Origin of the sequence: Nocardioides sp. (assembly GCF_044226305.1) — a bacterium.
Taxonomy (GTDB): Bacteria; Actinomycetota; Actinomycetes; order Propionibacteriales; family Nocardioidaceae; genus Nocardioides.
This window is the reverse complement of sequence record NZ_JBGAHF010000002.1, coordinates 1-113,130: the sequence shown is the minus strand read 5'-3', so window position 1 is coordinate 113,130 and position 113,130 is coordinate 1. Positions and strand designations below refer to the sequence as shown.

104 protein-coding genes, 1 pseudogene and 1 riboswitch (1 of these 106 only partly in view) are annotated in these 113,130 nt (G+C 73.1%); of the genes and pseudogenes, 67 read left to right on the top strand and 38 right to left on the bottom strand.

The features are described 5' to 3' along the window. The 5 genes and pseudogenes from ACILQ5_RS02635 to ACILQ5_RS02615 form a co-directional block, all read left to right on the top strand. A protein-coding gene (locus tag ACILQ5_RS02635; protein ID WP_395656417.1) for a 2-keto-4-pentenoate hydratase crosses the window boundary here: on the top strand, positions 1-132 show its 3' end. The gene continues 681 nt to the left of window position 1, outside the view; the window shows 132 of its 813 coding nt (coding positions 682-813); its start codon lies beyond the left edge, outside the window; the stop codon is at positions 130-132. After that, on the top strand, positions 132-1,061 hold the full coding sequence (locus ACILQ5_RS02630; protein WP_395656416.1) for an acetaldehyde dehydrogenase (acetylating): 930 nt from the start codon (positions 132-134) through the stop codon (positions 1,059-1,061). Before ACILQ5_RS02635 ends, ACILQ5_RS02630 begins: the two co-directional genes overlap by 1 nt. After that, on the top strand, positions 1,058-2,158 hold the full coding sequence (dmpG, locus tag ACILQ5_RS02625) for a 4-hydroxy-2-oxovalerate aldolase (RefSeq protein WP_395656415.1): 1,101 nt from the start codon (positions 1,058-1,060) through the stop codon (positions 2,156-2,158). Before ACILQ5_RS02630 ends, dmpG begins: the two co-directional genes overlap by 4 nt. Before the next feature lie 75 nt (positions 2,159-2,233). Continuing rightward, a pseudogene (locus ACILQ5_RS02620) lies at positions 2,234-2,398 on the top strand (PAS domain-containing protein); the annotation flags it as partial. Then, positions 2,371-3,189: a PAS domain-containing protein gene (locus ACILQ5_RS02615; RefSeq protein WP_395656682.1), complete on the top strand. Its 819-nt coding sequence runs from the start codon at positions 2,371-2,373 to the stop codon at positions 3,187-3,189. The pseudogene ACILQ5_RS02620 and the gene ACILQ5_RS02615, both read left to right, overlap by 28 nt. A gap of 99 nt (positions 3,190-3,288) precedes the next feature. Here ACILQ5_RS02615 and ACILQ5_RS02610 read toward each other — a convergent pair whose 3' ends face one another. From ACILQ5_RS02610 to ACILQ5_RS02600, 3 genes are all read right to left on the bottom strand, one after another. Continuing rightward, positions 3,289-3,525: a hypothetical protein gene (locus ACILQ5_RS02610; protein WP_395656414.1), complete on the bottom strand. Its 237-nt coding sequence runs from the start codon at positions 3,523-3,525 to the stop codon at positions 3,289-3,291. Between the two features lie 100 nt (positions 3,526-3,625). Continuing rightward, a complete protein-coding gene (locus ACILQ5_RS02605; RefSeq protein ID WP_395656413.1) occupies positions 3,626-6,343 on the bottom strand; it encodes a LuxR C-terminal-related transcriptional regulator in 2,718 nt (905 codons plus the stop codon). A 53-nt stretch (positions 6,344-6,396) separates the two neighbouring features. Next, a complete protein-coding gene (locus ACILQ5_RS02600) occupies positions 6,397-6,993 on the bottom strand; it encodes a helix-turn-helix domain-containing protein (protein ID WP_395656412.1) in 597 nt (198 codons plus the stop codon). Positions 6,994-7,070: 77 nt separating this feature from the next. On the opposite strand from ACILQ5_RS02600, the gene ACILQ5_RS02595 reads away from it, so the two are divergent. From ACILQ5_RS02595 to ACILQ5_RS02570, 6 genes are all read left to right on the top strand, one after another. Continuing rightward, positions 7,071-8,063 carry an NAD(P)/FAD-dependent oxidoreductase gene (locus ACILQ5_RS02595; protein WP_395656411.1) on the top strand — a complete coding sequence of 331 codons (993 nt, stop codon included), beginning with the start codon at positions 7,071-7,073 and terminating at the stop codon, positions 8,061-8,063. Between the two features lie 91 nt (positions 8,064-8,154). Beyond that, positions 8,155-8,433, top strand: coding sequence for a hypothetical protein (locus tag ACILQ5_RS02590; protein ID WP_395656410.1), 279 nt, complete (start codon positions 8,155-8,157; stop codon positions 8,431-8,433). Between the two features lie 188 nt (positions 8,434-8,621). Then, a complete protein-coding gene (locus ACILQ5_RS02585) occupies positions 8,622-10,811 on the top strand; it encodes an MMPL family transporter (protein WP_395656409.1) in 2,190 nt (729 codons plus the stop codon). A 160-nt stretch (positions 10,812-10,971) separates the two neighbouring features. Next, positions 10,972-11,910 carry an SDR family NAD(P)-dependent oxidoreductase gene (locus ACILQ5_RS02580; RefSeq protein ID WP_395656408.1) on the top strand — a complete coding sequence of 313 codons (939 nt, stop codon included), beginning with the start codon at positions 10,972-10,974 and terminating at the stop codon, positions 11,908-11,910. A gap of 12 nt (positions 11,911-11,922) precedes the next feature. Beyond that, the gene (locus ACILQ5_RS02575; RefSeq protein ID WP_395656407.1) at positions 11,923-12,894 is read left to right on the top strand and encodes an AraC family transcriptional regulator ligand-binding domain-containing protein; all 972 of its coding nucleotides are present in this window, start codon (positions 11,923-11,925) and stop codon (positions 12,892-12,894) included. A gap of 27 nt (positions 12,895-12,921) precedes the next feature. Next, entirely contained in the window at positions 12,922-13,380 is a 459-nt protein-coding gene (locus ACILQ5_RS02570; RefSeq protein ID WP_395656406.1) for a hypothetical protein, read from the top strand. Positions 13,381-13,395: 15 nt separating this feature from the next. On the opposite strand, the gene ACILQ5_RS02565 is transcribed toward ACILQ5_RS02570, so the two are convergent. Beyond that, positions 13,396-14,247 carry a DICT sensory domain-containing protein gene (locus ACILQ5_RS02565; RefSeq protein ID WP_395656405.1) on the bottom strand — a complete coding sequence of 284 codons (852 nt, stop codon included), beginning with the start codon at positions 14,245-14,247 and terminating at the stop codon, positions 13,396-13,398. Positions 14,248-14,330: 83 nt separating this feature from the next. Between ACILQ5_RS02565 and ACILQ5_RS02560 the strand changes: the two genes are divergently transcribed. The 12 genes from ACILQ5_RS02560 (at position 14,331) to ACILQ5_RS02505 (ending at position 25,396) form a co-directional block, all read left to right on the top strand. After that, complete coding sequence (locus tag ACILQ5_RS02560) at positions 14,331-15,404, top strand: polyprenyl synthetase family protein (RefSeq protein ID WP_395656404.1); 1,074 nt, start codon at positions 14,331-14,333, stop codon at positions 15,402-15,404. Beyond that, positions 15,401-16,285, top strand: coding sequence for a phytoene/squalene synthase family protein (locus tag ACILQ5_RS02555; RefSeq protein WP_395656403.1), 885 nt, complete (start codon positions 15,401-15,403; stop codon positions 16,283-16,285). The genes ACILQ5_RS02560 and ACILQ5_RS02555 overlap by 4 nt, the downstream gene beginning before the upstream one ends. Further along, the gene (gene crtI / locus ACILQ5_RS02550; RefSeq protein ID WP_395656402.1) at positions 16,282-17,901 is read left to right on the top strand and encodes a phytoene desaturase family protein; all 1,620 of its coding nucleotides are present in this window, start codon (positions 16,282-16,284) and stop codon (positions 17,899-17,901) included. Before ACILQ5_RS02555 ends, crtI begins: the two co-directional genes overlap by 4 nt. 37 nt (positions 17,902-17,938) lie before the next feature. Continuing rightward, on the top strand, positions 17,939-18,268 hold the full coding sequence (locus ACILQ5_RS02545) for a lycopene cyclase domain-containing protein (RefSeq protein ID WP_395656401.1): 330 nt from the start codon (positions 17,939-17,941) through the stop codon (positions 18,266-18,268). Continuing rightward, positions 18,265-18,600 (top strand): lycopene cyclase domain-containing protein, encoded by a 336-nt coding sequence (locus ACILQ5_RS02540; RefSeq protein WP_395656400.1) that lies wholly within the window; start codon positions 18,265-18,267, stop codon positions 18,598-18,600. The genes ACILQ5_RS02545 and ACILQ5_RS02540 overlap by 4 nt, the downstream gene beginning before the upstream one ends. Further along, positions 18,597-19,982 carry a cytochrome P450 gene (locus tag ACILQ5_RS02535; RefSeq protein ID WP_395656399.1) on the top strand — a complete coding sequence of 462 codons (1,386 nt, stop codon included), beginning with the start codon at positions 18,597-18,599 and terminating at the stop codon, positions 19,980-19,982. The genes ACILQ5_RS02540 and ACILQ5_RS02535 overlap by 4 nt, the downstream gene beginning before the upstream one ends. Then, entirely contained in the window at positions 19,979-21,133 is a 1,155-nt protein-coding gene (locus ACILQ5_RS02530; RefSeq protein WP_395656398.1) for a glycosyltransferase family 2 protein, read from the top strand. Before ACILQ5_RS02535 ends, ACILQ5_RS02530 begins: the two co-directional genes overlap by 4 nt. Further along, positions 21,133-21,618 (top strand): hypothetical protein, encoded by a 486-nt coding sequence (locus ACILQ5_RS02525; protein WP_395656397.1) that lies wholly within the window; start codon positions 21,133-21,135, stop codon positions 21,616-21,618. Before ACILQ5_RS02530 ends, ACILQ5_RS02525 begins: the two co-directional genes overlap by 1 nt. Before the next feature lie 94 nt (positions 21,619-21,712). Next, positions 21,713-22,879, top strand: coding sequence for a 3-hydroxy-9,10-secoandrosta-1,3,5(10)-triene-9,17-dione monooxygenase oxygenase subunit (hsaA, locus tag ACILQ5_RS02520; RefSeq protein WP_395656396.1), 1,167 nt, complete (start codon positions 21,713-21,715; stop codon positions 22,877-22,879). Further along, positions 22,880-23,788, top strand: coding sequence for a 4,5:9,10-diseco-3-hydroxy-5,9,17-trioxoandrosta-1(10),2-diene-4-oate hydrolase (gene hsaD / locus ACILQ5_RS02515; protein ID WP_395656395.1), 909 nt, complete (start codon positions 22,880-22,882; stop codon positions 23,786-23,788). Continuing rightward, positions 23,785-24,684 (top strand): iron-dependent extradiol dioxygenase HsaC, encoded by a 900-nt coding sequence (gene hsaC / locus ACILQ5_RS02510; RefSeq protein WP_395656394.1) that lies wholly within the window; start codon positions 23,785-23,787, stop codon positions 24,682-24,684. Before hsaD ends, hsaC begins: the two co-directional genes overlap by 4 nt. Positions 24,685-24,748: 64 nt before the next feature. Continuing rightward, positions 24,749-25,396: a flavin reductase family protein gene (locus ACILQ5_RS02505; protein ID WP_395656393.1), complete on the top strand. Its 648-nt coding sequence runs from the start codon at positions 24,749-24,751 to the stop codon at positions 25,394-25,396. Positions 25,397-25,676: 280 nt separating this feature from the next. Here ACILQ5_RS02505 and ACILQ5_RS02500 read toward each other — a convergent pair whose 3' ends face one another. The 7 genes from ACILQ5_RS02500 to ACILQ5_RS02470 all read right to left on the bottom strand — a co-directional run bounded on the left by ACILQ5_RS02500 (position 25,677) and on the right by ACILQ5_RS02470 (position 33,126). Beyond that, positions 25,677-26,828, bottom strand: coding sequence for an NAD(P)/FAD-dependent oxidoreductase (locus ACILQ5_RS02500; RefSeq protein WP_395656392.1), 1,152 nt, complete (start codon positions 26,826-26,828; stop codon positions 25,677-25,679). A 286-nt stretch (positions 26,829-27,114) separates the two neighbouring features. Beyond that, positions 27,115-27,816 (bottom strand): ANTAR domain-containing protein, encoded by a 702-nt coding sequence (locus ACILQ5_RS02495; protein WP_395656391.1) that lies wholly within the window; start codon positions 27,814-27,816, stop codon positions 27,115-27,117. 385 nt (positions 27,817-28,201) lie between these two features. After that, positions 28,202-28,597, bottom strand: a complete 396-nt coding sequence (locus tag ACILQ5_RS02490; protein WP_395656390.1) for a cupin domain-containing protein — start codon at positions 28,595-28,597, stop codon at positions 28,202-28,204. Positions 28,598-28,620: 23 nt separating this feature from the next. Beyond that, positions 28,621-29,592 (bottom strand): acyl-CoA dehydrogenase family protein, encoded by a 972-nt coding sequence (locus tag ACILQ5_RS02485; protein ID WP_395656389.1) that lies wholly within the window; start codon positions 29,590-29,592, stop codon positions 28,621-28,623. Continuing rightward, positions 29,592-30,476, bottom strand: coding sequence for an acyl-CoA dehydrogenase family protein (locus tag ACILQ5_RS02480; protein WP_395656388.1), 885 nt, complete (start codon positions 30,474-30,476; stop codon positions 29,592-29,594). The genes ACILQ5_RS02485 and ACILQ5_RS02480 overlap by 1 nt, the downstream gene beginning before the upstream one ends. After that, positions 30,473-31,666: an acyl-CoA dehydrogenase family protein gene (locus tag ACILQ5_RS02475; protein ID WP_395656387.1), complete on the bottom strand. Its 1,194-nt coding sequence runs from the start codon at positions 31,664-31,666 to the stop codon at positions 30,473-30,475. The genes ACILQ5_RS02480 and ACILQ5_RS02475 overlap by 4 nt, the downstream gene beginning before the upstream one ends. Continuing rightward, entirely contained in the window at positions 31,666-33,126 is a 1,461-nt protein-coding gene (locus tag ACILQ5_RS02470) for a FadD3 family acyl-CoA ligase (RefSeq protein ID WP_395656386.1), read from the bottom strand. Before ACILQ5_RS02470 ends, ACILQ5_RS02475 begins: the two co-directional genes overlap by 1 nt. A 21-nt stretch (positions 33,127-33,147) precedes the next feature. Between ACILQ5_RS02470 and ACILQ5_RS02465 the strand changes: the two genes are divergently transcribed. The 5 genes from ACILQ5_RS02465 to ACILQ5_RS02445 all read left to right on the top strand — a co-directional run bounded on the left by ACILQ5_RS02465 (position 33,148) and on the right by ACILQ5_RS02445 (position 39,434). Then, on the top strand, positions 33,148-34,341 hold the full coding sequence (locus ACILQ5_RS02465) for an acyl-CoA dehydrogenase family protein (protein WP_395656385.1): 1,194 nt from the start codon (positions 33,148-33,150) through the stop codon (positions 34,339-34,341). Next, positions 34,338-35,135 (top strand): SDR family oxidoreductase, encoded by a 798-nt coding sequence (locus tag ACILQ5_RS02460; protein ID WP_395656384.1) that lies wholly within the window; start codon positions 34,338-34,340, stop codon positions 35,133-35,135. Before ACILQ5_RS02465 ends, ACILQ5_RS02460 begins: the two co-directional genes overlap by 4 nt. Beyond that, on the top strand, positions 35,128-35,724 hold the full coding sequence (locus tag ACILQ5_RS02455; protein WP_395656383.1) for a TetR/AcrR family transcriptional regulator: 597 nt from the start codon (positions 35,128-35,130) through the stop codon (positions 35,722-35,724). Before ACILQ5_RS02460 ends, ACILQ5_RS02455 begins: the two co-directional genes overlap by 8 nt. Continuing rightward, complete coding sequence (locus ACILQ5_RS02450; protein ID WP_395656382.1) at positions 35,717-36,895, top strand: acetyl-CoA C-acetyltransferase; 1,179 nt, start codon at positions 35,717-35,719, stop codon at positions 36,893-36,895. The genes ACILQ5_RS02455 and ACILQ5_RS02450 overlap by 8 nt, the downstream gene beginning before the upstream one ends. Positions 36,896-37,124: 229 nt before the next feature. Continuing rightward, the gene (locus ACILQ5_RS02445) at positions 37,125-39,434 is read left to right on the top strand and encodes a M4 family metallopeptidase (RefSeq protein ID WP_395656381.1); all 2,310 of its coding nucleotides are present in this window, start codon (positions 37,125-37,127) and stop codon (positions 39,432-39,434) included. An 83-nt stretch (positions 39,435-39,517) separates the two neighbouring features. Here the strand turns inward: ACILQ5_RS02445 and ACILQ5_RS02440 are convergent, their stop codons facing one another. Together ACILQ5_RS02440 and ACILQ5_RS02435 are read right to left on the bottom strand one after the other, a co-directional pair. Continuing rightward, positions 39,518-39,886 (bottom strand): hypothetical protein, encoded by a 369-nt coding sequence (locus ACILQ5_RS02440; RefSeq protein WP_395656380.1) that lies wholly within the window; start codon positions 39,884-39,886, stop codon positions 39,518-39,520. An 83-nt stretch (positions 39,887-39,969) separates the two neighbouring features. After that, positions 39,970-40,428: a hypothetical protein gene (locus ACILQ5_RS02435; RefSeq protein WP_395656379.1), complete on the bottom strand. Its 459-nt coding sequence runs from the start codon at positions 40,426-40,428 to the stop codon at positions 39,970-39,972. An 81-nt stretch (positions 40,429-40,509) separates the two neighbouring features. Between ACILQ5_RS02435 and ACILQ5_RS02430 the strand changes: the two genes are divergently transcribed. Next, positions 40,510-41,526: a GNAT family N-acetyltransferase gene (locus ACILQ5_RS02430; protein ID WP_395656378.1), complete on the top strand. Its 1,017-nt coding sequence runs from the start codon at positions 40,510-40,512 to the stop codon at positions 41,524-41,526. 89 nt (positions 41,527-41,615) lie between these two features. Continuing rightward, entirely contained in the window at positions 41,616-42,281 is a 666-nt protein-coding gene (locus ACILQ5_RS02425; protein ID WP_395656377.1) for a hypothetical protein, read from the top strand. Here ACILQ5_RS02425 and ACILQ5_RS02420 read toward each other — a convergent pair. The 4 genes from ACILQ5_RS02420 to ACILQ5_RS02405 are packed head-to-tail and all read right to left on the bottom strand — an operon-like array spanning position 42,254 to position 45,760. Beyond that, positions 42,254-43,351 (bottom strand): NAD(P)H-dependent flavin oxidoreductase, encoded by a 1,098-nt coding sequence (locus tag ACILQ5_RS02420; protein WP_395656376.1) that lies wholly within the window; start codon positions 43,349-43,351, stop codon positions 42,254-42,256. The genes ACILQ5_RS02425 and ACILQ5_RS02420 overlap by 28 nt on opposite strands. Next, complete coding sequence (locus ACILQ5_RS02415; RefSeq protein ID WP_395656375.1) at positions 43,348-44,118, bottom strand: CoA-transferase subunit beta; 771 nt, start codon at positions 44,116-44,118, stop codon at positions 43,348-43,350. The genes ACILQ5_RS02420 and ACILQ5_RS02415 overlap by 4 nt, the downstream gene beginning before the upstream one ends. Then, the gene (locus ACILQ5_RS02410; protein ID WP_395656374.1) at positions 44,115-45,008 is read right to left on the bottom strand and encodes a CoA transferase subunit A; all 894 of its coding nucleotides are present in this window, start codon (positions 45,006-45,008) and stop codon (positions 44,115-44,117) included. Before ACILQ5_RS02410 ends, ACILQ5_RS02415 begins: the two co-directional genes overlap by 4 nt. Further along, positions 45,005-45,760: an enoyl-CoA hydratase family protein gene (locus tag ACILQ5_RS02405; RefSeq protein WP_395656373.1), complete on the bottom strand. Its 756-nt coding sequence runs from the start codon at positions 45,758-45,760 to the stop codon at positions 45,005-45,007. The genes ACILQ5_RS02410 and ACILQ5_RS02405 overlap by 4 nt, the downstream gene beginning before the upstream one ends. Positions 45,761-45,800: 40 nt before the next feature. On the opposite strand from ACILQ5_RS02405, the gene ACILQ5_RS02400 reads away from it, so the two are divergent. After that, positions 45,801-46,547, top strand: a complete 747-nt coding sequence (locus ACILQ5_RS02400; protein WP_395656372.1) for an SDR family oxidoreductase — start codon at positions 45,801-45,803, stop codon at positions 46,545-46,547. Further along, positions 46,547-47,428 (top strand): SDR family oxidoreductase, encoded by an 882-nt coding sequence (locus ACILQ5_RS02395; protein ID WP_395656371.1) that lies wholly within the window; start codon positions 46,547-46,549, stop codon positions 47,426-47,428. Before ACILQ5_RS02400 ends, ACILQ5_RS02395 begins: the two co-directional genes overlap by 1 nt. 140 nt (positions 47,429-47,568) lie before the next feature. Here the strand turns inward: ACILQ5_RS02395 and ACILQ5_RS02390 are convergent, their stop codons facing one another. The 3 genes from ACILQ5_RS02390 to ACILQ5_RS02380 all read right to left on the bottom strand — a co-directional run bounded on the left by ACILQ5_RS02390 (position 47,569) and on the right by ACILQ5_RS02380 (position 52,173). Continuing rightward, on the bottom strand, positions 47,569-48,510 hold the full coding sequence (locus ACILQ5_RS02390; RefSeq protein ID WP_395656370.1) for a hypothetical protein: 942 nt from the start codon (positions 48,508-48,510) through the stop codon (positions 47,569-47,571). Positions 48,511-48,669: 159 nt separating this feature from the next. Then, positions 48,670-50,952, bottom strand: coding sequence for a TIM-barrel domain-containing protein (locus ACILQ5_RS02385; protein WP_395656369.1), 2,283 nt, complete (start codon positions 50,950-50,952; stop codon positions 48,670-48,672). Between the two features lie 57 nt (positions 50,953-51,009). Then, a complete protein-coding gene (locus ACILQ5_RS02380) occupies positions 51,010-52,173 on the bottom strand; it encodes a steroid 3-ketoacyl-CoA thiolase (protein WP_395656368.1) in 1,164 nt (387 codons plus the stop codon). A 153-nt stretch (positions 52,174-52,326) separates the two neighbouring features. Here ACILQ5_RS02380 and ACILQ5_RS02375 point away from each other — a divergent pair, with 153 nt between their 5' ends. Then, a complete protein-coding gene (locus ACILQ5_RS02375) occupies positions 52,327-53,571 on the top strand; it encodes a cytochrome P450 (RefSeq protein WP_395656367.1) in 1,245 nt (414 codons plus the stop codon). A gap of 33 nt (positions 53,572-53,604) precedes the next feature. Here the strand turns inward: ACILQ5_RS02375 and map are convergent, their stop codons facing one another. Next, a complete protein-coding gene (gene map, locus ACILQ5_RS02370; RefSeq protein ID WP_395656366.1) occupies positions 53,605-54,372 on the bottom strand; it encodes a type I methionyl aminopeptidase in 768 nt (255 codons plus the stop codon). A gap of 35 nt (positions 54,373-54,407) precedes the next feature. Between map and ACILQ5_RS02365 the strand changes: the two genes are divergently transcribed. From ACILQ5_RS02365 to ACILQ5_RS02350, 4 genes are all read left to right on the top strand, one after another. Beyond that, positions 54,408-55,331, top strand: a complete 924-nt coding sequence (locus tag ACILQ5_RS02365; RefSeq protein WP_395656365.1) for an aldo/keto reductase — start codon at positions 54,408-54,410, stop codon at positions 55,329-55,331. A gap of 62 nt (positions 55,332-55,393) precedes the next feature. After that, a complete protein-coding gene (locus tag ACILQ5_RS02360; protein WP_395656364.1) occupies positions 55,394-55,999 on the top strand; it encodes a ClpP family protease in 606 nt (201 codons plus the stop codon). Continuing rightward, a complete protein-coding gene (locus ACILQ5_RS02355) occupies positions 55,996-56,619 on the top strand; it encodes a ClpP family protease (RefSeq protein WP_395656363.1) in 624 nt (207 codons plus the stop codon). Before ACILQ5_RS02360 ends, ACILQ5_RS02355 begins: the two co-directional genes overlap by 4 nt. Before the next feature lie 13 nt (positions 56,620-56,632). Further along, a complete protein-coding gene (locus ACILQ5_RS02350) occupies positions 56,633-57,406 on the top strand; it encodes a maleylpyruvate isomerase family mycothiol-dependent enzyme (RefSeq protein ID WP_395656362.1) in 774 nt (257 codons plus the stop codon). Positions 57,407-57,746: 340 nt separating this feature from the next. Here ACILQ5_RS02350 and ACILQ5_RS02345 read toward each other — a convergent pair whose 3' ends face one another. After that, on the bottom strand, positions 57,747-58,757 hold the full coding sequence (locus ACILQ5_RS02345; protein ID WP_395656681.1) for an IS110 family transposase: 1,011 nt from the start codon (positions 58,755-58,757) through the stop codon (positions 57,747-57,749). 445 nt (positions 58,758-59,202) lie between these two features. On the opposite strand from ACILQ5_RS02345, the gene ACILQ5_RS02340 reads away from it, so the two are divergent. Together ACILQ5_RS02340 and ACILQ5_RS02335 are read left to right on the top strand one after the other, a co-directional pair. Beyond that, positions 59,203-59,679, top strand: coding sequence for a hypothetical protein (locus ACILQ5_RS02340; protein ID WP_395656361.1), 477 nt, complete (start codon positions 59,203-59,205; stop codon positions 59,677-59,679). A 152-nt stretch (positions 59,680-59,831) separates the two neighbouring features. Then, positions 59,832-62,333 carry a SpoIIE family protein phosphatase gene (locus ACILQ5_RS02335; RefSeq protein ID WP_395656360.1) on the top strand — a complete coding sequence of 834 codons (2,502 nt, stop codon included), beginning with the start codon at positions 59,832-59,834 and terminating at the stop codon, positions 62,331-62,333. Between the two features lie 86 nt (positions 62,334-62,419). On the opposite strand, the gene ACILQ5_RS02330 is transcribed toward ACILQ5_RS02335, so the two are convergent. The 4 genes from ACILQ5_RS02330 to ACILQ5_RS02315 all read right to left on the bottom strand — a co-directional run bounded on the left by ACILQ5_RS02330 (position 62,420) and on the right by ACILQ5_RS02315 (position 66,035). Then, positions 62,420-62,740 carry a helix-turn-helix domain-containing protein gene (locus tag ACILQ5_RS02330; protein WP_395656359.1) on the bottom strand — a complete coding sequence of 107 codons (321 nt, stop codon included), beginning with the start codon at positions 62,738-62,740 and terminating at the stop codon, positions 62,420-62,422. Positions 62,741-62,810: 70 nt separating this feature from the next. Continuing rightward, positions 62,811-63,974, bottom strand: coding sequence for a thiolase domain-containing protein (locus ACILQ5_RS02325; RefSeq protein ID WP_395656358.1), 1,164 nt, complete (start codon positions 63,972-63,974; stop codon positions 62,811-62,813). Further along, complete coding sequence (locus tag ACILQ5_RS02320; RefSeq protein ID WP_395656357.1) at positions 63,974-65,041, bottom strand: thiolase domain-containing protein; 1,068 nt, start codon at positions 65,039-65,041, stop codon at positions 63,974-63,976. The genes ACILQ5_RS02325 and ACILQ5_RS02320 overlap by 1 nt, the downstream gene beginning before the upstream one ends. 16 nt (positions 65,042-65,057) lie before the next feature. After that, entirely contained in the window at positions 65,058-66,035 is a 978-nt protein-coding gene (locus tag ACILQ5_RS02315) for a Zn-ribbon domain-containing OB-fold protein (protein WP_395656356.1), read from the bottom strand. A gap of 68 nt (positions 66,036-66,103) precedes the next feature. On the opposite strand from ACILQ5_RS02315, the gene ACILQ5_RS02310 reads away from it, so the two are divergent. Both ACILQ5_RS02310 and fadD8 read left to right on the top strand, forming a co-directional pair. Next, the gene (locus ACILQ5_RS02310; RefSeq protein ID WP_395656355.1) at positions 66,104-67,162 is read left to right on the top strand and encodes an LLM class F420-dependent oxidoreductase; all 1,059 of its coding nucleotides are present in this window, start codon (positions 66,104-66,106) and stop codon (positions 67,160-67,162) included. A gap of 69 nt (positions 67,163-67,231) precedes the next feature. Further along, positions 67,232-68,851: a fatty-acid--CoA ligase FadD8 gene (gene fadD8 / locus ACILQ5_RS02305; protein WP_395656354.1), complete on the top strand. Its 1,620-nt coding sequence runs from the start codon at positions 67,232-67,234 to the stop codon at positions 68,849-68,851. Between the two features lie 6 nt (positions 68,852-68,857). Here the strand turns inward: fadD8 and ACILQ5_RS02300 are convergent, their stop codons facing one another. Continuing rightward, on the bottom strand, positions 68,858-69,679 hold the full coding sequence (locus ACILQ5_RS02300; RefSeq protein WP_395656353.1) for a phosphatase PAP2 family protein: 822 nt from the start codon (positions 69,677-69,679) through the stop codon (positions 68,858-68,860). 102 nt (positions 69,680-69,781) lie between these two features. Further along, a complete protein-coding gene (locus tag ACILQ5_RS02295) occupies positions 69,782-70,582 on the bottom strand; it encodes a crotonase/enoyl-CoA hydratase family protein (protein WP_395656352.1) in 801 nt (266 codons plus the stop codon). Between the two features lie 48 nt (positions 70,583-70,630). Between ACILQ5_RS02295 and ACILQ5_RS02290 the strand changes: the two genes are divergently transcribed. The 4 genes from ACILQ5_RS02290 to ACILQ5_RS02275 all read left to right on the top strand — a co-directional run bounded on the left by ACILQ5_RS02290 (position 70,631) and on the right by ACILQ5_RS02275 (position 74,724). After that, a complete protein-coding gene (locus tag ACILQ5_RS02290) occupies positions 70,631-72,292 on the top strand; it encodes an acyl-CoA synthetase (RefSeq protein WP_395656351.1) in 1,662 nt (553 codons plus the stop codon). A 54-nt stretch (positions 72,293-72,346) separates the two neighbouring features. After that, positions 72,347-73,447, top strand: a complete 1,101-nt coding sequence (locus ACILQ5_RS02285) for an NAD(P)H-dependent flavin oxidoreductase (RefSeq protein WP_395656350.1) — start codon at positions 72,347-72,349, stop codon at positions 73,445-73,447. 167 nt (positions 73,448-73,614) lie between these two features. Further along, positions 73,615-73,794, top strand: a complete 180-nt coding sequence (locus ACILQ5_RS02280) for a hypothetical protein (RefSeq protein ID WP_395656349.1) — start codon at positions 73,615-73,617, stop codon at positions 73,792-73,794. A 75-nt stretch (positions 73,795-73,869) separates the two neighbouring features. After that, complete coding sequence (locus ACILQ5_RS02275) at positions 73,870-74,724, top strand: NAD(P)-dependent oxidoreductase (protein WP_395656348.1); 855 nt, start codon at positions 73,870-73,872, stop codon at positions 74,722-74,724. A gap of 15 nt (positions 74,725-74,739) precedes the next feature. Here ACILQ5_RS02275 and ACILQ5_RS02270 read toward each other — a convergent pair whose 3' ends face one another. The 3 genes from ACILQ5_RS02270 to ACILQ5_RS02260 form a co-directional block, all read right to left on the bottom strand. Beyond that, positions 74,740-75,789: a hypothetical protein gene (locus ACILQ5_RS02270; protein WP_395656347.1), complete on the bottom strand. Its 1,050-nt coding sequence runs from the start codon at positions 75,787-75,789 to the stop codon at positions 74,740-74,742. Between the two features lie 63 nt (positions 75,790-75,852). Further along, a complete protein-coding gene (locus ACILQ5_RS02265; protein ID WP_395656346.1) occupies positions 75,853-77,106 on the bottom strand; it encodes a DUF1501 domain-containing protein in 1,254 nt (417 codons plus the stop codon). A 4-nt stretch (positions 77,107-77,110) separates the two neighbouring features. Beyond that, positions 77,111-78,580: a DUF1800 domain-containing protein gene (locus tag ACILQ5_RS02260; protein ID WP_395656345.1), complete on the bottom strand. Its 1,470-nt coding sequence runs from the start codon at positions 78,578-78,580 to the stop codon at positions 77,111-77,113. Positions 78,581-78,806: 226 nt separating this feature from the next. Here ACILQ5_RS02260 and ACILQ5_RS02255 point away from each other — a divergent pair, with 226 nt between their 5' ends. The 13 genes from ACILQ5_RS02255 to ACILQ5_RS02195 all read left to right on the top strand — a co-directional run bounded on the left by ACILQ5_RS02255 (position 78,807) and on the right by ACILQ5_RS02195 (position 91,752). Then, a complete protein-coding gene (locus ACILQ5_RS02255; protein ID WP_395656344.1) occupies positions 78,807-80,171 on the top strand; it encodes a hemolysin family protein in 1,365 nt (454 codons plus the stop codon). Beyond that, the gene (locus tag ACILQ5_RS02250; protein ID WP_395656343.1) at positions 80,168-81,214 is read left to right on the top strand and encodes a hemolysin family protein; all 1,047 of its coding nucleotides are present in this window, start codon (positions 80,168-80,170) and stop codon (positions 81,212-81,214) included. The genes ACILQ5_RS02255 and ACILQ5_RS02250 overlap by 4 nt, the downstream gene beginning before the upstream one ends. Before the next feature lie 141 nt (positions 81,215-81,355). Continuing rightward, the gene (locus tag ACILQ5_RS02245) at positions 81,356-81,901 is read left to right on the top strand and encodes a CDP-alcohol phosphatidyltransferase family protein (RefSeq protein WP_395656680.1); all 546 of its coding nucleotides are present in this window, start codon (positions 81,356-81,358) and stop codon (positions 81,899-81,901) included. Further along, positions 81,894-82,766, top strand: coding sequence for a DUF881 domain-containing protein (locus ACILQ5_RS02240; RefSeq protein ID WP_395656342.1), 873 nt, complete (start codon positions 81,894-81,896; stop codon positions 82,764-82,766). The genes ACILQ5_RS02245 and ACILQ5_RS02240 overlap by 8 nt, the downstream gene beginning before the upstream one ends. Then, the gene (locus tag ACILQ5_RS02235; protein ID WP_395656341.1) at positions 82,763-83,095 is read left to right on the top strand and encodes a small basic family protein; all 333 of its coding nucleotides are present in this window, start codon (positions 82,763-82,765) and stop codon (positions 83,093-83,095) included. The genes ACILQ5_RS02240 and ACILQ5_RS02235 overlap by 4 nt, the downstream gene beginning before the upstream one ends. Next, positions 83,088-83,942 (top strand): DUF881 domain-containing protein, encoded by an 855-nt coding sequence (locus tag ACILQ5_RS02230; protein ID WP_395656340.1) that lies wholly within the window; start codon positions 83,088-83,090, stop codon positions 83,940-83,942. Before ACILQ5_RS02235 ends, ACILQ5_RS02230 begins: the two co-directional genes overlap by 8 nt. 46 nt (positions 83,943-83,988) lie before the next feature. Next, a complete protein-coding gene (gcvH, locus tag ACILQ5_RS02225; RefSeq protein WP_395656339.1) occupies positions 83,989-84,375 on the top strand; it encodes a glycine cleavage system protein GcvH in 387 nt (128 codons plus the stop codon). Positions 84,376-84,508: 133 nt separating this feature from the next. Beyond that, the gene (locus tag ACILQ5_RS02220) at positions 84,509-85,057 is read left to right on the top strand and encodes an FHA domain-containing protein (RefSeq protein ID WP_395656338.1); all 549 of its coding nucleotides are present in this window, start codon (positions 84,509-84,511) and stop codon (positions 85,055-85,057) included. 7 nt (positions 85,058-85,064) lie between these two features. Further along, entirely contained in the window at positions 85,065-85,805 is a 741-nt protein-coding gene (locus ACILQ5_RS02215; protein WP_395656337.1) for a MerR family transcriptional regulator, read from the top strand. Positions 85,806-85,858: 53 nt separating this feature from the next. Then, positions 85,859-86,326 carry a bifunctional nuclease family protein gene (locus tag ACILQ5_RS02210; RefSeq protein WP_395656336.1) on the top strand — a complete coding sequence of 156 codons (468 nt, stop codon included), beginning with the start codon at positions 85,859-85,861 and terminating at the stop codon, positions 86,324-86,326. Positions 86,327-86,668: 342 nt separating this feature from the next. Continuing rightward, entirely contained in the window at positions 86,669-87,265 is a 597-nt protein-coding gene (locus ACILQ5_RS02205) for a MerR family transcriptional regulator (RefSeq protein WP_395656335.1), read from the top strand. 70 nt (positions 87,266-87,335) lie between these two features. Further along, positions 87,336-87,432: riboswitch (glycine riboswitch) on the top strand. Positions 87,433-87,523: 91 nt separating this feature from the next. Continuing rightward, positions 87,524-90,406, top strand: a complete 2,883-nt coding sequence (gcvP, locus tag ACILQ5_RS02200; protein WP_395656334.1) for an aminomethyl-transferring glycine dehydrogenase — start codon at positions 87,524-87,526, stop codon at positions 90,404-90,406. Then, positions 90,403-91,752: a serine hydrolase domain-containing protein gene (locus ACILQ5_RS02195; protein ID WP_395656333.1), complete on the top strand. Its 1,350-nt coding sequence runs from the start codon at positions 90,403-90,405 to the stop codon at positions 91,750-91,752. Before gcvP ends, ACILQ5_RS02195 begins: the two co-directional genes overlap by 4 nt. A 19-nt stretch (positions 91,753-91,771) precedes the next feature. On the opposite strand, the gene ACILQ5_RS02190 is transcribed toward ACILQ5_RS02195, so the two are convergent. Next, complete coding sequence (locus ACILQ5_RS02190) at positions 91,772-92,290, bottom strand: hypothetical protein (RefSeq protein ID WP_395656332.1); 519 nt, start codon at positions 92,288-92,290, stop codon at positions 91,772-91,774. 93 nt (positions 92,291-92,383) lie between these two features. Between ACILQ5_RS02190 and ACILQ5_RS02185 the strand changes: the two genes are divergently transcribed. Then, the gene (locus ACILQ5_RS02185; protein ID WP_395656331.1) at positions 92,384-93,202 is read left to right on the top strand and encodes a CHAD domain-containing protein; all 819 of its coding nucleotides are present in this window, start codon (positions 92,384-92,386) and stop codon (positions 93,200-93,202) included. Here the strand turns inward: ACILQ5_RS02185 and ACILQ5_RS02180 are convergent. Continuing rightward, complete coding sequence (locus ACILQ5_RS02180; protein ID WP_395656330.1) at positions 93,171-94,556, bottom strand: metallopeptidase TldD-related protein; 1,386 nt, start codon at positions 94,554-94,556, stop codon at positions 93,171-93,173. The two genes, ACILQ5_RS02185 and ACILQ5_RS02180, sit on opposite strands and share 32 nt — an antisense overlap. Next, positions 94,556-96,079, bottom strand: a complete 1,524-nt coding sequence (locus ACILQ5_RS02175) for a TldD/PmbA family protein (RefSeq protein ID WP_395656329.1) — start codon at positions 96,077-96,079, stop codon at positions 94,556-94,558. The genes ACILQ5_RS02180 and ACILQ5_RS02175 overlap by 1 nt, the downstream gene beginning before the upstream one ends. Positions 96,080-96,254: 175 nt before the next feature. On the opposite strand from ACILQ5_RS02175, the gene ACILQ5_RS02170 reads away from it, so the two are divergent. Both ACILQ5_RS02170 and ACILQ5_RS02165 read left to right on the top strand, forming a co-directional pair. After that, positions 96,255-96,731, top strand: coding sequence for a CoA-binding protein (locus tag ACILQ5_RS02170; RefSeq protein WP_395656328.1), 477 nt, complete (start codon positions 96,255-96,257; stop codon positions 96,729-96,731). A gap of 330 nt (positions 96,732-97,061) precedes the next feature. Next, positions 97,062-97,532, top strand: a complete 471-nt coding sequence (locus ACILQ5_RS02165; RefSeq protein WP_395656327.1) for a pyridoxamine 5'-phosphate oxidase family protein — start codon at positions 97,062-97,064, stop codon at positions 97,530-97,532. A 24-nt stretch (positions 97,533-97,556) separates the two neighbouring features. Here ACILQ5_RS02165 and ACILQ5_RS02160 read toward each other — a convergent pair whose 3' ends face one another. From ACILQ5_RS02160 to ACILQ5_RS02150, 3 genes are all read right to left on the bottom strand, one after another. Further along, complete coding sequence (locus tag ACILQ5_RS02160) at positions 97,557-98,663, bottom strand: hypothetical protein (protein ID WP_395656326.1); 1,107 nt, start codon at positions 98,661-98,663, stop codon at positions 97,557-97,559. A gap of 107 nt (positions 98,664-98,770) precedes the next feature. After that, complete coding sequence (locus ACILQ5_RS02155; protein ID WP_395656325.1) at positions 98,771-101,407, bottom strand: AAA family ATPase; 2,637 nt, start codon at positions 101,405-101,407, stop codon at positions 98,771-98,773. Next, entirely contained in the window at positions 101,404-102,558 is a 1,155-nt protein-coding gene (locus tag ACILQ5_RS02150) for an exonuclease SbcCD subunit D (protein ID WP_395656324.1), read from the bottom strand. Before ACILQ5_RS02150 ends, ACILQ5_RS02155 begins: the two co-directional genes overlap by 4 nt. Before the next feature lie 167 nt (positions 102,559-102,725). Here ACILQ5_RS02150 and ACILQ5_RS02145 point away from each other — a divergent pair, with 167 nt between their 5' ends. Both ACILQ5_RS02145 and ACILQ5_RS02140 read left to right on the top strand, forming a co-directional pair. Beyond that, positions 102,726-103,112 carry a hypothetical protein gene (locus ACILQ5_RS02145; RefSeq protein WP_395656323.1) on the top strand — a complete coding sequence of 129 codons (387 nt, stop codon included), beginning with the start codon at positions 102,726-102,728 and terminating at the stop codon, positions 103,110-103,112. Positions 103,113-103,223: 111 nt separating this feature from the next. Next, positions 103,224-104,048 carry an alpha/beta fold hydrolase gene (locus ACILQ5_RS02140; protein ID WP_395656322.1) on the top strand — a complete coding sequence of 275 codons (825 nt, stop codon included), beginning with the start codon at positions 103,224-103,226 and terminating at the stop codon, positions 104,046-104,048. Positions 104,049-104,084: 36 nt separating this feature from the next. Here ACILQ5_RS02140 and ACILQ5_RS02135 read toward each other — a convergent pair whose 3' ends face one another. After that, the gene (locus ACILQ5_RS02135) at positions 104,085-104,882 is read right to left on the bottom strand and encodes a metallophosphoesterase family protein (protein ID WP_395656321.1); all 798 of its coding nucleotides are present in this window, start codon (positions 104,880-104,882) and stop codon (positions 104,085-104,087) included. A gap of 295 nt (positions 104,883-105,177) precedes the next feature. Between ACILQ5_RS02135 and ACILQ5_RS02130 the strand changes: the two genes are divergently transcribed. Genes ACILQ5_RS02130 through ACILQ5_RS02115 form a run of 4 tightly spaced genes read left to right on the top strand, consistent with a single transcriptional unit; the run spans position 105,178 to position 112,663 of the window. After that, complete coding sequence (locus ACILQ5_RS02130) at positions 105,178-106,101, top strand: ATP-binding cassette domain-containing protein (RefSeq protein WP_395656320.1); 924 nt, start codon at positions 105,178-105,180, stop codon at positions 106,099-106,101. Beyond that, on the top strand, positions 106,098-106,796 hold the full coding sequence (locus tag ACILQ5_RS02125) for an ABC transporter ATP-binding protein (protein ID WP_395656319.1): 699 nt from the start codon (positions 106,098-106,100) through the stop codon (positions 106,794-106,796). The genes ACILQ5_RS02130 and ACILQ5_RS02125 overlap by 4 nt, the downstream gene beginning before the upstream one ends. Positions 106,797-106,808: 12 nt before the next feature. Further along, a complete protein-coding gene (locus ACILQ5_RS02120) occupies positions 106,809-109,976 on the top strand; it encodes an FtsX-like permease family protein (protein ID WP_395656318.1) in 3,168 nt (1,055 codons plus the stop codon). After that, on the top strand, positions 109,973-112,663 hold the full coding sequence (locus tag ACILQ5_RS02115) for an FtsX-like permease family protein (protein ID WP_395656317.1): 2,691 nt from the start codon (positions 109,973-109,975) through the stop codon (positions 112,661-112,663). The genes ACILQ5_RS02120 and ACILQ5_RS02115 overlap by 4 nt, the downstream gene beginning before the upstream one ends. Positions 112,664-113,130: the final 467 nt, after the last annotated feature.

Genomic DNA, 113,130 nt, shown 5'->3' with positions numbered 1-113,130 from the left:
GACCCGCTGCGGGCCGGTCAGGTCGTGCTGTCCGGCGCGCTGGGCCCGTTCGTCCCGTTCTCGTCCGGCGACCGGGTGGTCGCCTCCATCAGCGGGTTCGCCCCGCTGTCCGTGACCTTCAAGGAGTGGTGATGGCGAAGAGCCCCGTGACCAAGCTCAGCGCGGCGATCGTCGGGCCGGGCAACATCGGCACCGACCTGATGTACAAGCTGCTGCGCAGCGACGTGATCGAGCCGCGCTGGATGATCGGCGTCGACCCGACCAGCGAGGGGCTGCGGCTCGCCGCCGACCGGGGTCTGGAGGCCAGCCACGAGGGCGTCGACTGGCTGCTCAAGCAGGACGAGCTGCCCGACCTGATCTTCGAGGCGACGTCGGCCTACGTGCACCGCGAGTACGCGCCGCGCTACGAGGAGGCGGGCATCCGCGCCGTCGACCTCACGCCCGCCGCCGTCGGCCCCGCCGTGATCCCGCCGGTCAACGGCGAGGAGCACGTGGGTGCGATGAACGTCAACATGATCACCTGTGGTGGCCAGGCCACGATCCCCATGGTCGCCGCGGTCTCCCGGGCCGCCGCCCCCGTCGGCGGAGTGTCGTACGCCGAGATCGTCGCCTCGGTCTCGTCGGTCTCCGCCGGCCCGGGCACCCGCGCGAACATCGACGAGTTCACCCGCACCACGGCCGCCGGCGTCGAGACGATCGGCGGTGCCGCCAGCGGCAAGGCGATCATCATCCTCAACCCGGCCGAGCCGCCGATGATCATGCGCGACACCATCTTCTGCGCGGTCCCGCCGGACGCCGACACCGACGCGATCGTCCAGTCGGTCGTCGCGATGGAGAGGGCCGTCCAGGAGTACGTGCCCGGCTACCGGCTCCTCCAGGAACCCCAGGTCGACGGGCCGTCGGACGCGACCCGGGGCCAGACGAAGGTCTCGATCTTCGTCGAGGTGGAGGGTGCCGGCGACTACCTGCCGCCGTACTCCGGCAACCTCGACATCATGACCGCCGCCGCCACGCAGGTCGGCGAGAACATCGCCCGCTCGATCCTGGGAGCCTCCGCATGAGCGACATCGACGCCCTGACCCGCACGTGGAGCGGCACCCACGGCGACGAGCCGTGGGGCCGGCTCGACCTCCGGCTGACCGACACCTGCCTGCGTGACGGCTCGCACCACAAGCGGCACCAGTTCACGGCCCAGGAGTGCCACGACATCGTCGAGGCGCTCGACGCCTCCGGCGTCCCGGTGATCGAGGTGACCCACGGCGACGGCCTCGGCGGCTCCTCGTTCAACTACGGGTTCTCGAGGACGTGGGAGCAGGAGCTCATCAAGATCGCGGCCGAGACCGCCACGCGCGCCAAGATCGCCTTCCTCATGCTGCCCGGCGTCGGCACCAAGGACGACATCCGCGCCGCCCAGGACAACGGCGGCCAGATCTGCCGGATCGCGACGCACTGCACCGAGGCCGACGTCTCGGTCCAGCACTTCGGCCTGGCCCGCGAGCTCGGGCTGGAGACCGTCGGGTTCCTCATGATGAGCCACACCCAGCCCCCGGAGGTGCTGGCGAGGCAGGCCCGGATCATGGTCGACGCCGGCTGCCAGTGCGTGTACGTCGTGGACTCGGCCGGTGCGCTGATCATGGAGCAGACCGCGGACCGGGTCTCGGCGCTGGTTGCCGAGATCGGCCACCAGGCCGACGTCGGGTTCCACGGCCACGAGAACCTCGGCCTCGGGGTCGCCAACACCGTCATCGCCGCCCGCGCGGGCGCCACCCAGATCGACGGCTCGGTGCGGCGCTTCGGGGCGGGCGCGGGCAACACGCCGCTCGAGGCGTTCATCGGCGTCTGCGACAAGCTCGGGTGGGTCACCGGCGTCGACTTCCTCCAGGTCGTCGACGCCTCCGAGGACGTCATCAGGCCGGCGATGCCCGAGGAGTGCCAGCTGGACCGGATGACGCTGATGATGGGCTACGCGGGGGTCTACTCCAGCTTCCTCAAGCACGCCGGCAACGCCGCGGACCGCTACGGCGTCTCGGGCGCGAAGATCCTGCTCGAGGCCGGCCGCCGCAAGCTGATCGGCGGCCAGGAGGACCAGCTGATCGACATCGCACTGATGCTCAAGGCGGAGCAGGAGAAGGCGGCCGCGGACGCCGGTACGGCGTAGTCCCGACCGGTCCTGGGCCCGTCGGCCGGAGGCTCGGGGCCCTTCGACCGTGCCGCGCGCTGCTGCGGAAGCTCCATGCTTGAGGTCATGAGGAACGGCCCGGACCCGGCACCGAGCGCCGTGGCCGGCGCGCCCGGTCCGACCGACGCGGAGCTGCTCCACGGCCTCGGGCAGGCGCTGATCGCGACCGACCCCGAGGGCATCATCCTCTTCTGGAACGCGGCCGCCGAGGACCTGTACGGCTGTACGGCTGGACGGCCGACGAGGTCGTCGGGCGCGACATCGCCGACGTCGTCATCCCCCAGATCTCCCGCCAGGCCGCCGCCGAGATCATGGAGGCGCTGCGGCACGGCCAGTCCTGGGCGGGCGGGTTCGCGGTGCAGCGGCGCGACGGCGAGGTGCTGCAGGCGCTCGTCACCGACGCGGGGATCTACCGGGACGGCGAGCTGATCGGCATCGTCGGTGAGTCCCTGAACCTGGGCGCCGCCGTCCGACACCTCATGGAGCGGTCCAGCGACGCGGCGGTGATCCTCAACGACGACCACGTCGTCAGCTACGCCAGCCCCGCGGTGACGACGCTGTTCGGGTGGCCGGTCCGTGACGTCGTGGGGGAGTCCCTGGGCGACCGGGTCCACCCCGAGGACCGGGTCGCGTTCGTCGAGCTGCTCGAGGACGAGGACGCGGGTACGGAGCGCGTCGGGGACCTCCGGGTCCGGTCGGCCGGCGGCTGGACCTGGGTCGAGATGGCGGTGACCGACCTGTTCTCGGAACCGGACGTGCGCAGCCTGGTCTGCAACATCCGGCGCAGCGAGCGGCTGGCCCGGATCGACGAGCGGGAGCGGCTCCTCGACAAGATGCACTCGGACGTGCTCCAGGACCTCTTCGCGGCGACGCTCGAGCTCGACCGGCTGCTGCCGCGGGCGGGTGCGACCCAGCTCGCCGGGCTGGAGACCGCCCGCGAGACGGTGGTCCGCGCCATCGGCACGCTGCGCGAGGTCGTCAAGCCGCCGCCGTACGACCCGACGGCCTGACCGGAGCTCCGGCCCGGGCGCGGTCGATGACGGGCGGGACGGCGATCGGACGGGTGGTGACGTCGGTGCTGATGTCGGGTTCCAGCGGGGGCGGGCGGGTCAGTGGTCGGGACCGGGGTCCGCGGCGGGGCCGACCGAGATCAGCGGCAGGCCGAGGTCGCGGAGCCGGGCGAGGAGGCCGTGCAGCGCGGCCTGGTCGGCGACCGGGCCGCGCAGGACGGTGACGCCCTCGTCCGCGACCGTGACGGTCATGCCGTCGAACCACGGGACCCAGCGGTCGTCGAGGCGTCCTCGGATCCGGATCTCGTACCGACCGGGCTCGTGTGCCGTGCTCACTGGCCTGCTCCTCGTGCTCGTGTGCTGATGTCGGCACGTTAGGAGCGGGGGCGGGGACCGGGCGTCACATCACCTGGTGATCCTGGTGGTGATCTCCGGCTCAGGCGCGCCCGGACCGGGAGAGCAGGCCGAGCTGGTGGGCACGGCTGACGGCGGCGCGGCGGTTGTTGACGTCGAGCTTGGTGTAGATGTGCTTGGTGTGCGTGCGCACCGTGTTCAGCGAGACCACGAGCTCGCGGGCGATGGCCGGGCCGTCCAGGTCCGACCCCAGCAGCCGGAGCACGTCGAGCTCGCGGTCGCTCAACGGATCGACGAGGGTGGTCGGCGGCGCCGCCACGGCGTCCGGTCCGGCCGTCCGGTCGGTGACCAGCCCCTGCAGGAAAGCCGAGGCGGGGCGGCGTGCCGCCAGGTCGCCCAGCAGGTCGGTCAGCCCCGGGCCGGCGTCGAGGAGGAAGCGGGTCCAGCCGTCCGGCTCCGCCAGGTCGACGGCCTGCTCGAGAGCGGCCAGTGCCGTCTTCCGCTCGCCGGCCGCCGAGGACGCCACGGCCCGCAGCACCTGCACCTCGATCACCGTGCCGTACCGGTCGCCGGCGAGGGCGGCCTCGAGCAGGCGGTCCAGCAGGCCGGCAGCGCGCGAGAGCGTCGCGGCTGACCCGGTCGAGCGGTGCTGCGCGAGCAGGACCCGGGCGAGGGTCACGTGCTCGTACTCGCGCAGGTAGCTGAGCTCGTCGTCCGCGTCGAGCCCGTGCCGCCGCGCCCAGGCCGTCGCGCCGGCGACGTCCCCGGAGGTGGCGAGGAGCCGGGCCCGGGTCGCGTGGACGGGGTGGACCTGCGGGGAGAAGTCCCCGACGTAGACCCGTTCCGCCTCGTCGAGGAGCTCGAGCGCCGTGGGCCAGTCGCGCTCGGCGGCCCGGAGGCGCGCCATCGCGACCCGCCACCGGTAGGGGTTCTGGGGGAGGTCGGCGGACTCGCCGAGGTCGTCGGCGCGACCGAGGAGGTCGGCCGAGGTGCGCAGGTCGTCGCGGTGCCAGGCCGTCCGGCTCAGGGCGACGAGCATGTCCGCCGTACCGCGCATCGGCGTCGCCGGATCGGGCTGGTGCCGCCGGGCGAGGTCCAGGGCGCCCTCGATGGTGCGCGCGGCGTCGCCGAGCCGCCCGAGGGCGAGCTCCATGTCGGCGATGGTCAGCGAGCAGCCGAGCACGTCGGCGATGTGCCCGGTGCGGGTGAGCGCCTCCGCCGCGGCCACGTAGGAGCGGTGAGCCGCGACGACGTCCCCGGACGCCCACGCCGCGAGCCCGGCGAGCCCGGACGCCGCCCCACGGGCCAGGTCGTCGTCCTCCGGCGCGAGCGCGAGCGCCCGGCCGGCGCGCTCGATGGTGGCGGCGGGGTCGCCGGCGACCAGGCACAGCCCGGCGCGGTAGATCTCGAGGGTGGCGGGCACCCGCGCGAGCTCGGCGTGGTCGACGACGACCTGCTCGGCCGCCGGTCGGGCCAGCACCTCCTCGACCTGGGCGACCCGGCGTGCGACGTCGCCGAACTCGTTGCTGGCCATCAGGGCACCGGCCAGGCCCGTGGCGAGCACGGGCCGGTCCTGCACGACCTCCGGGGGCAGCACGTCGAGCCACCGGCGGAGGACGTCCTCGCGCCGCTCGCGGCGCAGGTCCGGGATCGCGAGCTCGACGAGCTCGGCTGCCCGCGCGCCGTCACCGGCGGCGAGCGCGTGCCGCACCGCCTCCTCGGTCTCGCCGTGCTCGGCGAACCAGCTGCTCGCGCGCCGGTGCCGTCCGGCAGCCCGTTCGGGGCCGTCCTGGAGCAGGTGCACGCGCAGGACGTCGGCGAACAGGTGGTGGTAGCGGTACCAGCGCCGCTGGTCGTCGAGCGGCACCAGGAAGAGGTTCTCCCGGTCGAGCAGGTCGAGCATCGCCCGCCCGCTGCCGTCGGCGCTGTCGGTGACCGCCTCGCACAGGGGTGCGGTGAGCCGGTCGAGGACGGCGGTGTCGAGGAGGAACCGGCGCACGTCGTCGGGCTGCCGGCTGAGCACCTCGTCCACCAGGTAGTCGACGACGAACCGGTCGTCCCCGGCGAACCGGTCGACGAACCCGGGGGCGTCGGCGCGCCCCTGCAGGGACAGCACCGCGAGCTGGAGGGCCGCGACCCACCCCTCGGTGCGTGCGGCGAGCGCCGCCACCGCGTCGGCGGGCAGCGCGAGGTCGTGGAGACCGTTGAGGTAGGCGGTGACCTCGTCGGCGTCGAAGCGGAGGTCGGCGGCGCGCACCTCGACCAGCTGACCCCGCGCGCGCAGCCGGGACAGCGGCAGCGCGGGGTCGGCGCGGGTCGTGATCACCAGGTGCAGCTGCGGCGGCAGGTGGTCCACCAGGAAGGACATGCCGTCGGCGACGTCGGGGCCGTCGGCGAGGTGGTAGTCGTCGAGGACCAGGACGACGTCGCCGTCGTGGACGCTCAGCTCGTTCACCACGGCGGCGAGCGCGGTCTCGACGGGAGCCTGACCGGACTGGACCAGGGTGAGCGCGGCCGCGGCCGCGCCTGGGACGGCGCGGTCCAGGGCGGCGAGGACGTAGGCCCAGAACGACGCCGGCCGGCGGTCGCGCTCGTCGAGCGAGACCCACGCGACCGGGCGGTCGTCACCGGCCAGCCAGGAGGCCACCAGCGTGGTCTTGCCGAAGCCGGCCGGCGCCGACACGAGGGTCACCGCCGCCTCCTCGGCGCGCTCGAGCGGACCCGAGAGCCGGGTCCGCGGCACGGCGTCGCGGCGCGGTCGTGGGGGCAGCAGCTTGGTGCCCACTAGCGCGTCGGCCATCCGCGTCCCTTCCCCTGCCGGGCACCGATCGCTCGGTGCGGAGCACCGGGCTGTCAGTGCGCGGCCCCCATCATGTCGTGCCGCGCCTGCAGGTGCATCCGCTCGCCGGGTCGCCCGAAGATGCTGAGCACCTCGGCCGGCTCCTCGCCGGTGCTGCCGAACCAGTGCGGCACCTGCGTGTCGAACTCGGCGACCTCGCCGGACCCGAGGACCAGGTCCTGGTCGCCGAGCACGAGCCGCATCCGGCCGGAGAGCACGTAGAGCCACTCGAAGCCGTCGTGGGTCCGCGGCCGCGGCTCCGACTGGGAGGTCGGGATGACGATCTTCCACGCCTGGACGCCGCCCGGCCTGGTCAGTGGGAGGACGGTGCGGCCGTTGACGCGCCGTGGCTTGAGCCGGATCCGGGGATCGCCGACCTCCGGCGCCCCCACCAGGTCGTCGAGCGGGACCCGGTAGGCCTGCGCGAGCGGCAGCAGGAGCTCCAGGCTCGGTCGCCGCTGGCCGTTCTCGAGGCGGGACAGCGTGCTCTTGGAGATCCCGGTCGCCTGCGCGGCGTCGGTCAACGTGATGCCCCGCTGCTCCCGCACGCGGCGCAGCCGGGGACCGACCAGCTCGAGGGTCGTCGTGATCTGGGCGGAGTCGTCGGTCATGGCGCCATTGCACCCCGGCCTTCCCGGAAACGGCAACAACGGTTGTCGCGCGTCCGCGAAGTGGCGATCCTCGTCCCATGACCGAGAACGCGCAGGACCCCGTGGCCGCCCGGCACCGTGACGGCGCCCCGTACGACGTCGTCGTCGTGGGCGGGGGAGCGGCGGGCCTGTCCGCCGCACTCGTCCTCGTCCGCTCGCGGCGCCGGGTGGCGGTCGTCGACGCCGGCCGGCCGCGCAACGCCCCGGCCGCCCACATGCAGGGCTTCCTCGGCTCGGACGGGCTGCCGCCCTCCGAGCTGCTCGCCCGCGGCCGGCACGAGGTCGCGGGGTACGGCGGCGAGCTGGTCGCCGGCACCGTGTCGTCGATCACCGCCCGTGGCGTGAGCGGCGGTCGCCGCTGGTTCGACGTCACCCTGGCCGACGGCACCGTGCTGCGCGCCCGCCGGGTCCTGGTGACCACCGGACTGCGCGACGACGTCCCGGACCTCCCGGGCGTCCGCGAGCGGTGGGGCCGGGACCTGCTCCACTGCCCCTACTGCCACGGCTACGAGGTGCGGGACCAGCCCCTGGGCGTGCTCGGGGGCACCCCGGGTGCGCTGGCCCACGCGCACCTCGTCCGCCAGTGGTCCGACGACGTCGTGTTCTTCAGCCACGGCAGCACCCTCAGCGCCGCCGAGCGCGAGCAGCTGGTCGCCCGGGCGATCGGCGTCGTCGACGTACCCGTCGTGTCGCTGGTCGTCGAGGACGACCGGCTCGCCGGGGTCGAGCTCGCCGACGGCCAGGTGGTGCCGCGGACCGCCGTGTTCGTCCGTCCCGTCCTGGTCCCGAACGACGCGCTGCTCACCGACCTCGGCTGCGCCACGCACGAGGGCGGCGGGGTCGCCGTCGACGCCACCGGCCGGACCAGCGTGCCGGGCGTCTGGGCCGCCGGGAACGCGGTCGACCCCCGCGCCCAGGTCATCACCGCCGCCGGTGGCGGGTCCGCCGCCGCGATCGCGATCAACAACGACCTCGTCGAGGAGGACCTCCCCGTCGCGGTCGCCAACTTCCGCCACGGCCTCCCCGTCTGAGCCCGGGCACCTGACCCGAACCCCCGTCCCGGCCCCGCCCTGCGGCGCCGGCCGGTCCCGCACGCCCCACCACACCCGAAGGAGAACCCTCATGTCCGAGACCCGTCCGACCCCCGCCCCCCAGCAGTCCGCTCGCGCCCTCAGCCCGGTCGGCCCGCCGACCAAGCACCAGCTGGCGCTGATGATCTGGATCGCGGTGTTCCCGACCCTCACGGTGCTCAACCTGACCATCGGACCGTGGCTGCGCGACGCGAACCCGGTCCTGCGCACCTTCGTGCTGGCGACCGTGGCCGTCCCGATCGTCATCTACGGCCTGATGCCGCGCCTGCACCGGGTGCGCGTCCGGCTGCTGACCCGCACCGCCGGCTGACCCCCGCCGGCACGACGCGCCGACTCGCGGGTCCCGGGGGCCTGCGGCGAATCACCACCCCGGTCACCACGTGTGGTGACGACCGCTCACCACGTCCGTCCCTAGCTTCTGGGTCCATGAGCAACCCCTCCGCCCGCACCCTCCGGACCCCCGGAGCACGGAGGCCCCCACACCCGAAAGGCACGACCATGGACCGACTCACCCGCGCCGTCGCGCTCGCCAGCGCGCGGCACCCGTGGCGCACCGTCGCCGGCTGGATCGTCGTCGTCGCCGGCATCTTCGTCCTCGCCGCCGGCGCGGGCGGGACGTTCGCCGACGACTTCTCCTCGCCCGGCAGCCAGAGCGCGCACGCGACCACGCTGGTCACCGAGAACTTCCCCGAGGCCGCCCAGGGCACCGCCCTGGTGGTGCTCGAGGCCCAGGACGGCACCACGCTCGACCAGGACCGCGCCGCCGTCGCCGGCGTGCTGGCCGACGTCGCCGCCCTCGACCACGTCGCATCGGTGACCGACCCGTACCGGGCCGGCACCGTCTCCGAGGACGGCCGGATCGCCTACGCACAGCTGACCCTCGACGTGCCGGAGCGACAGATGGGCAAGCCGGCGTTCACCGTCCTCTCCGACGCCGTCTCCGGGATGGAGGCGACGGACCTGCGGGTCGAGCTCGGCGGCGACGCGGTGTTCCTCAACGCCGAGAACAAGGACAACGGCCACGTGGGGATCGGGCTCCTCGTCGCGCTGCTGGTCCTCCTGGTCGTGTTCGGTACGGCGGTGGCCGCCGTGCTGCCGATCGGTCTGTCCCTCGTCTCGGTCGGCGCGGCCATCGGCGGGATCATGCTCCTGTCGGGCTCGATGACCGTCTCCGTCTCCGCCATCCCGGTGGCGGGGCTGGTCGGCCTCGGTGTCGGTGTCGACTACGCCCTGTTCGTCGTCGCCCGCTACCGGGAGAACCGGGCCGCCGGTCAGGACAACGGCGCCGCGCTGAGCAACGCGATGGGCACCTCCGGAGCCGCTGTCGTCTTCGCCGGCGGGACCGTGATCATCGCGACCACCGCGCTGGCCATCACCGGGGTCGGGATCCTGACGTCGATCGGCCTCGCGACCGCCCTGATGGTGCTGTCCGCCGTCGCCGCGGCGATCACCCTGCTGCCGGCGCTGCTCGGCCTGCTCGGCGACCGCATCGACAAGGGTCGCGTGGTCCGCCGCCACCGTCCGGCGAAGGTGCCCGAGGAGACCGTCTGGTGGCGCTTCGGGCACCGGGTCTCGGCCCGGCCGTGGCCCTACCTGGTCGGCTCGGTCTTCGTCCTGGTCGCGCTCGCCGCTCCCGCGCTGGCCATGCAGACGGCGTTCCCGGCCGCCGGTGACGCGCCTGCCGAGACCACCCACCGACAGGCCTACGACCTGCTCACCGAGGGCTTCGGCGTCGGTGTCAACGCGCCGCTGACGGTCGTCGCGGACCTCGGCGCACCGGGTGTCGACGCCGCCGGCCTGCCCGGCCTGGTCGACGACCTCGCCTCGGTGCCGGGCATCGCCTCGGTCGGCGTCCCGCAGACCTCCGCCGACGGCGACACGGTCGTCCTCGCGGCCACCCCGACCACCGGACCGGCCGACCCGGACACCTCCGCGACCATCGACCGGGTCCGCGACGTCATCCCCGGCAACGTCTACGTCTCCGGCATCACCGCGACCACCGACGACCTGAACGCCCAGCTCGCGCGGACCCTCCCGCTGTTCATCGGCGCGGTCATCGCGGTCTCGTTCCTGCTGCTGATGATGGTGTTCCGGTCGATCGCCGTGCCGCTCAAGGCCGCGATCATGAACCTGCTCTCCATCGGCGCCGCCTACGGCGTCCTGGTGGCGGTGTTCCAGTGGGGCTGGGGGGCCGAGCTGCTCGGCCTCCAGGGCCCGACGCCGATCACGTCGATCATCGTGGTGATCATGTTCCCGATCCTGTTCGGGCTCTCGATGGACTACGAGGTGTTCCTGCTCTCGCGGATCCGGGAGGAGTACGACCGCACCGGCGACAACACCGAGTCGGTCGCCCGCGGCCTCGCCGGCACCGGCCGGGTCGTGACCTCGGCGGCGCTCATCATGGTCGCGGTCTTCCTCAGCTTCGTCTCCAGCCCGGTGGTGTCGCTGAAGATGCTGGGCCTCGGTCTGGCCGTCGCGATCGCGGTCGACGCCACCATCGTCCGCATGGTGCTGGTGCCCGCCACCATGGCGCTGCTCGGCAAGGCGAACTGGTGGCTCCCGGGCTGGCTCGACCGGGTGCTCCCGCACCTGGCGGTGGAGGGCGAGAGCGTCCACGACGGGTCCGGGACGCCGGCTGTGCCCGCCAGGCCGGGGACCGAGCCGACCTTCGACGAGCTGCTCCGCTGATCGCAGCCTGCCTCCCGCCGGTCGGCGCAGATGTCCTCCCATCTGCGCCGACTCGGCGTCTGGCGCGATCCGGCACCCATGTGGCGCGATCTGCCATACCGGAACCCTCGGTCAGTCGTTAGGTTCGACGTACGAACCCCGACGAGCAGGAGCTCCCCCCGTGTTCTGGACCATCGACGACATCCCCGACCAGACCGGCCGCACCGCGGTCGTGACCGGCGCGAACGGCGGCCTCGGCCTCGAGTCGACCCGGGCGCTCGCCGGCGCCGGCGCCCACGTGGTGATGGCCGCCCGCAACCAGGAGAAGGCCGAGACCGCGCGGCGTGACGTGCTGGCGACCCATCCGCAGGCCTCCCTCGAGGTGGTCCCGCTCGACCTCGGGTCGCTCGCATCGGTGGCCGAGGCCGCTGACGCGATCCGGGCCCGACACGAGCGGATCGACGTCCTCATGCTCAACGCCGGGGTGATGGCGATGCCCGAGGGCCGCACCGTCGACGGGTTCGAGACCCAGCTGGGCATCAACGTGCTCGGGCACTGGGCCCTGCTGTCCCACCTGCTGCCGGTGGTCGTGACGACCCCGGGCGCCCGCGTGGTCACGCTGTCCAGCATCGCCCAGCACCAGGGCCACCCCCTGGACCCGGCCGACCCGCACCTGCGCGGGGGCTACGACGCCTGGCGGCAGTACGGCAACACCAAGCTCGCCATGCGCCACCTCGCCCAGGGTCTGCAGGCCCGCTTCGAGGACGCCGGGGTCGACGCCCTCGCGGTGCCCGCGCACCCGGGCTACACCAACTCCGACCTCCAGTCGACGACCGCGCACGCGGGCGGTGGCGGGCGGCTCGGCCCCTTCTACGACAAGGCCGCCGACCTGGTCGGGATGAGCGTGCCGCGCGGCGCCCTGAGCCAGCTCCGGGCCGCGACCGACCCGCGCGCCCGGGCCGGCGTCATCTACGGGCCGCTCCTCGCCGTCAGCGGGCCGCCGGTGGCCAAGCCCCTGGTGCGTCCGGGCTCCGCCGACGCCGTGCGGCGGCTGTGGCAGGTCGCCGAGCGCGAGACCGGCCTGCCGGTCGACCCGGCTGCCGTCGTACGCCCGCGCTGAGGGGCGCCGACGGTGCGGGAGATCGCGGTCGGTCCGGCGGCCCGGACCCTGCTCGCCGACCTGGGCGTGGACCCGCGTGCGCTGCTCCGGCGGGCCGGGCTGTCCCCGGACCTGCTGGCCGGGTCGGGGACGATGCCGCTGGCCGACTACTACGCGCTGTGGCGGGTGCTCGAGGACGAGGTCGGGCCGCAGCTGGCGGTCCGGGTCGCCGAGCTGCTCCGCATCGAGTCCGTCGACCCGGCCGTCCTCGCGGCGCTGTGCAGCGTCGACCTGGTGTCCGCCGCCGACCGGATCGCGACCCACAAGAGCCTCCTGGGCCCGCTCGGTCTCGCGGTCGACGACAGCGAGCGCGGGCTCCGCGTCACCGTCGGGTTCCCGGAGGTCCCGCCTCCGCCGCCGGTCGTGCTGCACGCCGAGCTGGCCTTCTGGGTGCGGCTCGCGCGGACCGGCACCCGGACCCGCGTCGTCCCGCTGTCGCTGACCGCGCCCGCCCCGCCGCCGGCCGAGGCGGCCGCCGCCCTCGCCGAGGTCCTCGGCGCCGAGGTCCGTCCGGGGCCGACCACCTCGGTCACGTTCTCCCGCCTCGACGCGCGGCGCCGGTTCGTGACGGCCGACGAGGCCCTCCAGTCGTCCCTCGACGAGCTGCTGCGTCGGCGGGTCGCCGAGCACGGCGCCGGCCGGACCGCCGACGCGGCGGCGGCCGCGCTGCTCGAGCTGCTCCCCGCGGGCCGCGCGCTGACCTCCGAGGTCGCGCTCCGCCTCGGGACCAGTCCTCGGACCCTGCAGCGCCGGCTGGCCGCCGAGGGGACCTCGTTCGGCGAGGTCCTGGACCGGACCCGCGCCGAGCTGGCGACCCACTACCTGGAGCAGGGCCGGCACTCGGTCGCCGAGATCGCCTTCCTCCTGGGGTACGACGACCCGGGCTCGTTCTACCGAGCACACCGGTCGTGGACCGGACGCTCGCCCCGCGCCGCGGCTCGCTGAGTCGACCGACGTTGCCATGATGGGGACGTGAAGGTCGTCGTCGCCCTGCTCGCGCTCCTGCTCGCGGGCTGCTCGTCGGGCGGCTCCGGCGCGGCGGACGGCGGACCGTCCGACGAGCCGGCCCCGTCGTGGATCGCCATGGTGCCCGGGGACGCCGAGGTCTTCGACGGCCCTGGTGGGGAGATGCTGCTGATCTACGTCGACGAGACCTACGCGATCGACCGCACCAACGCCTCCGCACTCACGTGGGAGCACGGCGACCGGTACACGACCGACTACGTCGTGCAGGACGACGACGGCGCCCTGTGGTGGTACGGGCGCAGGGGCTCCTGGCGGGCCGGCCGGCACGGCGAGGAGCCGCGCGCGGTGGACCTCGCCGACCACGAGGCGCGGTTCGGCGACCGGGTGATCACGCTGTCCGAGGACGGCGACCCGGTGCAGCTGGAGACCCCGGCCGGCGTCTACACGAGCCGGTCCTCCTCCTGACCGGCCGGCCGCCCGTCAGCTGCCCGGGTCGAGGTAGCTGATCGACCGGTAGAACAGGTCCGACGCCCGCCGGAGGTCGGCGGACGCCGCCGGCGGCTCGTCGTCGAGGAGCGCGAGGTCGGCCGTGCGCCAGCCCGGGCGGTACTCGTCGGCGAGGTCCACCGCGGCGCGGCTGGCGTCGCGCACCACGCGCGGGTCGACCGACCAGACCGCGTCGAAGCAGCGGTGCGCGTCCGGGACCGCCTCCTGGCCGGGTCGCTCGACCGCGGCCAGGCACGCCTGGAGGTCGGGGGCGTCGCACACGACCACCCACTCCCGGTTCAGGGGCGCGTCCTGGGGGAGGGCCACCTCGACCGGCCGTCCGCGGCCGGGCGCGGCGGGCGCGTCGAGCTCGGCGAAGACGAGGGTGACGCGGGCGGTGCGGGCCAGGTCCTCCCAGCGCGCCCGGGCCGCCTGGAGGAACCGGTCCCGCTGGAAGCACCCGACGAGCAACGGCTCCTGGGCCCGCGCGGCGCACTCGTCCTCGATCGCGTGGCTGAGCGCGAGGAGCGCGGTCTTCGAGAGGGTCTGCACGGCGAGCGTGGGGTGCCACCGACGCAGCTCCGCGTAGATCGACCGGCTGCGGACGGGATCGGTCGAGACCCGTCGCACGGCGGCGTCGAACGCCAGCCCCGCGCTGCGGTGCCGCAGGACCTCGAGCACCGCGGCGACGTCCGACTCGGCGTAGCGGCGGTGTCCGCCAGAGCCGCGGAGCGGTCGCGGGAAGCCGTACCGCGACTCCCAGCTGCGCAGCGTCGCCGGCGGGACCCCGGTGCGCTCCGCGAGGTCGCCGATGGTCAGCTCGTGGGTCCGCGGCGGTGGCGCCATGACCATCCCTTCTTCACGTCGCCTAGGTTTTTCTTGACGTGTTGCCTAGATTAGACACCACAACCGGCACGAGGGAGAAGGTCGTGACCCCACGCACCACCGATGAGGCCCTGGAGCGGCTGCTCGACGAGGGCGCCGCCCGGGCCGCGGCGATCGACCCGGAAGAGGCCCGGCTCTGGCAGGCCGTGGCTGCGGCGGCCGAGGGCGGCAAGCGGTTCCGCCCTGCCCTGGTGACCGCCGCCCACGGCGTGCTCGGAGGGACCGACCCGGCCGCGGCCGCGGAGGTCGGAGCCGCGATCGAGCTGCTCCACACGGCCCTGATCATCCACGACGACGTCATCGACGGCGACGACGTCCGACGGGGGCGCCCCAACGTCAGCGGCACCTACACGGCCCACGCGCTGGCGGCCGGCGCTGCGCCGGGCGAGGCCGCCGACCTCGGCCACGCGGCGGGCATCCTCGCGGGGGACCTCGCGCTGGCCGCCGCCGTCCGGGCGGTCGCGACCTGCGGAGCCCCCACGGACGTCGTGCGGCGGCTGCTCGACCTGGTCGATGCGGCCCTCCACACCACCGCGGCCGGGGAGCTCGCCGACGTCCGGCTCTCGCTCCACCTCGGCTCGGCCTCCCTCGCCGAGAGCCTCGCGATGGAGGAGCAGAAGACCAGCGCCTACTCGTTCGCGCTCCCGCTGCAGGCCGGCGCCGTGCTCGCCGGGTCCGACGACGGCACCGTGGCCCGGCTCGGCGAGGCCGGGCGGCTGCTCGGGGCGGCCTTCCAGCTGGTCGACGACCTCCTCGGGGTCTTCGGCGACCCCGGCCGCACCGGCAAGAGCGCGACCAGCGACCTGCGCACGCGCAAGCAGACGCCGCTCCTCCTCCACGCCGCCTCGACCCCGCAGTGGCAGGAGATCGGGGCGTACGTCGGCCGCGACCTCACCGACGACGAGCTGGACACCGCGCGGCGGCTGCTCACGGCCTCGGGCTCCCGCGCGTTCGTCGAGGAGCTCGCCGCCGCCCAGCTCGCCGGGGCCCGAGCCGTCCTGGACGAGCTCGGCATCGCCGGGGACCTGGTCCCCGCCGTGACCGCGTGCCTCCCGATGCTCGCCGGCGACGACGCCGCCGACGGTCGTCCCGCCGCGGAGAAGGAGGTGGCGGCATGACCCTGGTGAGCCCGAGCCGACGGCTCGCGCACGAGGACAACCTCTACGACTCGGTCTCGGAGGACAGCGCGGCGATCGTCATCCGGCGCTACTCGAGCTCGTTCGGCCTGGCCTCCCTGCTGCTCGGCCGGCAGGTGCGGACGCCGGTGCGCAACGTCTACGCCCTGGTCCGGGTGGCCGACGAGGTGGTCGACAACCCCGACCCCACCCTCGGTCGGGCGGCCCGGGACCGGATGCTGAGCTGGCTGCAGCTGGACGTGCACCAGGCCATGGAGACCGGCTACAGCGGCAACCTGGTCGTGCACGCGTTCGCGCGGACGGCGACCCGGTGCGGGATCGGCGCCGAGCTGATCGACCCGTTCTTCGCCTCGATGCGGATGGACCTCGACACGGTCGTCCACACCCCGGAGACCTTCCGGCGCTACGTCTACGGGTCCGCCGAGGTCGTGGGCCTGATGTGCCTGCGGGTCTTCCTCGCCGCCGAGCCCGCCCGGGCCCGGGACTACGAGCGGCTCGCCCCCGGCGCCCAGCGCCTCGGCGCGGCCTTCCAGAAGCTCAACTTCCTCCGCGACCTCGCGGAGGACCACAACACGCTGGACCGCTGCTACTTCCCGGGTCTCGACGTGGACCGGTTCTCCGACGCGGACCGGGACCGGATCCTGGACGACATCGCCACCGACCTGGACGCCGCCGCCGCGGTGATCCCGGACCTCCCGGTGAGCAGCCGCCGGGCCGTCCGCGTCGCCCACGCCACGTTCGCCGAGCTCGCGACCCGGCTCCGGGCGACGCCGGCGGCCGACATCCGGCGTACCCGGGTCCGGGTCCCCGACCCGGTGAAGGTCCGGGTCATGGCCGGAGCGCTCTACGGGCGGCGCGCGTGAGCTCCTTCCTGCGGGACCGTGCCGCGACCGACGACGCGGTGACCGGGACAGGATCCGGGTCGCGCCGGGTCGTGGTGGTCGGCGGCGGCATCGCGGGCCTCGCGACCGCGGCGCTGCTCGCCTCCCGCGGACACCGTGTCGACCTGGTCGAGAAGAACGACGACGTCGGCGGTCGGGTCGGCAGCATCGAGCAAGACGGCTTCCGGTTCGACACCGGCGCGTCCTGGTACCTGATGCCCGAGGTCTTCGAGCACTTCTTCGCCCTGCTCGGCACCTCGGCGGATGCCGAGCTCGACCTGACCGTGCTGGACCCGAGCTACCGGGTCTTCTTCGAGGGGCACCGCGGCTCGGTCGACGTCCGCCCCGACCGCGAGCACAACCGGGCCCTCTTCGAGGAGCTGGAGCCGGGGTCGGGGGCGCAGTTCGACGCCTACCTCCGCTCCGCGGACGAGACCTACGACATCGCCCTGCGGCGGTTCCTCTACAACAACTTCGACGCCCCGACGACGCTCCTGCACACCGAGGTGCTGCGCCGCAGCCCGCGGCTCGGCCGGCTGCTCACCCGCTCCCTGGGCAGCCACGTGGCGGCCCGGTTCTCCGACCACCGGCTCCGCCAGGTGCTCGGGTACCCCGCGGTGTTCCTCGGCTCGTCGCCGAGCCGGGCGCCGAGCATGTACCACCTGATGAGCCGGCTGGACCTCGGCGACCGGGTGCTCTACCCGCAGGGCGGGTTCACGCGCCTGATCGAGGTGATCGCCGCCCTCGCCGAGCGCCACGGCGCGCGGCTGCACACCGGTGCCACCGCCACCCGGATCCTGACCGGGCCGGGCGAGCACCGCCGTCGACCCCGCGTCACCGGCGTCGAGGTGGTCGTCGACGGCGAGCGTCGTACGTTCCCGGCGGACGTCGTGGTCGGTGCGGCCGACCTGCACCACCTCGAGACCGGGTTGCTGCCGCCCGCCCTGCAGACGCACCCCGAGCGGGCCTGGCGGCGACGCTCGCCCGGGCCCGGCGCGGTCCTCGCCATGCTCGGCGTCGAGGGTCTGCTGCCGCAGCTGCCGCACCACTCGCTGTTCTTCACCCGTGACTGGGACCAGAACTTCGGCGACATCTTCGGCCGGGAGACGCGGGTCCCGGACCCTGCCTCGGTCTACGTCTGCAAGCCCTCGGAGACCGACCCGACCGTCGCGCCCGCCGGGTGCGAGAACCTCTTCGTGCTGGTCCCGGTGCCCGCCGACGTCTCCATCGGGGCCGGCGGCCCCGACGGCCAGGGGTCCGAGCTCGTGGAGCGGACGGCCGACGCGGCGATCGACCAGGTGGCGGCCTGGGCCGGCATCGACGACCTGCGCGACCGGGTCCGGGTGCGCCACACCGTCGGACCCGAGGACTTCGCCCACCGGTACAACGCCTGGCGCGGTGGCGCTCTCGGCCTCGAGCACACGCTGCGCCAGAGCGCGTTCTTCCGGCCGGGCAACGTCTCGTCGAAGGTCGACGGCCTGCTCTACGCGGGGGCCAGTACGGTTCCGGGCGTGGGACTGCCGATGTGCCTGATCAGCGCCGAGCTCGTGCTCAAGCGGCTCACCGGCGACCGGTCGGCGCTCCCGGTGCCCGGATGAGCGGCACGCGGGGCGACCGAGCGCCGGCGGGGTCGCGATGACGATCGAGCACGGTGCCTACGTCGCCATGCTGGTCTTCTGCCTGGTCGGCACGCTGCCGCTGATCTGGGCGTTCCGGATGCGCGTCCTCCAGCAGCCGGGCCGGCTCATCCTCGCCGTCCTCCTGGGCGGGGCGCCGTTCCTGCTGTGGGACCTCTACGCGACCGCGGCCGGGCACTGGCGCTTCGACCCGGCCCAGACGCTGCGGTGGCGGGTCGGTGGGCTGCCCCTCGAGGAGATCGCCTTCTTCGTCGTCATCCCCTTCGTCTCGATCCTGACCTACGAGTCCGTGCGCGTGGTCCGGTCGCGGGACGGGGAGCGCCGATGACCTACACCGCCCTCGCCGTCGTGGCGGTGCTGGCCGCCGTGGTGCTCGACCGCTGGGTGGCCCGGACCCGCCTCACCGGCACCGCGACCTGGTGGTCGGCGTACGGCATCATCGTCGTCTTCCAACTCCTGACCAACGGCTGGCTCACGGGCCGCGGCATCGTCCGCTACGCGCCCGACGCGATCGTCGGCAGCGGCGAGGTCCGGTTCGTGGGGGACGGCCGGCTCGCCTACGCGCCGGTGGAGGACCTGGGCTTCGGCTTCGCCCTGGTGCTGACGACGTGCGTCGCGTGGGTGTGGCTCGGGGACCGCCGGGGCGCGAGGGACGCGTGAGCACCTCGACCCGCCTGCAGGCGATGAAGCCGACCGACGTCGGGGTCCCCGGCCCGACCTCGTGGGACATGGCGCGCGCCTTCCGCTCGGTCCGCGCCGACCCGATCTCCTTCCTCGCCGACGTCGCCGAGCAGTACGGCGACCTGGTGTCCTTCCCGGTGCCGGGACCGCCGGCGCTGCTGGCCAACGACCCGGCCGACGTCCGGCACGTGCTGCAGACCTCCGCGCGGCACTGGGGCAAGCAGACCGTGCAGTACGCCGCGCTGGCCCGGGTCACCGGACCGGGGCTGCTCGCCTCGTCGGAGCCCAGCTGGATCGAGCACCGGCGGCTGGCCGCCCCGGCCTTCCACCACGAGAGGCTGGCGGCCGTGGGCGAGCAGGTGCGCGCCGCGGCCGACGCGGCCGTCGTCGGCCGCCTCGGGCGGGTGACCTCGCCCGAGCTCGTGGACGTCGCCGCGCTCACGCACCGCATCGGGCTCGACTCCGTGGGGCGCGCGCTCTTCTCCGCGGACCTCTCGGGGCAGGCCCAGTGGCTCCTGGACGCGACGAGCGAGGCGGCGACCCTGGTGGTCCGGCTCGGCCGCTCGGTCCTGCCGACGGCGACCTGGGCCCCGACGCCCACCAACGTCCGGCTCCGGTCGACGCGACGCCGCCTGGACGCGTCGTGCGCGGACCTGGTCGCGCAGCGGCGCCGACGCGCCGGTGCGTCGGCGGCCGCTCCGCACGGGGACGACCTCCTCGGGCTGCTGCTCGACAGCGGCCTGAGCGACGCCGAGGTCCGCGACGAGCTGGTCACCATGGTGATCGCCGGCCACGAGACCGTGGCCGCGGCGCTCGCGTGGACGCTGATGCTGCTGGCCGAGGACCAGCCGGCCCAGGAGCGGGTGCGCGCGGAGCTCGCCGCCCACCCCGGACCGGTCCCGCTGCTCGGCCACCGGGAGTCGCTCCCGTGGACGCGGGCCGTCGTCGACGAGGCGCTGCGGCTCTACCCGCCCGCGTGGGTGGTGTCCCGGCGCTCGACCCGGGCCGACGTCGTCGGGGGGCGCGTGGTCCCGCCCGGCACCCTCGTCATCGTCAGCCCGTGGCTGGTGCACCGTCGCAGTGACGCGTGGCCCGACCCGTCCGCGTTCCGGCCGGACCGGTTCCTCGGGGCCGGGGCGACGGTGCCGGCGTACCTGCCGTTCGGGCAGGGACCGCGGCTGTGCATCGGTCGTGAGTTCGCCCTGGGCGAGATGGTCGTGGTGCTGAGCCGCGTGCTGACGGCCTACCGGCTCGACGTGCCGCCGGGGTGGACCCGGCCGGTCCCGGAGGCGAAGGTCGCGGTGCACCCGCGCGGCGGGATGCCGCTGGTCGTCACTCCGCTCGACACCGGCCGGGCATGACCGACCCGGTCGTCGCCGCCCTGCTGGTCGTCGCCCTCGCGTGGGCCGGCTGGCTGGTGCGCGACCTGCGCCCGGTGCCCCGCGGCGGTGCGCACGACCCGAGGGCGGCCACCGTGTCGGTCGTCGTCCCGGCCCGGGACGAGGAGGCCACCCTGCCGGCGCTGCTGGAGTCCCTGCAGGGGCTGGCGGTCGGGGTGCGCGAGGTCGTCGTCGTCGACGACGCGTCCCAGGACGCGACCGCGGCGGTCGCCCGGGCGGCAGGCGCCACCGTCCTGCACGCCGAGGACCCGCCACCCGGGTGGACCGGGAAGGCGTGGGCCTGCCACACGGGGGCGCGGGCCACCCGTGGCGACCTCCTGCTCTTCCTCGACGCCGACACGGTGCTCGGCCCCGACGCCCTGGACGGGCTGCTGGAGATGCACGACGGGTACCGCGGGCTCGTGTCGGTCCAGCCCTTCCACACCGTCGTGCGGCCCTACGAGCAGCTGTCGTCGTACTTCAACGCGGTCTCGGTCCTGGCCAGCGGCGCCTTCCGCCGCCGCCCGACCGGGCGGCCGATGGCCTTCGGCCCGTGCCTGCTGACCTCGCGGGCGGACTACGAGCGCGTCGGCGGGCACGCCGCCGTCCGGGCCGAGATCCTCGACGACGCCGAGCTGGCGGCGGCCTACCACCGCGCCGGCCTCCCGGTGCGGTCCGCCGTCGGCGGCCGCTCGGTGAGGATGCGCAGCTACCCCGGCGGGGTGCGGCAGCTGGCCGACGGGTGGACCAAGAACGTCGCGTCCGGGGCGTCCGCGGCCGCACCCGGCCCGACCGTCGGCACGGTGTCGTGGATCTGCGCGCACCACGCCGTCGCCGTCGGCGCCGTCCTGGCCCTGGTGGGCGCGGCGACGGGGGAGGAGCTGCCGATGGTCTACGGCAGCCCGGTCCTCTGGGCGGTCGCCTGGGTCGTCGTCGCCTGGCAGCTGCGGTCGCTGCTCCACCGGATCGGCTCGTTCCGCTGGTGGACCTGGGCGCTCTTCCCGGCGCCGCTGCTCGCCTTCGACCTCGTGTTCCTGCGGTCGCTGGTCCTCACCGCGGTCCGGCGCCGGGTGCGGTGGCGCGGACGTGCCGTGCGACTGGACGGACCCGGGTCCCTCGAGGGGGGCGCCTGATGCTCCGGCTGCTGATGCCCCAGGGACTGACGATCCTGGTCGACGTCGTCGCGTGGGCGGTGTTCCACACCGTCACCGGGTACGCCGCCCACCGGCTCGACGACCACCGGCTGGCCCGGGACGGATGGCTGCTGCGGCAGCGGTCCTTCGAGGACGGGGGCCGGTGGTACCGACGCCGGCTGCGCATCCACCGCTGGAAGGACCGGCTGCCGGAGGCGGGCGACCTCTTCAGCGGGGGGATGAGCAAGCGCGAGCTGCCGACCTACGACCTCGCCGGCCTGCAGGTCTTCGCCCGGGAGACCCGCCGGGCCGAGCTGGCACACTGGTGGGCGATGGCCTGCGGGCCGCTCTTCGTCCTGTGGAACCCCCCGCTGGCCGCCGCCCTGCTCGTCACCTACGGCGTGGTCGTGAACCTGCCGTTCATCGTCATCCAGCGCTACAACCGGTTCCGGATCGACGCCCTCGTCGCGCGTCTCGAGCGATGACGGAGCTGGCGACTGCGACCCGCCGCCCGCGTCTGGCCCAAAACGAGAACGTGTTCTAGTATCGGTCCCGTTGGCCTACGTGACAGGAGATGCGATGTCCCAGGCAGTTCTCGACGGGGTCCGTGACCTGCTTCCCGGCATCCGGGAGCGGGCCGACGAGACCGAGCGGCTCCGCGTGGTTCCCGACGCCTCGATCAAGGAGCTGGAGGAGGTCGGCTACTTCAAGCTGCTCCAGCCACGCCGGTTCGACGGGTTCGAGGCCGACCCGGTCGACTTCTACACCGCGGTGCGTGACCTCGCGACCGCGTGCGGCTCGACCGCGTGGGTCGCCAGCGTGGTCGGCGTGCACCCGTGGCAGGTCGCCCTCTTCCCGGAGGAGGCCCAGCAGGCGGTGTGGGCCGACGACACCAACACCCGGCTCAGCTCGTCCTACGCCCCGACCGGCAAGGCCGTCGTCACCGAGGGGGGCTACACGCTCTCGGGCAAGTGGAGCTTCTCCTCCGGCTGCGACCACTGCAGCTGGGTGCTGCTGGGCGGCCTCGTGTTCAACGAGGAGGGCAACGTCGTCGACTTCAAGACCTTCATGGTCCCGCGGGAGAACTACACGATCGTCGACGTCTGGAACGTCGTCGGGCTCTCCGGCACCGGCTCGAACGACATCGTGGTCGACGACGTGTTCGTCCCCGACGCGTTCACGCTGTCGATGGGCGACACCGGTCGCTGCTACGGCCCGGGCCAGGAGCAGAACACCTCCGACCTCTACAAGCTGCCGTTCCACTCGATCTTCACCGGCACCATCACGACGCCGATCATCGGGATGGCGATGGGCGCGTACGCCGAGCACGTCGACATGCAGCAGAAGCGGGTGCGGGCGGCGTACCTCGGTGAGAAGGCCTCGCTCGACCCGTTCGCCGCCGTCCGCATCGCGCGCGCGTCGTCGGAGATCGACGCCGCCTGGGCGCTGCTGGTCAACAACATCCGCGAGGAGCAGGCCTGCGTGGCGCGGGGGGAGAAGATCCCGCTGAAGCTGCGCCTCAAGGTCCGCCGCGACCAGGTGCTCGGCACCCAGCGGGCCATCGACGCGATCGACGACCTCTTCGAGGCCTCCGGCGGCCGCGCGCTGGCGACCGGCACCTACCTGCAGCGGGCCTGGCGGGACGCGCACGCCGGTCGCGTGCACGCCGCCAACGACCCCGAGCGGGCGCTGCAGATGTACGGCGCGCACGAGTTCGGGCACAAGGTCGACCCGGGGATGTACTGAGTGGCCTCCGACGACGCCACCGCCAAGGAGTCGGCCCATCGGACGGCCCGGGTCACGACCGGGTCCGGCGACGTCACCCTGAGCTACTACGAGGCCGGCGAGGGGGCCGGTCTCGGCGGCGGACTGCCGCTGGTCATGCTGCACGGCGGTGGGCCGGGAGCGTCGGCGTGGTCGAACTTCGGCAGTGCGCTGCCGAGGTTCGCCGCGTCGTTCCGGACCCTGCTGGTCGACCAGCCCGGCTTCGGCGGGTCCGACAAGCCACCGGTGCTCGGCAACTACTACCGCTTCGCCGCCGAGCACGTGGTCGCGCTGCTCGACGGGCTCGGCATCGAGCGGGTCCACCTGCTCGGCAACAGCCTGGGCGGCGGTACGGCGATGCGGCTGGCCCTCAGCCACCCCGACCGGGTCGGGCGGCTGGTGCTCATGGGTCCGGGCGGGCTCTCGCTCAACCTGTTCCACGCCGACCCGACCGAGGGCGTCCAGCGGCTGATGGCCTTCGGCGCCGACCCGACCCGCGAGAAGCTCCGGGCGTTCATCTCCACCATGGTCGTCAACCAGGACCTGGTGACCGACGAGCTCGTCGAGGAGCGGTTCGCCGACGCGACCGCGCCGGGCGCCCAGGACGCGATGCGCTCGATGGGCATGTCGTTCTGGAACCCCGAGACCGCCGAGGACGGGATGCTCTGGCGCGAGGCGCACCGGCTGCGCAAGCACACCTTGCTGACCTGGGGACGCGAGGACCGGGTGAACCCGCTCGACGGCGCGTTCGCCGCGCTCAAGCTGATCCCCAAGGCCCAGCTGCACGTGTTCCCGAACTGCGGGCACTGGGCGCAGATCGAGGCGGCCGACGAGTTCGCCGAGATCACCACCGCGTTCCTCGCCCGGCACGTAGAGAGGTCGAAGCAGTGATCGACGTGAAGAGCATGGGCTACGTCCGCGTGGCCAGCACCGACCTCGAGCAGTGGCAGACCTTCGCCGGCAAGGTGCTCGGGCTCGCTGCCGGCCGCGGCCCGAACCCCGACCACCAGTACTGGCGCATCGACGCGGTCTCCGCGCGGCTGGTCGTCTTCCCCGCCGACGTGGACCAGCTCGACTGCGTCGGGTGGGAGGTCGCCGACCACCGCGCCCTGCAGGAGGCGCGGGAGCACCTGCAGAAGGCGGGCGTCGACTTCGAGGAGGGCACCCGCGAGGAGCTCGACGAGCGGCGGGTCCAGGAGCTGGTCCGGTTCCGCGACCCGTTCGACAACGTCTTCGAGCTGTTCCACGGCATCACCTACGAGCGGCGACCCGCGGTGACGCCGTACGGCGCCACGTTCGTCACCGGCGACCAGGGGATGGGCCACATCGTGCTGCCGGTCACCGACGACGTCGAGGCGCTGCGCTTCTACTCCGACGTGCTCGGCTTCCGGCTGCGCGACTCGATGAGCATGCCCGGCGAGTTCGTCGGCAAGGAGCCGGGCAGCAAGGTCTGGCTGCGGTTCCTCGGCGTCAACCCGCGCCACCACTCGCTCGCGTTCCTGCCGATGCCCAACCCCGCCAAGTGCGTCCACGTGATGCTCGAGGTGGACCGGCTCGACGACGTCGGCCGGGCGCTCGAGCGGGTCCGCAAGCACGGTGCGCCGCTCTCCGCGACCCTGGGGCGGCACATGAACGACGAGATGATCTCGTTCTACGTGAAGTCGCCCGGCGGGTTCGACATCGAGCTCGGGACCGACGGTCTCACCGTCGACGACGCCCGCTGGGTCGCCCGCGAGTCGACCGCCGTGTCCTACTGGGGCCACGACTTCGGGGCAGCAGCCCGGTAGTGGCGCTCGGGACCGGACGGACCGTGGTCGGGTCGACCTGCCACCCGGTGAGAGACTGGTGGACATGACCTCGGAGCCCAGCCGCGAGATCCCGGAGGGGATGAACCCGAACGCGCGGGAGACGTGGCCGAGCCCCGAGCTCATCTACTCCTGGCTCGGCGACCAGGACATCGACTTCGAGTTCCGGCCCGGCGAGGACCTCATCGTCCACGACGACCCGGAGCACGTGGCGGCCGCCCGCCGCTTCCGCGACGTCCTCGGCCGGTTCGCCTCCGGCGTGACCGTCGTGACGAGTACCAGCCAGGGCGAGCCGGTGGGCATGACCTGCCAGTCCTTCTCGAGCGTCTCGCTCGAACCGCCGATGGTGCTCTTCATCCCGGCCAAGACCTCGCGGGCCTGGCCGATGATCCAGCGGTCGGGCACGTTCTGCGTCAACTTCCTCGCCGCCGACCAGGCCGAGCTCTCCAACACGATGGCCAGCCGCGGTGTCGACAAGTTCGTCGACGTGAAGTGGACGCCGTCGCCGCAGACCGGCTCGCCGGTCCTCGAGGGGAGCGTCGCCCAGGTGGACTGCACGATCCACAGCGTGCACGAGGCCGGCGACCACTACGTCGTCATCGGTCGCGTCGTCGACCTGCTGACCCCGGAGGACGGCCCGGCGGACCCGCTGCTCTTCTACCGCGGCGAGTACCGCAGCACCGACCGGCGCTGACGCAGCCGGAAATGACACCGACCCGCCAGGTGACCTGGCGGGTCGGTGTCATCCCCCGATACGTCCCCCCACGAGACGTCGACTGTGGTGCGTCAGGAGATCCGAGTGCGACGCGGGTTCGCGACCATCTGGGTCGGCGCGGGCTTCGGGGCGGTGGCCTTGGCGTTCATCGCGATCTCCTGAGAAGTTCTTCGGCGGCTGGTCCGGTGGTCTTCCGGGCTGATGTGACCAGCCTGCTGGACGAATCTCAGGTCTTCCTCAAGCGCCCTACAACGAGTTCTCAGGGTTGCTTCACGGGAGTCCAGTCCCGGCCGAACCAGCGCCGGACGCGCTCCTGGCCGAAGGTCGCCTTGTCGGCCGCGAACGCGGCACTGGGGCCCTCGAGGGCTCCGGTCGGCGCCTGCCCGCTCAGGAACGTGACGTCCACCTTGCCGACCTGCCCGTCGCCGAACTCGAGGTAGCAGGTGCCGTGGCCGTCGTACGTCGTCGTCGTCGCCTCGCCGCGGACCCGGGCGACGAGCTGCGCGGCCACGACCGACGCCTGGCCCTCGGCGAAGACGCCGGCCTTGGGGGTGCCGACGCTCGTCACGTCGCCGACCGCGTAGACGTCGTCGAAGCGGGTGCGCAGGGTCGCCGGGTCGACCGGGATCCACCCGTCCTCCGCGAGCCCGGAGTCGAGGACCACCTGCGGCGCGCGGTGGACCGGGACGGCCAGCAGCAGGTCGAAGGCGAGCTCCGAGCCGTCGGCGAGCACCGCGACGCGCCGGTCCGGCTCGACGGAGCGCACCAGTGACTCCGGTCGCCAGACGATGCCCCGCTCCGCGAACTCGGCCAGGAGCGCGGCCGAGGCCTGCGGCGAGGGCGGGATCGGGGAGCCCAGCGGCATCACGAGGGTGACCGTGGAGGAGTCCAGGAGGCCACGGTCGCGCAGGTGGTCGTGCACGAGCAGCGCCGTCTCGCTGGGTGCCGGCGGGCACTTGAACGGCGTGGAGGTCACCGCCACCACGACGTCCCCGCCCGGGAACTCGTCGAGGACGTCACGCAGGGCGAAGGCGCCGGCCACGGTGTAGAACTCGTGGCCCGCCTCGACGAGTCCGGGGGTGGCCTCGGGGTGCAGGTCGGCGCCCAGGGCGACCACGAGCACGTCGCCCTCGAGCGGGCCGGCATCGGTCTCGACGCGGCGCAGGGCCGGGTCGATGGCGCGGACGGTGGTCTGCACCAGGCGGACGCCGGACGGCACCGCGTCGGCGTACCGGTGCACGACGTGGTCGGCGCTGGTCCGACCGAACATCACGTCGAGCTTGGAGAAGCCGAAGACGAAGCCGTCCGCCTTGTCGACGACGGTCACCTCGACGTCCGCCCCGAGCGCGTCGTCGAGGGCCGTGGCCAGCTCCAGTCCTCCGAAGCCGGCGCCCAGGATGAGGACCCGCATGGGCGGACGCTACTGGTGTCAGCGCTGCGGTGCAGGTGCTTCGGTGAGATGCACCGTGGGCACGGTCCCCGTGGCGGTGCCGCAGGGGCGGACCGCGGTCCGTGCGCGCCCGGTCCGGCCCCGCGCCGGGTCGTACGGCTTCGGAGTCGGGCGCCGGGGCACCGGCGGCGGGTAGCTGGTCATGTCTCGACGCTAGGCGCCGTTCGGACACACGACGTCCACGGCCCGGTGACGGCTCGTCCACAGTTCTGCAACGACCCGCGCGCGGGTGGTCCGGCCGGTGCCGTCAGGGTCGCAGCTCGCCGGCGACGACCTTCGTCGCGACCTCGCGCAGGGGCACCCGGTGCCGCCGCGCGTAGGCCCGCAGCAGGTCGAAGGCACTGTCGACCGACATCCCGTGCTGCCCGGCGAGGATGCCCTTCGCCTGCTCGATGACGACCCTGCTGTCCAGGGCCTCCTGGAGCTGGGCCGCGGTCTGCCGGGCGCGGTCGAGGCGGGAGGCGTTGGCCAGGTAGCCCGTCGCGTGCGCCGCCAGCAGGACGGCGCACTCCACCTCCTCCTCCGACCAGGGGTGCGGACGCGAGTCGTAGAGGTCGAGCGCGCCCAGGCGTTCGTCGTGGAGGTGGAGCGGGAAGGAGGCGATCGAGAGGACCCCGTGCTCGGCGGCGACGGCCGCCAGCTCCGGCCACCGGTCGCCCTCGGTCGTCAGGTCGGTGACGAGGACCGGCGTCCCCGTGCGGTAGGCCTCTACGCACGGGCCGCTCTGGTGGCGCTCCTGCGCCTCCTCGAGCGCGGCGATGTCCTCGGGGGAGGCGGTGGCGTACTCCAGGCGTTCGGCCCGCACGAGCGAGACGCCGGCGCCGTGGACGTCGAAGATCGCGGCGGTGGCGTCGACGAGGTCGTGCAGCGCGTCGCTGACCGGGTAGTCCGTCGTCAGGGTGAGCGCGAACGCGTGGAGCTCGTCCACGAGCAGCTGTCGGTCGACCATGACGGTGCTCCCCTCTTCCCGGGCCCCCTCGGAGCGTAGGGACTGCGACCGGGCCGCCGTGAGTGCCGGAAGGGTGCGGGCCGGGGGCCGAAGGTCCGTGCGCGCGCCGGGTCGGCCCGGGGCTCTCGAGGTCCCGGGTCCCGGGTCATCGACCGACCGGGACCTCCGGCCCTGGCAGCGCGGATCCGACCGCCCTACGGTCTCGACACCTGCCCCAGACCTCGGCAACGTCCCGCGCCGCGCACCGGCCCGACCCTGGAGTTGTCCGTGGACCAGCAGTCATCCGGCTCACCTGCTCTTCCCCGCCTCGTCCGCTGGCGGTACCACACGGCCGTGCAGGCAGCGCGCGTCCTCAACTCGATCGGCCGGCCGCGGGCGACCGGGCTCACGAGCGGTGCGGAGGGGGCGCCTGCTCCACGTTGACGGTCGGGACGCCGCCACCGACGCGGGCGATCACCGCCAGCGACGGCTCCGTGGTGGGGTTGCTCTCGCGGTGCACGGTCCACGCCGGCACGTGCACGAAGTCGCCGGCGACCGCGTCGAGGTAGCCCTCGTGCCCCTCGAACTCCAGGCGCAGCACCCCGCGTACGACGTACAGGCTCGACTCGTTGCGGTCGTGGTGGTGCCACCCGGAGACGGCGCCGGCCGCGGTCTCGACCTGGCCGGCCCACAGCAGCGGCAGCTCGAAGGCGCGCTCGCGGTGCATGCCGGGCGTCGGGTCCGCGGTGACCAGGTCGTCCGGTCCGACGACACGCACGGGGCGGGGGAGCTCGAGACCCATGTGACCCAGCGTGGCACAGGTCCTCAGAGGGCGATGGCGGCCCGGTGCTCGCGCGGGGTCCCGAACAGCTGGCCGAGCGCGTGCGCGCGCTTGAAGAAAAGGTGGGCGTCGTGCTCCCACGTGATGGCGATGCCGCCGTGCAGCTGGATGGTCTCGCCGGCGACCTGCGCGAACGCCTCGCAGCAGTAGGACTTCGCGACGTGGGCGAGCTCGGCGGCGTCGTCGGCGCCGGTCGCGACGGCGTACGACGCAGCCCAGGACGCCGACCGTGCCATCTCGGTGAGCACCAGCAGGTCGGCCATCCGGTGCTTGAGGGCCTGGAACGACCCGATCGGCCGGCCGAACTGCACCCGCTCCTGCGTGTAGGAGACCGTCATCTCGAGGGCCCGGGCGGCGCCGCCGGTGGCGAGTGCGGCGCAGCCGGCGGCCCCGACCAGCAGCGCCCGTTCGCGGGCGGGGCGAGCGTCGCCGATCGGGGTGCCCGACGTGGGGTCGACGGCGACTCGGGCGAGCCGGACGGACTGGTCCATCGACGGGGTCCAGGTCCGGTCGGCGGTCGCCGGGTCGACCTCGAGGAGCCGGTCGCCGACGGCGACGACCAGCACGGTCGCCAGGTCGCCGTCCAGGACGTCGACCGCGTCCGCGCCGTCGACGAACGCCGCCACCTCGCCGGCGGCGATGCGGGGGAGCAGCCGCTGCCGGGCCGCCTCGTCCGCGCCCGCGAGGAGGGCCTCGGCGGTGACCAGCGAGGACAGCAGCGGCGACGGGACCAGCGAGCGGCCCACCTCCTCGAGGGCGACGAGCGGCTCGAAGAGCGAGAACCCGGCGCCGCCGTACTCCTCCGGGATGCCGAGCGCGGGCACGCCGATCTGCTCGCAGAGCGTCTGCCACAGTGCCTCGTCGTACCGCTCCGCGCGCGGGTCGCCGCGCTTGGCGAGGAGCGAGCGCACCAGGGCCGCGAGCTCCTGCTGCTCCGGCGCGAGCGCGAAGTCCATCAGCGGCCGCCGTCCGCGTCGACGAGCGAGGCCAGCACCCGCTGGCGGTGGTGGGCCGGGGTGCCCCACGCGGTGACCAGCGCGCGGACCTTCGTCAGCCACAGGCTCAGGTCGAGCTCGCGGGTGTACCCGATCGCGCCGTGGACCTGGAGCCCGGTGCGCGAGGCGAGGTACGCCGCGTCGGAGGTCGCGACCTTGGCGGCCGACGCCGGGACGGCGCCGAGCGCGGCCCCGAGGACCAGGGGGCGTGCGAAGTCGAGGGCGATCCGCACGTCCGCGAGGCGGTGCTTGATCGCCTGGTAGGACCCGATCTCACGTCCGAACTGCCGGCGCTGCTTCACGTAGGCGACCGAGTCCGTGAGGATCCGCTCGCCGGCACCGAGGAGCTGCGCGGAGACCGCGAGCACGGCGAGGTCGAACGCGGCGTCGTCGACCGCGCCCTCGCCGGCGACCGGGAACAGGTGGCGGGTCGGGTCCACGGAACCGACGCGCTCGCCGACCGACCCCGCCGGCGTGGAGCCGACGTAGACGTGGTCGGCGACGTCCGCGTCGAGGGCGTAGGGCACGAGCGGCGGCAGGGCCACGGTGGCGACGCCCTCGAGCTCGTGGCCGAGCGCGAGCGGGAGGTAGGCCGCCGCCTCGACCCACGGGCCGGGCACGGCGTGCCGCCCGAGCGCCTCGAAGGCGATGGCGACCTCGACCGGGCCGGCCTCGGTGGCCAGCGACGGCACCCCGAGGTCCGTGAGGCGGCTCCACAGCCGCAGGCCGGGGCCGTGGTCACCGCTCGCCCAGGCGCGCGCGGCGCCCACCGGGTCGGCGGCGCCCAGCAGGCCCTCGAGCGCCGCCGCGAGGTCGCGCTGGTCGTCGTCGAGCTCGAACCTCACCGTGCCGTCCTCTCCGGGCGGACCTCCCGCGGCAGGCCGAGGATCCGCTCGGCGACGATGTTGCGCTGGATCTCGTTGGTGCCGGCGTAGATCGGGCCCGACAGCGAGAACGTGTAGCCGTCCAACCACGCCGACTCCACCTCGGCCTGCTCGCCGAGTAGGTCGAGGGCGGTCTCGTGCAGCGCGACGTCGAGCTCGGACCAGAACACCTTGTTGACCGAGCCGGCCGCCCCGATGTCGCCGCCGGCCGCGAGCCGGGTGACGGTGCCCCACGTGTAGAGCCGGTAGGCCTGGGCGCCGATCCACGCGTCGACGACGCGGTCGGCCGCGGACGTCATCCCGTGGTTTCGAGACGGTTGGTGTGCACCCTCCTCGACCACCGTCTGCCGGTAGAGGTCGACCAGCCGGTCGGCGGCGGCGCAGAACCGGCCGGGGGAGCGCAGCGAGAGCCCGCGCTCGTTGCCGGCGGTCGACATCGCGACCCGCCAGCCGTCGCCCGGGGCGCCGAGCACGTCGGCGTCGGGCACGAAGACGTCCTCGAAGAAGACCTCGGCGAAGCCGGCCTCGCCGTCGAGCTGCGCGATCGGGCGGACGGTGACGCCCTCGGCGTCCAGCGGGAACAGGAAGTAGGTCAGTCCGTGGTGGCGCTCGGCCTCCGGGTCGGAGCGGAAGAGCCCGAAGCCCCAGTGCGCGAAGGAGGCGCGCGAGGACCAGGTCTTCTGGCCGTCGAGGACCCAGCCGCCGCGCTCGTCGTCGCGCCGGGCGGTTGACCGGAGCGAGGCCAGGTCGGAGCCGGCCTCGGGCTCGGACCAGCACTGCGCCCAGACCCGTTCGCCGGTCGCCATCGTGGGCAGGAACCGGTCCTGCTGGTCCTGGGTGCCGTGGTCGAACAGGATCGGCGCGAGCAGGAAGATGCCGTTCTGGCTCACCCGGCCCGGCGCACCGGCGCGGTAGTACTCCTCCTCGAAGACCACCCACTCGACCAGGGACGCCTCCCGGCCGTGGTACTCCGCCGGCCACGAGACGACCGACCACCGGGCGTCGGCGAGCCGCCGCTCCCACTCCTGGTGGGCGGCGAAGCCCGCGGCCGTGTCCATCGAGGGCAGCGGCTCGTTCGGCACGTTGGCCGCCAGCCAGGCGCGGGCCTCGTCGCGGAACGCGAGCTCCGACTCGCTCAGGGTCAGGTCCATCACGCGTCCCTCAACTGGTTCTTCAGCACCTTGCCCGACAGGTTGCGCGGCAGGCCGTCGACGACCTCGACGTACCGCGGCACCTTGAAGTTCGCGAGCCGTCCCCGGGCGAAGGCGACCACGTCGTCGGGGGCGGCCGTGCCGACGACGTACGCCTTGCCGACCTCGCCCATCCGCTGGTCCGGCACGCCGACCACGGCGACGTCGTCGACGCCGTCCATGCGAGCGAGCGCCTGCTCGACCTCGGCGGGGTACACGTTGAACCCGCCGGAGATGTACATGTCTTTGAGCCGGTCGGTGATCGACAGGTTCCCCCGGTCGTCGAGCGTGCCGACGTCGCCGGTGTGCAGCCAGCCGTCCTCGTCGACGGCCTCGGCGGTCGCCGCCGGGTCGTCGAGGTAGCCGAGCATGACGAACTCGCCGCGGACCAGCAGCTCGCCGTCGTCCGGAGCGATCCGGACCTCCATGCCGGGGATCGCCCGGCCGCAGGTGGTCGCCACGGTCTCGGCCGGGTCGTCCTCACGGCACATCGTGACGACGACGGCCTCGGTCATCCCGAACGCGGTGACGACCTGGTCGATGCCCAGCTCCTCCCGCATCCGCTCGATGAGGACGACCGGTACGACGGCGGCGCCGGTGACCGCGAGCCGTAGCGACGACAGGTCGCGACCCTCGCGTCCCGGTGCGGCGAGCAGGGACTGGTAGATCGTCGGCGCCCCGGGCAGCACCGTGATCCGCTCGGACTCGACCAGCCGCATCGTCTCGTCGACGTCGAAGGCCGCGACCGGGTAGAGCGTCGCCCCGGTGAGCAGGCCGACGAGGATGCCGATCTTGTAGCCGAAGGAGTGGAAGAACGGGTTGACCACCAGGTAGCGGTCGTCCTGGCGGACCCCGCCGAGCCCGGCCCAGGAGCGGGCCACGCCGATGGACTGCCGGTGCGCGCTCATCGCGCCCTTGGAGCGGCCGGTGGTGCCGGACGTGAACAGGATGTCGGCGACGTCGTCGGGGCCGACCTCCGGGAGCGGGCGCGTCGGCGACGTCCGGCGGGTCAGGTCCTGGAGGGTGACGACCCGGTCGGTGGTGCCGGCCTCGGCCAGCTCGCCGACCTGGTCGCGACCGAGGAACCCGTCGTGGACGACGACCAGCGCCGCGTCGGTGCGCTCGACCACGTCGGCGACCTCGTGCCCGACGTAGCGGGAGTTCACCGGCACGAGCACCCCGCCGGCGTACGAGACCGCGAGTCCCGCGACCGCCCACGCGGTGCTGTTGGGACCCCAGAGCACGACGCGGTCGCCGCGCCCGACCCCGAGGTCGGCGTAGGTGGCCGCGACCGCCTCGACGCGGCCGAGCAGCTCCGTGTAGGACACGGACGCGTCGCCCTCGACGTAGGCCGGGTGGTCGCCGAAGCGCTCCGCGGCCTCACGGAGCAGGGCGGGGATGGTGTCAGACAAACCAAGCATTTGCTTGGTAGCATAGCGCATGTGGACCTGACCTACTCCGAGGCCGACCAGGCCTTCCGCGCCGAGGTGCGGGGCTGGCTCGAGGAGCACCTGACCGGCGAGTGGGCGGCGCTGCGCGGCCTCGGCGGCGCCGGCCGGGACCACGAGGCGCACGAGGAGCGGCTGGCCTGGAACCGGCTCCTCGCCGAGCACGGCTGGACCTGCGTGGGCTGGCCCGAGGAGCACGGCGGACGGGGACTCAGCCTGGTCCAGCAGGTGATCTTCCATGAGGAGTACGCGCGTGCCGACGCCCCGGTGCGGGTCAACCACCTCGGCGAGGAGCTGCTCGGCCCGACCCTGATGGCGTTCGGCACCGCGGAGCAGCAGCGGCGCTTCCTGCCGCGCATCGTCGCGGTCGAGGAGCTGTGGGCGCAGGGCTACTCCGAGCCGGAGGCCGGCTCCGACCTGGCCAACGTGCAGACCCGGGCGCGGCTCGACGAGGGCTCGGGCGAGTGGGTGCTGGACGGCCAGAAGGTGTGGACCTCCAACGCCCACCTCAGCCAGTGGGCCTTCGTGCTCTGCCGCACCGAGCCGGGCTCGCAGCGCCACCACGGGCTGTCGTTCCTGCTGGTGCCGCTCGAGCAGGACGGCGTCGACATCCGTCCCATCGAGCAGCTGACCGGCGGCTCGGAGTTCAACGAGGTCTTCCTGACCGGTGCCCGGACGCCGGCGGACCTGGTCGTCGGCGAGCCGGGGGAGGGCTGGCGCGTGGCGATGGCGCTGCTCGGGTTCGAGCGCGGCGTCTCCGTGCTCGCGCAGGTGGTCGGCTTCGCCCGCGAGCTCGCCGGGGTCGTCGAGCTCGCGAAGGAGAACGGCGCCATCGACGATCCCGTCCTCCGCGACCGGCTGGCCGGGCTGAAGGTCGAGCTCGACGTGCTGCGCTTCCAGGCGCTGCGCGGCCTCTCCTCCGACGCCGCCGACCGGTCCGGCTCCGCGGCCGCCGGCCCGTCGGTGTTCAAGCTGGTGTGGGCGAGCTGGCACCGGCGGCTGGGCGAGGTCGCGATGGACGTCCTCGGGACCGCGGGACTCACGGCCGGCGCCCCCTACGAGCTGGACCGCTGGCAACGGCTCTTCCTCTTCTCGCGCGCCGACACGATCTACGGCGGCAGCGACGAGGTGCAGCGCAACATCCTGTCCGAGCGGGTGCTCGGCCTACCCCGAGAGGCACGTGGATGACCACTCCTGCGAACGCCGCGCCCCCCTACGTGGCGGGCCACGAGCTGTTGGCCGGCCGGGTGGTCGTGGTGACGGCCGCCGCGGGCGCCGGCATCGGTGCCGCCGTCGTACGACGCGCGCTCGAGGAGGGGGCGAGGGCCGTGGTGTTCAGCGACACCCACGAGCGCCGGCTCGCCGAGGCGGAGGAGGCGCTCGCCGCGGAGTTCGGCGCGGACCGGGTGCGCCAGCTGGTGTGCGACGTGACCGACGAGGCGCAGGTGAGCGCGCTGCTCGACGCCGCCGACGAGCTCGGCGGGGTGGACGTGATGATCAACAACGCCGGCCTCGGCGGCACGGCCAGCGTCCTGGACATGACCGACGAGCAGTGGGGCCGGGTCCTCGACATCACCCTCACCGGCACCTTCCGCTGCGTCCGCGCCGCCGGCCGGCGGATGGTCGAGGCGGGCACGGCCGGCGTGATCGTCAACAACGCCTCGGTGGTCGGGTGGCGCGCCCAGGAGGGCCAGGCCCACTACGCGGCCGCCAAGGCCGGCGTGATGGCGCTGACCCGGTGCGCCGCCATGGACCTGGCGCCGCACGGCATCCGCGTCAACGCGGTGTCCCCGAGCCTGGCGATGCACCCCTTCCTCGCCAAGGTCACCTCCGACGAGCTGCTCGAGCAGCTGACCGACCGCGAGGCGTTCAAGCGGGCCGCCGAGCCGTGGGAGGTCGCGAACGTCATGGTGTTCCTGGCGAGCGGCTACTCGTCGTACCTCACCGGCGAGGTCGTCAGCGTCAGCAGCCAGCATGCCTGAGGGGACGCCCGCCTCGGCGACCCGCCGGGACGAGCTGCTCGCGATCGCGGCGCGGCTCTTCGCGGAGAAGGGCTTCAAGAACACGACCGTGCGCGACATCGCCGACGCTGCGGGCATCCTCTCGGGCAGCCTCTACCACCACTTCGACTCCAAGGAGTCGATGGTCGACGAGATCCTGCGGACGTTCCAGGAGGAGCTGTTCGGCCAGTACGACCAGATCCTGGCCGGCGACCTCGACCCGCTGGCCAAGCTGGAGCAGGCGGTCCTGGTGTCCTTCGACGCGATCGACCAGCACCACGACGAGGTCGCGATCTTCCAGAACGACGCCGCCTACCTGCTGACCTTCGACCGGTTCGCCTACCTCGCCGACCGGAACCGGCAGTCGCGGGAGGTGTGGCTGACCCTGCTCCGCAACGGCATCGACGCCGGCGTCCTGCGTGACGACCTCGACCTCGAGCTCACCTACCGGTTCATCCGCGACACCGTGTGGGTCGCGGTCTCCTGGTACCGGCCCGGTGGCCGGCGCACCCAGACCGAGATCGCCCGCCAGTACCTCTCCATCCTGCTCGAAGGGATCCACCGTGGGTAGCACCGCCAGCTCCGAGGCCTACATCGTCGACGCCGTCCGCACCCCGGTCGGCAAGCGCGGGGGCGCCCTCGCCGGGGTCCACTCCGCCGACCTGGCCGCGCACACGATCGGCGCGCTGATGACCCGCACGGGCGTCGACCCCGGGGCGGTCGACGACGTGATCCTGGGCTGCTGCGACACCATCGGGTCCCAGGCCGGCGACGTCGCGCGGACGGCCTGGCTGGTGGCCGGCCTCCCCGACCACGTGCCGGGCGTGACGATCGACCGGCAGTGCGGCTCGTCCCAGCAGGCCGTGCACTTCGCGGCGCAGGGCGTCCTGTCGGGGACCCAGGACCTCGTGGTCGCCGGCGGGGTGCAGAACATGAGCGCGATCCCGATCTCGGCCGCGATGCTCGTCGGCCGGGAGTACGGCTTCTCGACGCCGTTCGCCGAGTCGCCCGGCTGGCGGGCCCGCTACGGCGACCAGGAGGTCAGTCAGTTCCGCTCGGCCGAGATGATCGCGGAGCGGTGGCAGATCTCCCGTGAGGAGATGGAAGGGTTCGCGCTCGCCTCCCACGACCGCGCCCGGACCGCGATCGCCGAGGGCCGCTTCGCGCGCGAGGTCGTGCCGGTGCCGCTCCCCGACGGCCAGGTCCTCGACACCGACCAGTGCCCTCGCGAGACCTCGCTGGAGAAGATGGCCGGCCTCCAGCCGCTGGCGCCCGGGGGACGGATCACGGCGGCCGTCGCCTCCCAGATCTGCGACGCGTCGTCGGCGCTGCTGATCGCCTCGGAGTCCGCCGTGCGCGATCACGGCCTCACCCCCCGGGCCCGGATCCACCACCTGTCGGTCCGCGGGGACGACCCGGTCTGGATGCTGACCGGCCCGATCCGGGCCACCCGCCACGCGCTGGACCGCACCGGCCTGTCCGTCGAGGACATCGACCTCTTCGAGTGCAACGAGGCGTTCGCGTCGGTCGTGCTCGCCTGGATGCGCGAGACGGGCGCACCGCACGAGCGGGTCAACGTCAACGGCGGCGGGATCGCCCTGGGTCACCCGATCGGAGCGACCGGCACCCGGATCATGGCGACGCTGCTGGGCGAGCTCGAGCGCACCGGCGGCCGCTACGGGCTGCAGACGATGTGCGAGGGCGGCGGCCAGGCGAACGTGACGATCATCGAGCGGCTCTGACGCCGTCCGGTCACGGACCATCTCGTCCGAAAACCCTCCCGGTGCTGCAACATCTCGCAGTGCACATTTGTGCACGGCGGATCCGTTGACGGCATCTTTCCGCGGGGGCGAGAGTTCGCCAGGCTCTCATCTCGGGCGGGCCGATCCAGACCCTCCGCGACGTCGGGCCACGTCCATCGCCCCACCCCAGCGCAGGGCTCCGTCGTGAGCCCCGACCCAAGGAGTGTCAGTGAAACGACTCGTCGCGGGGGGCTTCACCGCAGCCCTCGTCTCGGCGTTGGCAGTCGTCTCGGTACCGACCGGTGCCGACGCGTCCGTCACGAAGAGTGCTCCCGCCGTCAAGCCCGCCAGCAACCCCGGACCCGCCGCGGCCCGGAAGCAGGCGGCGGAGACCGCTCGCAAGCTGGTGGCCTCGCCGCCGGCCGTCCTGAAGGCCGGCTCGCACGACGCCTTCCAGCAGCACCGTGTGCTCTCCTCGCACGGGCTGCAGTACGTGCCCTACGACCGCACCTACCGCGGCGTCCCGGTCGTCGGCGGCGACTTCGTCGTCGTCACCGACTCCGCGGGCCGGCTGCTCAGCACCAGCGTCGCCCAGGACCGCCCGGTCTCGCTCGCGTCGGTGACGCCGCGGGTCGCCGAGTCGGCCGCGCGGCACACCGCGCTCGGCCAGGTCCGCCACGGCCGGTACGACGGCGGCTCCCGTCTCGTCGTGCTCCAGCAGAAGACCTCGCGGCTGGCCTGGGAGACCACCGTCGTCGGGACCCGGGCCGGCCAGCCCTCGCGGCTGACCGTGTACATCGACGCCGTCTCGGGCCGCGTGCTCAGCACCCGCGAGCACGTCGCCGAGGGCACCGGCGCCTCCGCGTGGGCGGGCACCGTCAGCATCCCGACCACGCTGTCGGGCTCGACGTACTCGATGAAGAACTCCAACGCGCCGACGCTGGTCTGCCAGAACGCCTCCGGCAACGCGACCTTCACCGGCACCGACGACAGCTGGGGCAACGGCGACGCCACCAACCGCGAGACCGGGTGCGTGGACGCGTTCTACGCCGCCGAGCAGGAGCGCCAGATGCTCTCCTCGTGGCTCGGCCGCAGCGGCATGGACGGCTCCGGCGGCTGGGTGCCGATCCGGGTCGGCCTCAACGACGTCAACGCCTACTACGACGGCACCCAGGTGCAGATCGGCCACACCCAGACCGGGAGCAAGTGGATCGGCTCGATCGACGTCGTCGCGCACGAGTTCGGCCACGGCATCGACGACCACACGCCGGGCGGCATCTCCGGCGCCGGCACCCAGGAGTTCGTCGCCGACACCTTCGGCGCCGCGACCGAGTGGTACGCCAACAACGGCACCGACCGCCCCGACTACACCGTCGGCGAGCAGGTGAACCTGGTCGGCAGCGGCCCGATCCGTTACATGTACAACCCCTCGCTCGCCGGCGACAGCAACTGCTACTCGTCCTCGACGCCGACCAGCGAGGTGCACGCGGCGGCCGGTCCCGGCAACCACTGGTTCTACCTCCTCGCGGAGGGCAGCAGCCCGACCGACGGCCAGCCCTCCAGCCCGACGTGCAACAGCACCAGCGTCACCGGCGTGGGCATCCAGAAGGCCATCAAGATCATGTACAACGCGATGCTGATGAAGACCTCGTCGTCGTCGTACCTCAAGTACCGGACCTGGACGCTCACCGCGGCGAAGAACCTCTACCCGGGCTCGTGCACCGAGTTCAACGCAGTCAAGGCCGCGTGGAACGCGGTCAGCGTCCCGGCGCAGACCAGTGACCCGACCTGCTCCACGACCGGGACCAACACGGTCACGGTCACCAACCCCGGCAGCCAGACCGGCACCGTCGGGACCGCGAAGAGCCTGCAGATCTCCGCGACCGACTCGGCCTCCGGTCAGACCCTGACCTACTCGGCCACGGGCCTCCCGACCGGCCTGTCGATCAACTCCTCGACCGGCCTGATCTCGGGCACGCCGACCGCGGCGGGCACCTACTCCACCACCGTGACCGCGAAGGACACCACCAACGCCACCGGCTCGGCGACGTTCACCTGGACGATCTCCGGCTCCGGCGGTGGCGGCTCCTGCTCGGGCCAGAAGCTGCTCAACCCCGGCTTCGAGTCCGGCACGACCTCCTGGAGCGCCAGCTCCGGGGTGATCACGACCGACACCGGGCAGGCGGCCCACGCGGGCAGCTGGAAGGCCTGGCTCGACGGGTACGGCGCCACCCACACCGACACCCTCAGCCAGTCGGTGACGATCCCGGCCGGGTGCACCGCCACGCTGTCGTTCTACGTGCACATCGACAGCGCGGAGACGACCACCACGACGGCGTACGACAAGCTCACCGTCAAGGCGGGCTCGACCACGCTGGCGACCTACTCCAACCTCAACAAGGCCTCGGGCTACGTCCTGAAGTCGTTCAACGTGTCCTCGCTGGCGGGCCAGACGGTCTCGATCAGCTTCTCGGGCACCGAGGACAGCTCGCTGCAGACCAGCTTCGTCGTGGACGACACGGCGCTCACGCTGGGCTGACGCACCACCGCACCACAGCAGACCGGCGACCGGCGTGGGCCTCGGGGCCCACGCCGGTCCTGCGTCCGGGGCGGCCGAGCCGCTCAGCGCAGGACGAGGACGAGTCCGACCGCGGCGGGCAGCAACCCCACCAGCAGCCAGGGGGAGAGCAGCGGCTTCTGGTGGATCGCGCGGAAGACGGCGACGGCCAGCACGCCGAACGCGGCCGCGATCACGTTCAGGCCGACATCGGCGCCGGGACGGTCGTCGCCGACGTACAGGGACGCGATCACGATGCCGCCCGAGAGGTGGATGATCGTCACGAACGCGAGCGCCGAGAGCACCCACTTCTGCACCGGCTCGAGGTGCATCGGGCCGGAGCCGGACTGCCGCACCACCTCGCGTCTCGGGTTCGCCGGGTCCATGAGGTGCCGCGGGCGCTTCTTCGGGGGCACGGCCTGCTCGTCGGGCACGTGCCCATCCTCCCCGGCCCGTCCTGGGGGCCGGACACCGGGCGGCACCTCGGCCGCCCCGGGCCTGTCCGCGACGGTCACCCTCAGGCGACGGCAAGCGCCGGCCGTCGCGCCAGGACCAGGGACAGCAGCAGCACCAGGTAGGCGACGAACGACGCGGCACCGAACCCGACCATCAGGTCGTAGCTGAGGTCCAGCAGGCTGCGGCTCCACCCGAAGACCTGGGTGAGCAGCGAGATCTCGCTGTCGGGGGCGTCGCCGAAGTCGGGGGTGAACGCGCCGAAGAGGAACAGGCACAGCCAGGTCGCCAGCTGCGCCCAGGTCTGGAAGGCGGTCAGGGACCGAGGCCGGCCGTGCTGGGTGTAGGCGAGGACGGTCGTCACCACCAGGCCGGCCAGCAGGATCGGCACCACCGAGACGAGGAAGATGAACAGGAACCAGCCGCCGACGCCGAACACAATGCGACCCATCCACACCCACACCACGATGAAGAGGTTGGCCGGGATCATCGCCAGCAGCGTCACGCGGCCCAGGGTCTGCACGTCGACAAGGTAGGGCAGGAGCGCCGGGCACGGGGACGAAACCCGGGTGCGTCCGGGCGCGCGGAGGTTCATCCTCGTGGGATGGACACACTGCGCACGCAGACGCCGCCGCTGGGGATCACCGAGGTCGCCTGGTCCGACGAGGACCTGGTGCGCCGGTTCGCCGCCGTGAAGGAGGCCGTGCGGGCGGCGGACGAGCCCTGGGGACATCCGATCCTGGCGAGCCGGACGGCCGCCGCCCTGCGCCACGGCTGGGACGGCGAGCCGGCGGTGGCCCACCTCGTGACGGTGGACGGGGTCGACGTCGCCGCCGCGGAGTACGAGACGACGTCCTGGGACAACCAGCACCTGGCCTGGCTCGGCGCCGACGTCCACCCCGCGCACCGGCGCCGGGGGTACGGCGAGGCGGTGCTCGACTTCCTGGTCGACCGCGCCCGGGCGGAGGGCCGCACGTCGGTCGGCGGCAACAGCTGGGACGCCGCCGCCCCGCGCGCGTTCGCGACCCGGCACGGCTTCGAGGCCAAGGCGGTCGAGGTGAACCGCCGTCAGCACCTGGCCCGGGTCGACCAGGCACGGCTCGAGCGGCTGCACGCGGACGCGCTCGCGCACGCCCCGGACTACGAGCTGGTCCGCCGCGTCGGCGCCACGCCGGCCGCGGAGCTCGGTGCGCTGGCGGAGATCACCGCGGCGATCAACGACGCCCCGACCGACGACCTCGACATCGAGGACGAGGTGTTCCCGACGGAGCGGGTCGCCGCCTACGAGAACGCCTGGCTGGGACGCGGCGACCGGCTGATGCGGGTCTGCGCCCGGCACCGCGGGACCGGTGAGCTGGCCGGGCAGACCGTGGTCGTCGTCGAGGCCGAGCGGCCGCAGGTGGCGCACCAGCACGACACCTCGGTCGTGCGCGCCCATCGCGGGCACCGGCTCGGTCTGCTGCTCAAGACCGAGATGCTGCGGTGGCTGGCCGAGGACCAGCCGCAGGTCGCGACCGTGGACACGTGGAACGCCGAGTCCAACGACCACATGATCGGCGTCAACGAGGTGCTCGGCTACGAGGTGGTCGGCCGGGCGCTCGCCTGGCAGCGCCCGCTCTGACCGGCAGGCCCGGGCCGGACCGCCGCCCGGGGCCGGGCGGGTGCCGATAGGCTGCCGCGCAGTCCGAAGAGTCGTCGACAGGGGTGCAGATGATCGGCCTTCCCGGCCACGGGTTCGTGCTGCTCTCCATGCCGAAGTGTGCGTCGACCTCCCTGGTGCAGGCCCTCCAGGGACGCGCGGAGCTGGTGCTCCGGGTCAACCCCCGGCTCAAGCACATGAACTGCCAGTCCTTCCACCACCTGATGGTCCCCGTGCTGCGCAACGGCGGCTACGAGCGCGAGGACTACGAGCTGGTCTCGCTGTTCCGCGAGCCGCTGGCCTGGCTGGAGTCCTGGTGGCGCTACCGGCAGCGTCCGGCGCTCGCCCGGGAGGACGCCGCGAAGTTCACCGGCGAGATCTCCTTCGAGGAGTTCGTGGGACGGTACGTCGACGCCGACCCGCGCCCCGGCACGCTCCGCGGCCGGCCGGCGAAGTTCGTCGCGCTCAGCGAGCACCTCGACCTCGGCGTGGACCGGCTGTTCGCCCTCGAGCAGCCCGAGGTCTGGAAGCGCTGGATCAACGAGAAGGTCGGCGGCGGCGTCGACGTCCAGGTCGACAACCGGTCGAGCGTGCGTCGGGAGCCGGAGCTGAGCCGCACCATGCGCGCGCGGCTCGACGAGTTCTTCGCTCCCGAGCACGAGATCTACGAGCGGCTGCGCAGCACGGGGGAGTGGGCGCCGCCGCGTGGCTACGTGCCCGGGGTCCGCACCACGTAGGACGCCGCCCGGCGCAGCTCGTCGGCGGCCCGGACCACGATCCGGTCCACGAGCTCCTCGCAGGTCGGCAGGTCGTCGATGACACCGACGACCTGGCCGCTGGCCAGCACGCCGGCCGTGGTGTCGCCCTCGACGAGCCCGGCGCGCAGCATCGTGGGGGTGTTGGCCGCGAGCGCCATCTGGCCGAGGCTGCGGCCCTGGGCCTTCTTCATCGCCCGGCCGTCCTTGGCCAGCGCCAGCCAGGACATCCCGCTGGTCCGCTTGAACTCGAGCGTCCGCCGGGCCGTCGGTCCCATCCGCCGCAGCGCGCTGGACTCCTCGAGCTCCTCCACGAGATCGGTGCGCAGCATCCGGTGCGGCATGCCGTCCACCTTCGCGGTGACGACGGTGTCGGTCAGCCCGCGCTCGAGATAGAGCTGCTTGACCGCGTCGGGGACCGCGGAGTCCTGGGTGAGCAGGAACCGGGTGCCCATGCCGACCCCGCCGGCGCCGTACGACAGCGCGGCGGCGAGCCCGCGGCCGTCGAAGAAGCCCCCCGCGGCGACGACCGGGATGTCGCTCCCCGCCCCGCTGAGGGCGTCGAGCACGGTCGGCAGGAGGAGGGTCGTCGGCACCGGTCCGGTGTGGCCTCCGCCCTCGCCGCCCTGGACCATCACGGCGTCCGCGCCCCACGAGGCGACCTTGACGGCGTGCTTGGCGGCGCCGATCGACGGCATCACGACGACGCCGTGCTCCTTGAGGCGCGCGATCAGCTCGGGCTTCGGTGCGAGCGCGAACGACGCGACCTTCACGCCATGCTCGACCAGCAGGTCGCAGCGGGCCGGGGCGTCGGCCGCGTCCGCGCGGAGGTTGACGCCGAACGGCTGGTCGGTGCGCCCCTTCACCTCGACGATCGCGCGCTCGAGCTCCTCGAAGGTCATGGTCGCGCTGGCGAGGATGCCGAGGCCGCCGGCGTTCGCGGTCCCGCTGACCAGCCGCGGCCCGGACACCCAGCCCATGCCGGTCTGCACGACGGGGTGCCGGACACCGACCAGGTCGGTGAACGGGGTGCGCAGCAGCTGCTCGATCACGTCGCGTCCTCCGGCCGAGGGACCTCGCGGAAGCGCAGGCCCCGGGGGTCGAGCACCTCCCGGATCAGGACCTGCTCCTCCGAAGTGGGCTCGCGCGTCGTCGGCACGTCGGCCGGGACGTCCAGCTCGAACCCGGTTGCCGCCCGGACCTCGTCGACGGTGACGCCGGGGTGCACGCTCAGCAGCCGCATCGTGTCGCCGGGGCCACGGACGTCGAGGACCGCCAGGTTGCTGACGACCCGGTGGATGTCGTTGTAGCGGGCGGCGGCCGGGCCGGCCGCCCTGGCGCGCGCCGGCCCGACCCCGGAGACGACGTCGACCTGCTCGACGAAGACCCGGGGCGAGTGCTTCGGGACCCAGTACGACGTGCGGTTGTTGACCGTGTTGCCGGGGGCGCCCCGGGAGCCGAGCAGCTGGCGCTTCGGCCGCTGCCAGTCGCCGATGGCGGAGATGTTCTGATTGCCGTGCCGATCGACCTGCGTGGCGCCCATCATCACGTGCCGCTTGCCGTAGGCGACCACGTCGAAGACCCGGCGGAAGGGGATCCAGCCCTCGACGACGTCGCCCTGCGCGAACAGCGGCGGGACGCCGGCGAGGAACAGCGACTCCCCGTCGGAGATCACCAGGTCCGGGTTGCTGGTCAGCTTCGCGAGCCGGACGCCGAGCATCGGCAGCAGACCCATCGGGCTGGCGAAGATCTCGCCGTCGTCGCGGAAGGCGTCCGCGATCGCGGCGGCGCAGACATCGGCCCGGGTCACCTCGCTCATGCGGACTCCTCCCGGAACGCCTGGACCGCGGCCTGGTAGGCCGCCTCGTCGCCCCCGAGGAACCGGGTGCTGAACGCGGCCCAGTCCTCCTCGCTCCCGGACGCCGCGGCGGCGTACGCCTTCTGGAACGGCTCGTCGCGCTCGTAGTCGGGGGTGCAGGTGGTGAAGTGCGCGCCGTGCGGGGTCTCCACGACGCCGCTGACCATCATCCGGCTGAGCAGCAGCCGCTGGACCGGCGCGTCGACGGTGAGACCGGCGGTGTCGACGACCCGCTCGCAGCTGACGAAGGCGCGGTCGGCGGCCATGCAGAACAGGTCGTCGAAGTAGGGGTCCGGTCCGAGGTAGGTCGCGTTCCCGTGCCGGTCCGCGCGGTTGAGGTGCACGAGCGCGACGTCGAGGTGGAGCGCCGGGACCGCGACCAGCTCCTCGGTCGAGCCGTCGGGCGCGGGGTAGGGGCTCGTGACGGTGCGGATCCACGGCTGGTTGACCAGGACGTCCGAGCCGAGCCCCGCGCGCATCGGCAGGAACGGCAGCCGCTGCGCGGCGGCGCGCAGCCCGGTCTGGAACATCCCCTCGTCGAGCTCGACGACCTCGGGGATGCTGCCCTCCTGCCGGGCCCGCTGGAAGTTCGGCTCGAGCGGCACCGAGTCGAGCGACACGAACGCGAACACCAGCTTGCGGATCTTGCCCGCGCGGGCCAGGAGCCCGACGTCGGCGCCGCCCCAGCTCACGATCGTGAGGTCCTGCAGGTCGGACCGGAGGATGCCGCGGACCAGGGCCATCGGCTTGCGGCGTGGCCCCCAGCCGCCGATGCCGATCGTCATGCCGTCGCGCAGCTCGCCGACCACCTCGTCGACCGTCATCTGCTTGTCGCGTGGTCCCGTGGTCACTTCTTGCTCTTCTCCGTCCCCGCAAAGGTGTCGCGCAGCTCGTCGCTGACCCCGGCCAGGTTGAGCTCGAAGGTGAATCCCTGCTCGAAGCGGTAGCTCCTGTTGACGTCGATCGGGTCGATCCCGTTGAGGCACTCCTTGGCCGCGCGGATCACCCGGGTGTCCTTGGCCGCGATCTCGCCGGCCACCGCCAGGGCCGCGTCGTCCAGCCGCTCGCGGGGGACCACCTCGAGGACGCTGCCGAACTGCACCAGGTCGGCCGCCCGGACCGTGCGCGCCGTGAAGTAGAGGGTCCGCATCAGGTGCTGCGGCACCAGTCGGGCCATGTGCGTGGCCGCCCCGAGCGCGCCCTGGTTGACCTCGGGCACGCCGAAGTAGGCGTCGTCGCTGGCGACCACGCAGTCGGCGTTCCCGACCAGGCCGACGCCGCCGCCGAGACAGAAGCCGTTGACGGCCGCGACCACCGGGACCGCGCACTCGTAGACCGCCTTGAACGCGGCGTGGCAGCCTCGGTTGGCGCCGATCAGCGCGTCGAAGCCGGTGGTGGTCTGCATCTCCTTGATGTCGACGCCCGCGTTGAAGCCGCGGCCCTCGGCCCGCAGCACGACCACCCGGGTGTCCGGGTCGGCGCCCGCCTCGTCGAGGGCCGTCGCGAGGTCGAACCAGCCCTGCACGGTGAGCGCGTTGACCGGCGGATGCTCCATGGTCACCACCCGGATCCCGTCCGGGCGCAGCTCCGAAGTGATCGGCACGTCTTCTCCTAACCAAGCAAGTGCTTGGTAGGGTAACAGCATGGCGCTGGCGGTGGACCTCTCCGGACGCGTCGCGCTCGTCACGGGCGGCACCCGCGGGATCGGCCTCGGCATCACCCGCGCGCTCCTCGAGGCCGGCGCGGCCGTGGTGACCTGCTCGCGCTCGGACGTGCCGGCGGTGCCGGGGACCAGGCACGTCGTCTGCGACGTGCGCGACCCGGAGGCGTTCCGGGCGGTGGTGGCCTCGCTCGACCGGCTCGACGTGCTGGTCAACAACGCCGGGGGAGCCCCGGCCGCCGACGCGGCGACGGCGTCCCCGCGCTTCCACGACAAGGTCGTCGGGCTCAACCTGCTGGCGCCGCTGGCCTGCGCACAGGCCGCCAACGCAGTGATGCAGGAACAGCCGGACGGTGGGGCGATCGTCAACATCTCCTCGGTCTCGGCCGGCCGCCCGGCACCGACCATCGCGGCGTACGCCGCCGCCAAGGCCGGCCTCGACTCGCTGACCGCGTCGCTGGCGATGGAGTGGGCGCCGAAGGTCCGCGTCAACGCGATCGACGTCGGGCTGTGCCGGACCGAGCAGACCGACGACCACTACGGCGACGACGCCTCGGCCGCCGCGATCGAGCGGACCATCCCGCTCGGCCGGATGGCTCGCCCCGAGGAGGTCGGGAACGTCGCCGCGTTCCTGGCGAGCGACCTGGCGTCGTACGTGTCGGGCGCGACGGTGGCGTGCCACGGCGGGGGAGAGACGCCCGCCTTCCTCCTGGTGCAGAAGGGACTGTGATGAGCTCACTCCTCGAGGGACGGGTCGCGATCGTGACCGGAGCCGGCCGCGGCATCGGGCGCGCGCACGCGCTCGAGCTGGCGCGGCACGGGGCGGCCGTGGTCGTCAACGACTTCGGGGTCTCGCTGTCCGGCGAGGGCACCGGGGAGACGCCGGCCGAGTCGGTGGTCGCCGAGATCGAGGCGGCCGGCGGCCGCGCGGTCGTCAACACCGCCGACGTCGCGGACTTCGAGCAGGCGGCGTCGATGGTGCAGCAGGCGATCGACACCTACGGCGGCCTGGACATCCTCGTGAACAACGCGGGCTTCGTGCGCGACCGGATGCTGGTCAACACCTCCGAGGAGGAGTGGGACGCCGTCATCCGGGTGCACCTCAAGGGGCACTTCGCGCCGCTGCGGCACGCCGGCGCCTACTGGCGCGCCGAGGCGAAGGCCGGGCGGCAGCGCGCGGCCCGGGTGGTCAACACGTCCTCGGGCGCCGGCCTCCAGGGCTCGGTCGGCCAGGCGACGTACTCGGCCGCGAAGGCCGGGATCGCGGGGCTCACCCTGGTCGCGGCCCAGGAGATGGGCAGGTACGGCGTCACCGTGAACGCGATCGCGCCGGTGGCCCGGACCCGGATGACCGAGGGCGCCTTCGACACCTCCGCGATGGCGCTGCCCGAGGACAACTCGCCGGTCGTCGCGTGGCTCGCCTCGGAGGCGGCCGGCGACGTGACCGGCCGGGTGATCGAGATCGACGGCGGCACGATCACCGTCGAGACCGGCTGGGCGCACGGCCCGGCCCGCGACCTCGGCCGCCGCTGGGAGGCCGCCGAGGTCGGCCCCGCTCTGCGCGACCTGCTCGCCGCCGCCCCGCCCCCGGAGCCGGTCTACGGCGCGTAGGGGGGCGCCGTCAAGGTTCATCGGCCGGCCGACGAAACTCACGGCTGGACGATGAACCTTCGTCGTCCGAGTGCGAGTTTCGTGGCGGCACCCGCCCGTCAGCCCTCAGCCCTCAGCCGTCAGCCCTCAGCCCTCAGCCCTCAGCCGGCCAGCCGGGCCGCTGCGACGCGGTGGATGCGGTCGATCGTCTGCGCGGGCCGGTCGAGGTCGGTCCAGATCATGCGGAACATGCGGTAGCCGGTCAGCTCCTCGAGCAGCACCTCACGCGCACGCTCGGCCTTGATCACGTCGTCCAGCGACTGCCCCGGCTTCAGGAGCCGTCCGTACTTCACCAGTCCGTCGAACTCGACGATCAGGCGCAGCGACTCGATCCGGAAGTCGGTCCGGCCCGCCAGCCGTCCAGACGGGTGGAAGACCTCCCACTGCGGCTGAGGATGCAGTCCGGCGTCCTCGAGGAGGATGCGGCCCCGGGACTCGCCCACCGACTCCGACTTGCCGTTGCTCCTGCCGACCGCCTCGGGCAGCCCGACGGTACCGGGCCAGTCGCGCATGTACTCCACGGCGTACTGCTGGATCTCGGCTGGCGAGGTGAGCTCGAGGTGGAGCGTCCAGTCGAGCACGCACACGGCAGGCGCCAGCGCCAGACCGGCCGCGGTCTCGACGGCGGTCCGGCCCGGTGTCGTGATCCAGTGGCCATCGGTGCGGGTGATGTCGTGGACGCCGACCCAGCCGCGGTGGTGCGTGATGCCTGCTTGCTCGCGGTCGCCGCGTCCGAACAGGTTGGTGAGATTCACCGTGGCCAGGTCGAGGCGCCAGTCGGGTCCGCCGCGTCGGAGGTGGGCGCTGGCGTGGGACAGCGCGACGCGGTCGTCGTACTGCCGCATGACGGCACGACCGAGCAGGACGTGCCGGGCCGCCGGTGATGCCGGCAACCACACGGCGGGATCGGCGTAGGCACCATGCCGGATGTGGACGAGTGCGCCGTCCTTGACCATCCGGTGGAGCCAGTTGTCGTCCAACCCGGACCGGACGGCGGTGCGCCGGAGAAGCAGCCCGTGGGGATCGAAGGGGATCTGCGACATGCCAGGAGGCTGCCCGGCCGTCGGCCGCGCCAGCGCCTGCTCTCGCGATCTGTGGACAAGCGCCCCGCCGCCACGAAACTCACGCCTGGACGATGAACCTTCGTCGTCCGAGCGTGAGTTTCATCGGCCGGCCGATGAAACTTCGCGGCGGGCCCGCCCTCACCCCAGCGGGTTCGTCCCGCAGTGGCTGTACCAGGGCAGCGAGCCCAGGCCCGCCTTGACCGTGACGGTACGACGACCGGTCAGCCGGTCGCCGGTGCCGTGGAGGCGCCAGCAGCCCTGCGGCAGGTACACCTTCCGCGACGTCGCGCCCTCCTCGACGACCGGGGCGACGAGCAGGTCCGGCCCGAGCAGCCACTCCTGGTCCTGCTGCCACCCGGTCCGGTCGTCGGGGTAGGCCCACCAGAGCGGTCGGGTCGGCGGGGCGCCGGTGCGGTCGGCCTGCTTCCACAGCTTGGCCAGCAGCGGCCGGGCACGCAGGTGGAGGCGGGAGAACTGCTCGTAGATGCGGACCGTCTGGGCGTCGTAGGACCACGGGGTGTGGGTGCCGTGCTGGCCGCTGCCGTGCAGCCGGTAGACCGGGCTGAGCGCGGCCCATGCCGCCCAGCGCAGGAACAGCTCCTTGCCGGTCGGCGGCGTGTTGTAGTCGAAGTAGCCGCCGATGTCGGTCGCGTAGCCGTACGCGCCTCCTACGGCACGGTTGAGCATGTCGGTCGTCAGCGACTGCAGCCCGGAGGCGTGTCCCCAGTCGGTGGTCTCGTCGCCGGGGAAGTTCGCGAACTCGTACGCCGCGGCGCCCGGCAGGCCGCTGTAGCCGGCCCGGGTGAAGAACCACGGGTGCCGGTCCGGGTGCTCGTCGTGGTAGCGCGCGACCTCCTCCTGGGTCGCCTTCGCGTAGATCGTCAGGTAGTCGTTGTGCCGGTCGTAGCCGGTGGTCCCGTCGGCGAAGTGCATGTCGAAGAGCACCTGCTCGCCGTAGTCCTGCATGAACCCGTCGAAGCCGAGGTCCAGCACCGCGCGCACCTGGCGCTGCCACCACGCGACGGCGTCCGGGTTCGTGAAGTCCACGAGCCCGAAGCGCCGCCCGTTGGACCCGGTCACGTAGTACGGCGCCCCCTCGTCGTCGGTCACGGCGTACCCGGCGGCGACCGGCTTGGAGTCCGGCTCCAGCCACGGCCGCAGGTAGGCCAGCGCGTGGATGCCGCGGGCCTTCAGCTTGCGGATCATCGCGGCCTGCTGCTTGCCGTGCACCCACGTGTGCAGGGCGAGCCCGTGGTTGTCCGCGCTGCCCGGGAAGCCCCAGCCCTCGATGCGGTACGCCGACAGCGGCAGGTCGTACCGGTCGATGTTGCTGATGTCCTGGCGCAGCATCTTCTGGTAGTCGGCGTACGTCTCGCCGTTGTTCTTCACCAGCCGGTCCATCATCGTCCCGAGCGCCCAGGTCGGCGGGGCCAGGTGCCGGCCGGTGAGGGCGGTCAGGGTGCGGACCGAGCGCTGCGTGTCGCCCGGGGCGACGATGTAGTCCAGCCGCGGGGTGGAGGCGGTGACGTTCCAGGCGTCGTCGCGGCCGACCGCCATCTTGAACCGGGTGAGCTCCGGCTGCGGCGACAGGAAGCCGTAGCGCGTCGTCCAGAACATCGACTGGGGGTAGTACGACGCGGCCGGGCCGTTCGGGTACATGTCCAGGTTGTCGGGGTCGTTCGGCGGGGAGGGGAGGGTCGCGAGGTTCTCCTGGTTGACGAAGCTGGAGAGCACCCGCCCGCGCTGGTCGAGGTGGTCGTGCCGGCCCCCGAAGCCGAAGAAACCGTCCTCCTGGCCGGGGGTCGCCGGCGTCTCGAAGGAGTCACCGACCATGGCGACGCCCTCGGCGGGCACGGCCTCGGCACGCACGCGTACGGCGTCGTGCCCCTCGGGCCCGACGCGCACGACGAGCTGCCGCCCGCTGGGGTCGTTGGTGCCGAGGGTCAGCACCAGGTCGGCGCCGTCCTCGGTGACCTGCTCGACGCTCTGGGCGGAGTACCAGGTGCCGCTCCGGGTGCCGGACGCCAGGTTCGCCACCCACTCCTGCGACGGCTGCTGGGTGAGCTTCTCGGTGCCGACGAGGAAGGACAGCGGGGAGTAGAGGGTGGTCGTGTCCTGGTTGTCGCGACCCGGCGGCAGCGGGTCGGTGGTCGGCGGCTCCGGGATCGTGTCCGCGGCGGCGTGCGCGACCTCGCGGAGCACGGTCTGCCCGCTGCCGTCGGTCACCGTCAGGCGGAACGGGTCCTGCTCGATGACGACCCGGGCGCCGCCCGCGTCGACGACCAGCGGGTCGTCGGCGGACGGGGCCGCCGAGGACGGCGCCGCCGAGGACGGCGCCGACGAGGTCAGCGGGACGAGGGCCAGGGCGAGGGCGGCGGTCGTGAGGGCGGCGGCGGTGCGGCCCGGTCGTGCACGGAGCATGGCGGCCAACCTAGGCCGTCCGGCTGAGCGTCGCCTGATGAAGACGATGATCGTCGGTTAAATCCTCTCGAGCACCGTCCCGGTCGCCATGGCGCCGCCGGCGCACATCGAGATCAGGGCGGTCGAGCCGTCGCGGCGCTCGAGCTCGTGCAGCGCCGTCGTGATCAGGCGGGTCCCGGTGGAGCCGACCGGGTGGCCCAGGGCGATGGCGCCACCGTTGACGTTGACCCGGTCCAGGTCGACCTGGTGCTGCCCGGCCCACGACAGCACCACGGAGGCGAACGCCTCGTTGACCTCGAACAGGTCGAAGTCGGAGATGGTCATCCCGGTGCGGTCGAGCACCTTCTGGGTGGCCTCGATGGGGCCGTCGAGGTGGTAGTACGGGTCGGAGCCGACCAGGCAGTGCGTCACGATGCGGGCGCGCGGCGTGAGCCCGAGCGCGCGGGCCCGGTCCTCGTCCATGAGGAGCACCGCGGACGCGCCGTCGCTGATCTGCGAGGAGGTCCCGGCGGTGTGCAGGCCGTCGGGGAGGACCGGCTTGAGGGCGGCCAGGCCCTCGAGGGTCGTGTCACGCAGGCCCTGGTCGGTGTCCACCAGCCGGGTCTCGCCGGTCGGGGCGCCGTCCTCGTCGAGGACCGGGGCCGTGACGGGGGCGATCTCGCGCTTGAAACGGCCCTCGTCGACGGCGACCCGTGCCTTGCGCTGCGAGGCCAGGCCGAAGGCATCGAGGTCCGCGCGGTCGAGGCCGCGGTTGCGCGCGATCCGGTCGGCCGCCTCGAACTGGTTGGGCATGTCGATCGTCCAGTCGGCCGGGCGCGGGTCACCGGTCCCGGCGGGCACGTTCGCGCCGAGCGGGATGCGGGACATGGCCTCGACGCCGGCGGCGATCCCGATGTCGATGGTCCCGGCGGTGATCATGTCGTTGACCATGTGCGCCGCCTGCTGCCCCGAGCCGCACTGTGCGTCGACCATCGTCCCGCCGGTGTGCTGGGCGAGCCCGGCGTGCAACCAGGCCCGCCGGACCATGCCGTTGGACTGCTCGCCGGCCTGCGTCACGCACCCGGCGACGACCTGGTCGACCAGGTCGGAGTCGAGGCCGGAGCGGGCCAGGACCTCGCTCATGGCGTGGCCGATGAGCACGGCCGGGTGCACCCCGGCGAGCCAGCCCCGGCGCCTGCCGAGAGGGGTGCGGACGGCGTCGACGATGACCGGTCTTCCCATGGGAGAAAACTAGAACACGTTCTCGTCCGCAACAAGCCCGGCGCCGGAACCGGGGGCCGACCGGCCCGTGGCGAAGCCTTCCCCTGCGTACCTTCGGTATGTATCCTCCGTCACTAGAACACGTTCCACCGACCGCTTGCCAAGGGAGCAGCCGTGACCGCAGCCGACGTCCTGCCCGCGGGGTTCGACTTCACCGACCCCGACATGATCCAGGCCGGGATCCCGCACGAGATGTTCCGTGCCGCGCGGCAACACGCGCCGATCACGTGGATCGAGCAGGACGCCTCGCTCCGCACCGGGTTCGCCCCGGAGTCGGGGACGGGCTACTACGCGGTGACCCGGCACGCGGACGTGTCGACGATCTCCAAGGACAGCAAGAACTGGTCGACGTACGAGAACGGCGCGATCATCCGCTTCGGTGACGAGATGCTCCGCGAGCAGATCGAGCTCCAGCGGGTGATCCTCATCAACCAGGACCCGCCGGAGCACACGTTGACCCGCCAGATCATCTCGCGCGGCTTCACGCCCCGCTCGATCGCCGAGCTCGAGGAGGTCATGACGCAGCGGGCGACCTCGATCGTCCAGGACGCCGTCGCCCGGGGCACCGGCAACTTCGTCGAGGAGGTCGCCGCCGAGCTCCCCCTGCAGGCGATCGCCGACCTGATCGGCGTGCCGCAGGAGGACCGGCACAAGCTCTTCGAGTGGTCCAACCAGATGCTCGCGGGGGAGGACCCGGACTACGCCGGCAACAACGACATCGCGGCGGCCGAGATCCTCGGCTACGCCATGATGCTGGCGGCCGACCGGAAGGCGAACCCGCGCGACGACCTGATCACCAAGCTGATCAACGCGCACAAGGGCGAGCGCGGGCTCAACGACGACGAGTTCGGCTACTTCGTCATCCTCCTCGCCGTGGCCGGGAACGAGACCACCCGCAACGCGATCACCCACGGCATGAACGCCTTCTTCGACAACCCCGAGCAGTGGGAGATCTGGAAGCGCGACCGGCCGGCCACGATGATCGACGAGGTCGTCCGGTGGGCGACCCCCGTGACGGTCTTCCAGCGCACCGCGCTCAACGACGTCGAGGTCGGTGGGGTGCAGTTCAAGAAGGGTGAGCGCGCTGCGCTGTTCTACGCCAGCGCCAACTTCGACGACGAGGTCTTCGACGACCCCTTCACCTTCGACATCCGGCGCGACCCCAACCCGCACGTCGGCTTCGGCGGTCACGGCGCCCACTACTGCCTGGGTGCCAACTTGGCCAAGCAGGAGATCCGGGTGCTCTTCGACGCGCTGGCCGACCACGCTCCCGACATCACCAAGCTGTCCGAGCCGACGCGGCTGCGGCACTCCTGGATCAACGGGATCAAGCAGCTCCAGGTCAGCTACACGGGCTGACCCGGTCCCGGGCCGGGTGGTCTCCCGGCGCGGTCAGGAGCGCTCGGTGAGGACGATCGGGCCGTCGATCGTGATGGCCACGGTGTGCTCCATGTGGGCGCCGCGTGAGCCGTCCTTGCTGCGCAGCGTCCAGCCGTCGGCGTCGGTGTAGATCTCGTCGGTGGTGTGCAGGAACCACGGCTCGATCGCGATCACCAGACCGGGCCGGAGCTTGAGCCCGCGACCGGCGCGCCCGTCGTTGGGGACGTGCGGCTCGCCGTGCATGGTGCGGCCGACGCCGTGCCCGCCGAACTGGAGGTTCACGCCGAGCCCGGCGGCGCGGGCCACCTCGCCGATCGCCGCCGAGATGTCGCCGAGCCGGCGGCCCGACCGGGCCTGGTCGATGCCGGCCTCCAGGGCCCGGCCGGTGACCTCGATCAGCGCGAGGTCCTCGGGCCGGGGCGTGCCGACCACGACGCTCAGGGCGGAGTCGGCGACCCAGCCGTCGACCTTCGCGGCGAAGTCGACGCTGAGCAGGTCGCCGTCCTGGAGCACGTAGTCGTGGGGGAGGCCGTGCAGGACCGCGTCGTTGACCGACGTGCACAGCACCTTCCCGAACGGCGAGGCGCCGAACGACGGGTGGTAGTCGATGTAGCAGGACTCCGCGCCGCGCTCGCGGATCATCGCGTGGGCGAGCTCGTCGAGCTCGAGGAGGTTCACGCCGACGTCCGCCTTCTCGGCGAGCGCGGTGATGACGTCGGCGACGAAGCGGCCGGCCGGGCGCATCTGCTCGATCTGGGCGGGGGTGCGGAGCTCGATCACGGACCGACCCTACCCAGCCCCGTAGGGTCGCTCCCGTGGACCTCGTTCTCGGCACGATGTACTTCGGCACCCGCACCGACGAGGCGACCTCGTTCGCCCTCCTCGACCGGTTCGTCGCAGCCGGCGGGCGGCTGCTCGACACCGCGAACTGCTACTCGTTCTGGACGTCCGGGTCCGGGCACGGCGGGCAGAGCGAGGCCGTGCTCGGCCGCTGGCTCGCGGCCAACCCCGGGGTCCGGGACGAGCTGGTCATCGCCACCAAGGTGGGCATGGAGCCGCGGGGGAGGTTCGGCGACGACGCGGGCGTCGAGGGCCTCTCGGCGCCGGTGGTCGAGCGCGAGGCCGCCCGCAGCCGCGAGCGCCTCGGCGTCGACGTCATCGACCTCTACTGGGCACACGGCGAGGACCGTGCCACCGACCTCGAGGAGACGGTCGCGGCCTTCGGCGCGTTGGTGTCCTCCGGGGCGGTGTCCCGGCTCGGCGTGTCGAACCACCCGACCTGGCGGGTCGAGCGCGGCCGCGCCATCGCCGCGCGGCTGGGGGTGGAGCCGTGGACGGCGCTGCAGCTGACGACGTCGTACGTCGAGCCGCGGCCGGGCGCGGCCGTGCCGGGCAAGGACCACCGGTTCGGGTTCGTCACCGACGAGACCGTCGACTACCTCGCCGAGCACCCCGACCTCGACCTCTGGGTCTACAGCCCGCTCGTGCAGGGCAGCTACGACCGCGCCGACCGGCCGTTCCCCGATGCCTACGACCACCCGGGGACGACGTCGCGCCTCGCGGCACTGAACATCCTGGCCGCCGACCGCAAGGTCCCGGCGTCTCGGTTGGTGCTGGCCTGGCTGGTCGCCCGTGGGTGGCAGCCGATCGTCGGGGTGAGCTCGGTCGAGCAGCTCGACTCCGCCCTCGCGTCCGCGCGGATCGAGCTGACGGACCAGGAGCTCGACGTCCTCCGCTGAGAGCAGATCTGCCGGCGGCGGATCCCCTGGTCCGCGATCACTCGGCGACGCACGCTCGGGTCATGACCCAGACCCCGTCCCTCGCCGGCCTCACCGCCGCCGACCGGCTCCTCCACCAACGGATCATCGTCCTCGGCCAGCAGGTCGACGACGACATCGCCAACAAGCTGTGCGCCGAGCTGCTGCTGCTCTCCGCCGAGGACCCCACGCGCGACATCGCCCTGTACATCAACTCACCGGGCGGCTCGGTCAGCGCCGGGCTCGCGATCTACGACACGATGCGGCTGATCCCCAACGACGTCAGCACCCTCGCGATGGGCCTGGCGGCCAGCATGGGCCAGTTCCTGCTCTCGGCCGGCACGCCCGGGAAGCGGTTCGCGCTGCCGCACGCACGGATCCTCATGCACCAGGGCTCGGCCGGGCTCGGCGGCTCCGCGATCGACATCGAGATCCAGGCCGAGAACCTCGAGCACACCAAGAACGTGATGATCGGCCTGATCGCCGAGCACACCGGACAGCCGGTCGACCGCGTCGAGCGGGACTCGCTCCGGGACCGGTGGTTCACCGCGCAGGAGGCGCTCGACTACGGGTTCGTCGACCAGGTGCTCACCGACGTCCGCGCGGTCACCCCGGCCCGCCGGGACACGACGTTCGGCCTCGTGCGATGAGTGGCGCGTACACGATCCCGAGCGTCGTGGAGAAGACCGTGCGCGGCGGCGAGCGCGCCGTCGACATCTACAGCCGGCTGCTGACGGACCGGATCGTCTACCTCGGGACCGAGATCGACGACGGCGTCGCCAACGTCGTGATCGCGCAGCTGCTGCACCTGGAGTCGGACAGCCCGGAGACGCCGATCAACCTCTACCTGAACTCACCCGGTGGCTCGGTCAGCGCGATGCTCGCGATCTACGACACCATGCAGTTCGTCCGGTCCCCGGTCGGCACCACCTGCGTCGGCCAGGCCGGGTCCTCGGCTGCGGTGCTGCTCGCCGCCGGGGCGCCCGGCGGCCGGACCGTGCTGCCGCACGCGCGGGTGGTGCTGCACCAGCCGTCCGGCGGCGGCCAGGGCACCCTGCCCGACCTCGCGGTGCAGGCCAAGGAGATCGCGCGCGTGCGCTCCGAGATGGAGCAGATCCTCGCCCGGCACACCGGTCAGCCGGTCGAGCGGCTGCGCGAGGACACCGAGCGGGACCTGGTCCTGACCGCACCGGAGGCGGTCGGCTACGGGCTCGTCGACGCGATCCTCGACAGCCGGAAGCAGGTCCCGGGAAGAAACGGTGCCGCCTGAGGGTTCGCGCCCCATGACCGAACTCGTCGACCGCGTCGTCGCGGCCATCCGTCTCAACCACGACGTCCTCGTCGCGCTGATCCCGAACCTGGGGGAGGACCAGCTCAAGGCCCCGAGCGGTGCGTCCGACTGGAGCGTGGCCCAGGTGCTCTCGCACCTCGGCAGCTCGGCGGAGATCAACAGCCGGCCGATCGCCCGTGCCGTGGGCCTGGAGGTCGCCGAGGAGGACAACCAGGTCGTGTGGGCGCGGTGGGACGCCGCCGGGCCCGTCGACCAGGCAGCCGGGTTCGTCGAGCAGAGCCGTGCGTACGTGGAGCTGATCGAGGGTCTCACCGACGAGCAGAGGTCCTCGGTCACCGTCGAGCTCGGCTTCCTGCCCGAGCCGGTGCCGCTGGTCGTCGCGCTGGGCCTGCGGCTCAACGAGGTCGCCAACCACGGGTGGGACGTGCGCGCCGGGCTCGACCCGTCGGCGGAGGTCGACGACGAGTCGGCCACCGTGCTGCTCGAGCTCTTCTCGGGTCCGCTCGCCTTCGTGCTCGGGTTCTCGGGCCGGCCCGGCGAGGTCGACCGCGAGGTGCGGCTCGCCGTCCCGGGAGGCGCCGTCGTGGTCGACGACCAGGTGCGGGTCACGGCCGAGGTCACCGACCCGACGGCGACCCTGGCGGGGCCGCGCGGCGCGGCCGTCCGGCTGCTCAGCGGCCGGCTCAAGGAGCCGTACGTCGGCGGGGTCGACGTCACCGGCGACGTGACCCTCGAGGAGCTCCGCCGGGTGTTCCCCGGCTACTGACGGGGCAGGTCGCTGCCGACCGCGCGTGGCAGCGGCAGACCGGATCTGACGAGTTGCGGATGTCGCAACGCAGCGGTGGGTGAGCCACGTTTCAAGCGTTGGGTTTGGTGGAATACTCACCGCTGCCCCGGGTCGGCGCCGACCGCCGGTGGACTGTCCACCGATCTACTCCGCGAGAAGGTGGACAGCGCACCGCCGCCTGAGATCCGGACATGGCTCCCCTCTGTGTCAAGACACCTTGGGGAGTGCGGGTTTAGGCTGGGTCCTGGCGGGTCCCGGAGTGGCTTGTCCGAAGTGCCGGTGTTGGGGTTGTGAGCCGGCCGCGCTGGAGTCAGAGTCGCTATCCCGTTTCGTCGAGCATGGTCTTGTAGACGATGTTCGACAGGCGCCGTTTCAGTGCACGCATCGATTCCATCGAGGTCTTCCCGTCGGCTTTGCGGCGGTCGTAGTAGGCGCGACCTTCGGTCACGTTGCGCAACTGGACGGTCGCCATGATGTGCACGACCCGGTTGATCTGCCGGTTCCCCGCCCGCGACAACCGGTGGCGGACCTGGTCGCCGGAGGAGGCGTCGATGGGTGCAGTGCCGTTCCAGGACGCGAAGTGGTCACGGTCGGGGAAGCGGGTGATGTCACCGACCTCGACCAGCAGCCGGGCAGCACCGGAGGGTCCGATGCCGTGCAGGTCCAGCAGGGTGGTGCCCGTGGCTTTGACCAGCTCGGTCAGCTCCTTGTTCGCGGCCTTCTTCCGCGCATAGATCCGCTCCAGGTCGGCAATGAGCTCGGCCGCGACCCGGCGGCGGGTCTTGCCGACCACGTCACGCGGGCGGACCTTAGCCAGCAGTGCCTTGGCCTGCGCGGCGGACAGGTCCTTCTTCGCCCCGCCCGGGATCAGCTCGAGCAGCAGCTGGTGCAGCTGTGAGGTCTTGCGGGTGTGCTCATCACCGAGTGAGCGGCGTCGGTCGACCAGTATCCGCAGGACCGCGAGCTGCTCGTCGGCCACGACCGGACGCAGGCCGGCCATCCGGGTCCCGACCAGTGCCACGGAGTGTGCGTCGGTGGCGTCGGTCTTGCGGCCCTGGCCGGTCGCGAAGACCCGGGTCCGTGCCGAGAGTTTCGGTGGAACATCGACAACCCGCTCGCCGGCAGCAAGCAGCCGCATTGCGATGTGGTGGCCGATCCCGTTGCAGCCCTCGACGGCCCAGACCCGGTCCTCGACCCGGGGCCGAAGTACATTGACGTAATCGGTCATCGCGGCGAAGCCGGCCTTGTCGGTGCCGAACCGACCGGTCCCGACGATCGTCTCGTCGCCGGTCATCACCTCGATCGTGGCCGACCGCTTGTGCGGGTCCATCCCGATCACGACCCGATCTGCTTGCTGTTGCATGCACCCTCCCGGTGCTCGATCCAGTAGGCCATCGAGTCGGGAAGGGCAACGCTACTTCGAGCTGGGCAGACCCCTCTTGAGCCTCTTGCCGACTCACGCGGTGCCCGGCCCGCGCATGCCATGTGAGAGCCACACGGGACCCACATCAGGGTCAGCGTGGGCAGCCGCAACGAGAGCGACGAGCCAGGCACCTGGACCGAGCCTCGCCAGACCCGGACCTGGGGTCAATGAAACAAGCAGCCGCGATCCGAGCGGCTCCCACGAACGTCCTTCCACCCTGGTTCGTGTGAGCGGTTGCTTCTGGGGAACCGAACTGGCGAGGATGTCGATCTCTCGGTACTCGCTGAACCCGCGTCGCGAAGCGCGGTGGGCATCGCGGTCGAGATCCCTCCGAGACACGAAGGGCACCACCATGACGACGAAGGCTGACTTCTCCGACGAGGACTGGACGCGCATCGTCCGAGCGCCGTTCATCGCAGGAATGGCGCTGACCCTCGCGGACCCCGGTGGCCCGATCGAGGCTGCCAAGGAGTCGATGGCATCGATCAGGTCCGCGACGAACCCGCCGAGCCGGGAACAGCTGTTGAGCGAGATCGCCCTCGACATCCAGGCACAGGTCCAGCAGCACCACAACCCCATCAAGGGATACCGACCCACGGGTGGTGCCTCGGCCGGCGATCAGGTACTGGAGGAGCTCCGCGAGGTCCGCGCCATCGTCCTCGAGCACGCGACGCCGGAGGAGGCGGCCGCCTTCGGGAACTGGCTGGTCGTCACCGCCGAGGCCACCGCGAACGCGGCCAAGGAGGGCGGCTTCATGGGCTTCAACGCAGAGCTGGTGAGCGAGCGCGAGCAGGACATGATCGAGAAGGTCCGCGCGGCCGTCTCCTAGGTCTCGTTGCGCGGAGCGGCCGCGGCCAGGACCACCCCGTCTTGTCCACCGCTGGGCGCTTCTTCCGAAACCGGATCGAACGTCGCTGTGCCTCGGTACCTTCGTGCCGGGGGTGCGTGAGGCGACTCGGTGACGGTCAAGGGAGGGTTGGGGTGCCCTACGTTCGGACCCTTCCATCGGACGCGGAGCTGCTCCGCGCGGCGTTGGCCGCAGCCCCGCTCGGAGTGGTGGTGTTCGACCGCGACCTTCGCTACGTCGCCGTCAACGAGCGTCTCGCCGAGGCCAACGGGTTGCCGGTGACCGCCCACGCCGGCCACACGGTCCGCGAGGTGCTGCCGGTCGAGGCGGACTACCTCGAACCGCTCCTGCGGCGTGCCCTGGCCGGGGAGTCGCTGCGCGAGACCTGGGTCGACATCTGGATCGCGCACCGGCACGAGTACGGATCGTCACGAGTGTGGTTCACGCCGGTGAGCTCGCCGACGCCTGACGGTCCGGACGAGGTCATCGGTGTCCTGGCCCTGCTGGAGGACGTCACGACGGAGGTCCGGACCGCCACGCGCGCAGACAGTGCCCGCGCCCTGGCAGAGGATCTCTCCCGAGTCACGTCACTGGACGACGTCGCGCGGTTGGCGGGCTCGTTCGGCAAGGCGACGCTCGGTGCTGCGCTCGGGGTCCTCGGCGTGCTGGACGAGCACACCGACGACCTGCTCACCTATCCGGCCAGTGAGGAACCGGGGTCCGCGGAGGCCGAGCTCGCGAGCACTGCCCGGTCGGAAGCCGAGGCCTCGGTGCGAACGGTCGCGCGGTCCGGCCGCGAGCTCGACACGGTCGGCTCCGTTGCTGCGTTCCCCCTGCGCGTCGAAGGCCGTGTCCTCGGAGCGCTGTCGTACTCCTGGGAGGCCGGCCACCAGGTGGACGAGGAGGACCTCGTCTTCCTCCGGGCGGTGGCAGCACGAGTCGCGGTCGCCGTCGAACGTGTCGTCTCGAACGAACGCGAAGCGCGCGCCGCGTCCCGGGCCGAAGCACTGCTGGACGTGGCGACGAAGCTGAACACCGCGACTTCTCTGAGCCAGGTGTCCGCTGCGCTGGTCGAGGCCGTCAGCGCGCTCACCGTCGCCGTCGAGGCCGGCGTGTACGCCCTGAGCGGCGATGGACAGGGGCTGGAACGCCTGGATGACTCGCCGGCGGTCGACCCCGAACGGCGCGTCAAGTACGACCTCCTCCCCACGGACAGCGCCACCCCGGTCGCCCACGCCGTTCGCGGGGCGACCACGCTGTGGTTGCAGGAACGCGAGGACTGGGAGCCGTTCCCTATGGTGGCCGCCGACGGAGCCGCGATGGGCTGGCCGGTCATCGCCGTGGTGCCGCTGCTTCGCGGCGACCCGGACAGCGGCACGGCACTCGGCGCGCTGTACGCCCACTACCCGCCGCCGTACCGCTTGGCGGTCGAGGACCAGCAGTTCCTGATCACCCTGGCTGCTCTCGGGTCAGCCGCCCTCAGCCGGGCCACCCTCATGGAGGCGGAGAAGCGCGCCATCGAGGCGCTGGACCTCAGCGAGCTGCGGATGTCGCGCCTCGCCGAAGCCGGAGCGTGCGGCGTGCTCGAGGCCACCGACACCCACATCGTCAAGGCGAACGGCTTCCTGCTCGACATGCTGGGCTACGACGAGCTTCCTCCCGGCGGTCTGGACTGGCGTGCCGTGACCCCGCCCGGCTGGGAGGAGGTCGACGCGGCCGCCATGGAGGACCTCAGGACTCGCGGGGTCACCGAGCCGTTCACGAAGGAGTACCTGCGCGCCGACGGAACACCGGTCCCGGTCCTGTTGAGCGTGGCCACCTACCGCACCGACCCGTTCTCCGCAGTCGCCGTCGTCATCGACCTGACCAAGCAGCGCCAGCTCGAGGCGGACCACCGTCGACAGGTCGCCGAGAGGGAACGCCTGACCCGGGCCGTGCAGTCGGCGCTGTTCCCCGTCCTGCGCATCGAGCACGACTGGGTCTCCGTGGACGTGGGCTATCGCGCCGGTGACAGCCGCATGGCGCTCGGTGGCGACTTCTACGACGTCTGCTCGCGCCCCGACGGCAGGCTCGGCGTGGTCATCGGGGACGTCACCGGTCACGGTCCCGACGCTGCGGCGAACGGCGCAGCGCTCCGCGCTGCGTGGCGGACGCTGACGATCTCGGGAGCATCGCTGGCCGACATCCCCGGCACCCTCGACCAGATGCTCACCGCTGAACGGTCCGCCGAGGAGGACCAGCTCATGGCGACGGTCGGCCTCGCCGCCCTCTCCGCAGACGGCACGGTCGAGACGCTCACCGCCGGACACCCCCGCGCGATCGTCCTGACCGCCGCAGGTGCCCGCGAGATCGAGACGCCCTACGGCCCGATCCTGGGCGCCGGCATCCCGTCGACACCCCGCTCGGCCACCACACGACTCCAGCCCGGCGACCGCCTGCTCCTCTACACCGACGGCGTCATCGAGGCCCGAGCCGGCGCCTCCACCCGAGACCGGCTCGGGCTCCCCGGGTTCCTCGCCCTCCTCGACGCACTCCCGTCCGACTTCGCGTGCCACACGGTCCTGGACGAGGTCACCAGGCTCCATGGTGACCCCCTGCCCGACGACGCGGCACTCGTCCTCCTCGAGCTCAGCTGACGACGTCCGTCGACCTCGCCTGCGGCAGACAGCAGACGGCAGCGCCCGGGCAGTCCCTGCGTGCCGTCCCTGCGCGGTGAGCGCGGTCAGGCGGCCAGGCAGACCGGCCCCGACACTCGGGTGAGCTGCCGGCTGACCCGGGTCGTCAGGTCGACCAGCCGCAGTCCCAGGGCGCCGGCGACGGCACCCAGCACCTCGGAGCTGGGCTCCTTGCGGCCGCGCTCGACCTCGGAGAGGTACTGCGTCGACACGCCCGCAGCGCCGGCCACGTCGGCGAGCGTGCGCCCCGTCGTACGTCGCTCCTCGCGGAGCTCGCGACCGACCGCCTCGCGCCACAGGGGCTCGGGCTCCGGCTCGGGCGCGCGCACGGGATCCGGTCGGGACGGAAAGGCCAGGACGTCACCCATGTGCCGACGATAGGTGGCGCCCGGCGCGCGGCCGCCACCGTTCGCGCAGGGCGAACGCGCGCCGGTCGCCTCAGTTGGAGGGCTTCTCCGACCCCACCACCCACATGGCGAAGAACTGCGAGCCACCGCCGTAGGCGTGCCCCAGCGCACGACGGACGCCGTCGACCTGGTGCTCGCCGGCCGCGCCGCGGACCTGGAGGGCCGCCTCGCCGAAGCGGAGCATCCCGGAGGCGCCGATCGGGTTCGACGACAGCACGCCGCCCGAGCAGTTGACCGGGATCCGGCCCGTCATCGCGGTCTCCCCGGACTCGCTGAGCTTCCAGCCGTCACCGAGGTCGGCGAACCCCAGCGACTCCAGCCACATCGGCTCGAACCAGGAGAACGGCACGTAGATCTCGGCCATGTCGATCTCGTCGATCGGGCTGGTGATGCCGGCCTGCTTCCAGAGCGCTGCTGCGGCGTCCCGCGAGGCCTGCGGGTTGACCTGGTCGCGCTCGGCCGCGGTGGTCGCCTCCGACCGCATCACGGTGCCGTGGATCCAGGCCGGGTTCGGCGACGACCGGGCGGTGTCCTCGTCCACGATCACCAGCGCGCACGCCCCGTCCGAGGACGGGCAGGTCTCGTCGTACCGGATCGGGTCCCAGAGCATCTGCGACGCCAGCACCGACTCGACCGTCGTCCCCTCGTTGTGGAGGTGGGCGTAGGGGTTCTTCAGCGCGTTGTTGCGGTCCTTGGCGGCGACGATCGCACCGACGTGGGTCGGCGCGCCCGAGCGCCGGATGTAGGAGCGCACGTGCGGGGCGAAGTAGCCGCCCGCACCGGCGTGCACGGGCATGTTGAACGGCAGCGGGACCGAGAGCGCCCACATCGCGTTGGACTCCGACTGCTTCTCGTAGGCCACCGTGAGCACCCGCCGGTGGACGCCCGCCTGCACCAGCGAGGCGGCGACGATCGCGGTCGAGCCACCCACCGAGCCCGCCGTGTGGACGCGCAGCAGCGGCTTGCCGGCGGCGCCGAGCGACTCCGCGAGGAACAGCTCGGGCATCATCACGCCCTCGAACAGGTCCGGCGCCTTGCCGACGACGATGGCGTCGATGTCGTCGAGGGTCATGCCGGCGTCGACGAGCGCGCGGTCGATGGCCTCCCGGCACAGGCCGGCCATCGACACGTCGAGCCGCTTGGCGCGGTGGTGCGTCTGGCCGATGCCGACGACCGCTGCGGGCTGCTTCGCCATCAGTTCCCTGCCCCCGATCCGGTGGAGTCCATCGTGCACACGAGGTTCTGCTGGAGCGCCGGCCCGCTGGTGGCGTGCGCGAGCACCTTGTCGGCGTCGCCGGACCAGATCCGGGAGGCCGCCTCACCGACCCGGATGCCGCCGCCGCTGAACATCGGGTTGCCGGCGAGCGCGCCGCCGGACGGGTTGATGCGTACGTCGGCGGGCAGGCCGAGCTCGCGGCGCAGAATCAGCTCCTGGTGGCTGAAGGGCGCGTGCAGCTCGGCCACCTCGACCCCGTCCAGGTCGACGCCCGCACCGGCGCGCGCCGCCGAGGGGGAGCGGGTCAGGTCCCGGGTCCCCATGCTCATCGGGTCGACGAAGTGCGCGAGCCCGGTGATCCACGCCGGCCGGTCCCGCACGTCGCGGGCGCGGTCGCCGGCGGCCAGGACCAGGGCGGCCGCCCCGTCGGTGACCGGCGAGCAGTCGTGCTTGCGCAGCGGGTCGGCGTACACGGGGCGGGCGAGCAGCTCGTCGACCGACGAGCCACCCTTGCGGATCGCGTGCTCGTTCTTCTCGGCGTCGGTCAGGGACCGGTTGACCACCTCGGCCATCGCCCGCTCGTCCCACGCGCCGGCATCGATGCCCGCACGCGCCTGGAGGCCGGCGAGGGAGACGGTGTCGGGCCAGAGCGGCGTCATCGTGTAGGGGTCGAGCTGCAGCGCGAGGGTGCGGCGCAGCACGCCGGCCGAGCTCTTGCCGAAGGCGTAGACGAGCGCGGTGTCGACCTCGCCGGTCTGGATCTTCAGCCAGGCCTCGTACATCGCCCACGCAAGGTCCATCTCGACGTGGGACTCGTTGACCGGTGGGATGACGCCGATCGCGTCGACCGCCTGGACGAACGAGAACGACCGTCCGGCGAGGTAGTCCGAGGAGCCCGAGCACCAGAACCCGACGTCGCGGCGGGTCCACCCGGTCTGCTCGTAGCAGTCGGCGAAGATCGGGACCAGCAGCTCGACGCAGGTCGGGGACCCGTCGAACTCCTCCATCTGTCGCTGGGCGAACCCGACGACGGCAACGTCTCTCATCTGTCGATCTCCCGGCTCAGAGGTGCTGCTGGTAGGTGGCGTAGTCGGCGTCCGGCTCGCCGGTCGGCTCGAAGTGCGCGATGTTCTCCAGCGACATCTCCCACTCCTCGCGCGGCTTCCAGACGGCCCGGACGCGCATCCCCATCCGGACCTCCTCGGCGGGGACGCCGAGGATCAGGTGGAGCACGGCGATGTCGGCGCCGTCGAGGAGCACGTACGCGGAGACGTACGGCGGCGTGATCTTCTGCCCGAGGAACGGCACGTTGACGATGCAGAACGTCGTCACGGTGCCGGTGTCCGGCAGCTCGATCTCCTCCGCCGTCGGGGTGCCGTCGGTCGGGCAGGCGCTCCGCGGCGGGACGTAGACCTTGTGGCAGGACGGGCAGCGCTGGCCGATGATCCGGCCCTCGCCGAGGGCGCGGTAGAACGCGGACTCCTCGGGGCTGGCGGCGTAGAGGTAGTCGAGGCTGACCGGCGTGATGACCCCGGTCACCGGTGTGGTGGCTTCGAGGCTCGTCGCTGGCGCTCCTCGCACCTCGACCACCGAGTCGTCCCGCTCGGCCAGCGGTTCGAACGCCGCGATGTCGGTGATCGCACCGACCCGCTCCTCGGCCCACCGGACCTGCACGCGCATGCCGGTCGAGACCTGGTCCGGGGAGCTCACGTCCAGGGCGTGCAGCAGGGGGGTGTCGGCACCGTCGAGGGTGACCAGCACGAAGGCGAACGGCCGGTCGAACGGCTGGTCCTTGACCGGCTCCGGCACCCACGTCCAGGACGTGACGGTGCCGGTCGGGGCGACCTCGACGAAGTCGGTGACCGGCTCGTGGGTCCCGGGGTCGTACTCGGGTGGCGGCACCACGACCCGACCGTCGGAGGTGCGGCCGCCGAGGACCTGCCGGTCGCGCAACCCGGTCAGGAAGCGCCCGAGGACCGGTCCGGTCGATCGGGTGTAGTCGAACGCTACGGTGACCGGAGCCGAGAGGGTTCGCGTCATGGTCCGAAAGTAGAACACGTTCTAGGATCGGGCAACCACCCCCGGCGTACGACGGACAGGAGACGGACATGAAGCTCGGACTGCAGCTGGGCTACTGGGGCGCGCAGCCGCCGCAGGGCGTCGGTGAGCTGGTCGCCGCCGCGGAGGACGCCGGCTTCGACGCGGTGTTCACCGCTGAGGCCTGGGGGAGCGACGCGTTCACGCCGCTGGCCTGGTGGGGCCGGGAGACCTCCCGGATCAGGCTGGGGACGTCGATCGTGCAGATGTCGGGACGCGCCCCGACCTCGATCGCGATGCACGTGATGACGCTCGACCACCTGTCGAACGGTCGCGTGGTCCTGGGCATGGGCGTCAGCGGCCCGCAGGTCGTCGAGGGCTGGTACGGCCAGCCGTTCGCCAAGCCGTTGGCCCGCACGCGTGAGGTCGTCGAGATCATCCGCAAGGTCCTGGCGCGCGAGGCGCCGGTGACCAACGACGGCCCGCACTACCCGCTGCCGTTCCACGGGGAGGGCTCCGTGGGTCTCGGCAAGCCGCTCAAGCCGATCGTGCACCCGCTGCGCGCCGACGTGCCGATCTGGCTCGGCGCCGAGGGCCCCAAGAACGTGGCCCAGACCGCCGAGATCGCCGACGGCTGGATCCCGATCTTCTACACGCCGAAGTCGGCCGGCATGTACCGCCCGTGGCTGGACGAGGGCTTCGCCCGCCCCGGCGCCCGCCACTCTGCTCCATGGAAGGGCGGCTCGGACTTCGAGATCGCCGCGACCTGCCACCTCCAGGTGGTCAGCGGTGCCGAGGAGAAGGCCGCCGTGCTCGACGCCATGCGGCCCTTCGTCTCGCTCTACATGGGCGGCATGGGCGCCAAGGAGGCGAACTTCCACAACCAGGTCTTCGTGCGGATGGGCTACGAGGACCTGGCGGCCGAGGTGCAGAAGCTGTACCTGGGCGGCGAGAAGGACCGCGCCACCGCGCTGATCCCCGACGAGCTCGTCGACGACATGCACATCATCGGCACCGCCGGCGAGGTGAAGGAGAAGGTCGCGCAGTGGGAGGAGACCGGCGTGACCACCCTGCTGCTGAGCTGCCGCTCCGCCGACGAGATCCGGTCGGTGGCCGAGCTGCTCTCCTGACAGCGCCGACTCGGCATCACCTGCGCCCGCGCATTGCCTTGAACTGGAACACGTTCTAGTCTCCACCGCATGACCGACGACATGCGGCTCGGGACCCACAACGGCCATCTCATGGTCGCCGCGCTCAAGCGGCACCGCGACAAGCCCGTGATGCACCTGGGCGACACCACCCTCACCGGCGGGCAGGCCGCGGAGCGGATGAGCCAGTACGTGCAGGCGTTCGAGGCGCTCGGCGCCGGACGGGGCACGGCCGGCGCGCTGCTCGCCCTGAACCGTCCCGAGGTGCTGTTCATCCTCGGCGCCGGCCAGACCCAGGGCTACCGGCGCACGTCGCTGCACCCCCTCGGCTCGCTCGACGACCACGCCTACGTCATCAACGACGCCGAGATCACCAGCCTCACCATCGACCCGGTGCCGATGATCGTCGAGCGCGCGCTGGGCCTCCTCGACCGCTGCCCGAAGCTGGAGAAGGTGCTGACCATCGGCCCCGTGCCCGAGGAGCTCGCCCACGTCGGCCACGACCTGAGCGCCGCGGCCGCGTCCTTCGACCCGCAGCCGCTCGAGGCGGTGACCCTGGACCCCGAGCACGTCGTCTCGATCACCTACACCGGCGGGACCACCGGGAAGCCGAAGGGCGTCGTCGGCCTCTCGCGCCAGATGAACACGATGACCCAGATCCAGATGGCGGAGTGGGAGTGGCCCGACGCCCCGCGCTTCCTCATGTGCACGCCGCTCTCCCACGCGGGCGCCGCCTTCTTCGTGCCGACCGTGCTCAAGGGCGGCTGCCTCTACGTGCTGGCGAAGTTCGACCCCGCGGAGGTGCTGCGCACCATCGAGGAGGAGCGGATCCAGGCGACCATGCTGGTCCCCTCGATGCTCTACGCCCTGCTCGACCACCCGGACTCGCGCACCCGGGACCTGTCGTCGCTCGAGGTCGTCTACTACGGCGCCTCCGCGATCAACCCGGTGCGGCTCCGCGAGGCCATCGACCGGTTCGGCCCGATCTTCGCGCAGTACTACGGGCAGTCCGAGGCGCCGATGACGATCACCTACTTCTCGCGCGCCGACCACGCCGAGGCCGTCGCCGAGGGGGGCGACGAGGGCCGGCTGGCCTCGTGCGGACGGCCGTCCGCGTTCCTGCGCACCGCGCTGCTGGACGACGACGGCCGACCCGTGCCGGCGGGGGAGCCCGGCGAGATCTGCGTGGCGGGCCCGCTGCTGGCCGGCGGCTACTGGAACCTGCCCGAGGAGACGGCGGAGACCTTCCGCGACGGCTGGATGCACACCGGTGACGTGGCGCGCGAGGACGAGGACGGCTTCTGGTACATCGTCGACCGCACCAAGGACATGATCGTCACCGGTGGCTTCAACGTGTTCCCGCGCGAGGTCGAGGACGTCGTCGCGCAGCACCCCGCGGTCGCCCAGGTCGGCGTGATCGGCACGCCGCACGAGAAGTTCGGCGAGGCGGTGACCGCGGTCGTGGTGCTCAGGTCGGACGCGTCGTCCGACGAGGCGTCGGTCGCGGCGATGACCGAGGAGATCCAGCAGATGGTCAAGGACCGCAAGGGCTCGGTGCACGTGCCCAAGCGGGTGGTCGTCGCCGACTCCCTGCCGCTGACCGGTCTGGGCAAGCCGGACAAGAAGGCGCTGCGCGCCCAGTACTGGACGGGCGACCGGGCGGTGGGCTGAGCCGGGTCAGCCGGCCGTGTCCGCCCCGAGCGGGGCGGGCTCGGCGGAGGCCGCGAGTTCCCGCTCCGGCTCGCGTCTGCGGGCGATGAACCGACGGCCGGCGCTGTCGGCGGCGAGCCCGGCGAGCAGCAGGGCGACGGCGACGAAGCCGTCCATCCACCAGTGGTGGCCGGTCGCAGCGACCACCAGGGTCGTCAGGATCACGTGGAGCAGGAAGACCCATCGCCACGGGCTGGTGCTCGCCGCGACGATCCCCAGCGAGACGACCGCGGCCCAGCCCACGTGGATCGAGGGCATCGCCGCGAACTGGTCGGAGATGCCGCGCTGCACGTCGTTGCCGTAGACCGAGATGCCGTAGTGCGTGGTGAGGTCCTGGTAGCCGAGGTCGGGGAAGAACCGAGGGGGCGCCACGCGCACGAACCGGATGAACAGGCAACCCGCGGTGAGCAGCGCCAGGCCGTTGCGCCAGTGGGGGTACTGGTCGCGGTGCCGGAAGAACAGCCAGAAGAGGAAGGCGATCAGCGCGGGGACGTGGACGGTGGCGTAGTACCAGCTGGTCGGCGAGGCCAGCCAGTCGTGCGCGAGCACGAACCGCTGCACGGACAGCTCCGTCGGCAGGTGCAGGGCCTGCTCGAAGGAGGCGATGTCGCGCCCGCGGCCCAGCGCCCCGCTCGTGGTGGCCAGCGGCAGCATCCGCGCCAGCCGCCACACCGAGTAGAGCGCGGCGATGATGGCGAACTCGAGCGCCGCCGGCTCCAGGTGCTTGGTCTGTCCTGGGCGCAGCGCTCGACAGCCGAGCCACACCAGGATGCTGATCAGTGCGGCCACGGCGGCTTCGTCCCACGTCGGCCACGGCATGTCGACAGGGAGTCTAGGAGGTCCGTGGTGCGTCGGTACGCCGATCCCGACGACAGGTCGGGCGGGTCCGGGTCAGCGGCCGTGGAACACCGGGGTGCGCTTCTCGGCGAAGGCCCGCGGGCCCTCCTTGGCGTCCTCGGAGGCGAAGACGGCCATGCCCACGCGGGCGTCGTCGGCCCAGCAGTCCTCCTCGTGGCGGCCCTCGGAGTCGCGGACCGTCTTGAGGATGGCCTGGACGGCGAGCGGGCCGTTGGCGCAGATCAGGTCGGCGATCTCGTGTGCCTTGGCGAGCGCCTCGCCGTCGGGGACGACGTGGCCGATCAGCCCGATCTCCTTCGCCTCCGGCGCCTTCACCAGCCGTCCGGTCAGGAGCAGGTCGAGCGCGACGGTGTAGGGGATCTGGCGGGGGAGGCGTACGGCGGAGCCGCCCATCGGGTAGAGGCTCCACTTCGCCTCCGCCACACCGAACCGGGCGGACTCGCCCGCGATCCTGATGTCGGTGCCCTGGAGGATCTCGGTGCCGCCGGCGACGGCCGGCCCCTCGACCGCGGCGATGAGCGGCTTGGTCAGCCGGAAGCCCTTGAGCAGGCCCTTGATCACCGCCGGGTCGAACCCGGACCTGAAGCTCTCGTCGGGGGAGCGCTTGGTGGCGGCCTTGAGGTCCATCCCGGCGCAGAAGTAGCCGCCGGCCCCGGTGAGGATGCAGGCCCGGATCTCGTCGTCGGCGTTGACCCGGTCCCAGGCCTGCTCCATGATCGCGAGCATCTCGCCGGAGAGGGCGTTGCGCGCCTCGGGGCGGTTCATCGTCACGACGAGCTTGTGCCCGTCCTGCTCGACCAGGCAGTGCGGCTCGGTGGGCGCGGGTTCGGTCATGTCGGGCGATGCTAGCCAAGAACGAGAACGTGTTCTAGTCTCGCGGGCGTGGCTCACAACATCGCCGACCTGTTCGAACACGCCGTCGACGCCGCACCGGACAACCCCGCGCTCAAGGTGGGGGACCGGGTCGTGACCTATGCCGAGCTGGAGGCGGACTCCAACCGGCTCGCCCACTACCTCCGGTCCCAGGGGGTGGGGCAGGGCGACCACGTGGCGATCTACGCGAAGAACAGCATCGAGCACGTGGTCGCGACCCTGGCCATCGTGAAGATCCGCGCGACCACGATCAACGTCAACTACCGGTACGTCGAGAGCGAGCTCGACTACCTCTTCGAGAACGCCGACGTCGTCGCGCTGATCCACGAGCGCTCCTACGCCCCGCTCGTGGCCGCGTGCTGGCCCAAGCACGAGAAGCTGCGGGTGGCGGTCGTGGTCGACGACGCCCTCGACCCCTCCGACCAGTCGGACTACTCCTCCTACGGCGGGGTCCACTACGACGACGCGATCGCGGACCAGAGCGCCGAGCGCGACTTCGGCGAGCGCAGCCCCGACGACATCCACATCATCTACACCGGTGGCACGACCGGCTTCCCGAAGGGCGTGATGTGGCGCCACGAGGACTTCTGGCGCGTCCTCGGTGGCGGCATCGACTTCTACACCGGCGAGCCGCTCGAGGAGTTCGACCAGTCCAACCAGGCCAACGACCCGCGGATGGTCACCTTCCCGCTGAGCCCGCTCATGCACGGCGGCGCCCAGGCCGGCCTGCTCATGCACCTGTTCGCCGGACACCTCACGATCCTCGAGCCCAAGTTCGACCCGGTCCGCACCTGGGAGATCATCGAGCGCGAGAAGGTGCAGCTGATCTTCATGACCGGCGACGCCATGGCCCGCCCGCTGATCGAGGCGTTCGAGGCGAAGGCAGCGACCGGCACGCCGTACGACGGCTCCAGCCTGTTCGCGATCTCCAGCAGCGCCGCGATCTTCAGCCCGCCGGTCAAGGCCCGCTGGATGGCGGCGTTCCCGAACGCCGTCTTCACCGACTCGGTCGGGTCGACCGAGACCGGCTTCGGCGGGATGGGCATGCAGGACCCCAACAACATCTCCACCGACGGCCCGGTCGTCGGGCTGGGTCCCGGCAGCGTCGTGCTCGACGAGGAGAACCGGATCCTCGACATGGAGACCAACGTCGGCCGCACCGGCCGGCTGGCCCGTGGCGGCTCGGTCCCGGTGGGCTACTACAAGGACCCCGTCAAGTCGGCCGCGACGTTCATCGAGGTGGACGGCGCCCGCTACTCGGTGCCCGGCGACTTCGCGCGCATCGAGGAGGGCAACCGGGTCACGCTCCTGGGCCGCGGCTCGAACTGCGTCAACACCGGCGGCGAGAAGGTCTACCCGGAGGAGGTCGAGATGGCGATCAAGAACCACGACGCCGTGTACGACGTCCTGGTGGTCGGCATCCCGGACGAGAAGTACGGCCAGGCGGTCGCCGCGGTCGTCGAGCTGCGGGAGGGCCACACGCTCGAGCTCGAGGAGCTGCGCACGTTCCTGCGCGCGCACCTGTCCGGCTACAAGCTGCCGCGCAGCCTGACGATCGTCGACCAGATCCCGCGCAACGCCACCGGCAAGGCGCAGTACCCGCGGGCCAAGGAGCTCGCGCTGGCCGGGTTCGCCGCGAAGGCCGCCACGGTCGACCCCACCAGCGTCTGACCCACCGTCCGACCCACCGTCCGAACCAGAGCAACCGACCCACCGGAGGACACCGTGCGCACGCCGATCTGCGACGAGTTCGGGATCGACTACCCGATCTTCGCCTTCACCCCCTCCCAGCACGTGGCCGCGGCCGTGTCCCGAGCCGGTGGCCTGGGGGTGCTTGGCTGCGTCCGCTTCAACGACCCCGACGAGCTCGAGGAGACGCTGAGCTGGCTCGACGACAACACCGACGGCAAGCCGTACGGCGTCGACATCGTGATGCCGATGAAGATCCCCACGGAAGGGACGTCGGTGGACCTGAAGGCGATGATCCCGCAGGACCACATCGACTTCGTCGACCGGACCCTGCAGAAGCTCGGCGTCCCGCCGCTGCCGGAGGGCGAGGGGCGAGACGGCGTGCTCGGCTGGCTGCACTCGGTGGCCCGGTCGCACCTCGACGTCGCCCTGCAGCACCGGCCCGTGCTGATCGTGAACGCGCTCGGCTCGCCGCCGGTCGACGTGATCGAGACCTGCCACGAGGCCGGCATCAAGGTGGCCGCACTGGCGGGCGCGGCCAAGCACGCGCTCTCGCACGTGCGCAACGGCGTCGACATCATCGTCGCCCAGGGCTACGAGGCCGGCGGGCACACCGGCGAGGTCGCGAGCATGGTCCTGCAGCCGGACGTCGTCGACGCGGTCGGCCCGGACGTGCCCGTCCTCGGCGCGGGCGGCATCGGGTCCGGCCGCCAGGTCGCGGCCTCGCTCGCCCTCGGCGCCCAGGGCGTGTGGACCGGGTCGATCTGGCTCGGCACCGAGGAGTACCAGAACCTCCAGTCCAACACCGGCTGGACCGAGGCGTTCACCCGGGCGACGTCCTCCGACACGGTGCGCACCCGGATCTACACCGGCAAGCCGGCCCGGCTGCTCAAGACGAAGTGGACCGAGGCCTGGGCCGAGGAGGACGCGCCCGCGCCCCTGCCGATGCCGCTCCAGAACCTGTTGGTGGCCGAGGCCCACAACCGGATCAACGCCTCGGGCGACCCGGACGTGATCTCCATGCCGGTCGGCCAGATCGTGGGCCGCATGAACGAGGTCCGGCCGGTCGCGGACGTGATGGCCTCACTGGTCGCGGAGTTCGAGGAGGCCGTGGCGCGCCTCGACAAGATCGTCTGACGCCGTACGCCGCAAGGGCGACTTCCTCCAGACTTGCGCAAGACCGCGGGTCGGACGTGGTTCGAGCGAACCCGTGTGTCACTGTGTGATCAGGGAGGAACGGCTTCTCCCTGCATCTCGAGGCTCTGGGGGGACCTTCGATGCGCGATGTCTTGCACGCTTTCGCCATGGTCGCTGTGATCGCGGTCGCTGCCCTGTGCACGCTCGTGCAGCTCAGCGACGTGAGCCACGCCTTCGACCGTCTCGGTCACGACGAGCAGGCCACCATCCAGCAGGTCAGCAGCGACACCGGCTCGGGTGCCGCCCACGACGGCCAGCGGAGCGCGCGGCACCAGGGGAGCAGGTAGCCGCCCGCGGCCGACCGGAGGACGCCGGGCGGGCCGCACGGCCGGCCCTTGGGCGCGCCTCGTACCGTCGGCCGCATGAGCGACGCACCGACCGTGGCCCTGCTCGGGATCGGGACGATGGGGGCCGGCATGGCCCGCAACATCGCCGCCGCCGGACTTCCGCTGCGCGTGTGGAACCGCACCCCCGCCAAGGCGGAGCCGCTCGCTGACGTCGCGACGGTGGCCGGCACGGTCGAGGCCGCGGTCGACGGCGCGGACGTCGTCGTGACGATGCTCTACGACGGCGAGTCGGTCGCCGAGACCATGACGGCGGCGCGCGCGACGCTGGCGCCCGGGGCGGTCTGGGTGCAGAGCACCACCGTGGGCGTCGAGGCGGCCGAGCGGCTCGGCGCGCTGGCCGCCGACCTCGGCCTGGTCTATGTCGACGCGCCGGTGCTCGGCACCAGGAAGCCGGCCGAGGACGGAGCCCTCGTGGTCCTCGCCTCCGGGCCCGCGGACGCGCGCGCCGCGGTGGCCCCCGTGTTCGACGCGATCGGGAGCCGCACGCTGTGGGTCGGCGAGGCCGGCACCGCGTCCCGGCTCAAGCTGGTCGCCAACGCCTGGGTGTTCACCGTCGTCGAGGGCGTCGCGGAGTCGTTGGCCCTGGCGCGCGAGCTGGGCCTGGACCCGGCCCTCTTCCTGGAGGCGGTCGGCGGCGGCGCGCTGGACGCCCCGTACGTCCGGCTCAAGGGGACGGCGATGCTCGACGACGACCTCGCGCCCGCGTTCGCCCTGGGCAACGCGCTCAAGGACGTCGAGCTGATCCTGGCCGCTGCCGAGGGCGCCGGCGTCGACCTGGCCCTGATGCCGGGGATCCGGGCCCACTTCGCCCGCGCCGTCGACGACGGCCACGGCGACCTCGACATGGCCGCGACGTACCGCTCCCACTGACTCCGGGCCGGGTGGTCAGCGCAGGTCGGGGTGTGCCCGGCCGGCGACGAGAGGCAGGTCCAGGTAGGTCCTGATCCCGGGCTCGGCGGCGACGACGTAGGGGATCGAGTTCACGCAGTGCACCGCGGTCGCGACCACGCCGGGGTTGCGGACCAGCCCCTGCTCGACGGTCTCGGGCTGCCACCCGCGGATGGTGACGAAGCAGCTCGGGTCGCCCTGCACCTCGACCTCGAACCGCTCGCCCTCGGGCCCGAAGGACCACGGCGGGTCGAGGTTCTCCTCGCCCATCAGCCAGTTCACCGCGATCCGCACCACGCAGGTCTCGCCGACGACGGCCTCCCAGACGAAGCGCTGGGCGGCGACGTGGCCGGGCTCGATCACCCCGATCGGGGTGTCGATCGGCGCGGTGGCCACTGCCACCTCCTGGGAGGTGCGGATGTGCGGGTCGGCCGCGAAGCCCAGGGTGTCCACGCACATCCGGGCGGACTGGATGAACCCGCCCGAGAGCAGGCCCAGCATCGGCCCGCCCATCGCCTCCTCCGGCTTCCCGCCGAACATCATGATGTGCCGCACGACGTCCGGTGCGTCGTAGGTGCGGATGTCGGAGAACTCCTCACCACGCACGAAGGTCACCGCGGAGGAGAGCGCCGAGAACATGAGGGGGTGGAGCTCGGTGATCCCGCCGGGGTTGATCCCCGTCCCGTGCAACGTGGTGCCGCCCTCGCGGCACGCCGCCTCCAGCGGCGCCCCGTCCCGCTCGGTCGGGTAGAACCAGCCGACCGGGGTGACGACGTTCTTGCCCGAGCGCAGCAGCGCGGCGACCTGGTCGCGGTCCGGGACCAGTGGCGCGTAGACGACGGCGTCGGCCTCAATCGCCAGGATCTCCTCGACGCTGCTGGTGGCCCGTACGCCGACGGGGTCGGTGCCGACGATCTCGCCGACGTCGAGCCCGGCCTTGGCCTCGGAGTGGACCCAGCACCCGGCCAGCTCGAGCTCGGGGTGCTGGAGGACGGCCTCGATCGCGGCCCGGCCGACGCCGCCGGTCGCCCACTGGATCACGCGCACGAGCGCCACTGTGGCGGATAGAACGTGTTCTCGTCCAGGGTCCGGCGCGCCGCCGTCGACGGCCTAGAGCGAGGTCATCACGCCGACCGACTCCGGGCTGAACCCCGGGAACACGGTCGCGGTCGACGCCCCGAACCGGGAGGTGACGACCTCGCAGAGCACGCTGCGGTAGTCGGTGGTCACGAGCAGGTCGGCGTCGTCGTCGTCGGTCAGGCCCGGCCAGGTCCCGTAGTACCGGCCGCCCCGCACCCCGGCGCCGGCGAGGAGCATCACGTTGCCGTAGCTGTGGTCGAGCCCCTGGCTGGCGTTCTCGACGACCCGGCGACCGAACTCGCTGATGGTCACCAGCGTCACCTTGCCGGCCTGGTCGCCGAGGTCGCCGAAGAACGTCGCGAGCGAGGTGGCCAGATCCTCCGCGTTCCTCCGCAGCCGGCCGTCCTCGACGGTGCCGACGTCCGAGTGCATGTCCCAGTCGCCCTGGTCGACGGTGATGACCTCGACGCCGACGTTGCCGCGGATCACCCGGGCCACCTCCGCGAGGGCGCGGCCCAGGTCGGTGTCGGGGTAGGAGTCCCGGTGGTCGGCCGTCTCCCGGGCCGGCTCGAAGTCGTCGATGGCGCCGAACATCGAGCGCATCGCCTCACCGAGCGGACCCCGGTCGCCGTCCCACAGCGTGTGCAGCGAGGTGCGGCGACGCCGGGTGGTGCCGGCGTCGTCGTCGCCGGAGATCTTCAGCGAGTCCACGCCCCAGGCCGACATCACCTCCTCGGGACCGAAGAGCGAGGTCGGGACGACGCCACCGCCGATGTTGAACCCCTGCAGGGGCGAGCCGGCGGCGTCGGTGCCGATGAGGCGGTTGAGCCAGCCGGTGCGGACCGTCGAGCCCGGGTCGGCGTCCTCGACCTCCTCCATCGCGGAGAAGTGCGAGCGGTTGGGGACCGGGAGCCCGGTGGCGTGCACGGCGGCGAGCCGGCCGGCGTCCCAGAGCGGGACCAGCGGCGCCAGCTGCGGGTGCAGCCCGAACATCTCGTCCGCGGCCAGGAGCTGGTCGGCGGGGACGGCGATGGAGGGCCGGCCCGCGTAGTACGCCGGGTCGGCGTGGGGCACGACGAGCGAGAGCCCGTCGCAGGCGCCCCGCAGGGACAGCACCACCAGGACAGCGGGGGCGGGGCTCGCCGCGGCCGCCGAGGTGGTGACGGAGGCGGTGCCGACCAGGGTGGTGGTGCCCACCAGGGCCGCGGCGCCGCCGAGCAGCGACCGGCGCGAGAGCCGCAGGAAGTCGGCGCAGCAGGCGTCGGGGATCGGGGAGGAGGTCATGGCGTCACCGGGTCATGAAGACGGGGGAGTCGAGGAAGGTGGACAGCAGCCGGAACATGTCCCAGCGCACCACCGGGTGGTCGCGGGTGATCCGGTCCCGGGCGTCGACACCGGTCGCTTCGCAGCAGGCCCGCAGGAGCCGCGGGGTCGCCGGACGGTGGAGGATCCGGCGGGAGACGTGGTCGACGAGCACGTCGAACCGGACCGGGAAGTGCGGCACCCACCACACCGCCGAGTGGTAGGTGACGCCGCGGTCCGGCCACCACGAGCCCGCCAGCGCGACGTGCGTCGACATCGACGCCAGCATCCGGGAGGGCGAGGACCAGGAGCGGTTGTCGATCGGCTGCCCGTCCGGCCGCGGCCAGCCGAACGGCATCGCGCCCATGTCGGCGGCCTGCCACAGCAGCTGGTTCGCGGCGTACCGCTCCCCGGCGGCGTTCGCCGGCGGGCGCGCGAACCGCACGTCGAGGGCGCGGTACGACGCCACGACGTCCTCGCCCGGGTCGCGGACCTTGGCCCCGACCGACCGGGCGAACTCGCCGGACGCGACGAGCGCACGGAGCACCGGGGCGATCGCCGTGTCGTGGTCGAGGTAGACGGCGGCGAGCCGGTCGACGAGCGCGTCCGAGGGCTCGTCGCTGACGAACATCACGGCCAGTCGGCGGGCGACCCGGCGGGCGGTCGCGGGGTGGTGCGCGAGGTAGGTGAGGTAGGCCGCGGTGACGGGACGCCCGTCGGGCTCGGCGTTGGGGTGGGAGAAGTCCATGACCCGGACCGGCCCGCGCCAGTGCCAGGCGAACCGGTACTCGGCCTCGAAGGTGTCCCACATGTCCACGCTCCACCCGGTGAGGATCCGCGCGGAGTCCTTGACGTCCGGCTCGCCGTACTGGCCGCGGCCGACCGTGTGCAGCTCGAGCAGCTCGCGTCCGAGGTTCTCGTTGGGGTGGGTGCGGTCGGAGCTGACGTTGTCGAGGTTGATGAGCATCGCCGGGTGCGTGGTCACCGCCTGCGGCAGGTCCTCGAAGCGGCCCAGGGCGTGGGCGCGCACCGTGTCGCCGTAGTCGACGCGCCAGAAGCACTGGGCGTCGCCGCTCGCCGGCACGTTGAAGTGGTTCTCCCACAGCTCGGTGAGCAGCTCGAGCACCGGGCGTCGTGAGTGGATGCGGCGCAGCAGGACCCAGCGCTGGTAGTCGAGCATCACCTCCCAGCCGCCCTCGATGTCGTCGCGCTGCCGGCGCCACAGCTCGGTGGGGGAGCGCGACAGGCCCGACCACCACGAGCGCAGCTCGTCGGCGGCCCCGTCCCCGACCGAGTCCGGGTCCAGCTGCTGCTCGAACCAGGGCCCGGCACCGCCTGCGGCGCGGACCTGCCGGGCGAGCGCAGGCGTGAGGCCGTAGGAGAAGCGACCGACCAGGTGCCGGGCGGTCGGCGGCAGCAGCCGCTGCGTGCGGTCGCGTGCGGGCGCGATGCTCATCCGGGCTCCCGAGTCCTCCCCGCGGACCGGGGCTGCCGCGGGTCGCTCCAGGCTAGGTCGGGCCTCGGCGCGGCGTCACCGTTTCGGCGAAGACCGTTCCCCGGGGTCGTCCCGGTAGACTCCCGACGACCGCCCCCGCACTGTGAGGACCCGACGCCCGCCCCATGGACGGCTCCCGAAGTCCCTCGCTCTCCCGGCCGCGCGGCCGTGGCCGTGGAGAGCCCCGATGACCGCCTGGCTGCTGCTCGTCGCAGCGCTGCTCCTGATCCTCGCCTGCGGCGTGTTCGTCGCCGCCGAGTTCTCCTTCGTCACCGTCGACCGCAGCCAGGTCGAGCGGGCCGCGGCGGAGGGGGACAGTGGTGCCCGCGGGCTCCAGCAGGCCCTGCGGAGCCTGTCGACGCAGCTCTCCGGTGCCCAGGTCGGCATCACGATCACCAACCTCGCGATCGGCTACCTCGCCGGTCCCGCGATCGCCGAGCTGATCGACGGTCCGCTGGGCGCCGCCGGTGTCTCCGAAGGCGCCGTGAACCCGGTCGCGGTCGGCATCGGCCTGGCCCTGGGCACCGTGCTCACGATGATCTTCGGCGAGCTGGTCCCCAAGAACCTCGCCCTGGCGCGGCCGATGGTGGTCGCGCGCGCGACCCAGCGCTTCCAGCGCACCTTCACCGCGATCGTCCGCGGGCCGATCAAGGTGCTCAACGGCTCGGCCAACGCCGTCGTACGGCGCCTGGGGATCGAGCCGCAGGAGGAGCTCCGCTCGGCGCGCAGCTCGACCGAGCTGGCCTCGCTGATCCAGCGCTCGGCCGACCTCGGCACCCTCGACGTCGAGACGGCCGAGCTGATGGAGCGGTCGGTGGAGTTCGGGACCCGCACGGCCGGCGAGATCATGACGCCGCGGGTGCGCACGGTCTCCCTCGACGCCAACGACCGGGCGGCAGCGGTGATCGAGCTGACGCGCGAGACCGGGCACTCCCGGTTCCCGGTCCTCGACACCGACGAGAACGTCGTCGGCACCGTGCACGTCAAGAACGCCGTCGCGCTGCCGGTCGGCGAGCGTGCGACGACCCGGGTCAAGCACCTCGTCGCCCGGCCGATCGTCGTGCCGGACTCGTTGCGCCTCGACCCGTTGCTCGCGCTGCTGCGCGACGAGAGCTTCCAGCTCGCGGTCGTGATGGACGAGTACGGCGGCTTCGCCGGCATCGTCACCCTCGAGGACGTCGTCGAGGAGATCGTCGGCGACATCGCCGACGAGCACGACCGGCTGAGCGCGAGCGCGCGCCTGCACCGGGACGGCTCGTGGACGCTGTCCGGGCTGCTGCGCCCCGACGAGGTCGAGGACCTCACCGGGATCGAGCTGCCCGAGAACGAGGACTACGACACGATCGCGGGGCTGGTCCTGCGGGTGCTGGGACGGGTGCCCGAGGTCGGCGACCGCGCCGAGGTCCCGGTGCCCGACCGCTCGGAGACCGAGGAGGTCCGCGAGCGCCTCGCGGTGCTGACCGTCGAGCGGATGGAGGGCCTGCGGATCGATCGGCTGCGCCTGCGGCTGCCCGACGACTCCGAGGACGACCGGACCGAGGAGCAGGCATGAGCAGCGGGACCGCCGTCGTCGTCGCCGTGCTGCTGCTGCTCGGCAACGCCTTCTTCGTGGGCGCCGAGTTCGCCCTGGTCTCGGCGCGCCGGACCCAGATCGAGCCGCGGGCCGAGGCGGGCTCGCGGATGGCGCGGACCACGCTCACCGCGATGGAGAACATCTCGCTGGTCATCGGCGTCAACCAGCTCGGCATCACCGTCTGCTCGCTGGTCCTCGGCGCGGTCGGCGAGCCCGCGGTCGCGCACCTGGTGGAGCCGGTCCTGCACGCCCTCCACCTGCCGGAGGGGCTCCTGCACCCCGTCTCGTTCGTGATCGCCCTCGCGATCGTCGTCTACCTCCACGTGGTCATGGGCGAGATGATCCCGAAGAACATCGCGTTGGCGGCGCCGGACCGCGCGGCGCTGGTGCTCGGGCCGCCGATCTGGGCCATCGTCACGGTGCTGCGGCCGGTCGTGGTCGTGATCAACGCGGTCGCGGCCGGCGTGCTGCGGCTGCTCGGCGCGCGGCTGACCGAGGAGGTCACCTCCACCTACACCCGCGAGGAGGTCGCCGCGCTGGTGGAGGAGTCGCGCGGCGAGGGGCTGCTCGCGGCCGACGAGTACGACCGACTCGCCGGCGCCCTGGGGTTCACCGAGAAGACCGTCGCCGGGGTGCTGATGCCGCCGGATTCCCTCACCACGGTCGAGCGCGGGGCGACCGCCGAGAGCGTCGAGGCGTTGTGCGCCGCGACCGGCTTCAGCCGGTTCCCCGTGGCCGCGGACGGTGAGCTGCTCGGCTACCTCCACATCAAGGACGTGCTGGAGACCGACGAGGAGCGCCGCGCGCGGCCGGTCGAGGACAAGTGGATCCGGCCGTTCGCCCCGGTCGGCGAGTCCGAGCCGCTGCACGACGTGCTCGAGACCCTCCAGCGCCGGGGCGCCCACATGGCGCGCGTGGTCGACGCCGGGGGGCGGACCCTGGGCCTGGCCACGCTGGAGGACGTCATCGAGGAGCTGGTCGGCGAGATCCGGGACGCCGCGCACCACGAGGACGCGATCTGACGGCCACGCTGGGCGCGTCCGACCTGGGAGGCGTGCCCTAGGGTGGCGTCGGCAGGCAGGGAGAGCAGACAGGCGAGCAGGCGAGCAGTGGCGGACGACTCGACGCGCAGCGGGGTGTGGACGCTGCCCAACCTGCTGAGCATGCTGCGGCTCGCCGGTGTCCCCGTCTTCCTCTGGCTCGTCCTGGGCCCCGAGGCCGACGGCTGGGCCCTCGCGCTGCTCGCCGTCATGGGCGTGACGGACTTCCTCGACGGCTACCTCGCCCGCCGCCTGGGCCAGACCTCGGCGCTCGGCGAGGTGCTCGACCCGGTCGCGGACCGGCTCTACATCCTGGCGGTGGTCGTCGGCCTCGCCCTGCGCGACGTGATCCCCTGGTGGGTGGCGCTCTCGCTGCCCCTGCGCGACCTGCTGCTCTGGGGGCTGGTGCCGCTGCTGCGCACCCGCGGCTACAGCGCGCTGCCGGTGCACTTCCTCGGCAAGGCCGCCACGTTCAACCTGCTCTACGCCTTCCCGCTGCTGCTCCTCGGTGACGGCGACGGCACGGTCGCGACCCTCGCCGACGTGTTCGGCTGGGCGTTCGCGATCTGGGGCATCGGCCTCTACTGGTGGGCCGGCATCCTCTACGCCTGGCAGGTGCGCACGCTGCTGCGCACCACCGACCGACGGCAGGCGGCCACCGATGCCTGAGACCACGGTCAACGACCGCATCAGCACGCCGCTGCTCACCCTCATCACCCAGCAGTCGCTCGACGAGGACTACCAGCACGTCGCCGAGCGGCGGGCGGCGCAGCCGGCGGAGCAGCAGCCGGACGGCGCCCGGCGCCGCTCGCAGCGGCTGGCGGCGGTCGCGGTGGTGGCCGTCTTCGGGCTCCTGGTCACGGTGGCGGCGGTGCAGACCTCGCGGGGCGAGGACGTGCGCAGCGCGAGCCGGGCGACGCTGATCTCCCAGATCGAGGACGGCCGTGAGCGGCTGTCGGACCTCCAGCGCCAGATGGTGCGGCTGCGTGAGACCAACGTCGCGCTCCAGACCCGGCTCGACCGGGTCACCGCCGACGAGCAGGCGGCGGCCGCCCGCGAGGTGCGGCTGGCCGCGACCACCGGTTTCGGCGCCGTTACCGGTCCCGGCGTCAGGGTCACGGTCGACGACGCGGCGAACGGCGACCTGGTCCGGGACTGGCACCTGCGCCTGCTGGTCGACGGCCTGTGGAACGCCGGCGCCGAGGCGATCGCCGTCAACGGCCAGCGGCTCACCGCCCGGTCCGCGATCCGCAACTCCGGCGACGCCATCCGCGTCAACAACCACTCGCTGTCCCCGCCGTACGTCGTCACGGCCATCGGCAACGAGAAGACCCTCCAGGCGGACCTGATGGAGTCCACGAGCGGCCTGCAGTTCCGAGGCACGGTCGAGAGCTTCGGATTCCCGTGGTCCATGCAGAATGTGGACGAGCTCTCGCTCCCGGCGGCCCCGCCGCGAGTTGCGCGGCTCCGCAACGCCGTGGAGGGTACGGCGGAGCAGAACCAGACCCAGCACCGCAAGGAGGCCCCCCAGTGATCGCCGCGCTCGGCCTGCTCGTCGGCATCGTGCTCGGCGTGGTCTTCCAGCCCGCCGTGCCGCTCGGGCTGGAGCCCTACCTGCCGATCGCGGTGGTCGCCGCGCTGGACGCGGTCTTCGGCGGCCTCCGTGCCTACCTCGACGGCATCTTCGACGACAAGGTCTTCGTCATCTCGTTCGTGAGCAACGTCGTGATCGCGGCGGCGATCGTCTTCCTGGGCGACAAGCTCGGCGTCGGCGGCCAGCTCTCGACCGGCGTCATCGTGGTGCTCGGGATCCGGATCTTCTCCAACGCCGCCGCGATCCGGAGGCACCTGTTCCATGCCTGACGCCGAGGACGCCTCCGAGCGGCCGGCCGAGCACGCGCCCGAGCACGCGCCCGAGCACGCGCCCGAGCACGCGCCCGAGCACGCGCCCGAGCACCGGGCCGGGCCGGGGGAGGAGCAGCACCCGCCGACCGGCCGTGACCGGCTGCGCGGCGCCTTCCTGCGTCCGACCCGCGGCCAGCTCGTCGTGGCCGTCCTGCTCGCCGTGCTGGGCTACGCCGCCGTGACGCAGGTGCGGTTCACCCAGGTCGACAACACCTACGCCGGCCTGCGCGAGCAGGACCTCATCGACGTCCTCAACGGCCTCGCCGGCACCACGCAGCGCGCCGACTCCGAGATCGCGCGGCTCCAGCGCACCCGCGACGACCTCCAGTCGAGCACGGGGGCGCGCGAGGCCGCCTTGGCCCAGGCCGAGCAGCAGGCCGACAACCTGGCGATCCTGGCCGGCCTGGTGCCGGTGACCGGTCCCGGCATCCGGGTCACGGTCACCGAGGAGACCGGGGCCGTGGACGTCCAGAGCATGGTCGACACCATCCAGGAGCTCCGCACCGCCGGTGCCGAGGCGATCCAGGTCAACGGCCAGGTGCGGGTCGTGGCGAGCACGCCCGTCGAGGACGCCTCGGGCGGCCTGCTGGTCGGCGGCGAGCTGGTCACCTCGCCGTACGTCATCGACGCGATCGGCGACCCGCACACGCTGGCGGACTCCGGCATCGACTTCCCCGGCGGGCCGCGCGACCTGTTCGAGGACGACGGCGCGACGGTCTCGGTCGACGAGCTGGCCTCGCTCGACATCGAGAGCGTCGTCAAGCCGGCCAAGCAGGTCTTCGCGAGCCCGGTCCCGTCCCAGTAGCCTCTCCACCGTCCGCCCGTCCCTGGACCCGCCCCGAGGAGTCGCCTTGTACCCCGACGACCTGAAGTACACGACCGAGCACGAGTGGGTGCGCGAGCCCGGCGAGCACGAGGGGTCGGTCCGGATCGGCATCACCCACTACGCGCAGGACGCGCTCGGCGACATCGTCTACGTGTCGCTCCCCGAGGTGGGGGACTCCGTCGACGCCGGCAGCACCTGCGGCGAGCTGGAGTCGACGAAGTCCGTGAGCGACGTCTACGCGCCGGTCTCCGGCGAGGTGGTCGCCCGCAACGACGCGCTGGACGCGACCCCCGAGCTGGTCAACAACGACCCGTACGGCGGCGGCTGGCTCTTCGAGGTCGTGCCGTCCGAGCGCGACCAGCTCGACGGGCTGCTCGACGCGGCGACGTACCAGGCCTCGCTCGAGGCCTGACCCACCCGGAGCCGCGGGCGGCCCCGGGCCGTGTCGGCTTGATCGGTCGCGCGCGACTGATAGGTTCGGGGAAACCATCAACCTCAACCCGGCCTTGAGGGTTGCCCGGCGCCCGCACCGAAGGACTTCACCGATGCCGTTCTGCACAGCGTGTGGCAAGCAGAACCCCGACGACGCGCGGTTCTGCTCCCAGTGCGGCTCCCGCCTGGTCGCCGCGGACGACCCCGCGGACCCGCCCACCGTGTCGACGCCGGCCACGCCGGCCCCGGGCGCCGACGAGTCCACGGCCACGATCAACCTCGGCGCCGGGGACAAGGTGGAGACCTCGGACCGGCAGCTGAACCCGGTCGACGCGGCCGCGGTCGACGCACTGCCGGTCGGGCACGCGCTCCTGGTGGTCCAGCGCGGCCCCGGATCGGGGAGCAGGTTCCTCCTCGACGCCGACGTCGTCACGGCCGGCCGGCACCCGGACAGCGAGATCTTCCTCGACGACGTGACGGTCTCGCGGCGGCACGCGGAGTTCCACCGCAGCGGCGACACGTTCACCGTCAGCGACGTCGGCAGCCTCAACGGCACCTACGTCAACCGGGACCGCATCGACCGGGTGCAGCTCACCGACGGCGACGAGGTCCAGATCGGCAAGTACCGGCTGGTGTTCTTCATGGGGCACACGAGCGGATGAGCACCCGATGACCCAGGCTTCGGCGTCCTCGTCGGCGTCCCGGGCGCGGATGAACATCGGTGAGGTCCTCGACCGGCTGCGTCCGGACTTCCCCGAGGTCACCATCCCCAAGATCCGGTTCCTCGAGGACAAGGGTCTGATCAAGCCCGAGCGGACCCCCGCCGGCTACCGCAAGTTCAGCCACGACGACGTCGACCGGCTGCGCTACGTGCTCCGGATGCAGCGCGACCACTACCTCCCGCTGCGGGTCATCGGCGAGCACCTCGACGCCATCGACCGGGGTCTCGAGCCGCCGCCGATCGACCCGGTCGTGCCGACCGTGCCGCGGGTCGCGCTGGCGGCCGACGGGCTGCCGAGCGCCGAGTCCTTCCGACGGCGCGACCAGCTGCGGCTCTCGCGGCGCGAGCTGCTGAAGATCGCCGAGATCTCCGAGGAGCTGCTCGACCAGCTGGAGCAGTACGCCCTGATCACCCCGCGGGCCGGCACCGGCCACTACGACACCGACGCCCTCGTCGTCGCCCAGACCGCCCGCGAGCTGGCCGACTTCGGGCTCGAGCCGCGCCACCTGCGCGCGTTCAAGACCGCTGCGGACCGCGAGGTCGGCCTCGTCGAGCAGGTCGTCGCCCCCCAGAAGGCCGGCCGTGACACGGCCGCCCGCGCCCGCGCCGAGGAGACCGTCTCCGAGATCGCCGCGCTCTCCGTGCGCCTGCACGCCACGCTGGTCAAGATCGGCCTGCGCTCGCGCTGAGCGGGCCGGTCCGGCGGGCTCGCGGCGCCACCACGCGGGAGTAGTGTGGTGGCGTGCGCGAAGTCGATGTCATGGGAGTCCGGGTCGAGATGCCCTCGAACCAGCCGATCGTGCTGCTGCGCGAGGTGTCGGGGGAGCGCTACCTCCCGATCTGGATCGGCGCGGTCGAGGCGACCGCCATCGCGTTCGCCCAGCAGGGCGTGGTGCCCCCGCGGCCGCTCACCCACGACCTCATGAAGGACGTCCTCGACGCCACCGGCAACGAGCTCACCGAGGTGCGGATCACCGAGGTCAAGGACGGCGTCTTCTTCGCGACCCTGGTCTTCGGCTCCGGCGCCGAGGTCAGCGCCCGACCCTCGGACTCCATCGCGCTCGCGCTGCGCACCGGGACCCGGATCCTGTGCGCCGAGGACGTCCTCGACGAGGCCGGGCTCGCCGTCCCCGCCGAGCAGGAGGACGAGGTCGAGAAGTTCCGCGAGTTCCTCGACCAGGTCACCCCCGAAGACTTCGACGCCCACTGAGCGCCCTGGGCGCACCGTGCGCACGCCCCTGGCTGCGTTGTCGTCGGTCGACGGCCCGCTTCGCTCGAAGGCCGCCTCCCTCCTCCGCCTGGCCAGCCGCGCACGCACGGCACGCCCAGCCGCGCTCGTACTCGCAGACCCTGACATCAGGGTCGAATCCCTCACCCTCAGGTAGAGGATGAGGGTTGCGACACGCCCGGTGACCTCTTTGACGGTCCCGGGGTGGAGGCCTACCTTGAAGTGTCTCTGTTGTAACTCCAACGCTGTGGTGCCCCGGATCTTGGGCCGCGCGGCACCTTCCCCCGGTAGTTACGCACAACGGAGTAGCCCACGGAGGACCGTGTGAACGAGAACGAGCAGCACACCGAGAACGCCGAGGCCGCCGAGGCGGTCGCCACGGCCGAGGAGCAGGGCCTGCTCTTCACCGACGACGTCTCTCCGCTGCCCAGCGACACCGGCTACCGGGGCCCGACCGCGTGCAACGCGGCCGGCATCACCTACCGCCAGCTCGACTACTGGGCCCGCACCGGCCTGATCGAGCCGACCGTGCGCGGCGCCAAGGGCTCGGGCTCGCAGCGGCTCTACTCCTTCCAGGACATCCTGCTGCTCAAGGTCGTCAAGCGGCTGCTCGACGCCGGCATCTCGCTCCAGCAGATCCGCACGGCCGTGCAGCACCTGCGCACCCGCGGCACCGAGGACCTGACCCGCGTCACGCTGATGAGCGACGGCGTCTCGGTCTACGAGTGCACCAGCAACGACGAGATCATCGACCTGCTCCAGGGCGGGCAGGGCGTCTTCGGCATCGCGATCGGCGGTGTGTGGCAGGAGATCGAGGGCACCCTCGCCGAGCTGCCCAGCGAGCGCACCGCGGAGGCCGACGACGCCCCCACGGCCGGCGACGAGCTCGCCGCCCGGCGCGCCGCGCGCAAGATCGGCTGAACCCGACCGGCGGCACGTCGGACAGAGGTTTCGGTCGTCGGCGCGGGCCCGGTAGATTGGGCCGCGCCGACTATCCCGTGCGGGAGAGTCCCCGACGAGGCTGGAGGGGACGCCGAAGGGGCAATTCCTCCCCGGAACCTCTCAGGCACCCGGACCGCGTGGGTCAGGCAGCTCTGGAGCGGCGCGCCCTGACCGGCGCGCGGTGACAGAGGGGGAGGCGCCCGTCCGACGTCAGTCGACTCCGAGGAGCCCTCCGCCATGGCCGACCACCCCACCCTCACCGACCTCGACGGCGCACTGCCGTTCGTCGACCGGCACATCGGGCTCCGAGACGAGGACGTCGCGACGATGCTCGACCGGCTGGGCTTCGGCTCCCTCGAGGAGCTGATGGACGCCGCCGTGCCCGGCGGGATCCGGACCGCGGCCGAGCTCGACCTGCCGGCGCCGCTGGGCGAGGCGGCCGTCGCCGCCGAGCTGCGGGCCCTCGCGCTCGCCAACCGCCCCGCCGAGGCGATGATCGGCCTCGGCTACCACGGCACGATCACCCCGCCGGTGATCCGTCGCAACGTGCTGGAGGACCCCAGCTGGTACACCGCGTACACGCCCTACCAGCCGGAGATCTCCCAGGGCCGGCTGGAGGCGCTGCTCAACTTCCAGACCGTCGTCGGCGACCTCACCGGGCTGCCGACCGCGAACGCCTCGCTGCTCGACGAGGCCACCGCCGCGGCCGAGGCGATGACCCTGGTCCGCCGGGGCAACCGCAAGGCGAGCGGGCCGTTCGTCGTCGACGCCGACGCGCTGCCGCAGACGATCGACGTCGTCCGCACCCGGGCCGAGGGCCTCGGCATCGAGGTCGTCGTCGCCGACCTCGCCGACGGGCTGCCGGACGCCCTGCTCGAGCAGGGCCTGTGCGGCGTGCTCGTCCAGTACCCCGGCGCCTCGGGGCGGGTCCTCGACCCGCGCCGCGTCATCGAGCAGGCCCACGAGCGGGACGCGATGGCGGTCGTGGCCGCCGACCTGCTCGCGCTCACGCTCCTCGAGTCGCCCGGCGAGCTCGGTGCCGACATCGCCGTCGGGTCCAGCCAGCGCTTCGGCGTCCCGCTGTTCTACGGCGGTCCGCACGCCGGCTACATGGCGGTCCGGGCCGGCCTCGAGCGGCACCTGCCCGGCCGCCTGGTCGGGGTGTCGGTCGACGCCGAGGGCCGGCCGGCGTACCGCCTCGCGCTCCAGACCCGCGAGCAGCACATCCGCCGCGACAAGGCGACGTCCAACATCTGCACCGCCCAGGTGCTGCTCGCCGTGGTGGCCTCGATGTACGCCGTCTACCACGGACCCGAGGGCCTGCGCGCGATCGCGACGCGCAGCCACCGGTACGCCGCGGTGCTCGCCGCCGCCCTCGCCGAGGCCGGTGTGCCGGTGGCGCACGACCGCTTCTTCGACACCCTGACCGTGCCGGTCCCCGGGCGGGCCGCCGAGGTCGTCACCGCGGCCCGCGAGCTCGACCTGCACCTGCGCCTGGTGGACGAGGACACGGTCGGGGTCAGCACCTCCGAGACCACCACCCGCTCCAGCATCCTCCGCGTCCTCGAGGCCTTCGGGGTCACCGGCACCGACGTCGACGCGGTCGACGCGGCGACCGGGGACGCGCTCCCCGACGGCCTGCGCCGCGCCACCGACTACCTCACCCACGAGGTGTTCCAGCAGCACCACAGCGAGAGCCAGATGCTGCGCTACCTGCGCACCCTCTCGGCGCGCGACTACGCGCTGGACCGCGGCATGATCCCGCTCGGCTCCTGCACGATGAAGCTCAACGCCACCACCGAGATGGAGCCGGTCTCGCTGCCCGGCTTCGCCGACCTGCACCCGTTCGCCCCGGCCCAGGACGCCGCCGGCTACCGGCAGCTGGTGGCCGACCTCGAGCAGTGGCTGGTCGAGGTGACCGGCTACGACCGGGTCTCCCTCCAGCCGAACGCCGGGTCGCAGGGCGAGCTCTCCGGCCTGCTCGCCATCCGCGCCTACCACCACGCCAACGGCCAGGCGGGGCGCGACGTCTGCCTGATCCCGTCCTCCGCGCACGGCACCAACGCCGCCTCGGCGGTGATGGCCGGGATGCAGGTCGTGGTCGTGAAGTCGGGCGAGGGCGGCGACGTCGACCTCGACGACCTCCGGGCGCAGTGCGAGGCGCACGCCGACGACCTGGCCGCGATCATGGTCACCTACCCGTCGACGCACGGCGCCTACGAGGAGACCATCACCGACCTCTGCCGGATCGTCCACGAGCACGGCGGCCAGGTGTACGTCGACGGCGCCAACCTGAACGCGCTGCTGGGGTACGCCCGGCCCGGTGAGTTCGGCGGCGACGTCTCCCACCTCAACCTGCACAAGACCTTCTGCATCCCGCACGGCGGCGGTGGCCCGGGGGTCGGCCCGGTCGCGGTGCGCGAGCACCTGGCGCCGTACCTGCCCTCGCACGCGATGCACCCGGAGGAGTCCGGCCGGACCGGCATCGGCCCGGTCAGCGCGGCTCCTTACGGCTCGGCGGGGATCCTGCCGATCTCGTGGGCCTACATCCGGCTGATGGGCGCCGCGGGCCTGACCCGGGCGACCGCCGCCGCGGTGCTGTCGGCCAACTACGTCGCCACCCGGCTCGGCGAGCACTACCCGGTGCTCTACCGCGGCCACGGCGGCCTGGTCGCCCACGAGTGCATCCTCGACCTGCGTGGCCTGACCAAGGAGACCGGCGTCAGCGTCGACGACGTCGCCAAGCGGCTGGTCGACTACGGCTTCCACGCCCCGACCATGTCGTTCCCGGTCGCCGGCACGCTGATGGTCGAGCCGACCGAGTCCGAGGACCTCGGCGAGATCGACCGGTTCGTCGAGGCGATGATCGCGATCAAGGGCGAGATCGACCGCGTCGGCGCGGGGGAGTGGACCCCGGAGGAGTCGCCGCTGCGGGGCGCCCCGCACACGTCGCGGGCACTGGTCGGCGAGTGGGACCGGCCCTACTCCCGCGAGCTGGCCGTGTTCCCGACCGGCATCGACCCGGACAAGTACTGGCCCCCGGTCGCCCGGATCGACCAGGCCTACGGCGACCGCCACCTCGTCTGCGCCTGCCCGCCGCTCGAGGCGTTCGCCGAGTGAGCGCCCCCCAGGCGGTCAGCGACCACACCTCCCGACGGCTGCTCGCCCGGCTGGCGCACGCCCAGACCACCGGCCGCTACCCGTCGGTGGTGGCCGGGCTGGTGCGCGACGGCGAGCCGGTGTGGTTCGGCTTCCGGGGCACGCCCGAGGTGCCCGAGCACGACCCGTACGACGTGCAGTACCGGATCGGGTCGATCACCAAGACGATGACCGCGGTGCTCGTGCTCCAGCTGGTCCGCGACGGCCGGCTCGGCCTCGACGACCCGGTCTCGACGGTGCTCGGGGACGTCGGCTACGCGGACCGGACCGTGCGCACCCTCCTCGCGCACAGCTCGGGGATGCAGTCCGAGCCGGCCGGCTCGTGGTGGGAGCGGTCCGCGGGCCTGTCCTTCGACGAGCTGGCTGCCGTCAACGACGGCTCCGGTGGCGTCTTCGGCGCCGGCGAGCGGTTCCACTACTCCAACCTCGGCTACGCCCTCCTCGGCGAGTCCGTGGCCCGGCTGCTCGACACCACCTGGTGGGAGGCCGTCCAGGAGCAGGTCCTCGGTCCGCTCGGGATGACGCGGACGTCGTACCTGCCGGAGGGGGCCGCGGCCCGGGGCCGGTCCGTGCACCCCTACGACGGCACCCTGGTCGACGAGCCCGCGACCGACACCGGCGCGATGGCCCCGGCCGGTCAGGTCTGGGCCACGGCGGCCGACCTGGCGACGTACGCCGTCTTCCTCGGGCAGGGTCACCCCGACGTGCTGTCGGTCGACGAGCTCGACCGCGCCTACGCGCCGCAGGCCGGCGCCCCGGAGGACGGGATGCGGGCCACGCACGGGCTGGGCTTCCAGGTCTTCGCCGGCGGCTCCGGCACCCTCGCCGGGCACACCGGCTCGATGCCCGGCTTCCTCGCGACCTGCCTCGTGGACCGGAAGCGGCGCACCGGCGGCGTCGTGCTCGCCAACGCGACCACCGGCTACTCGCCGGCGGCGGTCGTCACCGAGCTGCTGACCGAGCTCGAGGCGTGCGAGCCGACGCTCGCCGGCCCGTGGGTGCCCTCGAGCGGGGTCCCGGACGTGCTGCTCGGCGTGCCCGGGGTGTGGCACTGGGGCAACACCCCCTTCGTGCTCGCCATGGAGGGCAGCGAGCTGGTCGCTCGTCGCGACGGCGTCGAGGCCTACCGGTTCGCGGTCACCGACGAGGGCCGCGTGGTCGGCCGGTCCGGCTACCACGCGGGCGAGCAGATGCACGTCGTGCGCCGCCCGGACGGCACCGTCGGGCACCTCGACGTCGCGACGTTCATCTACACGCGCACGCCCTACGACCCGACCGCGCCGATCCCGGGCGGCGTGCCCGGCTAGGCCCGGGCCCAGCTCTCGGCTACTCGATGGGCTCCTTGGTGACCGTGAGCCGGTAGGCGAACGCGGTCGCGCAGTCCAGCGGCACGGTCGCCCCGCGCCAGGTCAGCGTCAGGTCGGTGTCGAGGCTGCGCTGGAAGCCGGTGGCGGTCACGTGCTGCCCGGCGTCGTCCTGCTCCTCGCTGACCGGGATCCGGTCGCCGACCCGGCGCGCGGTGCCGGTCACGAGCGCCCGCTTGCCGTCGACCTGCATCGCGGCGCGCACGCGTCCGTGGTCCAGGAACCCGTCGCGGTCGGTCCGGCTGCCGCCGACCTGCTGCTCGTCGTCGCCGACGAGCACCTGGAGCACGTTGGCGAAGGTGTCGTTCTCGTAGACGCTCGTGAAGACGTCGCGGCCGTGCACCGTGCCGGTGCACTCGACGACGATCCCGCGCTCGTGGGTGGTGGTGGCCTCGCCGGCCTGCGCCGCGCCGCCGATCCCGAGGGGGACGGTGGTCGCGACGACGGCCAGGACGCCCGTGATCAGCTGGGTGCTGCGCATCGTTCTCTCTCCTGTGTCGTGGTGTGTGGTGTGTCGTGGTCTGACAGGAGGGGTACGCCCGAGCCGGGCATCCGGTTGCACCATGATGTGAACGTGTCCGCCGACCCCCGCTTCCTCGACCTGCTGGCCGAGCTGGACCGTCGCGAGGCACAGGCCCGGCAGCACGACCCCGAGGGGGTGCACCGGGCCCGGGTGACGTGCCGGCGGCTGCGGGCGCTGCTGGCGACCTACCGGCCGGTGCTGGACCGGGCCGCGGCGGATGCGCTCGCGGCCGAGCTGCGCTGGTTCGGGCAGGAGCTGAGCCTGGCCCGCGACGGGCACGTCGTCCACCAGATCCTCACCCGGATGCTGGCCGAGGAGCCTCCCGGCCTGGTCGCGACCGCTGCGCGGGCCCGGGTCGAGCGGACCTACGGCGGCACGCGAGCGGTCCCGGACGTCTTCGGGTCCGAGCGGTACGCCGCGCTGCGGGCCGCGCTCGCCGGCCTTGCCGTCACCCGGCCGGAGGAGCCCGTGCTGCGCCGCCGGGTCCGCAAGGAGGTCGACCGGGTCGTCCGGCGCCACGACGCCGTGGCGGCGGCCGCGGACCGGGACGTGGCGATGCACCTGGTCCGCAAGGGCGCCAAGCGGCTCCGCTACGCGGCGGAGCTGTGGGAGCCCGACGGCGGCAAGGACGCGCGCCGGGTGGTCGAGGGGGCGAAGAGCCTGACCCAGCTGCTGGGGGAGCGCCAGGACACCGTGCTGGTCCGGACCCACCTGCTGGACCTGGCCGCCGCGGCCGAGGCGGCCGGCGAGACCACGTTCACCTACGGGCGGCTGCACGCCCGGGCGCAGCAGCGCGCCGAGGAGCTCGACGCCGCCTTCGACCGGGTGTGGGAGTCGTTCACTGGGCCTGCGACACGCTCGACATGTTGAAGTCGGGCACCCGCAGGGCCGGCATGGCGGTCCGCGAGAAGTAGTCGTCGCCCCACTCGCGGCTGAACGCCGGCACCGTCGCGGAGGCGTGGCTGAAGCGCCCGAGGAGGTCGACCGGGCTCTCGTTGAACCGGAAGTTGTTCACCGCCCCGGTGATCTCGCCGCCCTCGACGAGGTAGACGCCGTCGCGGGTCAGGCCGGTGAGCAGCAGGGTCTGCGGGTCGACCTCGCGGATGTACCACAGGCAGGTCAGCAGCAGGCCGTGCTCGGTACCGGCGACCAGGTCGTCGACCGACCCCGTGGCCCCGTCGACCGAGAGCGCCAGGTTGTCGACGTACGGCGTGACCGGCTGGCTCGTCATCGTGGCGGACTGCCGGGTCTGGACGAGCGCGGCGAGCTCGCCGTCGCGGACCCAGTCGGTGCGGCCGAGCGGCAGGCCGTTGTCGAAGACCGACTCGCTGTTGCCCGAGCGGGTCGCGACGACGAAGGGCAGGCAGGCCTGGCCCTCGAGGGCGGGGTCGGACCAGAGGTGCACGCCCTCGCGCGCGACCCGCTGGCCGATCCGGGTGCCGCCGCCGCGGCTGCTGTAGACGGACTGGCCCTCCCAGGCGACCCGGGCCCCGGCAGCCCAGTAGGCGTCGATCATCAGGTCGGCGACCGCGGTCGGCGGCAGGATCGTGTCGTAGCGACCGGCCGGCAGGTCGACGCGGCGCCCGGCCCAGCCGAGCCGGCGCTCGAGCTCGGCGTCGATCGCCAGCGGGTCGACGTCGGTGAAGTCCCGGGTCGCGGCGCCGACCCAGGCGCTGCGGCCCAGGTCCGCGCTCTTGGCGGTGCAGCCGACGTGCCCGGTCGGCTGCACGTGCCGCAGCCGCAGCCCGGTCGTCGAGCCGAGGTAGGTCGTGGTCGACTCGTGGTTGACGAAGCCGTACAGCACCCGACCGGCGCCCGCGGCGCGGGTGAACGCCTCGCCGAGGGCGGGCGCCACCGCGTCGTACACGTGGATGTCGGTCGGCACCGGCGGGTCGTCCCAGTCCGGCGACGTCACGTCGCGGACGAGCTCGGCCGCGTCCTCGGCAGGCGCGGCCGCCCGGGCCGCGGCGTCGGCGGCGCGCACCAGCTCGGTGACGCCCTGCCGGGTGGTCACGCTGCCGGTGAGCGAGGCGGTCGACCGGCCGACGAAGGAGATCGCGGTGACGTCGACCGCCGACATCACCCCGTTGGTCGTGAGGGTGTTGTTCGCCCAGCGCAGGTTGGCGCTGGTCCGGTCCCGGACGATGACGATGCAGTCGTCGGCCGCGGAGGCGGCGAGACCGTGCTCGACGAAGGTCTGGGCCAGGGACGCGGTGGTGGTCATCAGTGACCGGCCTCCTCGGTCGTGTTGAGGATGCGGACCCCTCGGAACAGGGCGGTCGGGCAGCCGTGGCTCACGGCGGCCACCTGACCGGGTTGGGCCTTGCCGCAGTTGAACGCGCCGCCCAGCACCCAGGTGTCGGGACCGCCGACCGCCTCCATCGACCGCCAGAAGTCCGTGGTGGTGGCCTGGTAGGCCGCGTCGCGGACCTGGCCGGTCAGCTCGCCGTCGGTGATCCGGTAGAAGCGCTGGCCGGTGAACTGGAAGTTGAACCGCTGCATGTCGATGCTCCAGGACCGGTCGCCGACGACGTAGAGCCCGCGCTCCACGCGGCCGATCAGCTCCTCGGTCGACGGACCGCCCGGTGCCGGCTGCAGGGACACGTTGGCCATCCGCTGGATGGGGACGTGGCCGGGGGAGTCGGCGTAGGCGCAGCCGTTCGAGCGACCGCCGTTCAGCTCCGGGTGCAGGTGCCCCATCGCGCGGTCCAGCTGGTAGCCGACGAACAGGCCGTCGCGGACGATGTCCCACCGCTGCGTGGCGACGCCCTCGTCGTCGTACCCGATGGTGGCCAGGCCGTGCTCGACGGTGCGGTCGCCGGTGACGTTCATGACCGGGGAGCCGTACTGCAGGGTGCCGAGCAGGTCGGGGGTGGCGAACGAGGTGCCGGCGTAGTTGGCCTCGTAGCCGAGCGCCCGGTCGAGCTCGGTGGCGTGGCCGATCGACTCGTGGATCGTCAGCCACAGGTTCGAGGGGTGGATCACCAGGTCGTGCGTGCCGGCCTCGACGCTGGGGGCCTTGAGCTTCTCCGCGAGCAGCTCGGGCACCTCGTCGAGCTCGGCGTCCCAGTCCCAGGCCTCGTCCGGCCCGCCGGTGAGGTACTCCCAGCCGCGGCCCACCGGCGGTGCGATGCTCGCCATCGAGTCGAAGGTGTCGGCGCCGGCGCCCATCGCCTCGAAGCCGGGGAAGAGGCGGACCCGCTGCTGCGTGGTGCGGGTGCCGCCGAGGTCGGCGTAGTACTTGCACTCGAGCACCTGGAGCAGGTGCGCCGAGGCGTGGTCGACCGCGGCCCCGCTGCGCAGCCGGTCCGTCCAGTCCACGAGGACGGCCGCCTTCTCCGGCACCGGCACGTCGAACGGGTCGATCCGGTACGACGAGACCCAGGTGACGTCGTCGTACGTCGGCTCGGCCGCTATCTCGACCGGCGCGCTCGTCATCCGGGCGGCGACCCGGGCCACGGCGACCGCCCTCTCGGCCACCCGGACCGCCTCCTCTGGCGTGAGGACCACGCCGGCGGCGAAGCCCCAGGACCCGCCGTGGATCACGCGGACCGCGAACCCGAGGTCCTCCTGGTCGCTGGCGCCCTGGAGGACGCCGTCGCGGGCGGTGAGCTCCTGGTAGCGGACCCGCTCGAAGCGGAAGTCCGCGTGGGTCGCGCCGAGCTCGCCGGCCCGGGTGAGGGCCGCGTCCCCGAGGCTGCGGTAGGGGAGGGCGGTGAAGGACGGATCGATCGCCGGACCTGGCATAGGGGCGAACGTACCCGACCACCGGGTCCCGGACCCGCAGCCCGCGTCCCGGGTCGGAGGTCTCCCTGCATCACCTGCGTTCGGCCCTACCCGCGGCCCGGTGCCCGGCCGAGGGTGGGCCCCAGGGCACCGCGCCGGGGTGCGGTGCGCGAGCGCGTCGTACGAGGAGGTCGTCATGCTGACCATGAAGCAGGCCACGTCGGAGTTCCTGGCCCAGCACCGGATCGCGGTGACCGGGGTGTCGCGCAACCCCCAGGGCCACGGCAGCAACGTGGTGTACCAGCGGTTGAAGGACCGCGGCTACGAGGTGTTCGCGATCAACCCGAACGCCGACCGGGTCGAGGGCGACCCGTGCTACCCCGACCTGAGGTCGGTGCCGGGTGGGGTGGACGCCGTGGTCATCGCCACCAGCCCCGCCCATGGTGCGGACACGATGCGTGAGTGCGCCGAGCTGGGCGTCAAGCACGTGTGGATGCACCGCGGGCCCGGTGCCGGCAGCGTGTCGCCGGCGGCCGCCGCGGACGGCCGCGCCCACGGGATCACCGTCATCGACGGCGGCTGCCCGTGCATGTTCGGACCGACGGCGGACGTCGGGCACAAGATGATGCGCCCCGTCCTCACCCTCACCAGGAACGTGCCCCGGAAGGTCTGAGGCCGCGGCCCCGCCCCGGGGACGGTCCGGCGGCCGGCCTCGGGACGTCATACGCCCTGGTCGTCGGGGTGACCACCTCGGATGACGTCTGGTGGGCGGCCCCGGGGAGGTCATACGTCCTGGTTGCCGGGGCCGCCACCTCGGATGACGTCCGGTGGGCGGCCCCGGGGAGGTCATACGTCCTGGTTGCCGGGGCCGCCACCTCGGATGACGTCCGGCGGGCGGCCCCGGGGACGTCATACGACCTGGTCGCCCGGGCCGCCACCTCGGATGACGTCCCGCGGGCGCGGCCCCGGGAGTCGGCGAGGGGGATTCGGGTACCGGTCGGCCATGACCGACGACCAGAAGAAGCTCGTGGACCTGCTCGACGACATCCCGATCGGGATGCTGACGACCTACGGCCCCGAGGGCCCGCGCAGCGTGCCGATGGCCCGCCAGGAGGTCGAGCCGTCGGCCGAGCTGTGGTTCATCACCGCCCGCGACACCGAGCACACCCGGGCGGTGGCCGCCGACCCCCGGGTCGCGCTGACCTTCTCGGCCCGTGACAGCTGGGTCGCGGTCTACGGCCGCGCGACCGTGGTCGACGACCGGGACAAGCTCGCCGAGCTCTGGAACACCTTCGCCGAGGCCTGGCTGCCCGGCGGAACCGAGGACCCGAACGCCGTGCTGCTGCGGGTCGACGTCGAGCACGGGGAGTACTGGGACACGCCGGGTGGCAAGGTCGCCTCGCTGCTCAGCTTCGCCAAGACCAAGCTGACCGGGGACACCTACGACGCGGACCACGGCCGGGTCGACGTCTGACCCACGGCTCGGGGGAGACCCGGCTCAGGCGGACGAGTGCGTGATCGCCCGGTGCACGAAGGTCGGCCGGGTGCCCGGGTTGGTCCAGGCCCCGGTCAGCTCGCTGGAGGGGAAGAACTGCAGGAAGCGCGGGTCGGTCTGGCTGCGGTCGGCCAGGGTCTTCTCGAGGATGATCGAGTTGTACTGGTCGGCCGTGGTCTCGACCGTGTTGGCGTTGAGGACCACCTCCTGCTGCCAGGACCGGGACCACTTCGCGACGCCGGGCAGCCGCGAGTGCTCCGGCGTGAGCGCCTCGGCGGCGATGACGTTCTCGCTGGAGACCCAGATGCCGGTTGCGGTGTTCAGCACCAGGCTCTGGTTGCCGAACACGTGGCCCGGGGTCTTGACCACGGCCACGCCGGGGCCGAGCACGACCGAGCCCTCGATGGGCAGGAACGCCTCGGCGGGCACGTCGGCGTAGGTGGCGGGCTGGTACCACGGCTTCTGGAGCGGGTGCAGGTCGGCGATGCCGGCGAGCTCGTCGCGCTGCACGATCACCTTCGCGTTCGGGAACACCGCCACCGGCTGCTCGCCGAGGTCGTCCTGGTGCGCGGTCGTGCCGACCCACCGGCGCAGGTCCTGGGTGTGCAGGTGGTCGAACATGAGGTAGTCGACGTCCTCGGGCGCGATCCCGAGCCGACCGAGGTGCTGCCGGACCGTGCCGTGCTCGGTGACGACCTGGCGCTGCACGACCTCGGGGGTGCGCTGGGCGACGCTGTCGAAGTACGGCGTGTAGCGGCCCAGCTCCCAGTCGCTGGGCTCGAAGAGCAGGATCCGGCGCGTCCCGCCCGAGTCGGACCACCGGATGACGAGCATCCGGTTGGTGATCGACAGGAACGGCGCCACCGACCGGGAGGCCCGGAACAGGCCGAAGCGGGTGGGGTAGGGCAGCGTGACGAGGTCGCAGGTGACGATGCTGTCGGGGGTGCCGGTGCCGGGGACCTCGCGGCGGAACGCCGTGGCCTCCTGCCGTACGACGCGCAGCCGCGCGCCGGGACCGCCGGGGATCCGGGACTGGTCGGTCAGGGTGTCGACCCGGTCGCCGATCGTCGGCAGGTCGGCGACCTCGTCGGGGGTCCAGGGGAGGCTCATCGGGTTCCTTCGGTGACGACGGCTGGCGGCGGCTGACGGCGGCTGACGGACGTCACGGTATGCCCGCGGAGGCGCGTCCGGGGAGGGAAGGGCCGGAGCGCTCGGTGCTAGCGGCTCACGTCGAGCGTGGACCCCCGGCGGTCCTTGCGGACCACGAGCTGGGTCGGGATCCGGTCGCGCATCTCGGCGACGTGGCTGACCACGCCGACGACCCGGCCGCCGTCGCGAAGCGAGTCGAGGGTGTCCATCACGTCGTCGAGCGTGTCGGCGTCCAGCGACCCGAACCCCTCGTCGACGAACAGGGTGTCGAGGTCGGCGCCGCCGGCCTCCTGGGTGACGACGTCGGCGAGCCCGAGGGCGAGCGCCAGCGACACCACGAACGTCTCGCCGCCCGACAGCGTCGCCGGGTCGCGGGACTCGCCGGACCAGTCGTCGCGCACCAGCAGGCTCAGGCCGCCGCGGGTCTCCCCGGCGCCGCGGCGTCCGGTGTGCTCCAGGGAGTAGCGCTGGTCGCTCATCCCGGCGAGCCGGACGTTGGCCGCGGCGACCACCTGACCGAGCCGGTAGCCCAGGACGTAGGCCGACAGCCGCATCTGCAGCCGGTTGTCGGCCGACTTGCCCTCGACGAAGGCACACAGCGACGTGACCAGGTCGAGCTCCGCACGCAGCGGAGAGCTCCCGGCGAGCGCCGCGTCGAGCTCGGTGACCAGGCTCGCCAGTCGCCTGGCCAGCCCCGCCCACCGGTCCTCCGCGGCGCGCGCGGTGCCGAGCGCGTCGAGCGCCTCGCCGTGCCGGCGGGTCAGGAGGGTCACGTCCGGCAGCGCCAGGGCGGCGGCCTCGGCGGCACCGGGCTCCTCGAGCACCGTGCGCACCGACGCCAGCCGGCGGTCGTGCTCGGCGACCCGCCGCGCGAGCGCGTCGTAGGACCCGCGGTCGAGCGCGGCGCCGACGGCCTCGTCGGCCGACCCGAAACCGGTCTCGACGACGGCGACCGCGAGCGCCGCCTCCGCCTCGGCGAGCGCGGCCTCGGCGACGACGAGCCGGTCCAGCGCGGCGAGCGCGGCACGGGCGTCGCGCTCGGCCCGCTGGTGCGCGGCGAGCAGCTCCTCGTCGTACGACGCCAGCTCGGCGTCGAGGGCCGCGGCCTCGGTCGCGAGCGCCTCGGCAGCAGCCGCGACGGCGGCGGACTCCGCAGCGAGCTCCGGGGGGACCGTGTCGACCCGGTCGGTCGCAGCCACGAGCTCGGTCGTGAGGTCGTGGACCTCGGCGTGCCGGAGGAACTCGGTCGCGGCCGCGTCGTCGGCGGCGCGCTGTGCGGCGCGCTCGGCGTCCTCGTCGGGCGCGCCGGCGGTGGCGCTGGCCTTGTGCGGGTGGTCGCAGGAGCCGCACACGGGGCAGGATGCCCCGACGACGAGGCCGGCGGCGATCTCGCCGGCCATCTCGCGGACCCGCTGCTCGCGCAGGGCGATCGCGTGCTCGCGCAGGTCGAGGGTCAGTCGGCGGGCCTCGGCGTGGGCGTGCTCGGCGGCGGCCAGCCGGGCGGTGAGGCTGCGGACCAGCTCTCGGGTCTCGGCGCGCGCCCGGTCGGCGGCCTCGGCCAGCTCGGTGCTGCGACGTCGGATCCGCGTCATCTCGGCCTCGACGACGTGCCGGCGCTCGGCGCGTGGCTGGAGCGCCCGGATCCGGGCGGCGCCGTCGACCGCGGCAGCGAGCACCTCCTCCGCCCGGTCGCGGTCGGTCTCGGTGACGGCGGCGCGGGCGGCGCTGCGGGCGCGGGCGGCGCTGCGCGCGACCTGGTGGAGCGGGACCACCCCGGCGGCGCGCCGGGCCGCCGCGAGCCGCTCGACGGAGGCGGCGTGCTCCTCAGAACCGGCGAGCAGGCGCTGGTGCTCGGCGGTGGCGGCCTCCCAGCGGGCGCGGCGCTCGGCGAGAGCGCGGGCCTCGTCGAGGGCGGCGCGGGCGAGGAGCTCTGCCTCGGCGGCCTCGGCGGCCGCGACGGCCGCGTCGCTCGCGTGCGACGCGGACCGGTCGAGCAGGCCGCGCGCCCATCCTGCGTGGTCGTGCTCCGGTGCCTCGACGCCGGCCGCCTCGCTGACGCGGCTGACCAGGTCGGCGACGACGGCGTCCGCCGCCTCGGCCCGCTTGCGCAGCGCGGTGCGGTGCTCACGCAGCCACTTCTCGACCGCGTCGAAGCGACCGGTGCGGAACAGCTGCTGGAGGAGGTGGTGGCGCTCCTCGGACCGGGCGCGGAGGAACGCCTGGAAGCGACCCTGGGGCAGCATCGCGACCTGGGTGAACTGCGGGAGGTTCATGCCGACCAGGCGGGTGACCAGGTGGCCGGCCTCGTCGAGCCGGGTGCTCAACGTGGTCCAGGCCCCGTCGACGCGTTCGGCGACCACGACCGACGCCTGCTCGGTGGTGAGGCCCGTGCCGCGCTTCTTCGGGCGCTCCCACGACGGGGAGCGCACCAGCCGGAACCGCCGGCCCGACAGGGTCGCCTCCAGCACCACCCGAGGCTGCACGTCGGGCGCGGCCTGGTCCGAGCGCAGCCGCTTGGCGCTGCCGCGGTCGCCCGGGACGTCGCCGTACAGCGCGAAGCAGACCGCGTCGAGCACGCTGGTCTTGCCGGCGCCGGTCGGCCCGGAGAGCAGGAACAGCCCGGCGTCGGAGAGGTGGTCGAAGTCCACGTGCACCGTGCCGGCGAACGGGCCGAACGCCGTGACCTCGAGCGAGTGCAGCCTCATCGGCCCACCAGCACGTCGACGTCGGGGTCCTCGCAGCAGGCATCGACGGCCGTGCGGAGCAGGGCCGCCTCGGCCGCGGAGGCGGGGGTGCCACGCACGGCCTCGACGAAGTCGAGCGCGATCGCGTGGTCGGAGCGGCCGTGGGGCGAGGCGACGGGGACGGCCCGCTGTTCGCCGGCGGCCGGCTCGAAGCCGAGCACCAGCGTGTGGGGGAACCGGGCGCGCAGCCTCTCCATCGCCTGGAGCGGTCGGACCTCGTCGGTGAGGGTGGCCTGCACCCACGCGTCCTCGTGGGCGGCGTGGGTGGGGTCGGCCAGCAGGTCCGCGAGGGTGCCGCGCAACCGCGCCAGCCGGCGGGGCACGGGGGCCGGCACGAAGGCAGCGCTCCTCACCCCGCGCGGGCCGAGGTCGACCAGCCACGAGCCCTTCACCTGGGTGGCCTCGGAGAAGGAGTAGGCCAGCGGCGACCCGGAGTAGCGGACGGTCTCGGTGAGGGTGTGCCGACCGTGCAGGTGGCCCAGCGCGACGTAGTCGACGCCGTCGAAGACGCTGGTCGGCACCAGCGAGACACCGCCGACGCTGATGTCGCGCTCGGACTCGCTGGGCCGGGCGCCGGCGACGAACGCGTGGGCGAGGACGACGGTGCGGGCGCCGCGCCGCGCGGTGTCCGCGCACACCCGCCGCATTGCCTCGGTCAGGGCCGCCTCGTGGGATCGCCCGGCCAGCCCCCAGGGCTCGCGGACGGCGTCGGGGTCGAGGTAGGGGATGCCGTGCACCGCCACCGGGCCGTGCTCGTCCTCCAGCAGCACCGGGGTGCCGACCGTGCCGGCGTCGGTGCGGATAAAGACCCCGGCCGCGTCGATGAGTCGCGAGCTGAACCCGAGCCGCTGCGCCGAGTCGTGGTTGCCGCTGGTGATGACCACCTTCGCCCGGCTGGCCGCCAGCCTCGCCAGCGCCTCGTCGGCCAGACGCACCGCGTCGACGTGGGGGAGCGCGCGGTCGTAGACGTCGCCGGCCACGACCACCAGGTCCACCTGCTCGGTCGCGACCACCTCGAGCAGGTGGTCGACGTACGCCGCCTGGTGGGTGAGCATCCCCTCACGGTGGAAGGACCGGCCCAGGTGCCAGTCGGAGGTGTGGAGGATGCGCACACCGCAACGCTAGGAGCGCCCGCCGACAGTGCTGGTGCGGCGCGCCGACCGGGTGCCCGCCACCTGGACCGCTCCTCCGGAACGGGTCCCGGGGCCGGCGACACGGACCGGCGACACGGACCGGCGACACGGACCGGCGCTCCCCGTGCCCGGGTAGCGTCGGTGAGGTGCTGGTGACCGAGCTCGTGGGCGTGTACGACGCTGACGGCGGGCTGCTCGGCGAGGCGGCGTACGTGTGGGGCAGGCTGCGCGGCACGCGGCACTGCTCCCTGTGCGACATCACCCACTCGCCCTGGCGTCGCAAGCCGGCCTGGGACGCGATGGCGGCCCGGCTGTCGGTGCCGATCCGGCTCCTCCACCGCAACGAGCTGGACGCAGGGCTCGCCGCCGTCGTGGCCCGCGTCGGAGCACCGGTCGTGCTCGCCCGGGCGGGCGAGGACTGGAGCACGATCGTGGGTGCCGACGAGCTGGACGCCATGAGCGGTTCGGTCGACCGGCTGGGCACGCTGCTGCGCGACCGGCTGGCGGCGGCACCGGACGACGAGCCGGCCTGACCGGCACGGATGCGGTTCGCGGCGGCAGCCCGCGCCGCGGCCGACCCGGGTGGGCTCCCGCCGCGGGGCTGGTCCTAGGCGGCCGCGGTGGGGATGCGGTTCACTGGACGGATGACTGCGCCGGGTGCGGGCAGGCGGGCGGTCCCGATGGGGCTCGGTCTCGCGGTGCTCGTGCTCGCCTCGTGCGGCCACGGCTCCGCCGGCGGTCCCGATCGCTCGTCGGGCGGCGGCGCGGCCCCGAGCGGAACCTTCAGCGTGGGCGGGAGGGAGCTCGTCCTCGACTGCACGGGTGAGGGTGACACCACGATGGTCCTGGAGGTCGGCGAGGGCGCTCCTCCTCAGGCCCTCTCGGGCATCGGTGACGCCTACCGGTCCCGGATGAGGGTGTGTTCCTACGATCGCGTCGGCACGGGCAGGGACCTCGTGTCCGACCTCCACGGGCTGCTCGAGGCGGCCGACGTCCCCGGCCCGTACCTGCTGGTCGGACACTCGGCAGGGGGTCTCCTGGTCCAGGCGTACGCCGCCGCCTACCCGCAGGAGACCGCCGGCGTCGTGGCCATCAACCCGGTGCCTCCCTGGCAGGCGTGGTCGACGCTCGCCTTCCCGGCGATGACCCCGCGCGAACGCGAGGACGAGACCGCCTACTTCGAGGGCTCGAACGGCGAGTCGCTGGACTACCGGGACATCAGCCGGCTCGTCGAGGAGTCCCCGGCACCGCGGACCGTCCCGTTGCACGTCCTCATCTCGACCGTGGCGCAGTGCGACAGCCCCGACGACATCTGCGCGCGCACCTACCCGGCCTACGAGCAGATCGCCGAGGACGTCGCTCGGCGGTGGGGCGAGGGTCGGTCCAGTCAGGTCGAGGCACCGCACGAGATCCCGCCGGCGGAGGTGCGACCGGCGATCGACGAGGTGATCGCGCGCGCCCAGCAGTAGCTCGCCCGGCCCGCACCGCGTCATCCCATCGGCCGGTCAGCGCGGCCGGCGGTGGTAGTCCGGGGCCTCGCCGGCCTTGAGGTTGCCGCGGTAGATGCCGTCGCGTACCTCGACGACGTAGCCCTCCAGCTCGGGCATCCCCATGGCGGCCGCGACCTCGAGCTCGGCCTCCCAGTCGTAGGGGACCCGGACGAACGAGATCGAGAACGGCGCGTCCTCGGTGCTGTCCATGACGCCCTCGAGGATCACGTAGACCGGCGTGGGGTCGCCCATGCAGTTGCCGACGCTGCCGGTGTTGAACACGGTGCGGCGCTCGCGGTCGGTCTCGTAGTAGGGGTCGTGGGTGTCGGCGTAGCCGACGACGTCGGGCACCGGGCCGTCGCCGGTGGCGGCGGTGTTCGTGAACAGCCCGAGGAACTCGGCCTCGTCGTGGTCGAACCGGACCCGTCGGTGCACGGTGTCCTCCGAGGCGTGGAAGAGCCGGATCCGCCGGCCGCTCATCGTGAAGTCGTGGGAGAAGGGCAGCGACCGCAGCCACTCGCCCTGGCCCGGACCCAGCTGGTGCAGCCACCACGTGAGCGCGTCGTTGTCGAAGGTGCGGTCGGGATCGGGGAGGAAGTCGTCCCAGTTGCCCAGGATGTTGACCTCGCACCGTTGGCGGCACCGGTCGACGACCTCGCGGCCCCGTGGGCCCTTCCCGACGTAGTCGCCGAGGTTGAAGATCCGCTCGATCCCACGGGCGTCGATGTCGGCGAGCACCGCATCGAGCGCCGTGAGGTTCCCGTGCACGTCGGAGAGGAGGGCGATCCGGTCCAGCGCGGCTGCAGAAGTCACCACGTGACCTTACGGAACCGACCCCGGGTGCTGGTCCGCGGTGCCGCCCTGCCTCGGCCAACCACTGTCGGGTGGGTGGCGTTCCGGCCAGGACGTGGGTGCGCGCCGACACTCGCGGCGCGCACACCCCGCCAGGACGTAATCAGCCACCGCCTGCGGCGTCAGCGCATATGTTGTCTGCAGGTCGACGGGATCGGGCCACGTGGACGAACCGGAGGCGGCCAGCGGCTCCGCGCGCACACCCAGGATGCGGACCGCAGGGTGGGTCGCGCAGTCGTCGACGGGGGAGGAACGCATGGGACCTGAGCTCGCGTTGCCGGCGGCCGCACCGCGCGAGGCGGAGTTCGGACACGACGCGCTGATCGTGTGCGACAACCTGGTGCGGATCTACCAGACCGAGAGCGTCGAGGTGCAGGCGCTCCAGGGACTCGACCTGCTCGTGCACGAGGGCGAGATGGTCGCGCTCGTCGGAGCCTCGGGGTCCGGGAAGTCGACGCTGCTGCAGGTGCTCGCCGGGGTCGATGCGCCGACGGCCGGACGGGCCCGCGTGGCCGGCCAGGACCTGGTGGACATGAGCCGCTCGGACCGGGTCCGCTACCGCCGGCACGTGGTGGGGTTCGTGCGCCAGCAGTCGACGCAGAACCTGGTGCCCTACCTGACAGCGCGGCAGATGGTCGACCTGCCCCTGACCATCGCCGGCGTGCCGCGCAAGCAGCGCCGCGGCCGTGCCGACGGCGTCCTCGAGACGCTGGAGGTGGCGGACTGTGCCGATCGCCGGCCCCACCAGATGTCGGGGGGCCAGCAGCAGCGCGTCGCGCTCGCGGTCGCCCTCGCGAACCGGCCGCGCGTGCTCCTGGCCGACGAGCCGACCGGTGAGCTCGACACCGAGACCGCCGCGGAGGTCTTCACCGCTCTGCGCACCGCCAACCGCGAGCTCGGGGCCACGGTCGTGGTCGTCACGCACGACGTCGGGGTGAGCGGGCAGGTGGCGCGCAGCATCGCGATCCGCGACGGTCGGACGAGCAGCGAGACCCTGCGCGACGGCACGACCGGCCACGGCCCGGGGACCGCCGAGGAGTACGCCGTCATGGACCGTGCCGGCCGGGTGCAGGTGCCGCGGGAGTTCCGTGAGGCGCTCGCCTTGTCCCGCCGGGTCCGGCTGGCCCTGACGGCCGACCACGTGGAGATCCGCTCGGACGACCGTGGCGGCAACGCGTGACCTCTCCCGATGCCCCGGTGGCCCACCCCGTCATCGCAGTCCGGTCACTGAGCCGCACCTACGGCTCGGGGCCCACCACGATCCACGCCCTGCGGGAGGTCTCCTTCGACGTGGGGCCCGGGGAGATGGTCGCGGTGGCGGGCCGGTCGGGTTCCGGCAAGACCACGCTGCTCAACCTGCTGGGCGGCCTCGACCACCCGGACAGCGGGACGCTGCACGTGGTCGGCGCGGACCTGGCGGCCCTGGACGACGCCGGGCTCAGCCGCCTGCGCCGCGAGTCGATCTCCTACGTCTTCCAGACCTTCGGACTGATCCCGGCACTGACGGCGAGCGAGAACGTCGGCGTGCCGCTGCGGATGCGGCGGACGCCGGTGGCCGAGCGCGAGCAGCGCGTCGAGCTGCTGCTCGACCTCGTCGGGCTGCGCGACCACGCCCAGCAGCTGCCCGGCGAGCTCTCGGGCGGCCAGCAGCAGCGGGTCGCGATCGCGCGAGCGCTCGCCGGCTCGCCCCGGCTGCTCCTGGCCGACGAGCCGACCGGCCAGCTCGACGCCGAGACCGGCACGGCGGTGATGGCGCTGCTCCGGGCCATCGTCGACTCCGAGGGGATCACGGCGGTCGTGGCCACTCACGACCCGACGATGATGGCGCTCGCCGACCGCGTCCTCACGATCGCCGACGGCCAGGTCCACGGCTGAGATGACGGGCCCGTGCTGACCCTCGGCCTCCGGCGTGCCCGCGTGCAGGGAGGGATGCTCGCCGCCGTCGTCGGACTGATCGCGGCGTCCGCCTGCCTCGTGGGGGTCTGCATCCTGCTGGTGAGCGTGACCCAGGCCCGGGCCTTCGACGCCGAGGTCGAGCGCACCCAGCCCGAGGATGTCGACGTGACCGCGTTCCTGGTCGACCTTCCCGGCAGCGAGCTCCAGGACGCTCGGTCCCTGGCCACGCGCATCGTCACCGACGACCTGGCTGGGATGCGTCCCACCGTCACCACCGACGCCGTCGGCCCGATGCGAGACCTCGGCGACGACCGCCTCGCCTACCTCGCCACCGACGACGACCTCGCGGCCCGAGCGGCCCTGGTGTCCGGACGCTGGCCCGGCGACCCGAGCGGCGCGCGGCCCGAGGCGGTGCTGCCGGCCACCGCTGCCCGGCTCCTCGGCCTGCACGTGGGTGACACCTTGGCCCTGGGCGACGAGGTCGGGCTGACCGGCGTGACCAGCGAGGCAACGCCGGTCACCGTCGTGGTGGTGGGCACGTTCCAGCCTCGTCTGGACGGCCAGTGGGGGACCGACCCGCTGCACGGGCAGGGGCACTCCGCCGACTGGCCCATCGGCTCGACCCGGCTCCAGGCGTACGGCCCGGTCGTGGTCGGCGACGACGCGTTCCGCGCCAGCGGCTCCTACGTCACCGGCCTCCGGGTCACCGCGAGCCCGATGCTCTCCCTGGCCGACCGTCCCGGGTTGGACGACGCGGTCGGGGGCCTCGGTCGCGCCTCGACCCTCCTGACCGCCGGCGTCGGGGACCGGGTGCGGATCACCCGGGTGGGGTCCGACCTGCCGAGCACGCTCGCCAGGATCGACGCGCAGCAGGACACGACCCGGTCCACCGTCCTGGTGGTCGTGCTGCTCGGCGCGGCCCTGGCCGTCGTGGCCGCGATCCTCGCCGGCTGGCTCGTCGCGTCCCGACGTGACGACGAGCGCGTCCTGCTCGTGGCCCTGGGGCAGAGCCGGCGCCAGCAGGTCACGGCCGCCCTCGCGGAGGCAGGACTGCTCTCGGCCGTTGCCGCGGGGGTGGCGGTCCCGGCCGCGACCCTCATCCACGCCGCGCTCACGACGCACCTGCCGGGCATGCGAGCGGCTGGGCTGGCCCAGCACCCGGTGGTGACGCTCCCGCTGGTGGCCGGGGTGCTGGTCACCAGCATCCTGCTGGCCTGCACCCTGGTCCTCACCGCCCTCGACACCGGGACCGCGACGGATCGGCTCGGTCGGCGTCGGGTGGTCAGGGGCGGGTTCGACGTCCTGGTTGCCGTCGTGGCGATCGTCTGCTGGTGGCAGGTGCGTTCGCAGCCGGCCACGAACGCCGACACCGTCCTGACCGCGGCGCCGGTGCTCTGCCTGGCCGCGGTGACGGTGCTCGCGACCCGCCTGGTGCCGGTCGCCCTCGGCGCCGCGGCGCGGGCCGCGACCCGCTCGCGGGGCCTGGTCGTGCCGCTCGCGGCCCAGCAGGCCGCGCGCCGTCCGCACTCGGGCACGGCCATGGTCGCCATCGCGGCCGCCGTCGCCGCCGGGACCTTCGGGATCGGGTTGCGGGCGACCTGGGAGCAGTCGCAGGACGACCAGGCGGCGCTGCTCCTGGGCACCGACCTCTCCATCGTCCCGGCCGCGACCGCCGGCCATCGCGCGACGACAGCCGTCGAGTCCGCCGTACGACGGGGCGCGCTCGACGGGATCGTCTCCCCGGTCGTCGACCGCCCGCTGACGCTCGGCACCTTCGTCGGCCAGGGCGATGACCCCCCGGTGCTGGTGGGCGTGGACGCCACGCACGCCGAGCAGCTGCTGGGCGGGCGGCTCGGCGACGGGAGGACCTGGGGGCAGATCGGGGACCAGATCGCCCCGTCGGAGCCGGTGCACGGCGTCCCGCTGCGCCCGGACGGCGCGGGCGTCCGGGTCGAGGCGACGGCCCCGGCTCGAGCGGACCTGCAGGTCACCGTGACGGCGGTCCTCCAGGACGCGGCCGGCCTCCGCAGCTCCGTGGGTGCCCTCCCGGTGCCGATGGACGGGCGGTTGCACCGGGTCACCTGGACCGGCCCGGTCGCTCGGGGGCAGGAGCTGGTCGGCGTCCGCCTCGGTCTCGACGGCCCGGGCGTGCCCCGGACGGCGCCGGTGGCGGTGTCGGTGCGGGTCCCCGGCCGGGTCTCCGGCACGCGGCCCGCGGCATGGGCGGTGCTCCCGGCGAGGCCCGAGGACAGCGGGTTGCTGTCCGGTGCGGACGTCGCGGTCCGGTCCGCCGGCGCGAGCACCGTCGTGCGCACCACGGCCCGCGCGAACCTCGCCTACTTCGGCTACTCGACCAACGAGCTCCTCGTGACCGCCATCCCGGCGCCGCCCCGCGTGCCGGTGGCCGTCTCCCAGGACCTGGCCGACGCCGTGGACGCCCCGGTCGGGGCCAGGCTGACGGCGAGCATCGACACCAGGCGGATCCCGCTCGAGGTGGTGGCGATCGTGCCCGACGTCCCGTCCGCACCCGGGCGGCTCGCGGTGCTCGCCGACGTCGACCTGCTGAGCCGCGCGCTCGTCGACGCGGGCGACCTCGACCCCGGCATCGACGCGTGGTGGGTCGCCGACCCGTCGCCGCGGACGGTGCGAGAGGCAGCGCGGCTCGGGGTCGGCGAGGTCACCACCCGCGCCGGGCTCGCCGACGGGCTCGCCAGCGGGCCGCTGCGGATCGCCCTGCCGACCGCGCTGCTGACCCTCGTCACCGCCGCCGTCCTCATGCTGCTGCTCAGCGCCGGCCTGCTGCTGGCCAGCGACCGGCAGCGGCGTACGACGGAGGTCTCCCGCCTGCGAGCGCTGGGACTGTCGTCACAGGGAGCCCGACGGGTGCTGGTCACCGAGAACGCCCTGTTCCTCCTCCCGGTGGTGCTCGTCGGCGCGCTGGTCGGCAGGGCGACGTCGTGGGCGCTGAGCCCGGAGCTGATCCGCTCGGACCTCGGCGGCGCGCCGGTCCCACCGGCCGTCGAGGTGTGGCCCTGGCAGGCCGAGCTGCTGCTCACGGTCGGCGCGTTCATCGGCGTCCTGGCGATCGCCACCGTCCTGACCGTCGCGCACGTCCGCCGGGCCGACCCGGCGCGGCTGTCGTCAGGGGACACGGCATGATCCGGCGGCCACGCCTGCACGGGCCCACGATCGCCGGGCGGCTGCGCAGCGACGCACCCCTCCTGGTCCTGATGGGACTGGTCGTGGCGGTCACGACGCTCCTGACCGCCTCGGTCGCACCGGTGGGCGACCACGCGGCCGACCGGGCGGTCGCGGCGGCCGTAGAGGACGCCGGCCTGGACGGCGCCGTGGTCGCCTCCCCGCCGCGCGACCCCTACGGCTCGGTCGACTTCTCCCGTGACCCGAGCGCGGCCGACCAGGTCCGCCGGACCGCGGAGCGTGCGCAGGCCGCCCTGCCCGCCCGTCTGGCGGCGATGCTGGACCCCGGCATCGCTTCGGTCACGACGCCGCAGATCCACCTGCTGGACCACGGCCCGGGCCGCTACCTCGTGCTGACCTACCTCGACACCCCGCACGGCTCGCCCGCCGTGAGGTACCTGGAGGGGCGGGCTCCACGGCCGGGTGCCCCGGCGGACGAGGGTCCCGTCGAGGTCGAGCGCGGGGGTCCGCCGTGGCCGGTCGAGGTGGCCGTGTCCCGCCCGGTGGCGCGCGCTCTTGCGATCGGACCCGGCGACCGCCTGCCGGGCGAGGACGACCAGCACCAACCGATCCGGATCCGGGTCAGCGGCGTCTACGCCGCGACCGATCCGCAGGCGGCCGCCTGGCAGCTCTCGCCCGAGCTGCTCGACCCTGCGCGCGGCGACCTCCAGGGCGTCGAGCAGGTCACCGGCGGCGCCCTGGTGTCGAGTGATTCACTGCCGGACCTGCAGCTCGCCGTGCCGTCCAACGAGCTGGCCCGGCACGTCACCTTCCCGACCCGGTCGGCAGTGGTGCGCTGGCGCAACACCGAGGCCATCACGCGCGAGGTCGCGCACCTGCAGGTGTCCGCGGACGCGACGGCGACCGGCCTCACCTGGGACAGCGCGCTCGGCGCCGTGCTCACGAACGCGCGCGACCAGGTCACGGCGGCCCAGGGTCAGGCGCAGGTCGTCCTGGTCGGACTGGTCGCCTCCGCCCTGCTCGTGCTCGCGCTGGCGGCGCAGCTGCTGGTCAGTCGCCGGCGCGGACCGATCGTCGTCGCCCGCGAGCGGGGCGCCTCGCTGGTGGAGGTCGCGGGCGAGCTCCTCGTCGAGGCCGTCGTGGTCGCGGCCGTCGGCACCACCCTCGGGCTCGTCGCCGCGGACCTGCTGGTCGGTGGAGTGGGGTGGGCGTGGGCCGTGCCGGTCGTCGCCGTCGCGGTCCTCGCGGCTCCGGTGTACGGCGCCGTCGTGGCCGCGCGCTCGACGAGCGTCCGGCGGGTGCCGGCGAACCGGTCGGCCCGGCGGGCGATCGACCGCACGCGGCGAGCCCGGAGGCTGGCGGTGGAGGTCACCGTGCTGGCTGCTGCGGCGCTGTCCCTCACGGCCCTGCGACAGCGCGGTGTCGTCGACCAGAGCGGGTGGGGAGGTCTGACGGCCGCGGCCGCGGCCACGCTGTGCGCGGTCGCCGGCACCGTGGTCGTGGTCCGGCTGCTGACGCCGGCGGTGCGGCTGGGCCTGCGGGCGGCGCGCCGTTCGGTGGACGGCGTCGGGCTGCTCGTCACCGCCCGCCTGAGCCAGACGGCGGGCCGGGTGCTCCCCGTGCTGGCGGTCTCGGTCGCCGTCGCCCAGCTCACGTTCGGCGTCGCCCTGGCCGCAACCGAGCACCAGGGTCAGGAGGCCGGGGCGCTGCTCGCCGTCGGGGGGGACGCGCGCCTGAGACCGGCTCCTGAGGCGGGCCTCCGGTCGGCGGTCCGCGAGGTCGCCCGCGCACCGGGGGTGCTGGCCGCCGCCGACGGGCTCGTCGACGACGGCGCGAGGCTCGTCTCGGACCGCACCGCCGCGCCGGTGCGGATGGTCGTCGTCGACGCCGCGGCCTACCAGCGGCTCCTCGCGAGCAGCCCGCTGCCCGACGCGCCCCAGCTGGCCCGGCTCGGCGGCAGCCGCGCGGACCAGGTGCCGGCACTGCTGCTCGGAGGGTCGGCGGACCTGCGCGAGCACCCGGTCCTGCACTGGCGGGACAGCTCGGTCCAGCTCGACGTCGTCGGCGCTGCTCCCCGCGTGGAGGCCTCGGTCGCCCCGGTGGTGGTCGTGGACGCCGGTGACCTGGGCCGGGCCGGGGTCGTCGCGACGCCCGACACCGTGTGGGCGGTCGGACCGGGTGCGGGCCAGGCGCTGCGGGTGATCGGCGACGGGGCCGGATCGGTCACGACGTCCGCCGGTGAGCTGGACGCCCGCCGGCACGATCCGCTCGCCAGAGCAGTGGTCGGTCTCGCCGCGGCGGCATCCGTGCCCCTCCTGGTCTTCGCCATCCTGGGCGTGGTCCTCGCAGCGGCCGCCGACGCCCCGGCCCGCGGCCTGTCGCTCGGGCGGCTGCGCTCGCTCGGCCTGGCCGACCGCGACCTGCGCCGGGTGCTGTCCGGTGAGCTCCTGTCGACGGCAGCGGTCGCTGCCCTGACCGGCCTCGCGCTCGGCCTCGCCAGCGTGCTCGCCACCGCCGGGTCCCTGTCGCTGCAGCGGATCACCGGTCAGGCCGTGACACCGCAGGTGGTCGTGCCCTGGTGGAGCCTGCTCGCGGGCTGCGCCGTGGTGCTCAGCGCGGGCGTCGTCGCGCTGTCGGAGTGGCGTGGTCTGCGCCGACGGGTCCTGGCCGAGCTGCTGCGCAGCTGAGCGTCACCGGCTGCGGCTCAGCAGCAGATGTGGCGCGGGGCGGAACCCGCAGGTGGCGTACGCCGAGGCGGGCACCGCCGAGGCCGCGTCCTTCCGGCACGATCGCGTGCCCGACCCGCGGCAGATCCGGTCGGAGGACGGCCTAGGTGCGACGGCTCCTCGTACACCGACGGGCAGAACTCCACACCTCGACCCTGCCCACGCTCAGACACTCGTCGCCAAGCGACCTCTGCCCGTCGGTCTACGAACCTTCGGCCGATCGGGACGCGCGACCCTCGGCGAGATCGGACGCCCGGGTCGCGGCATGAGCGGATCTCAGGCGGCGGTGCGCTGTCCACCTTCTCGCGGAGTAGATCGGTGGACAGCTCACCGGCGGTCGGCGCCGACACGGGGCAGCGGTGAGTGTTCCACCAAACCCAACGCTTGAAAGGTGGCTCACCCACCGCTGCGTTGCGACATCCGCAACT

Excerpts from the sequence above, each read along its gene's own strand:
- ACILQ5_RS02220 (WP_395656338.1), top strand. The coding sequence starts at position 84,509 with ATGCCGTTCTGCACAGCGTGTGGCAAGCAGAACCCCGACGACGCGCGG.
- ACILQ5_RS02230 (WP_395656340.1), top strand. The coding sequence starts at position 83,088 with ATGCCTGACGCCGAGGACGCCTCCGAGCGGCCGGCCGAGCACGCGCCC.
- fadD8 (WP_395656354.1), top strand. The coding sequence starts at position 67,232 with ATGACCGACGACATGCGGCTCGGGACCCACAACGGCCATCTCATGGTC.
- ACILQ5_RS02165 (WP_395656327.1), top strand. The coding sequence starts at position 97,062 with ATGACCGACGACCAGAAGAAGCTCGTGGACCTGCTCGACGACATCCCG.
- ACILQ5_RS02340 (WP_395656361.1), top strand. The coding sequence starts at position 59,203 with ATGACGACGAAGGCTGACTTCTCCGACGAGGACTGGACGCGCATCGTC.
- ACILQ5_RS02415 (WP_395656375.1), bottom strand. The coding sequence starts at position 44,118 with ATGAGCGAGGTGACCCGGGCCGATGTCTGCGCCGCCGCGATCGCGGAC.
- ACILQ5_RS02385 (WP_395656369.1), bottom strand. The coding sequence starts at position 50,952 with ATGCTCCGTGCACGACCGGGCCGCACCGCCGCCGCCCTCACGACCGCC.
- ACILQ5_RS02215 (WP_395656337.1), top strand. The coding sequence starts at position 85,065 with ATGACCCAGGCTTCGGCGTCCTCGTCGGCGTCCCGGGCGCGGATGAAC.
- ACILQ5_RS02295 (WP_395656352.1), bottom strand. The coding sequence starts at position 70,582 with ATGACCGAACCCGCGCCCACCGAGCCGCACTGCCTGGTCGAGCAGGAC.
- ACILQ5_RS02630 (WP_395656416.1), top strand. The coding sequence starts at position 132 with ATGGCGAAGAGCCCCGTGACCAAGCTCAGCGCGGCGATCGTCGGGCCG.
- ACILQ5_RS02490 (WP_395656390.1), bottom strand. The coding sequence starts at position 28,597 with ATGGGTCTCGAGCTCCCCCGCCCCGTGCGTGTCGTCGGACCGGACGAC.
- ACILQ5_RS02190 (WP_395656332.1), bottom strand. The coding sequence starts at position 92,290 with ATGCGCAGCACCCAGCTGATCACGGGCGTCCTGGCCGTCGTCGCGACC.
- ACILQ5_RS02400 (WP_395656372.1), top strand. The coding sequence starts at position 45,801 with ATGGCGCTGGCGGTGGACCTCTCCGGACGCGTCGCGCTCGTCACGGGC.
- ACILQ5_RS02310 (WP_395656355.1), top strand. The coding sequence starts at position 66,104 with ATGAAGCTCGGACTGCAGCTGGGCTACTGGGGCGCGCAGCCGCCGCAG.
- ACILQ5_RS02320 (WP_395656357.1), bottom strand. The coding sequence starts at position 65,041 with ATGAGAGACGTTGCCGTCGTCGGGTTCGCCCAGCGACAGATGGAGGAG.
- ACILQ5_RS02255 (WP_395656344.1), top strand. The coding sequence starts at position 78,807 with ATGACCGCCTGGCTGCTGCTCGTCGCAGCGCTGCTCCTGATCCTCGCC.
- ACILQ5_RS02505 (WP_395656393.1), top strand. The coding sequence starts at position 24,749 with ATGACCTCGGAGCCCAGCCGCGAGATCCCGGAGGGGATGAACCCGAAC.
- ACILQ5_RS02260 (WP_395656345.1), bottom strand. The coding sequence starts at position 78,580 with ATGAGCATCGCGCCCGCACGCGACCGCACGCAGCGGCTGCTGCCGCCG.
- ACILQ5_RS02605 (WP_395656413.1), bottom strand. The coding sequence starts at position 6,343 with ATGGCCGACGCGCTAGTGGGCACCAAGCTGCTGCCCCCACGACCGCGC.
- ACILQ5_RS02175 (WP_395656329.1), bottom strand. The coding sequence starts at position 96,079 with ATGCCAGGTCCGGCGATCGATCCGTCCTTCACCGCCCTCCCCTACCGC.
- ACILQ5_RS02525 (WP_395656397.1), top strand. The coding sequence starts at position 21,133 with ATGCTCCGGCTGCTGATGCCCCAGGGACTGACGATCCTGGTCGACGTC.
- ACILQ5_RS02460 (WP_395656384.1), top strand. The coding sequence starts at position 34,338 with ATGACCACTCCTGCGAACGCCGCGCCCCCCTACGTGGCGGGCCACGAG.
- ACILQ5_RS02265 (WP_395656346.1), bottom strand. The coding sequence starts at position 77,106 with ATGACCTCCTCCCCGATCCCCGACGCCTGCTGCGCCGACTTCCTGCGG.
- ACILQ5_RS02585 (WP_395656409.1), top strand. The coding sequence starts at position 8,622 with ATGGACCGACTCACCCGCGCCGTCGCGCTCGCCAGCGCGCGGCACCCG.
- ACILQ5_RS02130 (WP_395656320.1), top strand. The coding sequence starts at position 105,178 with ATGGGACCTGAGCTCGCGTTGCCGGCGGCCGCACCGCGCGAGGCGGAG.
- ACILQ5_RS02530 (WP_395656398.1), top strand. The coding sequence starts at position 19,979 with ATGACCGACCCGGTCGTCGCCGCCCTGCTGGTCGTCGCCCTCGCGTGG.
- ACILQ5_RS02345 (WP_395656681.1), bottom strand. The coding sequence starts at position 58,757 with ATGGACCCGCACAAGCGGTCGGCCACGATCGAGGTGATGACCGGCGAC.
- ACILQ5_RS02380 (WP_395656368.1), bottom strand. The coding sequence starts at position 52,173 with ATGGGAAGACCGGTCATCGTCGACGCCGTCCGCACCCCTCTCGGCAGG.
- ACILQ5_RS02540 (WP_395656400.1), top strand. The coding sequence starts at position 18,265 with ATGACCTACACCGCCCTCGCCGTCGTGGCGGTGCTGGCCGCCGTGGTG.
- ACILQ5_RS02545 (WP_395656401.1), top strand. The coding sequence starts at position 17,939 with ATGACGATCGAGCACGGTGCCTACGTCGCCATGCTGGTCTTCTGCCTG.
- ACILQ5_RS02590 (WP_395656410.1), top strand. The coding sequence starts at position 8,155 with ATGTCCGAGACCCGTCCGACCCCCGCCCCCCAGCAGTCCGCTCGCGCC.
- ACILQ5_RS02455 (WP_395656383.1), top strand. The coding sequence starts at position 35,128 with ATGCCTGAGGGGACGCCCGCCTCGGCGACCCGCCGGGACGAGCTGCTC.
- ACILQ5_RS02485 (WP_395656389.1), bottom strand. The coding sequence starts at position 29,592 with ATGGACTTCGCGCTCGCGCCGGAGCAGCAGGAGCTCGCGGCCCTGGTG.
- hsaA (WP_395656396.1), top strand. The coding sequence starts at position 21,713 with ATGTCCCAGGCAGTTCTCGACGGGGTCCGTGACCTGCTTCCCGGCATC.
- ACILQ5_RS02180 (WP_395656330.1), bottom strand. The coding sequence starts at position 94,556 with ATGACCACCACCGCGTCCCTGGCCCAGACCTTCGTCGAGCACGGTCTC.
- ACILQ5_RS02360 (WP_395656364.1), top strand. The coding sequence starts at position 55,394 with ATGACCCAGACCCCGTCCCTCGCCGGCCTCACCGCCGCCGACCGGCTC.
- ACILQ5_RS02155 (WP_395656325.1), bottom strand. The coding sequence starts at position 101,407 with ATGAGGCTGCACTCGCTCGAGGTCACGGCGTTCGGCCCGTTCGCCGGC.
- ACILQ5_RS02395 (WP_395656371.1), top strand. The coding sequence starts at position 46,547 with ATGAGCTCACTCCTCGAGGGACGGGTCGCGATCGTGACCGGAGCCGGC.
- ACILQ5_RS02240 (WP_395656342.1), top strand. The coding sequence starts at position 81,894 with ATGCCTGAGACCACGGTCAACGACCGCATCAGCACGCCGCTGCTCACC.
- gcvP (WP_395656334.1), top strand. The coding sequence starts at position 87,524 with ATGGCCGACCACCCCACCCTCACCGACCTCGACGGCGCACTGCCGTTC.
- ACILQ5_RS02275 (WP_395656348.1), top strand. The coding sequence starts at position 73,870 with ATGAGCGACGCACCGACCGTGGCCCTGCTCGGGATCGGGACGATGGGG.
- ACILQ5_RS02245 (WP_395656680.1), top strand. The coding sequence starts at position 81,356 with ATGCTGCGGCTCGCCGGTGTCCCCGTCTTCCTCTGGCTCGTCCTGGGC.
- ACILQ5_RS02170 (WP_395656328.1), top strand. The coding sequence starts at position 96,255 with ATGCTGACCATGAAGCAGGCCACGTCGGAGTTCCTGGCCCAGCACCGG.
- ACILQ5_RS02565 (WP_395656405.1), bottom strand. The coding sequence starts at position 14,247 with ATGGCGCCACCGCCGCGGACCCACGAGCTGACCATCGGCGACCTCGCG.
- dmpG (WP_395656415.1), top strand. The coding sequence starts at position 1,058 with ATGAGCGACATCGACGCCCTGACCCGCACGTGGAGCGGCACCCACGGC.
- ACILQ5_RS02160 (WP_395656326.1), bottom strand. The coding sequence starts at position 98,663 with ATGAGCCTCCCCTGGACCCCCGACGAGGTCGCCGACCTGCCGACGATC.
- ACILQ5_RS02430 (WP_395656378.1), top strand. The coding sequence starts at position 40,510 with ATGGACACACTGCGCACGCAGACGCCGCCGCTGGGGATCACCGAGGTC.
- ACILQ5_RS02390 (WP_395656370.1), bottom strand. The coding sequence starts at position 48,510 with ATGTCGCAGATCCCCTTCGATCCCCACGGGCTGCTTCTCCGGCGCACC.
- ACILQ5_RS02595 (WP_395656411.1), top strand. The coding sequence starts at position 7,071 with ATGACCGAGAACGCGCAGGACCCCGTGGCCGCCCGGCACCGTGACGGC.
- ACILQ5_RS02315 (WP_395656356.1), bottom strand. The coding sequence starts at position 66,035 with ATGACGCGAACCCTCTCGGCTCCGGTCACCGTAGCGTTCGACTACACC.
- ACILQ5_RS02475 (WP_395656387.1), bottom strand. The coding sequence starts at position 31,666 with ATGGACCTGACCCTGAGCGAGTCGGAGCTCGCGTTCCGCGACGAGGCC.
- ACILQ5_RS02355 (WP_395656363.1), top strand. The coding sequence starts at position 55,996 with ATGAGTGGCGCGTACACGATCCCGAGCGTCGTGGAGAAGACCGTGCGC.
- ACILQ5_RS02325 (WP_395656358.1), bottom strand. The coding sequence starts at position 63,974 with ATGGCGAAGCAGCCCGCAGCGGTCGTCGGCATCGGCCAGACGCACCAC.
- ACILQ5_RS02555 (WP_395656403.1), top strand. The coding sequence starts at position 15,401 with ATGACCCTGGTGAGCCCGAGCCGACGGCTCGCGCACGAGGACAACCTC.
- ACILQ5_RS02280 (WP_395656349.1), top strand. The coding sequence starts at position 73,615 with ATGGTCGCTGTGATCGCGGTCGCTGCCCTGTGCACGCTCGTGCAGCTC.
- ACILQ5_RS02250 (WP_395656343.1), top strand. The coding sequence starts at position 80,168 with ATGAGCAGCGGGACCGCCGTCGTCGTCGCCGTGCTGCTGCTGCTCGGC.
- ACILQ5_RS02425 (WP_395656377.1), top strand. The coding sequence starts at position 41,616 with ATGATCGGCCTTCCCGGCCACGGGTTCGTGCTGCTCTCCATGCCGAAG.
- ACILQ5_RS02350 (WP_395656362.1), top strand. The coding sequence starts at position 56,633 with ATGACCGAACTCGTCGACCGCGTCGTCGCGGCCATCCGTCTCAACCAC.
- ACILQ5_RS02470 (WP_395656386.1), bottom strand. The coding sequence starts at position 33,126 with ATGCTTGGTTTGTCTGACACCATCCCCGCCCTGCTCCGTGAGGCCGCG.
- ACILQ5_RS02600 (WP_395656412.1), bottom strand. The coding sequence starts at position 6,993 with ATGACCGACGACTCCGCCCAGATCACGACGACCCTCGAGCTGGTCGGT.
- ACILQ5_RS02115 (WP_395656317.1), top strand. The coding sequence starts at position 109,973 with ATGATCCGGCGGCCACGCCTGCACGGGCCCACGATCGCCGGGCGGCTG.
- ACILQ5_RS02495 (WP_395656391.1), bottom strand. The coding sequence starts at position 27,816 with ATGGTCGACCGACAGCTGCTCGTGGACGAGCTCCACGCGTTCGCGCTC.
- ACILQ5_RS02140 (WP_395656322.1), top strand. The coding sequence starts at position 103,224 with ATGACTGCGCCGGGTGCGGGCAGGCGGGCGGTCCCGATGGGGCTCGGT.
- ACILQ5_RS02500 (WP_395656392.1), bottom strand. The coding sequence starts at position 26,828 with ATGCGGGTCCTCATCCTGGGCGCCGGCTTCGGAGGACTGGAGCTGGCC.
- ACILQ5_RS02330 (WP_395656359.1), bottom strand. The coding sequence starts at position 62,740 with ATGGGTGACGTCCTGGCCTTTCCGTCCCGACCGGATCCCGTGCGCGCG.